The sequence below is a fragment of the Dyadobacter alkalitolerans DSM 23607 genome, from assembly GCF_000428845.1.
In the GTDB taxonomy this organism is placed as follows: domain Bacteria; phylum Bacteroidota; class Bacteroidia; order Cytophagales; family Spirosomataceae; genus Dyadobacter; species Dyadobacter alkalitolerans.
The window spans coordinates 461,370-576,712 of the sequence record NZ_AUAS01000002.1 but is presented as its reverse complement, the minus strand read 5'-3'; the positions used below and the strand labels follow the sequence as shown (position 1 = coordinate 576,712).

97 protein-coding genes and 1 pseudogene (2 of these 98 cut by a window edge) are annotated in these 115,343 nt (G+C 47.0%); 56 read left to right on the top strand and 42 right to left on the bottom strand.

All coding sequences use genetic code 11. The features are described from left to right. The 3 genes from G395_RS30990 to G395_RS0105610 form a co-directional block, all read left to right on the top strand. On the top strand, window positions 1–670 hold the 3' portion of the coding sequence (locus G395_RS30990; RefSeq protein WP_051350016.1) for a FecR family protein. The gene continues 311 nt to the left of window position 1, outside the view; only the last 670 of its 981 coding nucleotides appear in the window; its start codon lies beyond the left edge, outside the window; it ends in the stop codon at window positions 668–670. Window positions 671–763: 93 nt separating this feature from the next. After that, window positions 764–4,177 (top strand): SusC/RagA family TonB-linked outer membrane protein, encoded by a 3,414-nt coding sequence (locus G395_RS0105615; protein ID WP_051350015.1) that lies wholly within the window; start codon window positions 764–766, stop codon window positions 4,175–4,177. 30 nt (window positions 4,178–4,207) lie between these two features. After that, on the top strand, window positions 4,208–5,692 hold the full coding sequence (locus G395_RS0105610; RefSeq protein ID WP_026629163.1) for a RagB/SusD family nutrient uptake outer membrane protein: 1,485 nt from the start codon (window positions 4,208–4,210) through the stop codon (window positions 5,690–5,692). 162 nt (window positions 5,693–5,854) lie between these two features. Here the strand turns inward: G395_RS0105610 and G395_RS31985 are convergent, their stop codons facing one another. Together G395_RS31985 and G395_RS32660 are read right to left on the bottom strand one after the other, a co-directional pair. Next, a complete protein-coding gene (locus G395_RS31985; protein ID WP_157486567.1) occupies window positions 5,855–6,016 on the bottom strand; it encodes a hypothetical protein in 162 nt (53 codons plus the stop codon). 123 nt (window positions 6,017–6,139) lie between these two features. Then, window positions 6,140–6,280, bottom strand: a pseudogene (locus G395_RS32660) (chemotaxis protein CheB); the annotation flags it as partial. Between G395_RS32660 and G395_RS32655 the strand changes: the two are divergent. Continuing rightward, entirely contained in the window at window positions 6,217–6,459 is a 243-nt protein-coding gene (locus G395_RS32655) for a YciE/YciF ferroxidase family protein (protein ID WP_051350014.1), read from the top strand. The pseudogene G395_RS32660 and the gene G395_RS32655 overlap by 64 nt on opposite strands. A 155-nt stretch (window positions 6,460–6,614) precedes the next feature. Here G395_RS32655 and G395_RS0105595 read toward each other — a convergent pair whose 3' ends face one another. From G395_RS0105595 to G395_RS0105570, 5 genes are all read right to left on the bottom strand, one after another. Continuing rightward, window positions 6,615–6,923, bottom strand: coding sequence for a hypothetical protein (locus G395_RS0105595; protein WP_026629161.1), 309 nt, complete (start codon window positions 6,921–6,923; stop codon window positions 6,615–6,617). Window positions 6,924–7,007: 84 nt separating this feature from the next. Continuing rightward, a complete protein-coding gene (locus G395_RS0105590; RefSeq protein WP_026629160.1) occupies window positions 7,008–7,205 on the bottom strand; it encodes a hypothetical protein in 198 nt (65 codons plus the stop codon). Between the two features lie 243 nt (window positions 7,206–7,448). Continuing rightward, a complete protein-coding gene (locus G395_RS0105585) occupies window positions 7,449–7,880 on the bottom strand; it encodes a hypothetical protein (RefSeq protein ID WP_026629159.1) in 432 nt (143 codons plus the stop codon). Between the two features lie 1,109 nt (window positions 7,881–8,989). After that, complete coding sequence (locus G395_RS30985; protein WP_026629157.1) at window positions 8,990–9,583, bottom strand: hypothetical protein; 594 nt, start codon at window positions 9,581–9,583, stop codon at window positions 8,990–8,992. Window positions 9,584–9,794: 211 nt separating this feature from the next. Then, window positions 9,795–11,027 carry a cation:proton antiporter gene (locus G395_RS0105570; RefSeq protein WP_026629156.1) on the bottom strand — a complete coding sequence of 411 codons (1,233 nt, stop codon included), beginning with the start codon at window positions 11,025–11,027 and terminating at the stop codon, window positions 9,795–9,797. A gap of 398 nt (window positions 11,028–11,425) precedes the next feature. Here G395_RS0105570 and G395_RS0105565 point away from each other — a divergent pair, with 398 nt between their 5' ends. The 4 genes from G395_RS0105565 to G395_RS0105550 are packed head-to-tail and all read left to right on the top strand — an operon-like array spanning window position 11,426 to window position 14,653. Further along, window positions 11,426–12,382, top strand: coding sequence for a heme-binding domain-containing protein (locus G395_RS0105565; protein ID WP_157486565.1), 957 nt, complete (start codon window positions 11,426–11,428; stop codon window positions 12,380–12,382). 11 nt (window positions 12,383–12,393) lie between these two features. Further along, window positions 12,394–12,855 carry a hypothetical protein gene (locus G395_RS0105560; protein WP_026629154.1) on the top strand — a complete coding sequence of 154 codons (462 nt, stop codon included), beginning with the start codon at window positions 12,394–12,396 and terminating at the stop codon, window positions 12,853–12,855. A 33-nt stretch (window positions 12,856–12,888) separates the two neighbouring features. Continuing rightward, window positions 12,889–13,911, top strand: coding sequence for a sensor histidine kinase (locus G395_RS0105555; RefSeq protein ID WP_026629153.1), 1,023 nt, complete (start codon window positions 12,889–12,891; stop codon window positions 13,909–13,911). Continuing rightward, entirely contained in the window at window positions 13,892–14,653 is a 762-nt protein-coding gene (locus tag G395_RS0105550; RefSeq protein ID WP_026629152.1) for a LytR/AlgR family response regulator transcription factor, read from the top strand. The genes G395_RS0105555 and G395_RS0105550 overlap by 20 nt, the downstream gene beginning before the upstream one ends. 134 nt (window positions 14,654–14,787) lie before the next feature. Here the strand turns inward: G395_RS0105550 and G395_RS30980 are convergent, their stop codons facing one another. Both G395_RS30980 and G395_RS0105535 read right to left on the bottom strand, forming a co-directional pair. Continuing rightward, window positions 14,788–16,098, bottom strand: coding sequence for a M12 family metallopeptidase (locus G395_RS30980; protein WP_051350013.1), 1,311 nt, complete (start codon window positions 16,096–16,098; stop codon window positions 14,788–14,790). A gap of 214 nt (window positions 16,099–16,312) precedes the next feature. Continuing rightward, window positions 16,313–16,777 (bottom strand): DUF3291 domain-containing protein, encoded by a 465-nt coding sequence (locus G395_RS0105535; RefSeq protein ID WP_026629151.1) that lies wholly within the window; start codon window positions 16,775–16,777, stop codon window positions 16,313–16,315. A 246-nt stretch (window positions 16,778–17,023) separates the two neighbouring features. Between G395_RS0105535 and G395_RS0105530 the strand changes: the two genes are divergently transcribed. Then, window positions 17,024–17,383 (top strand): DUF4406 domain-containing protein, encoded by a 360-nt coding sequence (locus G395_RS0105530; protein ID WP_229203997.1) that lies wholly within the window; start codon window positions 17,024–17,026, stop codon window positions 17,381–17,383. A gap of 51 nt (window positions 17,384–17,434) precedes the next feature. Here the strand turns inward: G395_RS0105530 and G395_RS0105525 are convergent, their stop codons facing one another. The 6 genes from G395_RS0105525 to G395_RS0105500 all read right to left on the bottom strand — a co-directional run bounded on the left by G395_RS0105525 (window position 17,435) and on the right by G395_RS0105500 (window position 23,121). Then, window positions 17,435–18,166, bottom strand: a complete 732-nt coding sequence (locus G395_RS0105525; protein ID WP_026629149.1) for a DUF2490 domain-containing protein — start codon at window positions 18,164–18,166, stop codon at window positions 17,435–17,437. A gap of 19 nt (window positions 18,167–18,185) precedes the next feature. After that, a complete protein-coding gene (locus tag G395_RS0105520; RefSeq protein WP_026629148.1) occupies window positions 18,186–19,373 on the bottom strand; it encodes a chromate transporter in 1,188 nt (395 codons plus the stop codon). 121 nt (window positions 19,374–19,494) lie between these two features. Then, window positions 19,495–20,340, bottom strand: a complete 846-nt coding sequence (locus G395_RS0105515) for a chromate resistance protein ChrB domain-containing protein (RefSeq protein ID WP_026629147.1) — start codon at window positions 20,338–20,340, stop codon at window positions 19,495–19,497. Between the two features lie 140 nt (window positions 20,341–20,480). Continuing rightward, window positions 20,481–21,302, bottom strand: coding sequence for a helix-turn-helix domain-containing protein (locus G395_RS0105510; protein ID WP_051350012.1), 822 nt, complete (start codon window positions 21,300–21,302; stop codon window positions 20,481–20,483). 5 nt (window positions 21,303–21,307) lie between these two features. Continuing rightward, window positions 21,308–22,123 carry an oxidoreductase gene (locus G395_RS0105505; RefSeq protein WP_026629145.1) on the bottom strand — a complete coding sequence of 272 codons (816 nt, stop codon included), beginning with the start codon at window positions 22,121–22,123 and terminating at the stop codon, window positions 21,308–21,310. Between the two features lie 116 nt (window positions 22,124–22,239). Next, window positions 22,240–23,121, bottom strand: coding sequence for an SDR family oxidoreductase (locus tag G395_RS0105500; RefSeq protein ID WP_026629144.1), 882 nt, complete (start codon window positions 23,119–23,121; stop codon window positions 22,240–22,242). A 74-nt stretch (window positions 23,122–23,195) separates the two neighbouring features. Here G395_RS0105500 and G395_RS0105495 point away from each other — a divergent pair, with 74 nt between their 5' ends. Next, a complete protein-coding gene (locus tag G395_RS0105495) occupies window positions 23,196–24,038 on the top strand; it encodes an AraC family transcriptional regulator (protein WP_026629143.1) in 843 nt (280 codons plus the stop codon). A 657-nt stretch (window positions 24,039–24,695) separates the two neighbouring features. Here the strand turns inward: G395_RS0105495 and G395_RS0105485 are convergent. The 3 genes from G395_RS0105485 to G395_RS0105475 are packed head-to-tail and all read right to left on the bottom strand — an operon-like array spanning window position 24,696 to window position 28,522. After that, window positions 24,696–26,144 carry a TolC family protein gene (locus G395_RS0105485; RefSeq protein ID WP_026629141.1) on the bottom strand — a complete coding sequence of 483 codons (1,449 nt, stop codon included), beginning with the start codon at window positions 26,142–26,144 and terminating at the stop codon, window positions 24,696–24,698. A gap of 1 nt (window position 26,145) precedes the next feature. Then, window positions 26,146–27,525, bottom strand: coding sequence for an HlyD family secretion protein (locus tag G395_RS0105480; protein ID WP_026629140.1), 1,380 nt, complete (start codon window positions 27,523–27,525; stop codon window positions 26,146–26,148). Then, complete coding sequence (locus G395_RS0105475; protein WP_026629139.1) at window positions 27,518–28,522, bottom strand: ABC transporter transmembrane domain-containing protein; 1,005 nt, start codon at window positions 28,520–28,522, stop codon at window positions 27,518–27,520. The genes G395_RS0105480 and G395_RS0105475 overlap by 8 nt, the downstream gene beginning before the upstream one ends. A 315-nt stretch (window positions 28,523–28,837) precedes the next feature. Between G395_RS0105475 and G395_RS0105470 the strand changes: the two genes are divergently transcribed. The 5 genes from G395_RS0105470 to G395_RS0105440 all read left to right on the top strand — a co-directional run bounded on the left by G395_RS0105470 (window position 28,838) and on the right by G395_RS0105440 (window position 34,659). Next, complete coding sequence (locus G395_RS0105470; RefSeq protein ID WP_026629138.1) at window positions 28,838–29,515, top strand: tetratricopeptide repeat protein; 678 nt, start codon at window positions 28,838–28,840, stop codon at window positions 29,513–29,515. A gap of 316 nt (window positions 29,516–29,831) precedes the next feature. Further along, window positions 29,832–31,043 carry a serine hydrolase domain-containing protein gene (locus G395_RS0105460; protein WP_026629137.1) on the top strand — a complete coding sequence of 404 codons (1,212 nt, stop codon included), beginning with the start codon at window positions 29,832–29,834 and terminating at the stop codon, window positions 31,041–31,043. Between the two features lie 410 nt (window positions 31,044–31,453). After that, on the top strand, window positions 31,454–33,421 hold the full coding sequence (locus G395_RS0105450; RefSeq protein WP_026629135.1) for a hypothetical protein: 1,968 nt from the start codon (window positions 31,454–31,456) through the stop codon (window positions 33,419–33,421). Beyond that, window positions 33,307–34,326: a T9SS type A sorting domain-containing protein gene (locus tag G395_RS0105445; protein WP_157486564.1), complete on the top strand. Its 1,020-nt coding sequence runs from the start codon at window positions 33,307–33,309 to the stop codon at window positions 34,324–34,326. Before G395_RS0105450 ends, G395_RS0105445 begins: the two co-directional genes overlap by 115 nt. 9 nt (window positions 34,327–34,335) lie before the next feature. Then, a complete protein-coding gene (locus tag G395_RS0105440) occupies window positions 34,336–34,659 on the top strand; it encodes a DUF3253 domain-containing protein (RefSeq protein ID WP_229203995.1) in 324 nt (107 codons plus the stop codon). 105 nt (window positions 34,660–34,764) lie between these two features. Here the strand turns inward: G395_RS0105440 and G395_RS31565 are convergent, their stop codons facing one another. Together G395_RS31565 and G395_RS31980 are read right to left on the bottom strand one after the other, a co-directional pair. Further along, entirely contained in the window at window positions 34,765–35,229 is a 465-nt protein-coding gene (locus G395_RS31565) for an erythromycin esterase family protein (protein ID WP_229204022.1), read from the bottom strand. Continuing rightward, window positions 35,168–35,623, bottom strand: coding sequence for a hypothetical protein (locus G395_RS31980; RefSeq protein ID WP_157486562.1), 456 nt, complete (start codon window positions 35,621–35,623; stop codon window positions 35,168–35,170). Before G395_RS31980 ends, G395_RS31565 begins: the two co-directional genes overlap by 62 nt. Window positions 35,624–35,854: 231 nt before the next feature. On the opposite strand from G395_RS31980, the gene G395_RS28670 reads away from it, so the two are divergent. Next, the gene (locus G395_RS28670; protein WP_157486560.1) at window positions 35,855–37,987 is read left to right on the top strand and encodes a PAS domain-containing sensor histidine kinase; all 2,133 of its coding nucleotides are present in this window, start codon (window positions 35,855–35,857) and stop codon (window positions 37,985–37,987) included. A 15-nt stretch (window positions 37,988–38,002) separates the two neighbouring features. Here G395_RS28670 and G395_RS0105415 read toward each other — a convergent pair whose 3' ends face one another. Continuing rightward, a complete protein-coding gene (locus G395_RS0105415; protein ID WP_026629130.1) occupies window positions 38,003–39,370 on the bottom strand; it encodes an MATE family efflux transporter in 1,368 nt (455 codons plus the stop codon). A 161-nt stretch (window positions 39,371–39,531) separates the two neighbouring features. Here G395_RS0105415 and G395_RS0105410 point away from each other — a divergent pair, with 161 nt between their 5' ends. Beyond that, window positions 39,532–40,089 (top strand): hypothetical protein, encoded by a 558-nt coding sequence (locus G395_RS0105410; protein WP_026629129.1) that lies wholly within the window; start codon window positions 39,532–39,534, stop codon window positions 40,087–40,089. A gap of 1 nt (window position 40,090) precedes the next feature. Then, window positions 40,091–40,402, top strand: a complete 312-nt coding sequence (locus G395_RS32650; RefSeq protein WP_051350010.1) for a helix-turn-helix transcriptional regulator — start codon at window positions 40,091–40,093, stop codon at window positions 40,400–40,402. Window positions 40,403–40,449: 47 nt separating this feature from the next. Here G395_RS32650 and G395_RS0105400 read toward each other — a convergent pair whose 3' ends face one another. Both G395_RS0105400 and G395_RS0105395 read right to left on the bottom strand, forming a co-directional pair. Then, window positions 40,450–40,875, bottom strand: a complete 426-nt coding sequence (locus G395_RS0105400; protein ID WP_026629128.1) for a helix-turn-helix domain-containing protein — start codon at window positions 40,873–40,875, stop codon at window positions 40,450–40,452. Between the two features lie 233 nt (window positions 40,876–41,108). Continuing rightward, window positions 41,109–41,537 (bottom strand): PH domain-containing protein, encoded by a 429-nt coding sequence (locus tag G395_RS0105395; protein WP_169720003.1) that lies wholly within the window; start codon window positions 41,535–41,537, stop codon window positions 41,109–41,111. Window positions 41,538–41,930: 393 nt separating this feature from the next. On the opposite strand from G395_RS0105395, the gene G395_RS0105380 reads away from it, so the two are divergent. Beyond that, entirely contained in the window at window positions 41,931–42,398 is a 468-nt protein-coding gene (locus G395_RS0105380; protein ID WP_026629126.1) for a hypothetical protein, read from the top strand. A gap of 45 nt (window positions 42,399–42,443) precedes the next feature. Then, a complete protein-coding gene (locus tag G395_RS0105375; RefSeq protein ID WP_084439414.1) occupies window positions 42,444–42,797 on the top strand; it encodes an SdpI family protein in 354 nt (117 codons plus the stop codon). Window positions 42,798–42,894: 97 nt separating this feature from the next. Here the strand turns inward: G395_RS0105375 and pdxR are convergent, their stop codons facing one another. Next, a complete protein-coding gene (pdxR, locus tag G395_RS0105370; protein ID WP_026629124.1) occupies window positions 42,895–44,313 on the bottom strand; it encodes a MocR-like pyridoxine biosynthesis transcription factor PdxR in 1,419 nt (472 codons plus the stop codon). A 236-nt stretch (window positions 44,314–44,549) separates the two neighbouring features. Between pdxR and G395_RS31975 the strand changes: the two genes are divergently transcribed. The 3 genes from G395_RS31975 (at window position 44,550) to G395_RS0105355 (ending at window position 46,527) form a co-directional block, all read left to right on the top strand. Further along, window positions 44,550–44,951 carry a hypothetical protein gene (locus G395_RS31975; protein WP_026629123.1) on the top strand — a complete coding sequence of 134 codons (402 nt, stop codon included), beginning with the start codon at window positions 44,550–44,552 and terminating at the stop codon, window positions 44,949–44,951. A 119-nt stretch (window positions 44,952–45,070) separates the two neighbouring features. Next, a complete protein-coding gene (locus G395_RS0105360) occupies window positions 45,071–45,568 on the top strand; it encodes a cupin domain-containing protein (protein ID WP_035360412.1) in 498 nt (165 codons plus the stop codon). Window positions 45,569–45,633: 65 nt separating this feature from the next. Continuing rightward, window positions 45,634–46,527, top strand: coding sequence for a dihydrodipicolinate synthase family protein (locus tag G395_RS0105355; RefSeq protein WP_026629121.1), 894 nt, complete (start codon window positions 45,634–45,636; stop codon window positions 46,525–46,527). An 89-nt stretch (window positions 46,528–46,616) separates the two neighbouring features. Here the strand turns inward: G395_RS0105355 and G395_RS0105350 are convergent, their stop codons facing one another. Together G395_RS0105350 and G395_RS31555 are read right to left on the bottom strand one after the other, a co-directional pair. After that, window positions 46,617–47,603, bottom strand: a complete 987-nt coding sequence (locus G395_RS0105350) for a hypothetical protein (protein ID WP_157486551.1) — start codon at window positions 47,601–47,603, stop codon at window positions 46,617–46,619. Window positions 47,604–47,885: 282 nt separating this feature from the next. After that, a complete protein-coding gene (locus tag G395_RS31555) occupies window positions 47,886–47,996 on the bottom strand; it encodes a winged helix-turn-helix transcriptional regulator (protein WP_084439412.1) in 111 nt (36 codons plus the stop codon). Window positions 47,997–48,049: 53 nt separating this feature from the next. On the opposite strand from G395_RS31555, the gene G395_RS28660 reads away from it, so the two are divergent. After that, entirely contained in the window at window positions 48,050–48,322 is a 273-nt protein-coding gene (locus G395_RS28660) for a DoxX family protein (protein ID WP_051350008.1), read from the top strand. Between the two features lie 22 nt (window positions 48,323–48,344). Here G395_RS28660 and G395_RS0105335 read toward each other — a convergent pair whose 3' ends face one another. Next, the gene (locus G395_RS0105335; RefSeq protein ID WP_026629119.1) at window positions 48,345–50,612 is read right to left on the bottom strand and encodes a penicillin-binding protein 1A; all 2,268 of its coding nucleotides are present in this window, start codon (window positions 50,610–50,612) and stop codon (window positions 48,345–48,347) included. Between the two features lie 204 nt (window positions 50,613–50,816). On the opposite strand from G395_RS0105335, the gene G395_RS0105330 reads away from it, so the two are divergent. The 10 genes from G395_RS0105330 (at window position 50,817) to G395_RS0105285 (ending at window position 64,349) form a co-directional block, all read left to right on the top strand. Continuing rightward, window positions 50,817–51,632, top strand: a complete 816-nt coding sequence (locus tag G395_RS0105330) for a hypothetical protein (RefSeq protein ID WP_026629118.1) — start codon at window positions 50,817–50,819, stop codon at window positions 51,630–51,632. 18 nt (window positions 51,633–51,650) lie between these two features. Next, the gene (locus tag G395_RS0105325) at window positions 51,651–52,151 is read left to right on the top strand and encodes a hypothetical protein (protein WP_026629117.1); all 501 of its coding nucleotides are present in this window, start codon (window positions 51,651–51,653) and stop codon (window positions 52,149–52,151) included. A gap of 78 nt (window positions 52,152–52,229) precedes the next feature. Further along, window positions 52,230–52,658, top strand: a complete 429-nt coding sequence (locus G395_RS0105320; protein ID WP_026629116.1) for a hypothetical protein — start codon at window positions 52,230–52,232, stop codon at window positions 52,656–52,658. A gap of 290 nt (window positions 52,659–52,948) precedes the next feature. Further along, window positions 52,949–53,908, top strand: coding sequence for a phytanoyl-CoA dioxygenase family protein (locus G395_RS28655; protein WP_084439407.1), 960 nt, complete (start codon window positions 52,949–52,951; stop codon window positions 53,906–53,908). Window positions 53,909–54,074: 166 nt separating this feature from the next. Then, complete coding sequence (locus G395_RS28650; RefSeq protein WP_051350006.1) at window positions 54,075–54,584, top strand: DUF4198 domain-containing protein; 510 nt, start codon at window positions 54,075–54,077, stop codon at window positions 54,582–54,584. Between the two features lie 54 nt (window positions 54,585–54,638). Further along, window positions 54,639–55,196, top strand: a complete 558-nt coding sequence (locus G395_RS28645) for an RNA polymerase sigma-70 factor (RefSeq protein WP_169720002.1) — start codon at window positions 54,639–54,641, stop codon at window positions 55,194–55,196. A gap of 109 nt (window positions 55,197–55,305) precedes the next feature. Beyond that, the gene (locus G395_RS0105300; protein ID WP_211237746.1) at window positions 55,306–56,253 is read left to right on the top strand and encodes a FecR family protein; all 948 of its coding nucleotides are present in this window, start codon (window positions 55,306–55,308) and stop codon (window positions 56,251–56,253) included. A gap of 152 nt (window positions 56,254–56,405) precedes the next feature. Beyond that, complete coding sequence (locus G395_RS0105295) at window positions 56,406–59,903, top strand: SusC/RagA family TonB-linked outer membrane protein (RefSeq protein WP_026629114.1); 3,498 nt, start codon at window positions 56,406–56,408, stop codon at window positions 59,901–59,903. 43 nt (window positions 59,904–59,946) lie between these two features. After that, the gene (locus G395_RS0105290) at window positions 59,947–61,548 is read left to right on the top strand and encodes a RagB/SusD family nutrient uptake outer membrane protein (RefSeq protein ID WP_026629113.1); all 1,602 of its coding nucleotides are present in this window, start codon (window positions 59,947–59,949) and stop codon (window positions 61,546–61,548) included. Between the two features lie 104 nt (window positions 61,549–61,652). Then, entirely contained in the window at window positions 61,653–64,349 is a 2,697-nt protein-coding gene (locus tag G395_RS0105285; protein WP_229203993.1) for a PQQ-dependent sugar dehydrogenase, read from the top strand. A 38-nt stretch (window positions 64,350–64,387) separates the two neighbouring features. Here the strand turns inward: G395_RS0105285 and G395_RS0105280 are convergent, their stop codons facing one another. After that, window positions 64,388–64,996, bottom strand: coding sequence for a DedA family protein (locus G395_RS0105280; RefSeq protein ID WP_026629111.1), 609 nt, complete (start codon window positions 64,994–64,996; stop codon window positions 64,388–64,390). Window positions 64,997–65,134: 138 nt separating this feature from the next. Here G395_RS0105280 and G395_RS0105275 point away from each other — a divergent pair, with 138 nt between their 5' ends. The 3 genes from G395_RS0105275 to G395_RS30975 all read left to right on the top strand — a co-directional run bounded on the left by G395_RS0105275 (window position 65,135) and on the right by G395_RS30975 (window position 69,131). Then, the gene (locus tag G395_RS0105275) at window positions 65,135–66,487 is read left to right on the top strand and encodes a hypothetical protein (RefSeq protein WP_026629110.1); all 1,353 of its coding nucleotides are present in this window, start codon (window positions 65,135–65,137) and stop codon (window positions 66,485–66,487) included. Window positions 66,488–66,595: 108 nt separating this feature from the next. Then, window positions 66,596–67,150 carry a dihydrofolate reductase family protein gene (locus G395_RS0105270; RefSeq protein WP_026629109.1) on the top strand — a complete coding sequence of 185 codons (555 nt, stop codon included), beginning with the start codon at window positions 66,596–66,598 and terminating at the stop codon, window positions 67,148–67,150. A gap of 163 nt (window positions 67,151–67,313) precedes the next feature. Continuing rightward, complete coding sequence (locus tag G395_RS30975; RefSeq protein ID WP_051350004.1) at window positions 67,314–69,131, top strand: response regulator; 1,818 nt, start codon at window positions 67,314–67,316, stop codon at window positions 69,129–69,131. Window positions 69,132–69,144: 13 nt separating this feature from the next. On the opposite strand, the gene G395_RS0105255 is transcribed toward G395_RS30975, so the two are convergent. From G395_RS0105255 to G395_RS0105240, 4 genes are all read right to left on the bottom strand, one after another. After that, window positions 69,145–69,516, bottom strand: a complete 372-nt coding sequence (locus tag G395_RS0105255; protein ID WP_026629108.1) for a VOC family protein — start codon at window positions 69,514–69,516, stop codon at window positions 69,145–69,147. A gap of 55 nt (window positions 69,517–69,571) precedes the next feature. Next, window positions 69,572–70,222, bottom strand: a complete 651-nt coding sequence (locus tag G395_RS28635) for an OmpH/Skp family outer membrane protein (RefSeq protein WP_051350003.1) — start codon at window positions 70,220–70,222, stop codon at window positions 69,572–69,574. Between the two features lie 67 nt (window positions 70,223–70,289). After that, complete coding sequence (locus G395_RS0105245; RefSeq protein ID WP_026629107.1) at window positions 70,290–70,976, bottom strand: hypothetical protein; 687 nt, start codon at window positions 70,974–70,976, stop codon at window positions 70,290–70,292. Next, on the bottom strand, window positions 70,951–71,508 hold the full coding sequence (locus tag G395_RS0105240; RefSeq protein WP_051350002.1) for an RNA polymerase sigma factor: 558 nt from the start codon (window positions 71,506–71,508) through the stop codon (window positions 70,951–70,953). Before G395_RS0105240 ends, G395_RS0105245 begins: the two co-directional genes overlap by 26 nt. Window positions 71,509–71,648: 140 nt before the next feature. On the opposite strand from G395_RS0105240, the gene G395_RS0105235 reads away from it, so the two are divergent. The 7 genes from G395_RS0105235 (at window position 71,649) to G395_RS0105205 (ending at window position 81,412) form a co-directional block, all read left to right on the top strand. Then, window positions 71,649–72,581 carry a hypothetical protein gene (locus G395_RS0105235; protein WP_211237745.1) on the top strand — a complete coding sequence of 311 codons (933 nt, stop codon included), beginning with the start codon at window positions 71,649–71,651 and terminating at the stop codon, window positions 72,579–72,581. Between the two features lie 99 nt (window positions 72,582–72,680). Next, the gene (locus G395_RS0105230) at window positions 72,681–74,615 is read left to right on the top strand and encodes a KUP/HAK/KT family potassium transporter (protein ID WP_026629104.1); all 1,935 of its coding nucleotides are present in this window, start codon (window positions 72,681–72,683) and stop codon (window positions 74,613–74,615) included. Window positions 74,616–74,639: 24 nt separating this feature from the next. Continuing rightward, window positions 74,640–75,455, top strand: a complete 816-nt coding sequence (locus G395_RS0105225; RefSeq protein WP_026629103.1) for an AraC family transcriptional regulator — start codon at window positions 74,640–74,642, stop codon at window positions 75,453–75,455. Window positions 75,456–75,550: 95 nt separating this feature from the next. After that, window positions 75,551–78,001 carry a TonB-dependent receptor gene (locus tag G395_RS0105220; protein WP_035360410.1) on the top strand — a complete coding sequence of 817 codons (2,451 nt, stop codon included), beginning with the start codon at window positions 75,551–75,553 and terminating at the stop codon, window positions 77,999–78,001. A gap of 101 nt (window positions 78,002–78,102) precedes the next feature. Next, window positions 78,103–79,275 (top strand): glycosyltransferase family 4 protein, encoded by a 1,173-nt coding sequence (locus G395_RS0105215; RefSeq protein WP_026629101.1) that lies wholly within the window; start codon window positions 78,103–78,105, stop codon window positions 79,273–79,275. Further along, a complete protein-coding gene (locus tag G395_RS0105210) occupies window positions 79,272–80,255 on the top strand; it encodes a lysylphosphatidylglycerol synthase transmembrane domain-containing protein (protein WP_026629100.1) in 984 nt (327 codons plus the stop codon). The genes G395_RS0105215 and G395_RS0105210 overlap by 4 nt, the downstream gene beginning before the upstream one ends. Before the next feature lie 2 nt (window positions 80,256–80,257). Continuing rightward, on the top strand, window positions 80,258–81,412 hold the full coding sequence (locus G395_RS0105205; RefSeq protein ID WP_026629099.1) for a glycosyltransferase family 4 protein: 1,155 nt from the start codon (window positions 80,258–80,260) through the stop codon (window positions 81,410–81,412). Here the strand turns inward: G395_RS0105205 and G395_RS28630 are convergent. Then, window positions 81,391–82,350 (bottom strand): exonuclease/endonuclease/phosphatase family protein, encoded by a 960-nt coding sequence (locus G395_RS28630; protein WP_229204021.1) that lies wholly within the window; start codon window positions 82,348–82,350, stop codon window positions 81,391–81,393. The genes G395_RS0105205 and G395_RS28630 overlap by 22 nt on opposite strands. A gap of 245 nt (window positions 82,351–82,595) precedes the next feature. Between G395_RS28630 and G395_RS28620 the strand changes: the two genes are divergently transcribed. The 4 genes from G395_RS28620 to G395_RS0105180 all read left to right on the top strand — a co-directional run bounded on the left by G395_RS28620 (window position 82,596) and on the right by G395_RS0105180 (window position 89,718). Further along, a complete protein-coding gene (locus G395_RS28620) occupies window positions 82,596–84,239 on the top strand; it encodes a tetratricopeptide repeat protein (protein ID WP_051350000.1) in 1,644 nt (547 codons plus the stop codon). Between the two features lie 258 nt (window positions 84,240–84,497). Beyond that, the gene (locus G395_RS0105190; protein ID WP_035360407.1) at window positions 84,498–87,257 is read left to right on the top strand and encodes a TonB-dependent receptor; all 2,760 of its coding nucleotides are present in this window, start codon (window positions 84,498–84,500) and stop codon (window positions 87,255–87,257) included. 39 nt (window positions 87,258–87,296) lie between these two features. Then, complete coding sequence (locus tag G395_RS0105185; protein WP_026629097.1) at window positions 87,297–88,553, top strand: beta-helix domain-containing protein; 1,257 nt, start codon at window positions 87,297–87,299, stop codon at window positions 88,551–88,553. 70 nt (window positions 88,554–88,623) lie between these two features. Then, on the top strand, window positions 88,624–89,718 hold the full coding sequence (locus G395_RS0105180) for a phytase (protein ID WP_026629096.1): 1,095 nt from the start codon (window positions 88,624–88,626) through the stop codon (window positions 89,716–89,718). A 128-nt stretch (window positions 89,719–89,846) separates the two neighbouring features. Here the strand turns inward: G395_RS0105180 and G395_RS0105175 are convergent, their stop codons facing one another. The 8 genes from G395_RS0105175 to G395_RS0105140 all read right to left on the bottom strand — a co-directional run bounded on the left by G395_RS0105175 (window position 89,847) and on the right by G395_RS0105140 (window position 104,531). After that, window positions 89,847–91,385 (bottom strand): RagB/SusD family nutrient uptake outer membrane protein, encoded by a 1,539-nt coding sequence (locus G395_RS0105175; RefSeq protein WP_051349999.1) that lies wholly within the window; start codon window positions 91,383–91,385, stop codon window positions 89,847–89,849. A 10-nt stretch (window positions 91,386–91,395) separates the two neighbouring features. Next, a complete protein-coding gene (locus tag G395_RS0105170; RefSeq protein ID WP_026629094.1) occupies window positions 91,396–94,755 on the bottom strand; it encodes a SusC/RagA family TonB-linked outer membrane protein in 3,360 nt (1,119 codons plus the stop codon). Between the two features lie 152 nt (window positions 94,756–94,907). Beyond that, window positions 94,908–96,302, bottom strand: coding sequence for an alkaline phosphatase (locus tag G395_RS0105165; protein WP_026629093.1), 1,395 nt, complete (start codon window positions 96,300–96,302; stop codon window positions 94,908–94,910). A 98-nt stretch (window positions 96,303–96,400) separates the two neighbouring features. Then, the gene (locus G395_RS28615) at window positions 96,401–97,957 is read right to left on the bottom strand and encodes an alkaline phosphatase family protein (RefSeq protein WP_051349998.1); all 1,557 of its coding nucleotides are present in this window, start codon (window positions 97,955–97,957) and stop codon (window positions 96,401–96,403) included. A gap of 30 nt (window positions 97,958–97,987) precedes the next feature. Then, window positions 97,988–99,466 (bottom strand): SusD/RagB family nutrient-binding outer membrane lipoprotein, encoded by a 1,479-nt coding sequence (locus tag G395_RS0105155; protein ID WP_035360406.1) that lies wholly within the window; start codon window positions 99,464–99,466, stop codon window positions 97,988–97,990. 12 nt (window positions 99,467–99,478) lie between these two features. Next, complete coding sequence (locus tag G395_RS0105150) at window positions 99,479–102,634, bottom strand: SusC/RagA family TonB-linked outer membrane protein (RefSeq protein ID WP_026629091.1); 3,156 nt, start codon at window positions 102,632–102,634, stop codon at window positions 99,479–99,481. Window positions 102,635–102,822: 188 nt separating this feature from the next. After that, entirely contained in the window at window positions 102,823–103,896 is a 1,074-nt protein-coding gene (locus G395_RS0105145) for a hypothetical protein (protein ID WP_026629090.1), read from the bottom strand. Further along, entirely contained in the window at window positions 103,893–104,531 is a 639-nt protein-coding gene (locus G395_RS0105140; RefSeq protein ID WP_026629089.1) for an ABC transporter ATP-binding protein, read from the bottom strand. Before G395_RS0105140 ends, G395_RS0105145 begins: the two co-directional genes overlap by 4 nt. 138 nt (window positions 104,532–104,669) lie before the next feature. On the opposite strand from G395_RS0105140, the gene G395_RS0105135 reads away from it, so the two are divergent. The 8 genes from G395_RS0105135 (at window position 104,670) to G395_RS0105105 (ending at window position 115,034) form a co-directional block, all read left to right on the top strand. Next, window positions 104,670–106,019 (top strand): sigma-54-dependent transcriptional regulator, encoded by a 1,350-nt coding sequence (locus G395_RS0105135; protein ID WP_026629088.1) that lies wholly within the window; start codon window positions 104,670–104,672, stop codon window positions 106,017–106,019. Window positions 106,020–106,322: 303 nt separating this feature from the next. Next, window positions 106,323–106,400 carry a K(+)-transporting ATPase subunit F gene (gene kdpF / locus G395_RS33045; RefSeq protein ID WP_084439444.1) on the top strand — a complete coding sequence of 26 codons (78 nt, stop codon included), beginning with the start codon at window positions 106,323–106,325 and terminating at the stop codon, window positions 106,398–106,400. A 27-nt stretch (window positions 106,401–106,427) separates the two neighbouring features. Further along, on the top strand, window positions 106,428–108,113 hold the full coding sequence (gene kdpA, locus G395_RS0105130) for a potassium-transporting ATPase subunit KdpA (protein WP_026629087.1): 1,686 nt from the start codon (window positions 106,428–106,430) through the stop codon (window positions 108,111–108,113). 112 nt (window positions 108,114–108,225) lie between these two features. Further along, window positions 108,226–110,265 (top strand): potassium-transporting ATPase subunit KdpB, encoded by a 2,040-nt coding sequence (gene kdpB, locus G395_RS0105125; RefSeq protein ID WP_026629086.1) that lies wholly within the window; start codon window positions 108,226–108,228, stop codon window positions 110,263–110,265. 28 nt (window positions 110,266–110,293) lie between these two features. Further along, complete coding sequence (locus G395_RS0105120) at window positions 110,294–110,851, top strand: K(+)-transporting ATPase subunit C (protein ID WP_026629085.1); 558 nt, start codon at window positions 110,294–110,296, stop codon at window positions 110,849–110,851. Between the two features lie 85 nt (window positions 110,852–110,936). After that, window positions 110,937–112,037, top strand: a complete 1,101-nt coding sequence (locus tag G395_RS0105115; RefSeq protein ID WP_026629084.1) for a porin — start codon at window positions 110,937–110,939, stop codon at window positions 112,035–112,037. 116 nt (window positions 112,038–112,153) lie between these two features. Further along, entirely contained in the window at window positions 112,154–113,278 is a 1,125-nt protein-coding gene (locus G395_RS0105110; protein ID WP_026629083.1) for a universal stress protein, read from the top strand. 22 nt (window positions 113,279–113,300) lie between these two features. After that, window positions 113,301–115,034 (top strand): ATP-binding protein, encoded by a 1,734-nt coding sequence (locus G395_RS0105105; RefSeq protein ID WP_026629082.1) that lies wholly within the window; start codon window positions 113,301–113,303, stop codon window positions 115,032–115,034. Window positions 115,035–115,052: 18 nt separating this feature from the next. Here G395_RS0105105 and G395_RS0105100 read toward each other — a convergent pair whose 3' ends face one another. Then, window positions 115,053–115,343 carry the end of a VTT domain-containing protein gene (locus tag G395_RS0105100; protein ID WP_026629081.1) on the bottom strand. 390 nt of this gene lie beyond the right edge of the window, so the window shows 291 of its 681 coding nt (coding positions 391–681); its start codon lies off the right edge, out of view — the gene reads right to left on this strand; the stop codon is at window positions 115,053–115,055.

The following is a 115,343-nucleotide window of genomic DNA, read 5'->3' as shown; positions in this document are numbered from 1 at the left end:
GGGCTTTTCATGGTATTTTTTTCCTGGTAATCAGCATGTGACGTATAGGACTGACTATGGAGAGCTCAAAGAAATCACCTTACCGGACGGTTCGCAGGTCGTACTCAATGGTCATTCAGTAATCAGCTTTCAGGGCAACTGGCAGGAATCGGTTCGTGAGGTACAGCTTGACGGCGAAGCTTACTTCAAAGTTAGAAAAACACCCGACCGCAAAAAATTTGTTGTTCTGATCCGCAACTCTGGAAGCATTGAAGTGCTCGGTACCGAATTCAATGTAAACCACCGGGCGGGGCGTTCTAATGTAATGCTCAAATCGGGTAAAATCAGGCTTACAGTTGGCGGCAACCAACTGCTGATGGTACCTGGTGAGCTGGCTGCATTTGCCGATGACGGAAGCCAGATTGCAACAAGCAATGTTAATCCTGCCGTTTACAACACCTGGACTGAGCGCAAGATTGTTTTTGAAAATACATCTCTCGCAGATATCGTGACAATGCTTCGGCAAACGTATAATCTCGATGTCCGTGTAAGCGACCGGCGTTTGCTGGCCAAAAAGCTGTCGGGTACTGCGTCTATCCATGATATCGATGTTTTCCTTGAAGCGCTCTCAGGCACTTTTGGACTAACCGTATCCCGCAAGAATAACTATGTATTGATACAGGCACAATAGCGCCAAACTTTACCGGCAATTGCCACTGTAACCACTGAATTCGGCCGAAAGGCCGACTGGAAATCTATTGTCAACTATTATTTTCTGTTACCCATGAAACCAAAATCGCTGCGATGGACGATCTGTATTTTGCTCCTGTTGAGTCTCAAAATCCATCCCGTCATTTACGGAAAGCCACTGGCCGACCATATGCAAATTCGAGCAAAAACATTAAGGGAAGCGCTGTCGGACCTTGAAAATGCGTTCAGAGTGTCTATCATGTTTGACAGTGAGCTGATCGCCAACAAATCGGTAAAAGACAATAACTTCAAACTCCGCACAATCGAAGAATCCCTCCGGGCGCTGCTTAAAGATCATGGCTTGGATTACCGCAGGGCTGACAACAACTTTTACTATATTACCGCCAGCAGAAAACTGGAAAGCATGTCCTTTCCGGCCGAAACCAGCGTGCAAGCCGAGTCAGCCTCCACCGCGCCCGTCAGCCAGAGTGTCGTCGGTTCAGGAAAAGCAGGTCTTGGTAAAATGGTACAAAAAATATCAGGAACCGTCACCGATGCCATTACGCATGAGGCACTTCCTGGTGTGAGCATTCTGATCAAAGGAACCTCGACAGGCACCATAACCGATGAAAAGGGCCGCTTTGATTTCAACTTGGACCAGGATAATGTTACGCTGGTCATATCATACATTGGGTATATGACGCGGGAAATTTTTACGGGAGGTCAAACTGCGCTGGCTATTGCACTTCATCCAAACGTCAAAATGTTGAATGAGGCGGTTGTTGTTGGTTACGGCACCCAGCAGCGAAAGGATGTGACAGGCGCATTATCAGTGATACAGAGCAAGGACATTGAAAAAATGCCTGTTGCGGGACTTGACCAGGCTATACAGGGACAGGCCGCCGGCGTGTTTGTGTCCTCAAACTCGGGAGCACCGGGCTCGGATGTAACTGTCCGCGTGCGGGGTACGGGCACCATCGGAAACAACAACCCGCTGTATGTGATCGACGGCACGCCTACCGGGCCTGAGTCGATCAACCTTTTCAATACCAGAGATATCGAGTCCATCGTTGTCTTGAAAGATGCTGCCGCAGCGACGATCTATGGTTCCAGAGCCGCTAATGGTGTAATCCTGGTGACGACTAAAAAGGGAAAAGCGGGCGAAACGAAGGTTTCCTTCGACAGCTACTTTGGCCTGCAGTCAGCCTGGCGCTTACCCAAGCTGTTGAATGTCAATGAATATGCGACCGTCATCAATGAGGCCTATGTCAATTCCGGTCGACCTGCCGCATTCGGCCAGCCAGATACTTTGGGTGCTAATCATTACTGGCTCCGGGAGCTGTTCAAAACGGCGACAACACAGAACTATAATTTGTCCGTTTCCGGCGGAGGAGAGAAGTCGCAATTTGCATTGTCAGGCTCATATCTGGATCAAAAAGGTATTCTGCCGAACAGCGATTTCAGCCGCATTTCTTTCCGCATTAATACAACCCACCAAATTAAACGCAAGTGGCATACAGGACAAAATCTGACGATCAGTCATTCCAGTGGCAATCAGATACGGACTAATGAGCTGGGTGGCATTCTTTCTAACGCCGTATATAAGCGACCGTTCGAGTCGGTATATGATGATGAAGGCCGGTTCTCCGAAAACGCGGCCAATCCGAATCCTATTGCGCAGGCATACAGGACAGAAAACAGGCGAAAGCGGCTCAGGTTGTTCGGGAATGTTTTCGCAGAATATGAAATCACCGGTGCCCTTAAATTCCGGACGAATCTTGGAATGGATATTAATTACTCCAACAACAAAAATTACATCCCCGCTTTTGGCGCAACCGCAAACTCGCTGATCGAGTATGCCGATCTTTCTTACACACCGCTTTGGCAAAATTCACTTTCGTATAGCAAAAAGTTTGAATCGGGACATGACTTTTCGGCCCTCGTAAGTGTCGATGCCCAGTCGAGCCGGTATGAATTTACCACAGTGAAAGGAGATAACTTCATTACCGATGATGTGAACAATCGCTATCTGGCCGCTGCACAAAGCGTGGACATCGGGCACCTGAACGGCAATGCGTCGGAATGGTCGCTGCTGTCATTGATCACCAGGGTGAACTATGCATTCCGAGACCGTTACCTGTTCAGCGCCAGTTTTCGCCGTGATGGTACGTCGCGTTTTGCGCAGGGGCACCGCTGGGGAAATTTTCCTTCGGTTTCCGCTGCCTGGCGCGTGTCAGACGAACTATTTATGAAGCAACAAACTGTTGTATCGGATCTTAAATTCAGGGCAAGCTGGGGACAGTTGGGAAATCAGGAGGTAGGCGACAACTATGCTACTTACAACACCGTTTCTACCGGTCTGCAATACGCATTCGGTCCAGGTGGCCAAACCTACTATGAAGGGTTAGGCATTCCCACAAACGGCAAAGGCGGTGCCAAGCTCACTTCTAACCATCTTGTATGGGAAACGAGCACGCAAACCGATTTTGGTATGGACCTGGGTTTATTCAAAAATAAGCTGACGCTTACGGCCGATTATTTTTCACGCAAGACGAGCAATATGCTGCTCGATCAGCCGGTTTCGTCGCTTTCGGGCGCTTCCACCATCAGTATCAATGCAGGGTCGATCCGTAACCGCGGACTGGAATTTGGATTGAACTACAACCAAACTGCCGGCGATTTGCAGTACAGCGCCGGATTCAATGTCACGCGGCTTTACAACAAGGTGCTTGAACTGAACCCTGGCATCAACTATATCCTCGGACCGGTCAGCGGAACCCAAGGTTCGCTCCTTACAAGGACTTCAATAGGGGGGGAGGTAGGCAGCTTTTACGGCTATGTTACCGATGGGATTTTCCAGAATAACGAAGCGGTGAAAGCCCATGCCAGACAGGAAGTGGCAACAGCCCCCGGGGATATCCGTTTCCGCGATCTGAATGGCGATGGAATGATCAATGCGAATGACCAGACTAAGATTGGGAGCCCGATACCAAATTGGCTATATGGGATCAATGGGAATGTAAGTTACAAATCCTTTGATCTTTCACTGCTTTTGCAGGGCGTGCAAGGAAATGATGTCTATAACCAGCTCGCCATGCGCGCACAAAGCGGCACCAATCTCTTCAATAAATTCACACCGGTGCTCGACCGCTGGACAGGGGAAGGGACCAGCACCACCGAGCCGAGAGTTCATCTGAACGACCCCAACAACAACGCCAGAGTGTCAGACAGATGGGTGGAAAGTGGTTCTTACCTGCGTCTGAAAAACCTTCAGATCGGATACACGCTTCCGGCGAGTGCACTCGGAAGGCTTGGAGTTTCTCGGTTGCGTCTGTCGCTGACCGGTCAGAATCTGCTAACATTTACCAAATACTCCGGTTTTGATCCGGAAATGGGCCCTTCCACCGACTTTGTGGATGGTCGCGGTGCCGACCTGGAAATCGGTGCAGATAAAGGAAGGTACCCACAAGCGCGCGTTTATACGCTCGGCCTGTCGGTAGGATTTTAAAAACTTACATTTTTTAATTAAAAATATAGCATGAAAAATCTTGTTACCACCTGCATGTTACTCGCCTCGATACTGTTGAGTTTATCATGTGAGGACTATCTCGAGAAAAAGCCTTTAGGTGAAACGCTGCTGGGCAGCATTTCATCGGAGGAAGAAGCAGTGCTCTTCACCAATGCCGCTTACGAACCTTTACTCTGGGGCAGGCCAGATCCGATGCAGGGACATTACTTCAATGATGCCTGGGTGCTAGGCGACCTGGCCTCCGACGATACGGAGTCGCCAGTCGATCCGAACAACAGCACTGAGCGCGCCATTCAGGATTTCAACATTTTCCCAGATAATCCGAATCTGCGTGACTGGTTCGGCAGCGCATACAGCGGGATTGCCCGGTGTAACCTGGTGATCGATGGTGTTTCCAAAATGCCTGCGAGCGCATTCAAAAACGCTGGGGTCAAAGATCGCTGTCTGGGAGAAGCTTATTTCCTGCGGGGACTCTATTACTTCGATCTTGTCAAAGTGTTTGGCGGAGTTCCATTGATTGAGCAGCCGATAACCACGATCGAAGGGACACAGGTCGCCCGCGCGACCGACGCCCAAACGTGGGCTTTTGTTGAAAAAGATCTGACCACGGCAGCGGGCTTGCTACCATCTGTGAAGACCTACCGCAATTCGGCCAATATCGGTCGGGCGACAAAAGGTGCGGCCACTGCGTTGCTGGCCAAAGTGTATTTGTACCAGCAGAAATGGGCCGAGTCGGTCAAGGCTGCCGAAGCGGTGATGAACTCAGGTGATTATGAACTAAATGCGGACTATTTAGCTCAGTTTAATAACCAGAACGATCAGAATACGATCGAGTCGATATTTGAAGTGCAGGCCTACCGGACAGGTGGTTGGGGCGGCGGAACAGAAATCAGCCTTGACTTCGGCCGTTGGGGCTTTAATAACCCGACAAAAGAACTGGTGGCTGCATATGAGCCCGGTGACCCGAGGCTCGGCTATACGATCTTTAAGCCGGGCGATAATCGCTTCGGTCAGGTTTACGACGGTAAGAATGGGCCGAGTACTGTCACCGGGTTTTTGGCCAGGAAATATGTCTTTGACCCGGCTACGGTAGGGGCCGCTCCGAATGGCTGGACTGGAGGAGAAGGGGTCAATTACGTCGTGCTCAGATATGGTGAGTTGCTTCTGATCCACGCCGAAGCGCTGATCGAACAGAACCAGCGCTTGCAGGAGGCGGTGGATGATATCAACAAGGTGCGCGCGCGGCCTGGGGTGAATATGCCGCCTGTCAAACTATCCGGTCAACAGGATCTGAGAGAACGATTACGCCATGAACGCAGGGTCGAACTGGCATTAGAAGGTCACCGGTTCTTTGATATGATCCGCTGGGGCGAAGCTTACGCGGCCCCACTTTTTACAGCGCAAGGCAAGACCAATTTCCAGTTCAAAAAGCATAAAATATTTCCAATCCCCCAAGCGGAAATCGACCTGAATCCATTGTTGACGCAAAACTGAGGCGGAGTACAAGAATTCATTTCAAGGCACTCAATCGAGTTTCATTGCATAAGTTAGTTGCAATGGAACTCGATTTTTTTTAATACGCTGCTCGGCGACAGCCATAGTGAAGCACATCAAAGCAAAATTGCGGTTCAGGTAATGACTGCCTTGGTAAAAGCATCAAATTGAACTTGACAAGAATAGTTGTAATAAAGAAGAAACGCCTGGCTGCTGTCTCCACGACTCTGAACGTGCACCACCATCAATGGCACCAAAGCCGATTTCATCAATGAGTTTAATAATAGTCTGTTTTTGCTGCTGATCATCACCAACAAACGACATGCAATCCGGTTCGCACTTCCGGCATCAATCCTGTTCACATTCACGTCCGGTGAGATCCAAACCCATAGGCAGCTCATCCGGGCCACCGGCGGACGCGCCGATGGCACGATGGTGCGGTTTGCTTCTTTTGGTTGCCCACATACCCAAGGTGCCATCATCAAGCATCCCACTTAGGATAATGCCGATTGAATGTGAGCCGTATGCCACAGCGGCAGACCGATGCAACACATCTACGGAAGGCCGGAAGCGGTTTTCTGCCGGGCCAGAAAGTTGAGCACTATGAGATCGCATCTTATGGAACCTTAAGAAACATTGCCCGCACCTTGGGCTGTCAACAGGCTGCAGACCTCTTACAACAAACACTTGATCAGGAGGGTGAAACAGACCATATTTTGACCGGCCTGGCTGAAACCTATGTGAATGAGCAGGCAAGCGCCGAATAAGAATCCAGCGTTACAGGTGCTGATTCTATAAGGAGTCAGCACTTGTATCGCCTACAATTTAAAACGGCAGGTTGCCGACTACTATCAAGGCAGTTACAGGAATGTATATGGTAGTTGATAGGCGCACAATTTCATGAGAATAGTGTTCACATCAGTTAAGATATAACACTGATTTCAGATGTCCTGATCAGGATCTGCTTCTGGCCGAACTGCTTTTCAAGGCCTGCCTTATAGGGCACCCAAAAGTCCAGATTTAGCTCCGGAGCCATTACTTCATAAATAATGATTTCATCGCGGACAGCTGTGCCGCCTTCTTTCCACAAGCCCGTTGCCGGGGCTCTCTGATAAATGGTAACGCCATCAAAATGCTGGGTTAACTTGTCTTTTACCTGGTTAAACAAGCTATCGTCAAACGGAGTCCCATTCGGACCCGTTAGCGGTACAAAAATTTGTATGAGTTGCATCTTTTTAACAATTTGTGTAAGGTTTCATCAAGGAATGAATCTAGGGCTACGCGCCCCGCTCAAGCTGTTCTGGCATTCCTTTATTTAGAGGCCGACGATATGATGTGCCTTTTGTGCCACACTTTCCTCCTGATTTGATCCTTTTGCTTTCTTTTTATTTGGTTTATCCAAAGGGCGGCTATAACAAGTACCTTCTAATTTCCTAAATCCACCCGATGTAAATAAATCTCCTAAGCCCTTTTTGGTGCCTCGATCAGCAGCAGGTTGGTTTTGTGTTATCATTGTTCATGGTATTGTGGATGTGTATATGAAAAAAGACTTGGCGATAGTAATTTCCATGCCAGGGTTAACTAAGTGGTGGCGGCCCAATGGCGGACACCAATATAAAGTTGATTTTCTAACCGCTTGGAGCCGCCTAAAAATTCGGTGGTTTTTCCGAACTCTCAATGTCATTGATTTTTCTCCGTTTCCCTCCAGAAAACGCCCAATTAATTGTTGCCCAGGGAAGGACTATCAATAGTGGCTCTAAAAGATCCCCGTTGAGGGAACTCGTCCAGGGCGTGGATACGCGGAGATAATTTTATGGATATTTTCCCATTTAGGATTGTTAGGAAGTTTGGAGATAATGTCATCCAATTGTTTGGGCGTTATAACGCCATAAGAACTGTATCCGCTCGCAGGTTCTGACCCATAAACCAAAATGTTCTCTTTAAGGTGGTACCCCACAAACATATAAGGGCCGTCATTTATTGCTGTTACTTGATAATATGGCCGCCTAAATGGTCGTAGTTGAACTAAGTCGCCGAGTGTCTTGAACGCGATAATATGACCTTTATCATGATTATCCGTTGCGATGGTTCTTTCGTGGCAGGTCATCCACCAGAGGATTCCCATAGCCAACACCAGTAGTGCGCAAAGTTTCGCCAAAAGCTTTACAAAAAGTTTTGGAGCTCGCATATCCAAAGTTATGTTTGCAAGGCGATCATGAGCCTCTCTCTGGTTTTCAGTCGGTTGACAGTTGAGTTTCCGGTGTTTCTGATGAGTTCAGATAAAGATACTGATAAAATAGTCTTTAAAATAACTCTATTTCTGAAAGCTTGTTTGCAGTATTAGCTAAGTTTACTTGACGGGTTCGCTGTTTATAAAGCATTCTCATCAGCCATTAGTACGATAAATGACGAATTTTCCTGAAAAAAGTTCTTACTTTTTCACTTGTCATACATGCAGGATTGTTGATCGTCCGATCGGCGTCAATCATAAGACTTAGAAGTATTCACATTGGAGATTTCAAACCTTATTTTGTGCAAGGCTGTCAAGCCAATCACTACTGATTCTGTCAAGTATTATTCCAAGTAACTGTTTGCCTTCGGCTCCTTCAGCCCGTCTTCCAATGCTATAAGCGGAGTCTGACTTCAGGAAGTAATCGTCAGCGTTTGTTGAAGTTGCGGTCTTATATCGTTATTGAGCTAAAGACCGGCAAATTTATACCAGAATACGCAGGTAAACTGGATCGCTCCGGCGACCCGGTTTTATCTCTCAGTAGTCGATGATGTGTTGAAAAGGAGTGATTAATTAGGCAACATCATGTTGCACAATTGATTTATACAGATAGCTCATACCGTTTTAGCAAGTATTCGCAACTCAAAGAGTCGCTAAAATAACATAAAATCGGGTATATGGGTGTGAGCGTATAGCTAGGATATCGAAGTTTATTATTCAAGAATTTTCATATTGTATACATTCATATCTAATTTATGGGTATGAATGAAATCCATGTACTTCCAGTCGAATATCTCGGCGCAACTATTGAACTGCCACTGACAATTATCACACTAGGCTATACTTATCAGCTTCAAATAGAAATTGAGGGCAAAAAGCTAGTTTTTGAGAAGACGATCAAGGTGAATACCGGGTTGTTGACGATGCAAACGGACCAGGACATGTTAACAAAAGTCTTGTTTTAGCTATTCTATCTACACTTAGAGAACTTTAAGCATTGCGCCAGCTGCTGTTGTTGCAATTTGAGCATCGCCGAAGTCAGGGTCTAGCCTAGCCACTCACTGTTGCTATTCTTTTTCCGGGGACGGATCTGGTTCTTCCTTGGGCCGTCTGGGTTCCCTCCATTTCAAACGCGCGTCCTTGCTTAATCTATTTAATGACTTCCGATGGGACGAATCGGGAGTAGCGTCGGAATCTTTCGTGAGAAATTGAAGGAATGTGTTGTGAGAATTACCGATTACATCGTTTTTATTTCCGGACGAGGGAAATATAGTATGAGTTCCATTCGCATTTACAATCACTTTTACATTATTACCCGCCGAATGAAAAGTCGAATGGGTACCATTCGGGTTAACAATTACACCCGCGTCACTACCAATAGAATGAAATGTTGACTGCGTACCGTTTGGATTTGCAATAATGCCCGTACCACTACCTGTGGAATGCACCGCCGAATGCGTACCGTTTGGATTTACGATAATGCTCGTCCCGCTGCCTGTGGAATGTACTGTCGAATGCGTTCCATTTGGATTTACAATAATGCCCGTCCCGCTGCCTGTAGAATGCACTGTCGAATGCGTCCCATCAGCGTTAATGACTATCTGTTGGGCAATTGAAGCATTGGTAATTGTTGCGATCAGAAAAGAAATGAGCAGTTTCATGATAAGTAAGAATTATGGCGCCGTTTGTGAATATACTAAATATTCTTCTTGTTAAACAATCTTCCCAGGTCGTATTTCAGGTGGAACCCGCTAGTACCGGAAACTCCATCAGTCGGAACCGACTTCTGCCATTATTCACGCCCAGACTTCTCAATCCTTGCTGATCCGAGTTGGAAAGTTATATGACTCTCGCTCATGTTACCCGCGCTGTTTAGTTATTAAAGTACTTTTCCAGGTGGGCCATTACCTTGGTAGCAGTTAGTCCGTGTACCAATACAGACAACAGCGCTATGAATGCGGTAATTGACCACAATTCTTTTGCATGCGGAAAGTGCGCCTCTTGCAAAGCAAAGGAGAGATAGTAAAAGGAGCCTATTCCACGGATGCCGTAAAAGCTGATGCCTAGCTTTTCTTTAAAATGCAGCGCAGTCCCGCTCAACGCAAGCATCCCAGAGACCGGCCTGATTAAAAAAAGGAAACCAATTGCCAGTAATGCCATGGGCCAGCTCAATGCCTGCAAGATACCATCCACTAAGCTCCCGCCAAATACCAGCAACACGACAGCCACCAGAATTCTTTCTGTCTGCTCAGAAAACTGATGCATGTCTTTATGGAAGTTGTGGCCCATTTCATAATTTCGGAATGTGACTGCTGCCACAAACACTGCAATAAAACCGTAGCCATGTAACAGTTCTACGCAACCGAATATGAACAGTGCAGCAGCTATGGCTATGAAGCCGTCATTTAAGTTGATTATCCGGCTCTTCTCCGCGACTCTCAGCACCAGGAAAGCCAGGAGCCGACCCATGGCAAACCCTAAAATAATACCACTGACGATTTTATAAATCAAGTCCACGAGAGCCCATGTGACCAGCTCACTTACGATGGTTGCTGGCAAAGCAGTTGCCAGCGCGATAGCCAACCAGGTAAAAGGGAACGCCATCCCATCATTCATGCCAGCTTCGGCTGTAAGTGCAAAGCGCACGTCGTCGGCCGCTCCTTCCATTGGAGGGCCCACCTGCACATCTGCTGCAAGGACAGGGTCTGTCGGCGACAATACAGCGCCTAACAGAAGCGCTGAGGGCAGGCTAAAATCTAAAAATGCCCAGGCCAGGAATGTCACAGCCGCTATACACAAAAGCATTGTGACGCTAAGCAAGCGAAAAGGGACGCTCCACTTTTTGAGTGAAAACGGCTTGTCTATTTTAAGCCCTGTTCCCATCAATGATATCACCACGACGAGCTCTGTAAGGTGGATTGAGTAATCCTGGTAGAGAATTGGGTCCGCTTGTGGAAGCGCGTCCAGTATGCTGAAAACAATTACGCCCAGCAGCACATACACTACCGAATCAGAAACGCCTGTTTTGGCTGTAAAAGATGGCATCCATGCCATACCCAGAACGGCAGCACCAATAATTGCAAGAATTAAAACGTAAGTGTCCATAAAGATGCTGTAATGTAGCGGTAGGTATAGTAAAAACTGTTCCACTAACACTTTCCTGGCAACGACGCTTTTTTGAACGAACTGGTCAGGTTCAAATTTTCTTTCCCCATTATGGTTCTCAATGCTCTTTTGAGAACTAAAAAGTGGTCCTTCGGTCTGCAAGGATTTGGGCGTAGAATTTCAGTCCTTTAACAAGGTTTTGATAGCGCCGCAAATTGTGTCTCGAATTTCTTGTAATGCTTTTCTTGTAACCGGCGGCCGGGGCGCGCGCATGACGGTCAGACTTGGCGCCGTCTACTGTCCGGTTCACCTTCGTCGATGTCTGGTTTACGGTTAAGTTCGCCTGGTACAGGGGCCTGTTGCTCGGAAACAGGGATGAACAGCCCTACATTTGAGCTATGAGAATCAGATATTATATCAGAATGAAAAAACCAGGGATAACATTTTACAAAAGTGCGGCGATCGCGCTCATCATCATTTTTGTGGCATTGCAAATCGGCTCGCCTGCCATTGAAAATCCGCCGGTGACCAGCGAAATTGTGGTTCCAAAGGAGGTGAAGCAGATCTTGGAGCGGGCTTGTTATGATTGTCATTCCAATGAAGCCAAAGTAGAATGGTTTGATAAGATCGCCCCGGCATCCTTCCTGGTGGCGCATGATGTGAATCAGGCGCGGTCGCGGTTTAATTTTTCGGAATGGGACAGAAACCCACCTGCTGTGCAGGAGTTGTTGCTTTGGGAAATGGTGAATGCAATCGATCAGCAGAAAATGCCTTTACAACGTTATCAGCTGGCACATCCGGGCGGCAAAGTGTCTGCATCCGAACTGGCAGTGTTGAAACAATATGTCAATACACTTTCTGGAAGGCATAAAGTGGATACAGCCAGGATCGTTGCCCAATCTTTAACAAATGATAAAACTTTGACCCAAAAAACGCCGGTCGCCTTGAATGGCATTCCCTATTCTGCGGATTACAAAAACTGGAAGATCATCAGCGTGACCGATAAGTTCGACGGGGGCAGCATGCGGATCGTTTACGGAAATAATATTTTGGTGAAGGCTCTTAAAAACCATCAACTTCCTTTCCCTGACGGATCCAGGGTGGTAAAGGTCGTTTGGGGTAAACAGGCGGAGGATAAGGACGGCAATGTGCTGCCAGGCAATTTTCAAAACGCACAGTTTATGATCAAAGACAGCAAAAAATACAGCTCCACCGAAGGCTGGGGATTCGCCAAATTTGACGGGCTCGATCTGAAACCAGCAGGCAAAACGGTCCTTTTTGAACAGACCTGCGCGAACTGCCACCGGCTGCTTGCACCTGAAAACGACTTTGTATTCAACATCCCGACCAAATAAATAGCACCAAAATGAAATCCACTATTTCACTATATATCGCTGCGCTGGCGCTTTTTTTAATGTCCTGCAACGATCGCAACACGGCCAATCTTGCACCTGAATACCTGTACGATGCGGGAAATCAAAAGGTGATCAAATCCATCATTAACAACAAGAAAGGCACGATTGCAATGCTTTTCGGCAATGATCTTGCACTGCAAACGGCTCAGGATTCTTTGACCAAACTAAGCCCAGGCGCACATTATACCCTGGTAACCTGGAAACAAAAACCAATGCCGCAATGGTATGGGACCAATATAAATGCCGAGATTTATTCCGTAGAGCACGTAAATGTTGCTCATAGAAATGCAGCAGCATTGGCTTTTGACTATGATTTCAAAGCCGGGGAAGGCTTCAAGCCTGGTGACGCCAGGCCCGAGAAGGATCAGCAGATCGCATTTATAACTTCCCAGCGAGCTGCCGTTTTCCCCTGATAAAACGCGGAATCGCACCCGGACCGAACGAATATGGTAACAAAAGCGCCTTTTAAAGTTTCTAATACGATCATCTGGACGAGTTCTGTGGTGCTCGGTTTGCTTTCCTCGGTGCCGCAGTTGGCTTCGAACAAGTTTGTGCCTTTGGAAGCTGCGGTGAATGCGATCATTACGGCTGCCTTTGCGGTGATTATGTGGTATTTCAATATTTACATGCTTTCGCAAAAAGGCAACAGGTCGCAGGGCCAGCAGATATCGTATGCCAAATTAATCAACTCGTTGGCGTTTGGTCTGGTTGTTATGCTGGGACTGGCTTACATTCAGCAGCTTATCCTTTCTCACATTGATTTCGGTCCGGCCATGCTGATGGTGGAAGTGCGTGGGATTTTGATCAATCTGGTGTTTTATATGTTCCTGAATATGCTGCAACAGAATTATGAAAACCAGCATGTGAGCATGGAACTGGAACGGTTCCGGAATGATAATTTGAGTGCGCAATACGACCTTTTGAAACAGCAGGTCAACCCGCATTTTCTATTCAATAGTCTGAACACGCTTAAAGCAATGGTCGAAACCAATGATCAGCAGTCGGTGGATTTCATCTTAAAACTCGCCAATTTTTACCGCTATACACTCGAAAGCCGCAAGCTGGATCTGATCCATTTGAAGGAAGAAATAGAGATTTTGAATGCGTATCTTTTTTTACAGAAAGCGCGGTTCGAGGATGGGTTTATTTTTCTAAACAAGCTTGATGAAACTGTGTTAGATACATTAATCCCTCCATTTACATTGCAATTATTAGTTGAAAACTGTCTCAAACACAACATTGTGTCTTTAAGCCGGCCGCTGCAAATCCGGATTTTTAGTGAGGGTGAAAGCATTGTGGTTGAAAACCAGATCCAGCTCAGAAAGAGCCAGGAAGATTCCCTGGGTGTGGGTTTGAAAAACATTGAATTGAAATACAGCCATTTATTAAATAAAAAGGTTGAGGTGATCAACGGCCAGGACCTATTTCAGGTTAGACTTCCAATTATTCATGAACATCGTAATCGTTGAGGACGAGCTGAAAACAGCCCGCTCCCTTGAAAATATTCTCCGGCAACTGCGCCCGGTAGCCACAATCACCGGACCATATCAGAGTGTCGAAGAATCTGTTGAGGCACTTTCGGCGGGACCGCAGCCAGACCTGATCTTAATGGACATTCAGTTGGCTGATGGTTTGAGTTTTGAAATTTTCAAATCTGTGGAAATCGTTTGCCCAGTGATATTCTGTACGGCTTTTGATGCCTATTCACTGGAAGCCTTCAAACGAAATGGCGTGGATTACGTGCTGAAACCCTTCTCTAGGGAAGACATTGCAGGGGCGCTCGCCAAAGTCGACGATCTGAAAAATTTCTTCCAGCAAAAAGCGATTCCTGATTTAAGCGAGCTGCTGAATAAAATAGTGCCGCCGGCAGAGAAAACCAGTTTTCTGGTATTTAAACATCAAAAATACACCACCGTCCAAACTGCGCAGATCGCGTTTTTTTATATTAAAAATGAAACATCCATGATCATGTGTTTCGATGGGCAGGAATTTTCACTGAGCCAATCTCTCGATCAGATCGCGGCGTCCGTGAGCCAAAAGCAATTTTTCCGGGTTAACCGGCAATATCTGGTCAACTTTTCAGCCATTAAGGAAATCGAACATTATTTTCTTAGGAAATTGTATGTGAAGCTGACCATTGAAACGCCTGATCAACTATTGATCAACAAAGAAAAAACGCCGGCATTTCTGGCGTGGATGGAGAATCGTTAACAATGTTTTCTCACGCAAAAAATCCGTCAGGGAATATCCCGCTGTCAAAAATGATTTTGCCGGTTTGGCTTTTTAACAAAACTCTCTGCACACTGTCTATTGTGCAGAGCGTTTTGTCATTTGCTAAATAGACATTAAGGTTGATCTTCTGAATTGACGGCTGAAATATCGGTTGCATTGCTCCAGCCGCCTGAAATTGGTTTTGTAATCCCTGCTTCATCTACGCTGTATAATGTACCCTGGCTAACAACCAGCAGATTTTTCCTGTGCTGTCTAACACAATTTGTAGCTTCGATTTTCCATACGCTCCCGTCTTGCAATGTGAAGATATTTCCTTTGTAGTAAGTCATGCCATTTACGGGTCCTGTGCCTGATGTTACATTATAAGCCCAGCCAGATTTCGATCTGATCTGCGTCACCTTGTTGCCTTGTGATAGAAAGAATTGATCTTTCAACGCATAAATCTCACCTGCTCCGGTGTCAAGAGTTGCCAATGGTGCATTTTTGCCCGTTGCCGCATCTCCTGCCAGAATGCCGGTAGGTGTAACGGCAAACACATTGGAATACATAGCAGTAATGCACTGGGCATCGCCTACCGACAGGTGACTTCGCTGCACGGTAAATGCCTTGTTATCCAGCGTGGTCATGACAGGATGGCCGTTTTGTGAGTATGCGTATGAGTCGAGCATCATGATAGAGCCGAAATCAAAGGAGCCGTATTTCCTGTTGTCGTATCCCTCATTATCCAGGATTGTAAAGTTCGGTTTTGCGGCTTCGGCAACATTGTTGAGATTAACCTTAACATTAGCGTTCCGGTCGTAGCGTGTATGCTCGTGCAGCAGGCCCGCTGTGTGTCCGATCTCATGCAAAATACCACCTTTGGTCGGGAAAAACGGAATCCCTATAAACTGCTGGCCGCCTATGCGGCCAATAGAAGATGAGTAGCCCCGGCTGCGTGTAAATGTCACATAACTTGTCTGTGCAAATTGATAACCTGGAATGTCAGCAAGAGAACGACGACGTATAAAACGCAATGGCGTAGCAGCTTCCACATCAGCAATTGCTGCGAGAATGGCGCTGTCATCCGAAATGCTAGGGTCCACGATATACTGGATGAAATTATTGGGCCAAAGGGAATGTATCTTGGTAAAAGCCTGGGTCCTTGCACCGGTGTTTTGGCCCAGTTGTTCCGGTGTCAGGATGATATCGCCTTCAAAAACCGCCTTTCCATCGATTTCTGAATAGGTTATTTCTTTGCCAAAAAGCATTCCTTGTTTTGTAATGCCGCCTTCTCCGGGATAAGCCGCTTCCGGCGCTACGACATTCACTTTCGCTTCTGCCGATGCGCCTACCGCTTTTTCAGGCTCCATTTCCAGGCATGAAGTAAGATAAAGTGTCGCACACAATGCAATTGTTGTTTTGGCTAATAAATGTTTTGTTTTCATGATTGCCCGATTTTTAAAATGATTTGGTTTAAGTGAATGTTACCCACATTCGAATGATCAAAACTAAATCGGGCTCGGGCATCAAGCCTGAGATAATCGGTGAACCGAGGGTCAAAATCGCTAAACGTAAGGCATCACTTTTCCTGGCAAAACCGGACATATGTAGGGGGAATGTCGGTCAGCATTGAGGGGGATAACTACTATTCATTACTATCTATTCAGCGCCGTATAATGGTGCTGAAAAAGGATGTTTAAAGCTAAAAGCATAACAAGAAGGGCCATTTGTCGTCAGATAATCAAGCCGCTCAATGGCTTGTTCCATCGTAGGTAATGTTCCCGCGGGAATCCACCACATTGCCATGGATACTTTTCCGTAGTTCAAAAACCACTCGCGCCGTCTTTTTAAAAATTCAGCATGAAAAGAGCGGTAGGTAAATGCTTGTAAAGTCGGTATATCCCGCCAAACAGAAACATTGGTTATGACGGTCAGGTCTTGAAAGGGATCAAGCCCGGTTGCGTTGTTATTCTCTTCTTTCAAACGCCACACAAAACCTTCACTTACTTCTGCAAGTGCATTAACTGCATCGAGATTGTCTACAAACTCTCTCATCACAGGGTCATTGATATCAATTCCCTTCATCTTGGCCACATTAATTTGAGCCAGTTGGTATTGCTGCATTACTATGGATTTATTGGTTTTATTTCAAAGCACTTATAGATATTGATCAAAAATGATCTAACTTGCGCAAAAGTAATCAGAATTAGGCGGCGAGCTTTCGGATAGGGGAAAAGATCACTAGGGAAGTTCGTGAACGGCTATTGAATCTCGTTGTCCGGGCCTGCTCAGCGGCGGAGCGGGCGTTTTCTGCTCACATTTTCATTAGAAACACTTATTAATTTACATAATAACAGAGGTATGAGTCAAATGATGATCTTAGTAGCCGGTCCTTATCGTTCGGGAACCGGTGATGATCCGGAGCTGATTGAGGCAAATGTAGAGGCCATGACAAAGGCGGCTTTGGAGGTTTATAATAAAGGCCACCTACCGGTAATGGGGGAATGGTTTGCATTACCATTGATCGAAGCGGCAGGTTCGCAAGCCATTGGGGACGAAATATTTAATAGGATATTTCATCCTGTGGCTGTTGATTTAATTGCTAAATGTGATGCAGTTCTCAGAATTGGAGGCCCTTCTGCCGGGGCGGATGAAATGGTGTCGACGGGAGCAAATCACGGGAAAACCATTTTTAGGGATATCAATGAAATCCCTGAATTTGGTAAATAATAAAGCCTTCGGCAATGTAGCCGACCGCCAGGCATAGCAAAGGGAAGATTGCTACTTTTTGGCCCGGATATCCAGGTTATGAAACACAAAAACCCTTAGCACATTGTTGCTGTTAAAATGGTTGCCCGAAGGAAGCTGCTGGAACTGGTTCATATAACCGACTTGTAAGTTGAGCCCTTTGGTAAACTGGTAACCCAGGCCCAGGAAAAGGCGGTTCTGGTCAAAAAGGTTGTAAGTTATCTGCTTGCCGGCATTGATATGAATTTCATCATTGAATGCAAAGAACACTGTACCCGGCTCGATGAAATCGCTGTTTAGGGGAACCATCAGATTGAGCAAATACCTGAACCGGAAGTTAAAATTGTGACCTTCTTGCAAAGCGTCATTGGCAATCTTGCGATTAAATCGCTCTTCTACCCGGATCCACTGCTGGGTTTGCAGCCGCTTCTGACGGCTTGTCCAAAGCACCTGCTGCCAAAGCATGTTCTCTGGCCGAACAGTGTGCAGGCCAGCCGCAGGATAGCTGCGCGCATAGGCATAACCGGCCGTGAATCTGAGGTGGTCGTTGGCATAATAGGTAATCCCTGGCCGAATGATTTGTGTGGACCAGCGGTCTAAAAAATCAGTTCTTCTTGCATGCAAATCCAGCCAGATACCCCATTTGTCTGTAATCCTGGTCTGGTTAAAATAACCTAACCACACGCCATTTGGCTTATTGACTTGTTTTTGAGCCAGGGACGGGACTGAAAAAAGGATAAGCAGTAGTAAAATTGATCTTTTCATAGAAGCAATTAATCAGAATTTATAGGTACGTTTTCAGGCAAAAACCAATGAGCGCCGCAGCCAGGATGATGTAAGGTTCTTGCAGTTTTTTAATATAAATGAGTGCAAGTATGGTCAGGACTGCGAGGGTAGCCGATGCCATATCAACGATTGACCGGGTCGCAATCACAATAACCGATCCGACCAGCGCGCCGACCACAGCTGCTGTAATCCCATCGACAAATGCTTTGATACTGGCATTCTTGGAGATTTTTTTGAAGTAAGGTGCGGGCAAAACTGTGAAAACAAAGCAAGGAAGAAAGACGCCCAATGCAGCGACAGCCGCCCCGGCAAACCCGGAAACCAGAAATCCTATAAAGCCAACGGTGATCACAACCGGTCCGGGCGTGATCATGGCAACCGCAACAGAATCCAGGAACTGCTGCTCATTGAGCCATCCCATTTCGCCGACGACACCTGCCTGCAAAAATGGAATAATTGCCAGGCCGCTCCCAAATACAAATGCGCCTGCCTGAGTGAAAAATAATCCAAGTTTGACAAGCTCGCCAGTCTCATATTGCCAGAAGCCCGTGCCGACCAGGAGGATGACAGATAAAGATGTATCCCTTCGTTGCAGCCATTCGGGCGGCGCTTTCACAACCATATAAATGAAGCCCAGAAGAATGAAAAGCCACACTTCTTCCCGCTGGGTGATCGCAGTAACGATGGACATTGTCAAAAAGAAAAGCCAGAGGATCCATCTGCTTTTGATCGCTTGTGTTTCTATTTTACTGATTGATTTGATAGTGAGTTTGTAACAACTTAGCGTAATGATACCGATCACCGCTGCGCCAACGCCATAAAACACAGATTGCATCCAGGGAAGCCCGCCGTAAAGTTTATATGCCATCCCCAACAAAACTACCGTGACAAACGATGGTAGCACAAAGGCAAGTCCGGTAAGGGTAGCGCCCCAAACCCCGTGATGCACATAGCCCAGGTAAATGCCGAGCTGGGCAGCAAGCGGGCCAGGGGCCAGCTGGGCAAGGGCCAGGCCCTCGCGGTATTCATCTTCACTAATCCACCTTTTGTCTTCCACCAAATCGCGGTGCATGTAGCCGATCAGGGCAACAGGACCGCCAAAGCCCAGCGTACCGAGTTTTAGAAAATAGCTGGTCAGCTCTGCAAGGCTATATTTAATTGTTTGTGTCTGCGTTAGGGTTTCCATACATGTTTGTTCTTCGAAGACATGAATGTCTCTAAGTTCACACTGGTATTTGCTTTACACTGCAATACTAGGTCAGCCTGCAACCAAATGATAGAATGAAAATGACGGATTTGTACAGAGATTACTTTTTAGACAAATTTTTCCGAAAATCCGACGGGTTTTGTCCCGTTTGGGCTTTGAAGATCCTGTTGAAATGGCTTTGATCTGAGAACCCGGTCAGATAAGCAATCTCGGATAAGGTATGGTCGGGGTTTGCAAGCAAGTCTACGGCTTTTTCTATGCGCAGCTTTCGAATGTATTCACCAAAGGACAGGTTGCTGAAATACTTCGAAAACTCGCGGGACACGTAGGACGGATGTATTTGTAAACCCTCGGAAATTTCTTTCAGGCTTAGACTTAGGTTGGTGTCGATCTGGTCCTGAATGATTTCTTTGAGTTCTTTGGCCCATTTAGGGGTCTTAAGGTGCTCAGATTTCTGTTTATCCAGGTAAGTATTAAAAACAGCAAGCAGCAGCTTCTCGGTTGGTTTTTGGGTGTGCTTTTGTTTCTGAAGGTGCGTTGCCCAGCTATAAAGCGCATCATAAATCAGCATTCCTTTTTCAAGCAGTTCCTGATCGTCAGTGACATTATAAGCAAGGCCAGCCGATATCGCCCAGAGCCCGGATGACTGGGGAGCAAGGGAATGGTCGTCAGTGTCAGCCCCACGGATGATGACAGCCATATCCTTTAATGCAGGATCTTCGATCTCATACCTTTCGAGAAAAAAGTCGAAAGTGCAGCGGTCTTCATAATGAGTAAATTCGGTGTCCGGAATATCGAAGGGCGTAGCGCCCAGTTCCGCTGCTTTTGCTTTGACCTGATCAAATGGGAAAAAAAAGATCTGTGCATCCGGATCAATGAACCGTTTGATCAGCCAGGGACAGGCGATGCGATCAATTTTTGGGCGTTCGCGGGTGATCCATTTCATTGGGACTATACAAAGATGTTTTGTCCGTCAAAGGTAACGATTGACACTTGACAAAACTTCGGAAGGTAACTAAATCTAGAAGACCCGAAAGTATTTCAGATTTTAGAAAAAACGCCACCCGGGTGAAAATCCTCCCTGTCTTAAACATTTACTTCAGTTGGCGTCGTGCCGAACGTTTTTTTGAATGCGAATGAAAAATGCGAGAAGTTTTCAAACCCTACTTCGAGATAAACCTCCGAAGGCCGCATCTTTCTCTTTGAAATAAGATAGTACGCTTGCTCCAAACGCTTTTGCTGTAACCATTTCTCCGGGGTTGTTTCAAATATCTTTGTGAAATCCCGTTTAAATGCAGACAGGCTGCGTCCGGTAAGTTTAGCAAACGATGACAGGGGAATGTTATACTTGAAGTTGTGGTTCATGTATGTTTCCAAATCCATCTTATGCGGCTGCTGGAAATCAAATAAAAGTCTTCGGTAAATATCACCGCTTTGAAGTAACAGCTCAATGGCTTCACGGGTTTTGAGCTCCGCTATCTTTGCTGTCAATTTGCTCGGATGGTCGATGTAAGGCAGTAATGAATCAAAAAATCCTTTCAAAAACGCATTACCTGTCAGGTCAATCATAGCGACCCCTCTATACCCGCTTTGTTTTGGGATATCGTTTATTGCTGCATACTGGTGTAAAGTTTGTTGATCCAGGAATATGCTGATCAATGCCGGTGGTTCGCCGTCCGGACCGGCTTTTTTGAGCTTTTTGAATAATTCATTCCTCCGCATTAAACAGATTGTGCCTTCTTTCATCACAAATGTTCCCTCATTCGAAAAATATTGTGATTCGCCTGACAGCATAATTCTTAAGGCATGGTCGGGAAAATAATGTTCACTGCTTTGTGTTTTTTGATGCCCTTTCGCATAAAGAAAATTATGCTGAATAACGAGTTTTTCCATTGGTGAGGATTCCATTGCGGTTATTTTATTTGGCTCATGATCAATCTGTCCATCTGCTTGTCGGATAAAATCTTTCTCAAAAATAGCAAAAGCGAGGAGGCCATTTGGGAAGTCGTATACCGGGTTTTTGGATTTTTTGCTTCTATTCCACTCCTTACAAGCTTGGCGATGACTTCCGGTTCGGCTATATCCTTATTTAACCGGGTAAATACATTATGTGTTTTTGTTGCCAGGTCTTTGTAAGCCGTCTTACCTGATACTTTCATGAGAATATCAGTTGCAACATTGCCCCATTCAGATCGGGTGGCGCCTGGCTCCACAACGATCACGTCGATGCCAAATTCTTTAACCTCACTGCGCATACTATCGCTTAATGCTTCCAGTGCAAATTTGCTCGCATGGTACCAACCACCCATTGGAAAGGCGATCTTACCGCCAACGGACGAAATGTTCACAATCTTGCCATACCTGTTTTCGCGCATCCTGGGTAAAACGAGTTGTGCCAAGCGCATAGCGCCAAATACATTGACCTCTAATTGATAGCGAGCATCTTCCATGGGTATATCTTCGATTGCACCCTCCAACCCAAAGCCTGCATTATTTACCAAAATATCAATGCCTCCTTCTTCCTGGAAAATTTGATCCACGCACGCTCTCAAGCTTTCATCTTTTGTAACATCGAGAGCAATCGGCTTAATGCCATAAGGTTTCAAGTCTTGCATTTTGTCGGTCCTGCGTGCAGCACCATACACATTATAACCATTTTGGGCGAGATAAATGGCAGTCGCTTTGCCAATTCCAGCCGAAGCCCCTGTTATCAATACTGTCTTTTTCATTTGCCTAAGTTTTCTTTTGATAAAAATTATATGGCAAAGGTAACTTAGGCTCGCAGGTGCGGATGTGTTGAAAAGTCCAAGTTTGTGTGCTGAGAAGTTCGACATTCACACAACCGCTACGGCCGGAACAGCGCCGCGTGGTCTTTTGCAAAATCGCTAAATGTGCGCGGTGCTGTTCCGGTTGCATCCATAATGCCCGGAGCCACTTCCGAAGCTTCGCCTTTCTTATAATGCGCATAGTCTTCCACAAGCCCCTCAGCCTGCCAGGTTGAGAAGCCGACCTTCAAGAGCATTTCTTCAAGCATTTCAGAAGTAAGATCTATAAATGTAACGGAGTGGCCGACGGCAGCAGAAAGCGTTTCCGCCAATTCGTGGTGCGACAATGCTTCCGGACCGGTTAATGCATAAACCTGATTTTCATGTCGTGGATCGGTGAGCGCTGCGGCGGCGGCGGCCGCTATGTCACGTACGTCCACAATGCTGATTTTAGCATCGCCAATGGCACCGTAAAACTGTCCCTGAAAACGAATTGAATCCCGGAAACCGAGCAATCCTTGCATGAAAAGGTTGGGTCTTAGGAAGGTATATAGCATTCCCGACTTGCGGATATGTGCTTCAACCGCAGCATGGTAACGCAAAAAGCGCACCGGTGACTCAGCGTCTGCGGCCCATTGAGACAGCTTAACAATGTGCTTAACACCAGCTTCTTGCGCTATGTCGACAAATCTAATCTGCTGCCGTTCTGCCTGCTCCGATGAGTTCGTCAGCAAAAATGCCCGTTCGACTCCGGTTAATGCTGACTTTAATGATTCGGAGTCATTGAAATCGCCGGTTACAAGTTCGGCTCCGGCCAGATCGTCCATGTTCTGCGCAAGAGCGACCGAACGAACCATGGCTTTGAAGGGCACGCCTTTGGCTGACAGTATTTTGCATAATTCTTTTCCAATCGTTCCCGTTGCACCGGTTACCAATAACTTTGTTGATTCTGATGTTGCCATTTTGGATAAAGTTTTTGTTTTATTTTAGGTCAAAATTAAGCGAGCTATGGTCGGTAAAATTGTAAGAAAACGAAATGACTAAGCTATCCATTGGTACGCACTTTGACGCTCCGGCTGCATTGGCCGACGTGATCAAGCACTTTTACTGTATTCAAACAGACCTCGATTTTGAACGGACGCCTCAGTTCTTGTCGCCAAGTTTAGAAATCATGCTGATATTTAATTTTGGCGTTCCTTTGCCATTGTCGTTTGGTAATGGCGCGTTTCAGGAGCATGAAACGAGAAAGGTTGTAGTGCTGGGACCGTTGCGGAAAATGCTGCATTATGAGGTGTGGCCGGAAACGGACATCATTGTAGTCACATTCAACCACAATGGCTTTTACAGGCTTTTCAACATTCCGGCGGAACAAATGGAAGCCGAAAAAATCTATGATCCCGACCAGTTGCTGGGTATTGCCGGATTCGACGCGTTATGGAATGCACTTGCAGGAATGCCCACAACCGAAGACCGCATTAGGTTGCTGATCGCACACGGTCATGCATTTATCAAAGCACCTGAAAAAGAAAGCATTCCCTTACTGGCAGGTTTTGGAGATAGCAACATTGATTTTGGAATACCTTCAAAAGCAATTGCTGCTGACGCCAATTTATCCGAGCGGATGGTGCAAATGCGTTTCAAAAAATACATGGGATTTTCTACCAAAGAACTTACCCGCTTGCTTCGTTTCAAACAGGTTATCGAATTTATTCAAAAACAAGAAGACGAAGTTGACTGGCTGGCCCTCGTTGCCCAGTTCGGCTATCACGACCAGAGTCACCTCATTAAGGACTTCAAGTATTACCTCGCTACTACACCCAGAAAATTTGTTCAGGAGTTTTTGGGAAAAACTTTTTGCGTAAGCCGTGCGCCGGCATAAGCGACAACCTATTTGGCCGCCGGGCATTTTGGCAAGACTATCCTCCGACACCGGCTAACTTCCTCATGTCCTCAGTAAAAATTCGAGTTTCGGTAATTCAAAAAAGTCCAAAAATTTTAATTGGTAGTGTAAAACATTTCAATTTTATCACGAACCGATGTTTTATATTGCCTGGGAAAATATAGCTCCACATGATCTCAAATAAGCAAACATTTCTTTGGACCGCGCCCTATGTCCTATGCTGGTTGAGCGTACCTATTATTATATTGCTAGGTTTGTTATTCAGAAAGGATACAATAGATTTTCAGCTTTATGATACCTATTATGTAATTACCGTAGCCCAATACGCTACCGCATTAGCCATACTTTTATGGTTTTTTGGAATGGTATACTGGCTACTTGATAAGGCAGGCAAAAAGCCTAATTACCTATTCTTCCTTCTACATCTTGTAACAACAGTATTGATTCTCACTATCGTCGCAACGCCGTCATTGTCGATTGTAAATCCCTTCATACTCCTTGTTGTATTCGCAGTAGCTCAACTTGCTTTTATAGCCAACGTTTCCTTCTCACTTTTAAGGAGGCAATAGGCATTCGAACAATAGCAGGTATGCCACGACGCCGGTTCAACACACCACGCTGCTAACTCTAGCCCAATCAATCCTGGTTTACCCCGGCTTCGTAGTAGAGGTCCGCTAGGGCTTGCTGGTATTTGGTTACGAGTTCTGCTTGTTTTATCATCATGTCGATGAGCTTGGATTCGCGGCTGTTGATTAGAAATAATGTGCTTTCACCGAGATCAAATTTTTGAAGTTCACCGCGAACCAGAAATTTTTGATTAACAATGCTTTGCGTCTGGATACTGAGTTGCGTCTGGTATGCTTTCAGGTTGTTGAACGAGCTGCGGATGTTGGTTTGAATGGTTCGTGCTTCGTTTTGAACATCGAGGTTCAGGTCCATTTGCTTCACTCTGATCTCATTCAGTTTACCTCTTGCCGAGCGCAGGAACAGCGGGAACGAGAAATCAAAACCTACTTTATAATTGTTCCAGCCAACGTCGTAATAATCAGGCACGTAAGAATTGAAATCCCTGCGTGTGGTCAGCAGCGAGCCGCTGACATTGAGTTTTGGTTTCAGCATTTCACGCAGATAATTGCGTTCAATAGCGAGCTGGACCCCCTTATTGCGAAGCATTTGAAGCTTGGGGTGGTTGTCTTCGGCACGGTTCAGCAAATCATCGAGGTGGGAGGCCGATACAATAGCTACAGCAGAGTCGGCGTTGACGGGAACGGCGTCTTCCGGCAATTCGAGCGGATTTCCTTTTTCGTCCCAGATGTGATTGGAAAGAACCAATCTGGAATTCTGGATCTCGATTTCAATTTTAGCCAGTTGGATCGATCTTTCCTGCACCGTAATAAATGCTTCTACGGAGTCAATAGCAGGCTTTTCGCCCAGTAATGCCTGATTACGCGTGGCAGTGTAGCGCGTGGTTGCCAGCTCAACGCCACGACGGATGAGCTGGTATTGCTGATGCGCATAAAACCAGTTCCAGTAATCTTTCACGGCCTGAAACCAAACTTTGTTGATCTCATTGACCCTTTCTGCTTCGGCATATTCCACCATGACGCGCGATTGACGCAGGGTATTTCGCCGAGCATCAATCAGCAGCCCCTGGCCGATCGGCACACTAATGCCCACGCCACCCAGACCTGTCAGCGGCGTGGTAGTTTCCGGATTTGTGTAACTGCCCACATTTCTGTCGAACCCGATCTTTAAATCAGCTCCTGCAAGCCACAGAGGCACTTTTAATTCACTTGTCCAATGGTTATAGTAATTTTTTCCACCAAATTGCTTCTGGTCGAATGACGCTTTAAGGTTTGGGTCAAAACTGCCAAGCGCCTGGATTACCCTCGCCCGTGCGGCAGCGCTCAGTAACCCGGCTTGTTTAACGACCGGATTGTTCTGCATCACTAGCTCACGCAGGTCTGCTATCGAAAAACTTTTTGTAGAGTCGGGGACAGATGCTACGCTTGCAAACACACTCTGGACAAACAGCAAGAGGCATAGCCAGAGGGCAAGGATGCCCCGTCTTATTGTCATGTTCATTTTAGTTCGCTTTATCCTTTTTTCCACCACCATCTGCTTTATCGGGCTCATTTTCCAGACTTGGCGGGAAGCCATTCAGTAATCGCCATATTTCGTACCATATAGGCACTGAACGCAAGATCACCCTCCCGTACACGCCAGAACCCTGTCGCAGCTGTTTCGGCCATGGCTCGTCGTTGTAAGGTGCCGGATTTGAAGGGGTTACCAGAATGCGATATTTACCATTATTGCTACTTACCAGGTCTATAACCGTCACTTTGCCGGCAAATGTGCCCACCGCCACCGATGGCCAGCCTGCAAATTGCACGGAAGGCCACCCTTCGAATTGAAGGCGAACCTCGCTACTGTCCAGGATTAGCGGCACGTCCATGGCATCCACATATATTTCCACTGCTACGCTCGGTTTCGAGGGTTGCAGCGTGGCGATGGATTCGCCTTCCTTGATGTTCTCACCAATTCCGGCTTTCAGTGTTTTTACAACAAAACCACTCTGCGGGGCACGCACTACATATAGCCCACGCCGAATGTTAATGTTTGAAATCTCATTCTGCAGCTTTGCTATTTCTCCCTGCGCACTCACCCGGCTAGACAATGCAGAACTTAAATCGGAACGTGCTTTGGCAACGGATTCCATGTATTTGGCGCGAATGTTATCCAGTTCAATGCGCGCATTCAGGAGCGACTGCTGCGAGTTATTCAGCTTGTTGACCTGGCTTACCACTTTGGCATTATCCTCCTGTAACTTTAAACGGCGGCTTTCTATGTCGGTCAGTGAAAAAAGGCCGTTCCGATAACCCGCTTCGTAACGTTCGAGCCGGGATTTACTGATTTCATAAAATTTCTGGATTGCCACGAGGTCGGCGCTGTCTGCCTGCACGTAATTGACAGCCTGGTCTACTTTATTTTCTGCCGCCGTTAGCTGAAATTTCAGGCCATTTGTCATGGCATCGATTTGATCGTTGGTAGCATCCATTTTTTGGGCTGCAGCAATTTCGGATCCTTCTTTTGCTCTCAGTTGTTCCTGCAAACGCTGAGGCAAATTCGGATCAAAGTAAGATTGACTTGTTTCTGAAAGCACCAGTATCGTATCTCCTTTCTGGACCTGCTGCCCCTCGCGAACGGCCCAACGCTCAATGCGGCCACCGATTTGGTTCTGAACTGTTTGCGGCCGGTCTTCCGGGGTCAATGCGGTCACGGTGCCACGCCCCGGGATCGTCTGCCGCCAGGGCAGAAAGAGCACAATGAGGAATAGAAACAGGAGTATCAGCATAACGCGGCCGAGCAATCTTGGCCCGCGCGTTTTCAAAATCTGCTTGTCGGAGAGCACGCCGAGTTCCTCCCAATCAACCCGGCTGGTGACGTCAATACCATATCTAGCCATGGTGCACCTCACTTTCTACCAATTCCAGATCAGTCACCGCGGCAATTTTCTCGCTTCCGGTCACCATATCAAAAATGGTATCCAAACTGGTCATAAATTTCTCAATGGCGTAGCTGATCTGTACAATGATTACTTCCGCGGCAACAAACTGCCCGAGTGTCATTTGTCTTTGCACAACATAATAAGATCCTAAAAAAAGCAAACCGCCCATCAGCAAGGTTCTCAGGATGACCGAGCTGGCAAAAAATTTGCGAAGCACCCAAAAGTGATCGTTTCTTGCCTGTAAATAATCCGCTGTAATGCGGTCGGTATTCACAATCACCTGTCTCATCTTGTCGGGTTGTCCGCGGTAAAGGTCGAGGTCACCCGCCACAGATTCCAGGTAAGCCACCACCTCGTACTTGTAATGCGACTCCTCAATGCTGGTTTGGACGCCTCTTTTGTAATACAGGAAAAGTACCAGAATGGTAGCCATCACTGTCAACAGTCCGAAAGTCATAAATATGGGGTGATAGAATGAAAGCAAAATCGCAGACAGCGCGATCTGAACACCCGCTGCTACAATATCAACAAGAAGTTTTGTCAGTCCCTTTTGAATGGTAATTACATCAAAAAATCGATTTACCAGTTCCGGCGGACTTTCACCCTCCAATTCCGATTTTTTGATCCGCGGAAATCTGTAAGCAAATTCGAGCGTGGCTTTCGTAAATATTTTTTGCTCGATGAGTTCCACCAACGTCAGCTGCCCGATGAGCAAAATCCCGCCGACTATGATTCCGATCAGGACAACGCCGATCAGCACGTATGTCGAACTGTATAATGCACCATTGGAAAGCAGGTTGAAAACTGCCGTTGTCCCGAGTGGAAGTGTTAGTCCGATCAAGCCGATCAGGATGGCGTAAATAAATATGTAATTGATTGTCGAACGTTCGACATAAAGCATTCCCATGAGCCTTTGCCAGGGGGTTGGCACTTCGACCTTAAATTTTTTACCCATTAATATGCAAATGTAATAGAGACGGCTGTTTACGGTTTCTGTAAAGGACAGTACATCACTGAGCCGGATTAATAACGAAAACACGCAAGGGCCAATTCTCTAAAATCGTTCCAAAACCATCACTTTCTTTATGTTGTACATCACATTTACGATATAATACCAAAAATTTAGGCACTGGAAACGAGTCACCGATAGTCACCAAACGTTGGTCTAATTTCGTTCTAATGAAATTCCAATTCCATTTTAATAAGTGGGTATTTTGGTCTTCGCCGGGTATCTTAAACTCTTTTTGGCATTAAGTAAAATGAGCGGGCCATGTGTATTTCAAACTATGAAGGTCGCTTTTTTTACCAGGGGATTGTTGTCCCTGCCAAGATGGAGCTCTGTTTTGGCTATTACAAAAAAGCTGCTGACCGCCTGCAACTGATCAACGACAAAGACAGCATCTTTACCACAAAGGCCATTGCATATAAGGACGGCCTGTATCTTTTTGCAATGGGAATGGACGCCGTAAAAAGAGGCAAAGCCGAAGAAGCCAAAAAATATTCCGACGCTCTCGACGCGCATTTGTACCGCAACGGCAACCAATCTCCGGCCAACGACGCGATAGCATCGCGAAGGCTGGGCGACCTGAATGTGGCATCACTGGAATTGCAGGGTTTGATCCAAAGCCTTGAAAATAATAATGGGGAAGCGATTCGTCTGCTTAAAATCGCAGAAAAAAAGGAACATGACCTCGGTTACAGCGAACCGCCCTCATACGCCAGGCCCGTGCTGATCAGCCTGGGGGAGGTTTATTTGAAGGCCGGGAAATACGATCTGGCGATCCAGGCATATGAAGACCTGGCCAAAAAACGTCCCAACAGCGCAAATGCTCTTTGGGGACTTTACAAAGTATATCAGAAAAAAGGGGATCTCGGCAAAGCAAAAGAACTTGCAGCACAACTGAGCGAAGTGATCAAACAAGGAGAAAAGTCTTTGTACCCGCTGTAATTTGCAGCGGAATTACCATGCTATTGAAGTTGAAAAGCTTGCTGAGCCTGGCGGTGGTCTTAATGCTTTTTGCCGACTCGCCTCAATCAGCCACAATCAAACTCCCCGCTGAACCAAACACTGTCCGGATTGCATTGTTCGTCTCTAAGTGAGTTTTCCAAGGAATAAGAATAGATTGTTGTGATTTCAGATTTTATACTTTTTTATACTTATTAACATAAGTTAAAAGCTTGGCTCTTTACGTCTCCCGACCTTTGTTGCGATCAAAGTGTAAGAGCACCGCGATGAAAAAATCATTTATACAAATCTTTAAAAAATGAAAACACAACTTTTGAAATCAGTATCTAGCTACCTTATTTTTAGCTCAGTTTTGTTTGTAAGTGCTTGCAATGAAGAGCAGATCTTACAGGAGAGCGCAGTGGAAAAGCAGGAGCTGAGCGATGATGCGAATGCGAAGCTTATTATTGGCCAGCCAACGCAGTTCAATGCGTTTACCTTCGCCGAAGAAATTGAAAGATACATGGAAGACCAGAATGTTGGTTTCGGCTATTCAATTATGTCCAATGGAGAAGAATTTTTTGTAGGAAATGGTGGTGAGGGGTTTGCCCGCAAAGCCTTTGAAGCAGGTGGCGAGAAGCAGCATGGCGCCTTGGTGCAGCAGGAATCACTTCAGGCAACACAATATGTTACAGCGCTTGCGGTTCTTAAAATCCTTAAACGATATAATCTTTCGTTACAAACAAAAGTGTGGCCTTACTTACCAAAGGGGTGGGAGCCAAGCCCAGGATTCAAATCATTAAACTTTGAGCATTTACTGTCTCACCAAACAGGTTTGGTTAATGGCGGAACGGAACAATCAATTATGGCTTCTGTTAAAGGTGAGGTCAATACCAGTTTGCGCAAAGTTAACGATATCAATTATATACTATTAGGGATTATCACTCCTTATGTTGACGCTGTTGAAAAGAGTAAGAAGGGTAATTCAACGCTGTTGAAAGTACTTAATCAGGCTCCGTTAAACTTTAACATTTATGCAGCGGAATTTCGGAAAATTGTTTATGAAAATGTATTTCTTCCGGCCGGAATTAAACAAGCAAGTTTAATCGACTGGCAAGCGTGGGGTGACGGAGGTTATATGCAGCCGCACCTATCGACACAAGGATATTTAGAAATAAAAGGAACCGCCGCAGGAATAGATAAAGCTGTTGTCTCTGCCAATGCTGGTGCAACGGGATTGTACATGAGCGCATCTCAGTTTGCTCACCTTCAGTCTGCGGTCTCTCAGTTAAAAGTAGTAAGCGCTGCCGATCTTCACCTAATGAAAAACAAGCTTTTTGGCTTTGACGGTGCACTTAATGGTACAATTGGGAAGTACTATTATAAAACCGGCTTAGGATATAGATGCAATACAATAATTATGGATTTTGGCAAAGCTCAGGTAGCCCTATTTGCAAATTCTCCAATATCTGTAACAGTTAATCATCCGGTAGAAATCGCAAAAAGGTTTGAAAAATCATTGGAAAAATAGAATGTATTTTTCCAGGATTTAAGTTTGAGTAGATGATGTGCAAAAATCCCGGCATTTGCCGGGATTTTTGCGTTGACATCCTTCCTTCTGAAAAGAATTTTCATTTTGACGTAGAAGTGCGCATATATCCTAAAAATCCGTTGTCTGCCAAACCTGCATATCTATTCAGTCAGTCTTGGCCGGAGCCATATATTCGCCTTGAAAACGAAGAATGGGCAGGCGGTCCGGTTTAAATTATGATCCATCATTACGAATGGATTTTTTGCGGCAAGGCACCTCGCGCCAGACACTATGCCTATCCACGGCTCAAATCGACCTTTTAATAAGTATGTTTAATTCTAAACTTAAAATTGTTAAATAAAATCTGAAAAAAGTATAATTTGTTCTCATTGTATCAAAAACTTTAAGACATGTATACACAGCTACAAGCGAATTATAAGCCTCAAATGGGCATATGGATAATTCAGGTCCTTTTCCTGCTATTTATCAATATCAGCGTATCGACGGCTCAGAGAACACAAGTTGCCGGTCCTCCCGGCAGCGGAAGTTTTGGTTCCAAAATCACGGTATTAACCAATGGAAATTATGTCGTAACAGATCCGGACTGGAGCAACGGAGCAATTCCTCAGGTTGCTGCGGTGTATCTTTATAACGGTGCAACCCATAAACTGATCAGCATCCTGACAGGCAGTAAGGCGAATGACCATGTGGGAATTCTTGGAGTGACGGCATTAACTAATGGAAATTTCGTCATAAACAGTCCGTTTTGGAGTAATGGTTCTGCGAGCAATGCAGGAGCGGTAACTTTGGCCAGTGGCACAACAGGATTAACCGGTGCGGTAACTGTGTCCAATTCTCTTGTGGGTTCAAGTGCTAATGACCAAGTGGGCATTCAAGTCCTTGCCCTTGCTAACGGAAATTACGTGGTCAGAAGTGAAACCTGGGACAATGGTCCTTTGGGCGATGCAGGAGCAATAACTTGGGGAAACGGTGTTACCGGAGTAACGGGAGAAGTGAATATTGCTAATTCACTGGTAGGAACGGAAGCATATCGTTACCTAGGTGGAATAACCGCACTTACCAATGGAAACTACGTGGTTGCTAGTGCATATTGGGATAATGGGCCCGTAAGAGATGTTGGTGCCGTAGTATGGGTAGACGCTACCAAGGGACTGACAGGCATTATCTCGGCTTCCAACTCGCTGGTGGGTTCGACAACGGGTGACCTTATAGGCAATGTTGTCGCTTTAAGTAATGGTAACTACGTTGTTGGAAGTGCTGCCTGGCAGATTGCACCAGAAGTAAGAGTGGGGGCCGCGACGTGGGTGAATGGTGCTACGGGTCTGACAGGGACTGTGAACACGTCAAATTCGCTGGTGGGCGCCACACATGGTGATGCCGTGGGGACCTTTATAACTGCTTTGACCAACGGTAATTATGTTGTCTCGAGTTTTGGCTGGAGCAATGGCGAAGTCAATGCTGCGGGAGCTGCCACATTGGCCAACGGAACTACTGGAATGACCGGTGTTGTGAGTGCTTCCAATTCACTGGTAGGATCATCGCAGGACGATGGGGTAGGCTATGTAATTCCACTTGCCAACGGGAACTATGTGGTTACAAGCTCTAACTGGGATAATGGTCCAGTAAAGGATGCAGGTGCTGTGACCTGGTGCAGTGGGACTAACGCGCTCACGGGTGAGGTAAGCGCTTCCAATTCACTGGTAGGATTAACGGAAGACGATAAGGTTGGATTCGATACCCGGCAACTAGGCAACGGGAATTATGTGGTATCAAGCATGTATTGGAAAAGCGTTGCCGATAATTATATTGGCGCAGTGACCTGGGGCGATGGAAATACGGGAATAACTGGCCCCGTGAGCGTTTCCAACTCGGTGGTCGGGTCCCCGGCGTATAATTTTAGTACTGTGATCATAGGTTGGGGTAGTAAGCATTATTTTGTAAGTGCATTTCAATGGAATAATGGAGACAATTACAATGCAGGGGCATTTACTCCTTTTACCGGGCAGGCAGCCTCGTCAGGAGTTGCGAAATTATGTAACAGCATCCTGGGCACAGCCACTAATGGGGGGTGGACATTTCTTGTTACTGAAAATAATGTATATGATTATTCGCTGGTAGGATATAGTGCAGGTAACTTTTATGTGATTGTGAACAGCGGTTCACTGGCTGATGATCACTTGGCGGACGATCACTCGGAAGTGACGGAAACAATTGCCGGAGCTCCGGTCACATTTGCAAACGATTGTGGCGAAATCGGCATAATAGCGCCATCGTCAGCAGGCACGGCCGTGAGTGGTGCTGTCAGCGCAAAGTATATGTTGCACAATCGGCCCCTTCTGCCGGTCAGCCTTATGTAAGGCGCTATTATGATATTACTCCCGCTGCCAATGCCAACACAGCAACCGGGCGCGTTACATTGTTCTATGCACAATCCGATTTTGACGATTTTAATAACAACAGAGAAAGCGCACCGGCTTTGCCAACCGGTCCAGCGGATAGCGATGGCATTCACAACATTCGTGTCACGCAAAATCACGGAACAAGCGAATATGGCTTTCCCGACACTTATACCGGCTGGACAGGCAACGGGCCTGCCGTGCTGCTAATCAATCCTGAGAATGAAGACATTGTTTGGAATGATATGGCAAAGCGCTGGGAAGTGAGCTTTCATGTGACGGGCTTTTCGGGATTCTTCGTGCATAGTAATGTGAATGAAACGGCTTTGCCTGTGCATCTGGTCAGCTTTACAGCTGAGAAGGCGGAACGAAGCGCCTTATTAAAATGGAGAACAACCGATGAAGTAAATTCTTCGCATTTTGATATTGAAAGAAGCGTTGACGGTAAAAGTTACAATGCGGTTGGAACGGTTCGAGCAGCCGGAAATGGAATAGAAGCGCATAGGTATTCGTTCACAGATACAACATTTGCCGCCCTGGCATCGGTTGTCTATTATCGGCTTCGTGCTGTGGATGTTGACGGGAGCCACGCATTCAGCCGCGTGGTAAGTTTGCAGGCTGATGAAAAAGATTTGCAAAAATACGTATATCCTAACCCGGTCAGCGCAGGCACAACGGTTACAGTCCAGTCAGGCAGCAAGGTTAGTAACATTCAGGTCCTGGATTTGAAAGGCAGGAATATCGGCATAAAGGTTATCGGGCGCACAGACACCGGATTTGTCCTAAGCCCAATGCCAGCAGGGATGTATTTGCTGAAATTTGAAACCGACAATGGTTCTGAAACCCGGAAGATGATGGTTGAATGAGGCGACAATATGATATTGAAATGTCCACAGCTGGTCCGGATCTTTATGTTGTTTCTGCAAACCTATTTAAGTAGCATACGTATGCAGTATTACGAGAAAATAGCCACAACCATCCTGTCTACCGCCATTGATCGTGGTGTTGAGAAAAGTACGTGTCCCTCAGAAATCGCGCGCAAGCTATTTCCTGACGACTGGCGCACACATATGAAAGATGTACTCGGGGTAGCCATTGATCTACACAAAAAAGGCAGCGTAATGATAACGCAAAAGGGAGTGCCGGTTGATGTCCATGATATCAAGGGGCCGGTCCGCATTAAAATTGGCTCAGAATAGAGTTTATAGAATGATGGTATTCCCTTTTGCCAGACGATCCAGATGCGCGTTGCTTTCTTCATTATTTGGAATACCCACTTTCTCAGGCATTTTAATCTCCTGCCCTTATTTTAGGTAAAAACTTTGGTTTCCAAAAGTCTTTTCAATGTGAAGTACGTAGTTGAAGTCGTCCAGCAGATTTCCGCTTACAAATGGCTGGTCTGTCACGCCAAATGGGAGCAGTTTGTATTGATCTGGCAAAGTCCCACTGCCACGCTGCTTTCTGACCATTGATGTATTAAAGAAAAACATTGGTTTTCGTATTTTAGAAAGCTCGTGTTCGAAAGTGCCGACCTTCGCATTAGGGATCGGATTTTTGTCTGTAACCTTTCCGGCTGCGGGCGTGAACGCGGTATAATATCCGGTGGACGTTGTAATTGCCATACATTGGTATTGAGTGCCCAGTTTCTGAGATAAAAAGTATCCCATACTTTTGGAATAGGTATTTGGCGTCCTTTGTACGTGACCATTATGCGCCAGAACTATCATCTTTTGGCCGGGTTTTAATGCATTGAGAACATTTTCTGCCATCAGCGAATCCCGCAATGTCGACTGCGCCTGGAAGTTGTTTTCTGGATTGTTGAGCATTAGGAACTGCTTTCAAATTTTCCACTTCCGCGAATGGGGCTTCCAGTCCTATTTTGGTCACACCACTCGATTTGGCCAGGAATTTAATCAAAGAAATTCTCGCCTTGAAAAACTCAGAAGTGCCGTGCGACTGTTCGCCGATCCCCATTACTTTAAAATCCGGATTAATCCCAAATCCCAGATCGAAGGGCGCATAACTTGATAAAGTCGATGAGTCAAGAACAATGGCAACACGCTTGATGCGCTCTGACAGGCTATTATCCTGGCCGTGGACTTCCTGGGTAGCAAAAAGCACTAATAGCAATAGAAAGGTTACAGAAGATCGGATAGCTATCATAATATGACTGTTTGTATAAGTAAACTATATATTAAAGAAAGATTGTGGATTTTATACTTATGGTAGAATTGCCGTAAGTTGACTTCCAGTTACTATTGGTATAAATCAAATATATCCGGAAAAATAAAGCCACGGATCGTCCCGGAAGCATAGGTTACACCCACTTTCCCGGTTTTAATTATAAACAGAGATTGTTTAACTTTCCGAAACGATAAATACGATTGTCTAGGGTTGAATAATAATTACGATTTCCGGTTTTTAGACGGTGGGGGACAGATGGGCGAATTTGCCCGAAAATTTGATTGGTCTGCTTCGCCAATCGGAACACCAAATCATTGGCCAAAGAGCCTTTGTACACTTGTCCAGATGATGCTGAGCGCCCGGATTCCAATGCTCATATGCTGGGGGCCGGAACTCGTTACTCTGTATAATGATGCATTTCAGGAATATCTTGGCAGCGGTGAGGAGAAATCCTGGTTTGGCAGATCTTTGGATAAAAATACTGCATTCTGGACATCCCTTGGTTCAGTAGTATCGTCAGTTATGGCTGGCGCGGATGCCATTAACCTGCAAGATCAAGACCTCCATCTGCCTGCAGGCTCAGATGCTGAACGAACGCGTTTTAAGTGCAGCGTCAGCCCTCTCAAAGATGATAATTATTCTTTAAATGGTGTTTTAATAACCTGCGTACCAGACGGTTCTGCGGTCGGTACCCGCCAGTTGCAGCTTTCAGGCCTGGAAAAAAGTGCGGCCCGCTTGCGGAATTTGGTAGAAAGTGCACCATTCCCGATTGGCGTGTACGTGGGCCGGGAGATGCGGATTGAACTGGTGAATCAGGCTATTATTGATGTTTGGGGTAAAGGCAATGATATCGTCGGTAAATGTTATGCTGAAATCCTGCCAGAACTGGCCGGGACGGGGATTTATGAGCAGCTCGACTCCGTTTACTTTACGGGGAAAGCATATGAAGCCAAAAACCAGCGGGTTGATCTCATGATTGACGGGCATTTAAAACTCTTTTATTTCAACTATACATTCACTCCGCTTCGTGATTCGGACGGCCGGATTTACGGCGTAATGAACACCGCCGCCGACGTGACCGACCTGGTAGTGATCCAGCAAGACCTCCGGCATGCCGAAGCCAGCCTCCGCGGTGCCGTCGAGTTGGCCGAACTTGGATCCTGGGAACTGGATATTCCTACCGGTAAAGTGACCTACTCACGAAATATTCAAAACTGGTTTGGCTTTGGCGATCAGCAAATGCCACTGGATCAGGTATACCAACCCATTCACCCGCAGGACCGTGGCCGGGTAAATTCCGCCATTGCACAGGCCCTTCTGCCTGGATCCGATGGGGTTTACGACGCTGAATACCGGTTGATCGCCTATAAGTCCGATGTGCAGCGGATCGTGCATGCAAGAGGTAAAGTCATTTACGATAACCAGGGAGTCGCCTACAAGTTGGTGGGGTCGGCGCAGGATGTTACGGTAGAAAGGCAGCACCAGCACCAGCTTGAAAGCCTTGTGGAATTACGGACAAAGGAGCTGGCCGCAGCTAATGAAGAACTGGCAGCCCAGAACGAGGAGTATATTGCTATCAATGAGGAGCTTGAAAAAGCCAACCAATTGTTTATCCGCTCGAACGAAAATTTGCAGCAGTTTGCCTATGTAGCCAGTCACGACTTACAGGAGCCCCTTCGTAAGATCCAACAATTCGGTGACCTCCTTCAAAGACAATATGGGACCCAAATTGGCAATGGTTTAAACTATCTGGAGCGGATGCGGGCAGCAGCAAGCCGGATGTCTACGCTCATCGATGACCTTTTGAGTTTTTCAAGCCTTACAAGCCAGGGCAGCGACAATCATGAGATATCGCTGCGAGCCATTATTAAAGGCATTTTGCCAGACTTTGAACTGACTATTCTTGAAACCGGTGCCATCGTTCAAATAGATGAGCTGCCAATTGTATACGGAAATCGTTTACAATTAGGCCAACTATTTCAAAACTTACTGAGCAACGCCCTCAAATTCCGGCATGCTAATGTGGCTCCTCTGGTCCAGATTAAGTCTGCTAAACTTTCCTCGACCGATTTACCGCCATCTGTCAAGCCTGCCCGCCGGACGGATTTTTATTACCAGATTGAAGTTACCGATAATGGTATTGGTTTCGACGAACAATACCAGGAACGCATATTCCAGGTTTTCCAACGGTTGCATGGTAAAAACGAATTTGCCGGAACGGGTATAGGTTTAGCTATTTGTGCAAAAGTAATGGAGAATCATGGCGGGGCGATCATGGCAACAAGCAGCCGGGGACTCGGCGCGTCGTTCAAACTATACTTTCCTGTTATCGGCCATGCATAAAGCTAAGCATACCGATTAAGTATTCGGCACAATTGCATTGACGGCAAAATACCGATCCTTATAATACAATGTGTACGCTGCGACGATGATTAAAGTCAGTATTTCGGCCAAAGATCTGGATAGCCAAATGCCCGGTAGGCCCAGATATTCAGGAAGGATCATAAGCGCTGGTGTAATTAGTAAAAATCCTTTTAACAAATTGATAACCAAGGATATAATTGTTTTCCCTGTACTTTGAAAAAAGGCTGCAAGCAGGTAATTCGGCCCTGCCGCTAAAAAAAGCAAAAAATATAATCCCATCGCCTGGCTTGCAATTTTCCTGTAAGCAATGTTCTCGTCTCCCGAAAATACCATTATCAACTGATCCGATACAAATAAGCCAATTGCAGTCACCACAATCCCCAGCAACACTGTAAAACCCAGTGCGAAATGCAAAGTCTGTAACACACGCTGCGGTTGTTTTGCACCTATATTGAATGACATAATGGGAAGTGCGGCGATCATTGCCGCGGTAAACGGTCGGATGAGCAGGAAACTGAGATAGTTCACCAAACCAAATGCAGCCACTGCTGTGGCTCCGAAACCGATCAGCGACTGGTTAATCAACAGCAAGCCCGACGAAAATGCGATTTCGGACGCAAATGAAGGAAGTCCTATTTTAAAATAGTCTTTCCACTGCGGAAGTTTCAAGGTAAACCGAAATGTTGAAAAACTAAGGTGCGTATTCCCTTTTAAAATGTATACAAAAAGGTAGGTTGCGCCAGTGGCCAATGCCACTGCTGTGGCAATGGATGCGCCTTTAACCCCCATTCCGCAAGCCACAATGAGTATCAGATCCAGAACGACATTGACGCCGGCAGCCACAATGGAAGCATTTCGTGAGACCTTCGGCACATTGTTCGCACGCACAAAGTTTCCCCAGATCATTCCCAGAAAGAAAAACGGCAGCCCCACCAACTGCCAGAAAGCATAGTCCGCCGTGTTTTCCGCCAAAGTAACATTAGCCGCCCCAGCCAGGAACCGGGCAAGAGGAACTGCTGTAAACGGTGCAGTGATGGATACAAAAGTGCCAAGTAAAATAACAATTGTTGTAGCAAATTGAAAGACCTGTTGAGCCTGCTTAAAGTCTCCCGCTCCGATACTCTTACCGATCAGCACGCCGCCACCAATCATAATAGGTAAGCTCAGTGCTACCAGAACGATCACAACAGGGCCGTACAACCCAACAGCCGCCAGGCCATCCTTTCCCACTTGTTGTCCGAGGATAATCCCATTAATGACCTGGTGAATGATAGAAGACAGCAGACTGATGATCGCAGGGCCATAATTTTGAAAAAACAGCGTCCTGATAGGCGCTTCTCCTAATTGATTCGTCGCGATCATGGCGGAAGGTTTTCTGAAATGCGGGGCGCAAAGGTAATGTAATCCTGGATTTTTAAAAATCAGGTTATAATCTGATTTTTCGAAACTTTTATTAGCTTTGGAGAATTACCCTATGTCAGTTTTTACACACATTATCAATTCGCACACTTGCGGTTATAATCATGAAGATTGTTGAGCTTATACGCATTGTTCCTGAGACACTTTGGGCAGCACGGTTTGAAGAAAATGAGGAAAATGAATATGACCTTGCATTTAAATGCTGGAATGACCCAGAGCATTTAGAAACATTTTTTACTAAGCATGAAGAAGACCTTATTACGGATTTTTATGGCCATTGCTCAGTAAGTCAAGCTGTTTCAATAACATTGTCCGAAGCTGATGAGTTTGAAAGGCAACTTTTGAAAGTAGCGCGAGGGCAGGACTTTCGGCAAAAGCTGGGAGATATTTTTAAACCGCTGGATCGGGTCGCTCGAATCAAAGTGGTTAATGAAAAGAGCAAAGCCTACGGAACTGGTGCGAAATCATGGCTTAGGATGTATGCTGTAAGACTTAATTATGACTTTTTTGTAATCTCTGGAAGTGCCATTAAATTAACCAAAGCGATGAATGAGCGTGAACATTTGAAAAGAGAACTCGAAAAATTAAATGTGGTCGTAAGATTTTTGAAAGAACTAAATATAGAAACGGTAGAAGATTGGGGATATATTGATTTTGAATGATATGCAAGCGAGAGAAGAAATATTACAGAAATTAGAATCGGTCACCGCCGCGGAATCCAGCAAATGGAAAGAGCGTGCAGCGCGAAAAGCTGAAAATCCCAAAGCCCTTGAAAAGTCCAGGGCCATTGCCATAAATATTCTTTCCCACTTGCGAACACTCGGAATGAGCCAAAAAGATCTGGCAGAAAAATTGGAAGTGACGCCTCAAACGGTAAATTCCTGGGTGAAAGGGAACAGCAATTTTACCATTGATACGATTGTTAGAATCGAGGAAGTTTTGGGAGTTGAGCTGATTGGAGTTAAGGTGGGGTGAGTTAGTAAGTTAGGTTCTTGGCATTTCGATAGCTCGCCAATTTCTTATTAACTGTTCCCAATCAACCGCTCCAGCCGCCCAATCATTTCATCCTTTTCCTTTAACATCCGTTCATAAAGCTCCATTTTCTCGACATGAAGCTTTCTGATTTCTTCAATTGGATTGATATTGAATGTTGGCGTATTTCCGACATTAACAAATGAGCTATCTTGAAATGTATTTGAAATAATATTCACAGCCTGCTGTTCATCAAAATTGCGGATTGCTTCCCCTGGAATCTTCAAAATTGCTGCGACCTGTTCCAAAATATCTGAATCGATCTGTTCCTTCTGTTCAAGTAGGGAAACTTTCTGCTGGTTCCAGTCCTCGCCAAGCTCGATGGCCAACGCCTCTTGTTTTACGGCAAGCATTTCCCTGAAACGCTTTAAGTTACGACCTTCGTGAATCTTTGGATTGGCGGTAGTATGTGTCATGTGGAAAGATTGTTTTGTTAAAAAAAGCAATTTATATAAATCTCCCGGGAAGTGCCCGGATATCTTCAGGCATTGCAATGTATGTTACGCGACGGATTTGTGGCGTACTGCATCCAAGCACATCTAATGCGAAAAAAGAAATGGTTCAGGCCAGGATACTACCGACGCGCTTATTTCTTTTCGATCAGGCAACGGCAACACATTGCAGGTTATTGAGCTTCGGTCATTAAAGTTCAGTGCTTCAAAATGTAAGAAGATGGGACATCAATGTTTTCTGAGATTTCCAAAAGGTCAGCAATGAAGTGAGTCCTGTCTTTGGGAGAAACCATTATACTGTCATAGCGATTAAACTTCAACTCTAATCTGTTCAATGACAGTGCGGGAGAACTTAACGGGTTGCGAGTTTCGACGATTTTTGTGATCGATCTAATGGGTATCCTCCTGTCCATCAAAAACCCGGATTTAATCCTGAGCTGATCGCCGAGAATTTGGTAAAATGTAGTCGAAAACAAATGCAAAAGGAACACTGCTATCACTGCAGCAATTGCCAAACCGGCCCAGCCTCCTTTTGTAGTAAGCAAGATGCTGACAATCATGAGCACGCCTGAAATTGAAATGGATAGCTCAGGGCCTATTTCAGATTTGTAAGTTTTTTTATTCACGTTCAACATCGTAACGGTTCATTAATGACTCAATATACGAATATGCGAATCAAAATCCTTCAAGTTCCTGGCACGAAGAAAGCAACCCACTATTTTGGCATTTACTCATTTTTTTACTATTTTCAGGAATAACAGAGAGTTTAAACAGCAATAATCATGAACAAGCTTCCATGGGCAAAATACTTATTTAGCATCTGGATAGTTGCTATATCAGCCAGCATTATGGTTAAATTCGTCAGCAGCAACATATTTATTCTGGTGCCATTCTGCATAGTGCTGTATTGGCTTTCGGTTAGGGGTTTAGCGCAAATTAAGGGTTATGAATGACACAATCATATGCCGACGCCAGCTAAAAGTCAATGAGCTGTGTCTACGTTGAAAATTACTCACAAAATGAAGGCACTTTGCATATTGTTATCTCTTTTAGCCCTTAGCATTGCTTTTCTTGCCTGTGATAATTGCTCAGATACTGGCGATGCCGCGATAACACCGCCAATCAGGTTTTCGATCGTGAACCGGGAAGGAAAAAATCTCGTGGACACTACGCAATCCTACTACTCAGCTGACTCTATCAGGCTTTTTGATTTTGAAGAAAAAGAGTGGATCGTTTTAAATAAGGAGTTCGTACCAACTGTGGGAGGGTTTGTTTTTGCGGCAGATTTCCAAAAAAATATTAGCGGTAAATGCTCGATGATACTTCATTTGAATAGTGAAGATTCTGACACATTGAACGTCTCGTTTAGGCAAACCGACAACAAATGCTTTGCTGTATATGAATACACGCGATTTCAGTACAACGGCCAAGATTTACAGAAATCGCCTCGAAATCCGGCGCTGTTACTTATTATCAAAGGAAATTAACTTATAGAATAGCTGGTGTATCTTCACTTGTCATCTAATATAACTATGAACATAATACTATTAGGCCATATCGGATTTATGATATGCAGTATGGTTGTGCTGATGTTGGTGCTGTTTGTTAAACCGGGCGGCATTAATCCCTTCGTTGGATACCGCACGCCCTTATCCATGAAAAATGAAGAGACATGGCGGGAAGCGAATCGCTACAGTGCGAGGATTCAAATTCGGGTATCAATCATTTTTTGTATGCTCACTGTTAGCTCTTATTTGTTTGTTGGCGGCATGACTTCATTTTATCTGTGCAGTTCCTTGCTTGCCGTTTTGTCGATTTTAGTTATCCCAATTACCGAGTATAATCTTCGAAAAAAATTTGACGCTGATGGCAACTATTTAAGTTGACATTTAGCTTTATACTAATCATTATATAGACAATACGAACTGGTTCCTTGTCTTAATCGGCATACTGATTATTGGATTTAGGAAACACAGCCCCCCACTAAAAATAAACCGACAAAAGCGCGATCCCTTCTTTCAAATCTTTCTCTGACAACGAACCATATCCCAGCCTGATCCCATTGATCGACGGATCACTTCCAAAATGATCCGGTGCCAGGATTTTGATGCCGCTGTGGGCCATTTTTTGGCTGATTTCCGGCCAGTTAAGCATTCGCTTGGGCTGGATCCAGAATGCCAGGCCGCCTTCGGGGACGATGTAATCTGCCTTTTCTTTCATATAAGTGTTTAGCAGCGAGAGGGTGTAGTCCCTTTTGGAGCGATAATGGCCTGTGGCTTTTTTGATGTGCCTTTTAATAGTCCCGTCCTGGATGAGTTGCAGCACAGCCTGCTCCATGATGCCGTCGCCTTGTACGTCGATGATTTTTCGCAGCGTACCGATTTTCTCCATCAATGCGGGATCGCTGGCGGCGAGGTAACCAATGCGCAGCGCAGGGGCAACCACCTTGCTCATTGTTCCGATGTAAACGTAATTTTGGAGTTCGGCAAAGCTGCAAACGGGCAGGACGGGCCGGTAGCCGAAGTGGAATTCGTTGTCATAATCATCTTCAATGATGGTGAAACCGTGTTCGTTGGAAAGGCGGATCAGTTCGAGCCGGCGTTGCAGGCTCAGCGTTACGGTAGTCGGATATTGATGGTGCGGCGTAATGTAAATTGCTTTCACGCGCCGGTGCGCTTTCAGATGCGCGATCACGTCCGTGATTATCAGCCCTTCCTGGTCAACGCTTACAGGCAACAGTTCGGCACCCGCATTTTCAAACGCTCTCCACGCAGGCTGATAGCCGGGACTCTCTACCATTACGAGATCACCTTTTTTACATAAACATTGCGCAGCCAGATACATGGCCATCTGGCTGCCGCGGGTAACGCACAGCGCATGCTTGCCGACTTTCATACCACGCTGGTGGTTAAGCATTTGCACAATGGCTTCAATGAAGTCGTGGTTGCCAAATTCATTTCCGTATCCCATCATCTGCCACCGCGCATTCCGGTTGAAGATCTGGCGATAGGCTCGCGCCAGTTCATTTACGGGCGCAATTTTGCTATCTGGATAGCCGTCATCGAAAATGATCCGGAAGTGTTTCTTGCAAGCATTGTCATTGGTTGTGGTGATTTCCACTTTTCGTTGTTTTGCAAAAACAGGGAGCGTTTCGGCTACAAATGTGCCTTTCCGCTCTTTTGAAACGATCCACTCCTCATTGAGCAGCACGTTGAGCGCCTCCACGATCGTGTTGCGGTTCACCCCCAGCATTTCAGCCAGAATCCTGCTTCCCGGCAGTGCTTCGCCAATTTTCAATCTGCCGCGCTGAATGTCCATAATGATCGCATCGGCGATTTGCAGGTAAATCGCTTTTGGAGCATCAGGATCGATGCGGATTTCCAGCTTCCAGGGTCGCAGCATTGGACTAGTTGTTTTTGTGACAATGATATAAGTTCGGCAGGCCAGGAATATAATAGATTCGTTGCGATAAAAGCAAGTGACGATTGCTATCACAGCCTGGACTGCAAATGTCAGCAGCTCGTGCGCAGCGCGGGTAGTCCAGTATATTTAAATGGAAATGGTCCAGCCAGCATCGTTCACACTCCTTACTAAGTTTGGATCGGCAATGATGCCAGAGCAATTAATATCACAACAAAATGACTAAGTCAATCATTTTCACCCTCGCGGCCTTATTTACATTCACGGCTGCATCCGCTTGCGAGCATTGTAAGAAATTTGAAGAGTCGAAAGATTTCAAAATCAAATCAGCGCAGGTTATCCATAACAAAAAATACGGCTCGCTGGAATTCGAAATTATTGTAGAGGGAAAAGCCGGAAAGACAGTTCCCACAGCCGTAGGAAAGCTGGATATGGCGCCGGTTTTGGGCTACGTATTTCCAACCACATTAAAGGCCGAGGATATCGGTTTCAGTCCCACCGAAGGCATTGTGGCGCTGGCGCTCACGTCGCACCCAGATTTTGACGATAGCCCGCTTTGGGATGAAAATGCAGACGGAAGTGCTATATGCAAGTGTCGGCCCCGGAAGGCGGCATGTTGATGGACAAACCGATGCTGGGTGTTTACAACGTATATAGTGTACTGTCAGGCAAGCTTACCCTGCCTTACAAAGTGAAATAGGGACTGAATTATAAGTAATTAACTATAAAGCTTTCAATCATGACTACACCAGAAATAGAACCCGCAGTTGCGGCACAAGTGGAGCAGCAAACCCCATTTAGCTCCAAAGATTTCCACCAGACTTTTGCCCGTCCGCATTACCGGAAACCTGCTTATCTGATCCACAAAAACGTAGAGCATGCAGGCGAGCATAACCAGTTCTCGGCCGAGCGTAAGCACCCTGTTTTCTTTGTCGATCTGCCGAGCAAGAACGTCAGCATGACCATTGGCGGGCTATTGCCGGGACAGCTTACCAACAGGCACCGGCATACATACGAGACGGTTTTATATGTACTGGAAGGAAAGGGTTTTACCGAAATAGAGGGTGAAAAAGTGGAATGGGAGAAGGGCGATGCCGTCTACATTCCTTCCTGGGCCTGGCACCGGCACCAAAACATGAGTGATGCTGAGCCCGCCAAATACATTGCCTGCGAAAACGCACCCCAACTGCAAAACCTGGGCGTGGCCCTGCGCGAAGAAGAAGGCAGAGACCTCTAACATTTTCACGAAGCCCTTCCGGGTCTTTCATCCGGAAGGCTTCTCACTTTTAACTTCCAAATTCAATGAAGAATGTTCCATTTAATGGTATTATTGCGTATCCTATCACGCCTTTCGACGAGAATGAGCGCGTGGATCTTAGTCTGTTCAAAAAGCTGGTGGAGCGACTGGTTACCAGCGGTTCACACGGGATCGCGCCGCTGGGCAGCACCGGTGTGCTGCCGTATCTGACAGACCAGGAAAAAGAATCCATTACGGAAGCCACAATCCGGCAGGTCGCAGGACGCGTGCCTACGCTGGTAGGTGTGTCGAACCTGACGACCGAACGCACCGTTTACCATGCAAAATTCGCCGAAAAAGCGGGTGCAACGGCTGTAATGATCATCCCGATGAGTTACTGGAAGCTGACCGATGACGAGATTGTAAAACACTACGACAAAGTCGCATCCAGCATTTCGATCCCCATTATGGCTTATAATAACCCCGCTACCGGCGGGATCGACATGTCGCCTGCTTTGTTGAAAAGGCTTTTAGAAATAGACAATGTGACTATGATCAAAGAAAGCACCGGCGATGTGCAGCGGATGCATTTGCTGAAAAGGGAACTGGGGGATGAGGTCGCGTTTTACAATGGATCAAACCCATTGGCATTGGCAGCATTTGCAGCCGGGGCCGAAGGCTGGTGTACCGCAGCCCCGAATCTGATCCCGGAGTTGAATTTAAGTTTGTATGAGGCAATCCTGGCCAATGATCTGGCTTCTGCCCGGCATTTGTTTTTACAGCAGCTGGATCTGTTGCGCTTCATCGTGGCCAAAGGCCTGCCGCGCGCCATTCAGGCTGGGTTGACGCTCACGGGCGAGGACGGTGGCCAGCTGCGCGCGCCGCTTCAACCGCTTACTGTCCCGGAAACCGCTGAACTGGGTGAAATCCTCGATCAAACCAAAATTTTATTCGATTGAAATCAATTCATCCGTTACTATTCATGTTGGATAGCAATGCAGCGTGCCTTACCAGGATAATGTATTCATTTATTAAACTGAATCAATTGTTATAATGTGCTTTTCAGGATTGTAAACAATTCATGACAGGAAAAAACGGTCATGGGGATTTGTCTAGGGAAAAAAATTAAAAATTGGGTTGGTGTAAACAGGCATAATGCGCTCGCAATCGTTAAACTATTTATGTTTTCACCAAAATTGTATTTAGTAAATATTGCGAAGCATACAATTACTAATGGAAATGAATACGTTAGGCTTCTTGTAATATCGAACACGCTATAAGCAACGATTATTTGTGATAATAGTAAAAAGATAATGACGAAAGCAATGGTGTTTTTTGCTTTAATTAAGAAATAAATTGCAAAGCAAACCATTATCCAAAGTCCTTCAAATGTCAGGAAGACTCCGATTAATCTGTGCGCCAATTGATAGGGTATCATAACCAGACTAACGCCGGCTTCCTGTCCATATGGAGTGCTCAGACTCAAATAGCCTGAAACGAAAAGGCGTATTACAACATAGACGATTCCGGCAGCTAATGTGGCAATAGGCCTGAGGCTGCGCATATGCTTGAAAAGGTCACCCAGTTTTTTCGGTATTTCAAATCTGGCTTCTTGCAGCAGGTGAAACAGGAGTATGCCAGGCAATGCTATTACCGCCCGCTCATCTGTCCAACAAGCCAGATTTAACATCACAAAAACCAAATACGGATTGCGGCAATAAAGGCCCGCCAGCATGAAAAAATAGGCATAGCCATCAAACCAAAAATCATAATCCCAGAAAAAGGCTTTGCAGAGGTAAGTAAATGAGCATGCAATAACGAAGATCCATCCCTGCAATTCATCGGTAAACCGGAATACAAGCTCGGCTAACATAATTAGAAACGGATAAAGCAGCAGGGATTGAAAAATATAAAGCCAGACTATGTCCTTGCCAGGTCCATTCGCGGCAATGCCAAAACCTTTCGCCAGGAGCGGTACCGTGAGCCTGAACGCTAATTTTGAAGCATGATCCTTCTCATTTACCGATTTTATCACAGAGAAAGGATGCTTTATCTTCTCAAAATAATAGGCATAAGTAGTTGAAGGAGCAGGATCTGTGAGGATTTCCAGGTATTTGGGGAAAGTGGTCGCAATGATCAATAACCATAGGACACAAACAATTTTATAAGTATTCCATGGATTGGACCGTCGGCCTGAAACCATAGAAATAGCAGGAGTAGTAAGGTGCATCAAGCATGTTGTTTTGCTTTGTATCCCTTAGACCCCTAATGAGAATTAAAACGTTGCTTGTGTACAATAACTTTGTATGGCGGTAGCTTATTGTTCTATCACCATAGCGCGGTGCTTTAAGCCCCAGTAATGCAAACCTTCCAATACATTTTCAAGCGATCTGCCGTGATCGGTGATGGTATATTCAACAGTGGGCATTCTTATGGGCCGGGTATGTCAAACTTTTTACACCCGCTGAGCAACTCTCCAGAATGTGGCCCTGGACAGCAGACAACCCTATGCTTGTAATAATTGCAGGAATCGCGGACACCCTGGCAGGAATCGGCATCATCTTTCCACGGTTACTACGCATATGGCCAGCCCTGACCATTTACACCTGCTACGGCATTATCCTGTTAATGATCAGCGCAATTATTTTTCATGTTTCAAGAGGAGAAACTTCACAACTTGGGATCAATTTCGTGGTAATGTTGGTAGCTGCGGGGGTGATACTTCTTTGGAAATACGTGATGAAACGGGCATAGGGTTGAGTTTTTATTGACCTATTTAAAACAAAGCACCTTCGTCTTCGGAAATAGAGGGTGGGGTGTAGGTTTCAGTGGAATCTTTTTGAATTTCATCACAAGTAACGGTGAAATTATCGGGTTTGGTAAATGCCGCTTTCCTGTAGTGCCCCAGCGTTCCGTCGTTGTAAACGTTTTTCATGTAAAGCCCCCAGGCCGGTAATGCTGCGCGACCTCCCTGGCCAAGATCCATGGTTCTAAAATGAATCTGCATATTCTCGCCACCTACCCAAATACCGGAGACCAGATTTTGTGTCATACCCATAAACCATGCGTCCGAATGATTCTGTGTTGTACCGGTTTTGGCTGCAATTTCATTTCCTTCCGTGATACCATAAGAACGAAGGCGGCCAGCGGTTCCGCCCGGATCTTCGACAGCGCCGCGCATCAGATAAAGCATATTATAGGCCATTACATCGCTTAGCTCCTGGTTTTGCTTCGGATGGAAGTCTTGCAAAACATTTCCGTGCCTGTCTTCAATGCGTAAAATGGCGAGCGGCTCGGTGCGGTAGCCGCCATTGGCAAACGAGCAGTACGCATTGACCATTTCATACACGGAAACAGAACTGATACCCAGGCAAAGTGAAGGCACTTCATCGAGCTGGCTGGTAATGCCCAGTTTGTGCGCATAATCGGCAACGACATTCGGTTTGACCATCTGGATAATGTTGGCACTAATCGAATTCACGGATTGTCCGAGGGCCTGGCGAAGTGTAAGTGGCTGATAGGTATATTGGCTGGACGGCGGGTTCCAGTTTCCTTCAACAGGCTGGTCCGTGATACGATCGCAAGGAGTTAGATAGTTTTTTTGTAGTGCTGAAACATACACAAAGGGCTTAAAAGTTGAGCCGGGCTGCCTGCGGCCCTGCTTAACGTGGTCATATTTGAAGTATTTGAAATTAATTCCGCCAACCCATGCCTTAATGTGCCCGTTCCGGGGATCCATTGACATCATTCCTGCGTGCAGAAAACGCTTGTAATATCGGATCGAATCGATCGGACTCATATACATTTCCTTTTCTCCCTCGTATGAAAACACCTGCATTTTATATGGCTTGCGCATTGCCTCCCAGGCTTTTGCTTCCCCTAATTCGCGTTTCAAGGCGATGAATTGAGGCAGTGATTCGACGGTCTTTTCTATAAATCCGGGTATTTCGCGGCCATTAGGATAAGCCCATGGATTGCGACCTTTCCAATGTGCATCGAACAATCTCTGCTGCTCACGCATGTGATCGGTCACTGCTACTTCCATATGCTTTTGCAAACGGGAATCAATAGACGTATAAATGCGTAGACCACTGGTTTTTAAATCCAGATCCGTATCGTGTTCCTCATTGTATAGTGTCAGCCAGGATTGCAGATAACCACGCATGGATTCCTGAAAATATGGAGCGGAACCTGCATTGGGGCCATCCAGTTTGAATTTGAGACTTAGCGGCGTTGCTTGAAACGCAATGTAATCTTCGGGAGCCAGGTAGTTATATTTTACCATTTGAGACATAACCACATTCCTGCGTCTGGCCGTACTTTCGGGTCGCCTTAGGGGGTTGTGTAAAGACGGGTTTTGGAGCATTCCCACCAGAAGGGCCGCCTCGGGCACCGTTAGATCAATCGGCTCTTTACCAAAGTAACTTTTTGATGCAACTTTAATCCCATATGTGTTATTTCCGAATGACACCGTGTTGAGATACATCATCATAATTTCATTCTTGGTATACTTACGCTCCAAAATCACTGCCAACAGCCATTCTTTGGTCTTCATAATCCCCGTGCTGACCAATGGCACGCCACCAAGAACACCCCGATATTTCTTCGACCGTGTTTCAAAGAGATTTTTTGCAACCTGCTGGGTAATTGTACTCCCACCGCCAGAACTGGCATTTCCTGTTACGATTCCCTTGGCCACACGCAGCATACTACGCCCGTCTATGCCGGAGTGATCGGTGAACCGAGCGTCTTCTGTGGCTATCAGCGCATGGATTAAATTCGGCGAAAGCTCATCAAATTCAATGTGGACCCGGTTCTCGGAAAAATACTTTCCCAGTAACTTACCGTCTTCCGAGATTAATTCCGACGCGAGTTCGCTCTGCGGATTTTCGAGCATGCTCAAATCCGGCATGCCGCCAAAAAGCCACAAAAAATTAACTCTAACTGCAAGGATCAAAAAAACGACCAAGCCAGTGGATATGCCGGTAATTTTCCAGATCCTAACGATCGTGCGTCTGTACTTGCCTGGTTGAAATTCAATCATGTCGAAGTTTTGTAGAATGGGTAATTTGAAGTCAGACACGCAATTTGATATAAAAACGGTAAATCGGCGTTTATCTTTTGCCGCTTGCGTGATTTGCTGTGAGTCGGCCTTTAATATAAAAAGTCTGTAAATCTATTGCGGTCTGATATTAGATTAAAAAATCCTATATATTTATTCTTTCTTAAATATATAAATAAACGCTATATGAAATCTACTGTATACATCATCTGTCTATGTCTGGCGAATTTCTCTTTTATATTAAGTAATAAGCCTAACATTGAGAAAGCGCCAGTTAACTTCCAATCAACATTAGATTCAAGTCAGGTCCCTAAGGCTTACGAGCTATTCAATTTTGCCGATTCTGTGATTGGCGTGCATGGTTATAAACAGGCGGTGGATATGCTTCTTCGATATGAAAGTTCATACAGAGATTCGATGGAGAAAAGTATGTTTAATCAGGTGATGATGACTTATTTATCTTATGCTGGTGATATAAAGGGAGCACTGAAATATGAGGCGCAACTGAGTTCGAAGAAACAGCCGGAAAGTTATTTATTCCCTGAGAACTTTGTGATTGAACCTGCCAATGCGGTCATTAAAAAAAGGTGCGCCGACAGGCAGGTCGTTATGTTTAATGAAGCGCACCATCGCCCGCAGCACCGCGCTTTTATCCGCACTTTACTGAAAGATTTTTATGACCTTGGATTTCGGACTTTGTTTGTAGAAGCATATTTCGAGAATCAGGACACGCAGCTGAATGAGCGGGGATATCCGATCCAGAATACCGGCACCTATACCAGGGAGCCGGCCTTTGGAGCAATGCTGAGAGAGGCCAAAAAGCTTGGTTTTACAATTGCCGCTTATGACAATGACACCGCCACCTGCGAATCGACCGAGCCATTTGTTTGCGCAAATCAGCGAGAAAAGGTCTCGGCTGACAACCTTTTTAAGTTTATGCAAAACAATCCCAAAGCGAAGATCCTGGTTGCAGCAGGATATGCGCATATTGTAAAAAAGTAGGATGATAAATGGATTAAAATGGCAGAACAATTCAAAAACGTTTCCGGCATTGATCCGCTATCGATTGACCTGGTCGGCATGGGCGAACGGTTTACCGGGGATCAGGAGAACAAGTTTTACAGCGCCGCACACAAACAATTTAAGATCACTACGCCATCGATAATCCTGGATAAGAATACGCAAGGTGCATTTCTTTCCAATTACCGGCAAGAACAGATCGATCTGCAGGTTGTTTTTCCCAGAACAAAATATACGAACGGGTATGCCGACTGGTTGGCGACCGGATATCAAAAGGAAATCACGGTAGACCTTTCCAAAACAAATTACAAAGCCGGCGACCTATTTCAGGTTTACATTAAAAGTGAGTTGGATGCGGAGCAAAAACAAGCCGTCCCGATCCTCCAATTCCCATTGTCCGGCCAGAAACAGCAAACGGTAATGCTTCCGGATCATTACACTTATCAGGTTGTAATTGATCACGGCACCTCGAAAACCAATGTACAAGTTGGTGTGAAATAACGAACTAACCTGCTCAACCACCTCATAGGTGTTCCAACCAAAAAGGCTCAACCAGCATCCTTAAAGAAAAGCCCATACATGATGAAAAAGCTATTCTTTGCCCTGATGATCTCCCTTACTTTGGTTGCGTGTAAAAAGGATGATCCCGAACCGGAACCGGAAATTGCGGCCATTGCGGATACCTGGAAACAGACCGCTTACGAGAAAACGGTCGATGGGAAAAAAGTTTGGATCCCTGTCGATGGCGAACCGACTTATATCAGTTTTAGGTTCGATGGAGTGGTACTCGATGGAAAAGGTTTGCCTTTATGCTGCGCACCGGATGCATACTATGTGAACGGCGTGCTGTTTGAAGTAAAACCGAAGGCAGAAATACCGGTCAATAATGTTTGTATGACTGTTGATTGTATTGGCTGCGCCACATGGAATATTGAACAAACAGGAGATGAAATGATCCTGACCTATTGTGAGCCCGTAAATATGAAGCTTAAATTTATTCGGCAGTAAAACCGCCTTAATTATTTCGTGCTTAGCACCCCATATTTTAGTTAAAAACCAAACATTGCGTTTAATAAATTAAAATAAATTTACTTAACGGTAAATTTGAATCATTTATAAATATTTTCTGGTAACCATAAGATACAATAAATATATTTGATAATACATTTGATCAGATCTGAGAGATTGCAAAACGATTTATAGTAGAATAGTTCCGGAGTTTTTGCCGGAAAGAAGTTTAGATTCATTAACGGTAACTAAATAGTCGGAACTAAGAAACACTTTTTCTACATAATCATATGTCCTCTTTACAAATGCAAATTCCCTGGGTGGAATCCCCCTTTTTTGAGGCAGAGCTCGATAGGTCAGATTTTGATAAAGAAACGAAGGAAATGATCCGTTTCTACTCCGAATATGGTTATGTAATTATCGACCCGCAGATCGACGAAGCTTTGATAGATCGGGCCATTGATCAGGTAAAACCCGACTTTGCAACACATAATACAAACCGCCTCCAGGATTCCTGGAAAGATCATGACGCAGTCAAAAAAATTGCAACGGCTCCCCGGGTTTTAGAAATATTACAGATACTGTACGGAAGAAGACCTATTCCATTTCAAACACTCAACTTTTCAACGGGAAGTCAGCAGCGGACGCATAGTGATTCAATTCACTTCAATTCTGTTCCGGAGCGTTACTTAGCCGGTGTGTGGGTAGCTTTGGAAGATGTTCATGATGGAAACGGGCCGCTTCACTATTATCCCGCAAGCCATCGGTTGCCTTTTTATGACCTCTCCATTTTAGGGATTAAAGGTTCAACCAGCGAATCCATTGAGGATATGCTAGCCAATTATTATGCACGTTATGAAGACTTCATTGAGCAGCTGGTGGTGCAGAAACATTTAGAAAAGAAAGTGCTGAATTTAAAAAAAGGCCAGGCATTAATCTGGTCGGCAAACCTGCTGCATGGAGGAGAAAAAATTACGGTGCCGGGCTCAACAAGATATACGCAGGTAAATCACTTTTATTTTGAAAATTGCGCCTATTACAGGCCGATGAAAACAGACATGGCTTTGGAAAGGATTTCAATACAAAAGGTCATGGATATATCAACCGGGAAAGAGGTTCAGAGCAATTATTTAGGAACCCCGATTAAATACGTTGGCTACTCCTACAAACTGTATTTGCCGGAAGGAATTATGCGAAAGCTGATCCCCGCCAACTTCCGGCAGTGGGCCAGGAAAATGATCAATAGATGAAATCTATAACTGGATATGGTTACCTGCCAAAGCTATAAGGTTATGGTGGACAAGCTACCAAAACGGCTGGAAGCCTACTGTTTAGCTTATTTAAACAAAAATGCCCGGAGGGATAATAGATTCCTTCGGGCTTTTTGTTGTTATTTTATGGTTGATACAAACTTATATGAAAATCAAAAAACTCCTTCCCCTAAGCAGCCTACTGCTTTTTTGCTCGCTTGCATTTGCACATGAATTCTGGCTGGAGCCTGTGAAATTCTGGCTCGAAAAAAATGAAAAAGTCCGCATTGACCTGATGGTGGGTGAAGATTACACGGGGGAACATTCGAACGGGCATAAATATAAGATTGTTAAGCTGGACCATTTCGCTCAGGGTAAGAAGGAGGATGTCAGTAGCCAGGTATATGGGGATAGTCTGAGTAGTCTCGATTTAAGCTTTTCTACGGAAGGCAGTCACCTGATCGCATTCAATAACACCAGCAAATTCATCGAGCTCGAAGCTTTGCAATTCAATGACTATCTCCGTACCGAAGGTCTGGATCATGTAGCGAAGCTTCGGCAGCAACGAAAGGATACTTTGGAAGCGGGAAGGGAAATGTATCAGCGATGCGTGAAGACGTTGATACAGGTAGGAAAAAGCTACTGGGGAAGCTATACATTTGGCTTTCAGGAATAACGAGACATCACCGACATCATCGATCCAGACAACCCTCACCGGCAAGAAGAAGATTTGCTTTACCGTTTGCGGCAAGGCGACAGGAATGCTTTTGCCGAGCTCTATAAAAAGTATTGGCGACGATTGTTCGATTCGGCTTACAAACGCTTGCTGTTGAGAGAGGAATGTGAAGAAATTATTCAGGAGATTTTTATCGACATCTGGGAGAAACGGGAAACGCTTATCATTACGTTGTCAATGGAAGCGTATCTCTTCGGTGCACTTCGTTACCGTGTATACAACCTCATCCGTTCGAGAAAAATCCGGAATGCGTATCTAGACCATCTCACTAACACGCAGGAGATTGAAAAAAATTACATTGAAGACAGCCTGTACTACGAAGAGCTTGCCGGCGCATTGGCCAGAAGCATCGAAAACCTGCCCGAAAAAATCAAAAAAGTATATCAGCTCAGCCGTCGTGAAAACCTGAGCTATAAAGAGATTTCATTGCGATTAAATATCCCCGTCGATACCGTGGAAAAGCAGATGGGCAAGGCGATCAAGATCATCCGGGCCAATTTGAAGGATTTTATATTGATCCTCATCTTGCTGGCAGAGAGCGGGTTTGAGTAGGTTATGCTAAAAAAAGCAGGGATTGAATGACGGAAGTCAGGCTTGAATGTTACTAACAACTATTAAAGAAGTTTGATCATCAATGAATAGGGAGCGGTTACAATATTTATTGGAAAGACAGGGAGTAGGGATAGCTTCCGACGAAGAACAGGCGGAGCTGGAAGCATGGTATATGACTTACGAAAGCCAGCCCGATTTCACGGAACGCCTATCGGAAAGGGCATTGCCTGCCCTGGAAGCGAAAATGTTTGAAAAAATCCAAACTGCATTAGAACAGGAAAATCTGCACCCGATCCAATGGCCCAGACGTACATTATTTACAAGAATGCTGCGGGTTGCAGCTTCTATTCTGCTTGTTGTTATGGCGGGTGCAGGTTTATACTATTATTTCAGCCAGACTGGAATGATCCGCGAGCAAGCGGGTTACGGCGAGGTGCGCACCGTAATGCTGCCCGATGGTTCGGAAGTGACGCTGAATGGGAACTCGGAAATTACCTATCGCTCAAACTGGGGGAACGAACAGCTTCGCGAAATTAACCTGAAAGGCGAAGCCTATTTCAAAGTAATCCATACCAAAGACAACCGGAAATTCCGGGTCCGTACCGGGGAAGATTTCAGCCTGGATGTCCTCGGGACACAGTTTACCGTGGCTAACCGAAAAAGCGGAACGCGCATTGTCCTCGACCAGGGTAAGGTGCAATGCAATTTGAATGATGATGAAAATGAGACGCTGATTATGAAGCCCGGAGAAATGGTGAAATTCGCCGGTAATCCTTCCGATTATGTCCGTGAAAGAGTGGAGACGTCCGTATATTCAGCCTGGAAGGAGCATAAGCTGATTTTTAATAATACTACCCTGCAAGAAGTGTCGCTCATCCTGGAAGACACTTACGACTTTAAAATCCAAGCAGAAACACCCGAACTGCTTACCCGCAAAATCACCGGCTCGGTGCCGACAGACAACATTGAAATCCTGATCCAGGGCATCGCCGAAGCGTCGGGCGTTATCATAGCCCAGAACGGAAAAGAATTGACAATTACAGATCGGAAAAGATAAGCAGGACCGTTACCGCACTTATTTTTTAAAAATTTCACGCTGAAATGGCGGTAGGTTGGAGGAAATGTTACTATACATTCACAACGCAGAATTATATGCTTGTGATTGAACAAATTCCTTACTTAAAACAAACCCTTTTGCAGCCTTTGCCTATGAAACGATTAATTATTACACTCAAACTTTTTGCGCTTTGCAGTTGCTTCCTGGCGCAGGCAACCGCGCAGTCCGTTGCGCTCTCGCGGGTGGACAATGTCAATGCTCCAAAAAGCAACCCTGAGCAAGCCGTCACGCTGGAAAGTAAACTGAGGGACCTCGAAAAGCAATTCAATGTATCTTTTCTGTACAATTCCGGGTACGTAGCCGGTATTACAATTAAGGACTCGGGAAAAGCTTCGTCCCTCGAATCTTACCTGAAAAGGATTCTGGAACCGAACAAGCTGGCCTTCCGGAAATTGAGAGACAACTTCTATGTAATTTACACCAAGGAAGAAATCGAAGACAGGGAAGGGCAGCAATCGGAAAAGGATCAGAAGACTTCGCGCATTCAGCATTCCCAATCCAATGCACTGGCTTCCGCACGCGGCACCAGAGCCAATCCGGTAGCATTGACAGTGTCAGGTGTTGTTGCTGATGCAGTCACGGGCGAGCCATTGCCGGGAGCGAGCATCATTGTCAAGAATACAAGCAACGGAACAACGACCGATAACACAGGTCATTACACGCTGTCCAATGTTCCTGAGGACGGAACGCTTGTGTTTTCTTTCATCGGCTACCTTTCCTCGGAACTTCCTGTGGATGGCAGATCGGTCATGGATATGAAGCTGTCTGCGGATTCGAAAGCACTGTCGGAAGTGGTCGTGGTAGGTTATGGTTCTGTTTCCAAAAAAGATATCACTGGCGCGGTGTCGTCGGTGGGCGGAAGCGAAATTCAGAATATGCCCCTTCGCACCGCGTCCGATGCATTGCAGGGAAAGGCTGCCGGGGTAATGGTGACGCAAAGCAGCGGCAGTCCGGGATCTGCCGGTGTGGTGAGGATCCGAGGAATCGGTTCGATCAATAATTCAAATGAGCCCTTGTACATTGTCGACGGCCTTCCGCAAAGCGGGATCGGCTGGTTGAACCCCAATGACATCGAGACGATGGACATTCACAAGGATGCTTCTGCTGCTGCTATTTACGGATCGCGTGCATCCAATGGCCTGGTGATTATCACGACCAAAAGAGGAAGCAAATCTGAATCCGTTAATGTTTCTTTTGATAGCTATTATGGGCTGCAATCGCCCTGGAAACGTCCGCAGATGCTTAATGCAGAGGAATTTATCACCTATAAAAACCGTGCTGCCGAGGCGGTGGGCGTGAATCTCCCGATTTCCCCTGCGATGAAGGAAGAGGCTTTGGCATTTGTTCGCGCCAACACGGGCCCGGAGGGCACCGACTGGTGGAAATATATCACGCAGAAAAATGCGCCCGTGCAGAGTTATAACATCACTGTCTCGGGTGGAAGCAGGAAAGTGGATTTTGCCTCATCGGTAGGTTACATGGATCAGAAAGGCATCGTGCGCGGCTCGGACTATCGCCGTATTTCGTGGCGAAACAATGTGAATGCTGATATCAATGAGCGCGTGCGGCTGGGAAGCAACATTGCTGTCGTGTACGAAAGCCGCCGGAACATTGATGAGAACAATCCTTTTTCAGGGACCATTTTCAGCGCCATGACCGCCGATCCGATCACGCCTGTTTACAGGGATAACCTTACCAATGTCCCTTCTTTTTACCAGACGATCATGCAGAATTATGATGCCAGCAATCCTTTTTCAAAATATGCAGGTGTACTTTACTCAAACAAGCCCAACCCGGTTGGTCAGATTGAAAGAATGCGCCAGAGTATCTGGGAAGGGATCAGTCTGAAAGGCGGCGCCAACCTGGAAGTAAAAATCATTGAGCCGCTTAAATTCAGGAGTAATTTTGGTCTGGACATCAACCGTGCGTTGTCGAACGGATTTACGCCGCAGTATTATCTCAACGGATATGATTACAGCACATACAATACGGTGAGCAACTATTCGTATTGGTCCAATTACTTTGTCTGGGAAAATACGCTGGCTTTTGATCAGATATGGGGACAGCACCGGGTTAATGCGCTGGTGGGGACATCCGCAGAGCAGACAAAAGGACTCGAATACGGCGCTTCCAAGCAAGGCGTGGTTAACAACGACCCTGATATGCGGATCATCAACTCCGCCACGATCAATCCGGCTGCCTCAGGTTACACTTATTCCAATGCGCTGAATTCATTCTTCGGAAGGGTTAGCTATTCATATGGAGGTCGTTATGTTGTGACCGCCAATGTACGCCGTGACGGAACTTCACGCTTTGCGAAAGATTACCGCTGGGGGACTTTCCCTTCCGTTTCCGCCGCATGGAATTTCACGCAGGAAACCTTTATCAAAGACGCCGCTCCGAAATGGCTGACGAGCGGAAAGCTGCGGGCGAGCTATGGTATGATAGGAAATCAGAATGTTTCTAACGGCGCCTATCTTTCGACATATGGAAACAACGGCCGCTATCTCTTTGGTAATAATACGACCGCTTACCTGGGTGCAGGCCGGAGCAGCATCGGGAATGCTATGCTGCAGTGGGAAACCTCTACGCAAACTGATCTGGGTCTTGATCTTGCATTTCTTGATGGTAAGATCAATTTCACTGCTGATTATTTCAATAAGGCAATCGATAACATGCTTCTTATCGTCCCATTGCCGACCACGCTGGGATATCCCAACTCGCCCTGGTCAAATGCAGGTAAAATGGTGAATAAAGGCTGGGAATTTGCAGTTGGATATGACAATGCAGTCGGTGATTTCCAGTATGGCATTAAGGCCACTTTCTCGACTTTTACCAACAAAGTAACGACACTGGGCGGCGGAGAGCCGATCTATTCAACAGCCCACCTTGGCGAAACGATCAGCAAAACAGAAGAGGGCATGCCAGTGGGTTATTACCTGGGCTGGCTGACAGACGGGATTTTCCAAACACAGGACGAGGTGAATGCAAGTCCGCAAAAAGGGCTTTCTTCCCCGGGCGACATCCGTTTCCGCAACATAAATGGTGACAATATCCTGAATGCAGACGACCGCACCAAAATCGGGAACCCATGGCCGGATTTCATCTATGGATTTACGCTGAATGCAGCTTACAAAGGATTTGACCTGAGTGCATTCATCCAGGGTTCTCAGGGAAATGACGTCATGAACATTCTGCGTTACGACACCGAGGCTGGAACAGGCTGGTACAATGCACCGAAAGGCTTTCTTGAAAAAGCGTGGAATGGCCTGGGTAGCACAAACGAATACTATAAGATTTCGCAAAATGCGGGTCTTAATACAAATGTGTCCTCTTATTTTGTGGAAGACGGATCTTACATGCGGATGAAAAACTTACAGCTGGGTTACAGCCTTCCGGCAGGGCTTTTACAAAAGGTTAGGACCAAGCAGATGAGGTTGTATGTAGGCGCTCAAAACCTTTTTACCATTACCAAATACAGCGGACTTGATCCTGAAATGGGATCGACAGACCCTAAGTTGATGGGTATCGACCAGGGATATTTCCCACAAGCGCGCACCTGGATGTTTGGTATCAATGCGAAATTTTAAATAGATCCACTCTCGAATATATTCTTAAACAGGAATAGAAAATATGAAAAAATTATCATTCGTTATGCTTGTTTGGTGCCTGGTTATGACCGGCACATCCTGCTCCGATGAGTTCTTAGACCGCACCCCGCCGGGTAACCTGACTGACGAAACATTTTACAAATCACCAGATGCAGGTTTCAAATCACTGATCACCTGTTACCGCGGATTTTACGATTTCTGGGGTTACGAAGCTGCGCGCGCAGAATTGGGCAATATGACCACCGACGACAGCGACAAAGGCGGCTCGGATGCAGGTGACCGTCCGTTCGTGACCGACCTGGGTTTCGGCCGCGCGATCGCATCCAATGAAACGCTTATGGGTTACTGGACAGCACGTTACAATGCCATCGGTAATTGCAATGTAGCATTGGAAAAATTGCCCGAAGCAGATCTGATCGATGCGAGCGGAGCGCCGCTGGATGAGACCTTGAAGAACCGCTATCTGGACGAAATCCGGTTTTTGAGAGCGATGTTTTACTTTGAGCTTGCCGAAGTTTTCGGGGGCGTGCCGTTGGTGACAAAAACGCTGACAGTGGATGACCGTACAAAGCTGAACCGCGCTTCGAGCAAAGAGATATTTGCATTTATCGAGTCGGAACTGCTGGCAGTTAGCAGTGACCCTGCCATGCTTTCGGCCACGAGCATTCAGCCCGGCGAGATCGGAAGAGCGACGAGGGAAGCTGCGCTGGCATTGTTGGCGCGCAGTTATTTGTTTTTCGCGAAAGACGACCCTGCATTATATGCAAAAGCCCGCGACGCAGCCAAGAAAGTGATCGACTCCAAAGCATTTGCATTGCACCCACAATTCCAGGAAATTTTTCTGGAACATGGCTACAAGACTAAGGAAGCCGTGTTTTCCATTATTATGGGAGATGATCCTGCTATACCCATCAACGGAAGCACGACACCCGTATATTGTTCGCCTCGCGGAGCAACCGGCGGCTGGGGCTTTGATATGCCTACGCAGGACCTGGTAAAAGAATTTGAACCAGGTGATCCGCGTTTACTCTTTACCGTAATCCAGCCTGGTGATGTATTTCCAAAAGTAAACGGAACGAAAGAAGTCCTGGATTTTTCAACCTATCCTAACACGGGTTACCACAACAGGAAAGTGTATCTTCCGGAGATCCGGCGTGGCCAGGGTTGGGGAAATGATGCATGGACTTATCACCCGATCCGCTATGCCGATGTGCTCCTCATGTACGCAGAAGCATTGATTGAAAGCGGAGGCAGCAAAGCCGAAGCCGCAGACTATATCAACCAGGTTCGCAAGCGTGCTTCGGGCAGCATGAGAAAAGACGTGGAAGCCGTGTCAAGGGTTACCAGCATTGCCGCAAAGGCTTTGCCGGATGTGAAAGCAACCGACGATCTGCGCAAGGCAGTCCGCCACGAACGCCGCGTGGAGCTCGCTATGGAATATCATCGCCTGTTTGATCTTATCCGCTGGAATACGCTGGTCCCAACCATGAAATCCTATGCGCTGAAACCTGGGTCTAATGGCAAAGGCGGAAATTTCACAGCAGGCAAAAACGAGATTTTTCCTGTTCCGCAAATCGAGATAGACAGGTCAGGCGGTTCTATCACGCAAAATCCAAATTATTAGAAGTTACAGACTTGCCATGCTAAAAATGTGGCAAGTCTGTATGCCTGAATTCGTACATTAGTCCAGCGTATCGGACTCATCAGTAACATACTAATATGTTTCAAGTGAAAAAAATCTTGTATTTGAGCGGGCTGCTGTCGATCGGCCTGTTAAGCATTGCCTCTGTTTCCAAGAAAGAAAAACCGTTGTTCGGGGTTGTTGATGCCCGACCATCCGTTCCGGTCAATGGACCGGATTCGAGCCGGTTTACCTATACGACGGTTGTTTCGGGCTTAGACGAGCCGATGGAAATGGCCATTTTACCTAATTATGACATTGTAGTTGCGGAAAGAAAAGGTGCTGTCCGTTATTTTGATAACAAGACCAGAGAACTCTCGACGATCTCCCAGTTCAATGTTTTCAGCGGCATTGAGGATGGTTTGCTAGGTGTAGCGGCGGACCCTGATTTCAAGAATAACAACTGGATATATTTCTACTACGGCGTAGGCGGCGATAGGCACGTCAGTCAGTTAACGCGTTTTGAACTGAAAGACCGTAAGTTGATACAGGAATCTAAAAAGGTGCTGCTGGAAGTGCCGACCCAGCGACAGTATTGCTGTCATTCAGCCGGTTATCTCACATTCGACGCTGCCGGGCTTTTGTATTTGTCAATAGGGGATAATACCAATGCAGAAGAAATAGAAGGGCATAACCCGATCGATGAAAGGCCGGGAAGAGAACTGGCGGACGATCAGGCATCGACGGCTAACAGCAATGATTTTCGTGGAAAAATATTGCGCATCAAGCCGGAAGCAGATGGAACTTACAGTATTCCTGACGGCAATTTGTTTCCGAAAGACGGTTCACTCGGCAAGCCCGAAATTTTTGCAATGGGGGTAAGAAATCCATTCAGAATGTCGGTGGACCCTAAAACCAAGTATGTATATTGGGGAGATGTGGGCCCGGACACCGAAGTGCCGGCCAGTGAAGGGAAGCTGAGCTACGACGAGATCAATCAGGCACGCAAGCCGGGCTTTTTCGGATATCCCTATTTCCTGGGTGATAACGAGGTTTTCCCGGACTATGATTTTGAAACAAAAAAAGAAGGCCCCGGAAAAGATCCGAAACGCCCGGTCAATGATTCGCCGAATAATACGGGAGTAAAAGAGCTGCCAGCCGCCCAGCCTGCATTCATCTGGTATGGTAAAGGTCCCTCCAAAAAGTGGCCGTTGGTGGAAAAAGGAGGAGCAAGCGCCATGGCCGGGCCGGTGTATTACAGTGATCTTTACCCCAATGCTCCCTATAAATTGCCCGATTATTACAGCGGGAAGCTATTTATCTACGATTGGATCAGGAAATGGATAATGGCTGTGACAATGGATCAGGAGGGCAATTATGTAAGTATGGAGCCTTTGCTGCCGCAGCTGAAAGTGGTAGCGCCCATGGACATGCAGATCGCTCCGGACGGCGCCGTTTACCTGCTGGCATATGGAACGAACTGGTTTGCAAGAAACACGGATTCAGGTATCATCCGGGTTGAATATTCGGAAGGTAACCGCAATCCGGTCGCTTCGTTAAAGATCGACAAGACAATAGGAGCGGCCCCGCTTACTGTTGCGTTGTCGGCCAATGATTCGAAAGATTTTGACGCCGGCGACAAGCTTTCCTATGCCTGGAAAATCGGCAGCAAAACCGTTGCCGGAAAAGAACTGAGACATACATTCAGTAAGCCCGGAACTTACAATGTGGTATTAACCGTATCCGACCAGAATGGCGGCAAAGGAACAGCCACCACTCAGGTCAAAGTAGGCAATACGCCGCCTGACGTGACGATAGCGACAAAAGCAAACCGCAGCTTTTATTGGGATCATTCGGCATTTGACTACCAGGTAAAAGTGAGCGATAAGGAAGACGGGAATGTTGATCAGCAGCGTGTAAAAGTAAGCTTTAATTACCTGCCCTACGGAAAAGATCTCGCCGGTGCCATGACATCCGATGGAGAAACCGATCTCCGTTATGCCAGCACCGCTAAGTTGTACGCTTCGCTAGACTGTAAGGCCTGTCACACGCCGGAAACCAAATCAATCGGGCCAGCATTAAAGGAAATCGCAAAAAGATATACTGGTAAGGAAGGTGCCGATGCGCTTCTCGCACGCAAGATCATCACCGGCGGAAGTGGTAACTGGGGATCATACCCGATGCCGCCGCATGCGGATCTATCCGAAACGAATGCGAAGGAAATTGCGGCTTATATTTTATCAATAGGGCAGGAATCCCAAAAAACGCCCCTTTCGAATAACATGAAGCTTACAGAGCATATCGGAAAAGGAAATGAAGGCGCTTACGTTTTACAGGCCTCATATGCAGACAAAGGCGCCAACGGGATCGAATCGCTGAAAACGGCCAGCCACATTGTGCTCAAAAACCCGCTGATTCAGCTGGAAGATTACCATGAAGGCAATGTGAATGTGGTGATTGCCACCAAGAACACAGGATACATTTCTTACATCTCGCACATTACGCACGGTAAGTACACCCGTTTCAATGCCATTGACCTCAACCACATTAAAAAAATCCGGTTCCGCATTCAGGAACAAGGCATTGGCGGCACAATTGAAATGCGGCAAGGCTCGAAAGACGGCTTGCTGCTGGGCAGCTTAACAGTGCCGGAAGGAAAAGTCGCTGATCCGAAAACGGATTGGAAAGAGTTAATGATGCCCGTTACAGCGTCTAGTGGCATTCACGATCTGTTTTTTGTTTTTAAAAATGAAAATAAAAAAGGCCCGCTGTTTCATATAGACTGGATGTATTTCGAAAATTGAACATTTAATGGCAATCCTACCCGGAAAACGGCATAGGTTCACTTGTGCCTCTTCTGAACCCAGCTCCTGATAACTTTTATGACATAAAACAGCAGCAGCCCGGCAAAGATGATATTGAAACCTTTCCCAACCGTATCGAAAGCGCTTTGGTATTTGTTGCCAAAATAATAGGCTATGAAAAAGACGAGCGACGACCAGGTGAGCGTGCCGATGAATGTGTAAATCAGGAACTTTGTGAGTTTCATTTTGACAAGCCCTGCCGGAATGGAAATGAAGGTTCGGAAAGTTGGCACCATTCTTCCCCAGAAAACAGCCGCGGTAGAGTGTCTGTCGAAGAACCGGAGCGCTTTTTGATACGATTCGTCCGAAAGACCGATCCACATCCCGTTTCGGCTAACCCACTTTTCCAAACGATCATGGCCGACTTTGTTCCCAACCCAATACCAGAAACCAGCTCCCGCCAGGGAGCCTGATGTAGCGGAAAGAACGGCAAAGAACGGATTTATTTCACCCTGAGCTGCTGTTATACCGCTGATAGACAAGACAATTTCCGACGGCAAAGGCGGGAAAACATTTTCCAGGAGCATGAGAAGAAAAATGGCAATGTAACTGGCTTGACTAATAAATTTCTCAATCAGGGAAGTCATAAAGGAAGCGTGCAATGTTAATTGGAAGTCGGACGCTTTAATTTATCCATTTTAAATACGAAACCCGTAATTAATTGTATTTAAAGTATAAAATAAGTTACTTAGGATTACTTTGTTACTATCAGCGATCCATTCCGAATGAAGCAAACATTTTACCTTCTTCTTGTATTAATCACCTTTCTGTCAGGCTGTAAAAGGGGCAGCGACCTTGTGGAGAATCCGCCGGCGCCCGAACCCGAGCCAACCGGAGCATTGACCGCAGCCGAATTCCTGAAAGACTTCGATGTTGTGGGAGCCAAGACTATAAGTTTTGATACGGCCACTAACAGTTATCTGGTAGACATGCCAGATGGGTATGATAATAAGAAAGCCGAGGTTCGTTTGGAGCTGAAATCGAGCATTGCTTTGGAGGACAGTTTGGGTAAGTTAAGTTCGGAAAATGTGATCCTTTCTGCCTATCAGGGGACAGGACCTCTGGTATTTCATCTTCGGCGCAAAACAGGCAATAGAAGATTATCCTTTCAAGTCTATTTCAGGTTTTCAGGAGCGCCGCAAATAGAGCTGATGGATAAGGAGGTCCAGGTTTATCCGTCCTACATAAAGTTCAACTTACGCTATCTTAAAAACGTGGGCAGCATCCCTTCGGCTCCGGGCAAACCGGGTGCTTTGGTTAAAGTATTTAATACAAAAACAAGACAGACCATAACAACGAGCTTCAATGATCATGGTGGAATGTTGTACGATAATTTGAGCAAGGATTTGATAACAGGGGATTTGATGAATGTTGAAATCACGCTGCAAGGGCAAAAACCTGTGGTCTTCGAGGGCGTGAAGTTTATCAAGGGAAAAGCTGTGGTTTACCCAAGCACGAGTTACAAATACCAAGTTCTTTATAAGGATACGATCAGAGTTTACGGTGACAACTTTGTGCCCGGACAGCAATATTCTGTGCGTTTTTCCAATGATTTCCTGGATAAGCCGCTAACGGCGGCGGCGCGGATCGTGGATGGTAATTTTTTATCTGTTGATAAAATCCCTTTCAGTCTGCCCGAAGGATCATATTTGCTGTCATTTTATGAAGGAGAAAGGTTCATCGGAAATGCCAGCTATCATGTGTCTTTCCATGAAACCAACGCTATCGAATCCATTTGGAAAGGCAATATTTATCTTGCTACCATGCGCAGTGTGAACCCTGTATCTGTGGGTAGGGGCGAGTCTTTCTTCGTCAAAGCTTCGCCTGTCGCATATGGCTATTTTGACTCTCAGATCACTGTCGATATGCTCCCTCGTTTACGTCTCAGATCAGGTGAAAAAATCGTGGAGCTTGATCCTGAACTCATCATTTTTACCTGGGCGATAGCAGGGTTGAAAATTGGTGTCGGCAAATACACAATTCCTGCAAATCTCCCCGCCGGCAGCTATGATGCACATGGCCTGTTTGTAAATAATAGCGAATCAAAGCCCTACTGGTCAAAAATACAGGTGAAGTAAACTTGTCTCAAATACCCCCTCAATATGTTTGAAATGACCACAGTTACAGGATCCTCGGTTTGGTAATTTTGCTGCTGTTCAATCTTTACTAACCAAATCTGCTTACGTATGAGAAAGATAATCGCCGCTATTAATATGACGCTGGATGGTTTTTGCGACCATACAGCAGTTTCTCCGGATGAAGCAGTGCACGATCATTATGGAGAGCTTCTGAAAAGTGCCGGTGTTGCATTGTACGGCCGGAAAACTTATCAGCTGATGGAATTCTGGAAGGACCTGGCAGAACATCCGAGCGGGGAAAAATCAATGGATGACTTTGCATTGCAAATGGATGCGATCCCCAAAGTTGTATTTTCCAAAACATTGCAGCATGTGGATTGGAAAAGCGCAAAAGTCGCTGCCCGGAATCTGGAAATGGAAGCGCTGGCGCTCCGGGAGGAAGACGGCCGCGATATTCTGGTTGGCAGCCGCAGCCTGATCATCGGCTTGCTGAACCTAGGCCTCGTAGACGAATTCCAGCTGATGGTCCACCCGGTTGTAGCACGAAAAGGGCTGCCTCTTTTTGAAGAACTGGCCGATGGGGTTATTTTAAAATTGACAAAAACCCAAACATTTGCCAGCGGTGCGATATTGCTTTACTACGCTCCATCGAAGGAATCATAGCTTAATATGATTCCTTAAAAAGGCCGCCAGCAGCGGTGCCTCACGAATGTAAAGCGTAAGGTCAAGACGCGGGCAATATTTATTTGCGGTTCCGGTGCTTACAAAGCGGAATATGAATTGCAAATAACTACTTTGCATTGTTTTAGATCTAGTTTTACAAACAGTGGCTGCAACTATCTTTCAGGATGCAATAAAAGGCGATCCGCAGGGTTTAACGAACCTCTGGAACGAGGAATTCGAGGCCAGGGCATTGTGGGGTAACAGGATATTTTGTTTGACGTTTTTGGTTTGCTATCCATCCACGTCCATCCTTTACTACCTGAATGGCAATCCCAATTACCGGTCTATATTTCTGATACAACTGGCCTGCAGCGGCCTGGTAGCAGTGATCATTTTCCTGCATTTCAGAGGGAAAATAAATAGTCAGCATGCTTCCTTTTACAGCCGGATCCTGCTGATTATCTTTCATTCGTTTATCCTGGCCCGTTTTCAGACTCTATATTATTATGACCTGAGTATCAACCTGACATTGCAGCTGATATTCTCGATTTGGGTTTTGCACTGGAAGTTCAGCTATGCCCTCATCAGCTCGGTTGCCACCATTCTTTTTTTCTCATCAGCGCTCTATATCAAAGGAGCGGATGTGCTGGTTCATTTTCTGAAAGAGGGCGGCTTTTTCTATTTTCTGGGACAAAGTGTGTTTCCATTGGTATTACAAATGCGCTATAACAAGCAGTATAGGGAGTTTATTTATTTCAACAGCTTACAAAGACAAAATAAGGAGCTGGAAAAGCAAAACCAGCTCGCCAGGGAGGCAATGCAGGCCAAATCCGATTTCTTGTCTACTATGAGCCATGAGATCAGGACCCCGTTGAATGGGATTGTAGGCGTTATCCACTTGATGTTGCAGGAAGATTTGCGAACGGATTTTCAGAGAGAATTGGTCGGGACTTTGAAGTTTTCGTCCGACCACTTGATGGCCGTCGTCAATGATGTTCTTGATTTCAATAAAATAAATTCTAATCACGTCAAGCTTGCCAGGGAGCCATTTGACCTGTATGTTTTGCTTAAAAATCTTGAAAAAACATTCATTCCGCGAGCCCGGGAAAAGGGGCTGAACCTGATATTTGACATTGATCCTGCATTGCCTGCGCACCTGACCGGCGACCAAGTCCGTCTTAACCAGGTTGTTACCAACCTGATTCATAATGCGGTCAAATTTACGGAGAAAGGATTTGTAAAACTGGCGGTGAAGGAAACAGAAAGGGATGAAACCCGGATATCCTTACACTTCGAAATCAGCGATTCGGGAGTCGGCATTCCGTCGGAAGATCAGTCTTCCATTTTTGAGATATTCGTCCAAAGTAGCAGTGAAGCAAAGCGTGGTAACCGCGGAACGGGGATCGGGCTGGCGATAACGAAAGAGCTTTTACGGCTTTTCGGCAGTGAAATAAAATTAGAAAGTGAGGAGGGGCTAGGGTCGTGTTTTTCTTTCGAAATTGAATTCGATTATTCCAACCAGCAACTGGTGGTGGAGAAGCCGGCGGGCGTAATGGTCGCTATTCCCGATGCCCGGATCTTGGTCGTGGATGACAATGCAGTTAATTTACTGTTTGCCACAAATCTGCTCAAAAAGATCGGCCTGCAATACGATAAGGCCCAAAATGGTTGTGAAGCGGTTGAGCGGTTCAACAACCAACATTATGATTTGGTATTAATGGATCTTAAAATGCCGGTAATGAATGGTTTTGAAGCTACCCAGCTCATCCGTGCACAAGGCGCCACTACACCCATAATCGCCCTGACAGCCTCTGCGTTTACAGATGAGCGTGACAAAGCATTGTCCAACGGATTTTCCGGATATCTCGCGAAGCCTTATGTTCCGGGTGACCTCTACGATATCCTGTTTACATTTCTCAAAACAGAGGATGACAGCAGTTTGCCCAAACCGCAAGCACAAGTCCTGGCTCAGGATCATTAATGCGCATTCACAGCTATTTTTTATCAAAAAACTCCCCGAAGTGCCATAATACCCCGGACGGATCGTGGACAAAACACTCGCGGCCCCAATGCTCGACACGAATGGGTGTGAGCCGAACGCCGCTATATTTTGCCGGAAGATCAAGTGCGACAAGCTCGTCCCACGTGCTTTGCACATTTTGTACTTCCAGGAACATCATTGTGTTGTCGATCCAATCCTGGACAAACGCGTCTTGCAGGTAAAAGCCAACATTGTCTGTTTTGAAAAGAGACATATCCGGTGAGATCACAACTTCTTCGAAGCCCAGATCGCGATAGAAATTTCGGGATATTTCAAAATCCCTACTTCCTATAAACGGCCTTATGGATAATAACGATTGTTTCATATTGTATTCCATATTAAAATTTTGAAGACATTGCGGTACTTCGCCGTCTTAACTCTCACTGCTTCCCATTTTTAGCGGCCGGCACCCGCTTGGCTGGATTCGCCGGGGTAGGCGCGGGACTTGACTTCTCGGGTTTGGCAGAGGTTTCTGATTTGTTGGGATCGACACCGAGTTTTTCCAAAATCAGATTTGTGACATTGTTTTCTTCTGCCGAGGCGAATAATATGAATGGTACGGTGCCCACTCCGCCGTCCATGTTAAAGATATAAACAAATGCATGCTCTTTACCTACCTGTTGGATGGCACTGTCCACTTTTGCCAGGATCGGGCCCATGAGTTGTTGCTGTTTATCTTGTAATGTTTGCTGGGCTTTGCTGCGCATGTCTTGGATGCGTGCTTGCAGATTTTCAAGTTCCTTTTCCTTGTCGGCCCGGATGATTTCGGTCATCTGACCCGCCGTCTTCTGATAATTATCAGCCTTTTGCTGAAACTCTTTAAGCGATGCATCTATTGCTTTTTCCAGTTGGGTGCGGGTCGTTTCCAGCTGATTCTGCATCGCCTTGGTTTCCGGCAGCTGGCTCATTACTATATCAACATTGGTATAACCGATCTTCGGAGATGTGCCTGTTGCTGTTCCCTGGCTAAGGGACTGGAAATGGATAAATAGCAGCCCTGCAAAAAGGCTTAGTCTAATGAAGCTTTTCATATATTGAAATTGTATATAAAATTAGAAGTTAATGTTGTTCATTGGGTCACCAACCAATGGATTCAGCTTAGTATCGCTCGTAATGCAGCTGATCGCTGTTGAGTTTATTGGCCAATAATTGCTGATTTACGGTGAGCCAGAAGCTGTTGTAGTTTTCCCTGTCTTCCAGTTGAACGCTTAATGTGCGCAGCTCGCGTTCCTTGCGCGCCTGCTCAAACATCCTTAAAAGCGAAGGCATGTCGTCATTTTCCTGCGAAAAAATAGCAGCACTCTGTTCCATATACGGGTCATCAGGGTAGGGTTCGTCAACTGGCGGACTGGCCTTTTTGAAATAAACCCCCGTTTGTGCTGCCGACCGTTTCGAAGGTTTCATCTTAGCATATGCAGGATAAGGTGCCCTTTTCGTGCTGGCTGTAAGACGACCATTATGTCTCGTATTCGCTTCCGAATTTTCGTGCAATGACAATTCCCTTTCACTTTTAAGCAAAGGATGCGTCAAATTGCCCTGCACTTTGCTGACTTTCTTGGAATTTGTCCCGTTATAACGAATAAGTCCATCACCCGAAAACACAATAGACACTGCTACAAGAACGACTGCTGCCGCCATGGAATATGAAAACGTAACCCATCTCTGCCGCCTTCTTTTCCGCGCCTCGAAAAGGTTCCAGAACTTGTCGGGATCCCATTCCGGGTCACTTTCATCAGACCTGTCGAGCAGCTCTCTGATTTTATAAGACAAGTCTTCGTTTTTCATAACTCGGATCTAAGTCGATGATTCTTTTCTGCAACATTACTTTCGCCTTGCTCAGCTGTGATTTGGACGTTCCCGTGCTGATTCCCAACATTTCTGAGATTTCCAAATGCGTGTAACCTTCCACTTCGTATAAGTTAAAAACCGTTCGATAGCCAATCGGCAGCCCTGCGATAACTTCCAGAATCCTGTCTGCAGTCAGGTTTTCAATGATAATTTCGTCGGTCTGATAAGTCTCTGCTTCCAGCTCATCCAGCATTTTAAAGGGCTTGGCCTTCTTAATTACAGCAAGGCACTCATTGATAACAATCCTTTTGATCCAGCTTTCAAAAGCCCCGACTGCCTCAAACTTGCAGCGGCCCATTTTTTCAAGCATTATAAAAATAGCATTCGATACGGCATCCTCCACTTTCCCCTTATCCGAAATGTATCGTCTTGCGGTGCGGTGCAACACTTTCCCATAGGCATCAAAAAGCTTTCGCTGCGAACAGACGTCTTTTAGCTGAGCTTGATGAATGATTGAGAGTGTAATCAATGTCCCTTGCGAATGTTCTCTTGGTAAGAAGAATCCCGAAGCACAAATGGTTGCCTGGTGAAAACGATTTTACTAAAAAAAATTCCATTGCTGAAACAGAATTATTTTTAAATAGCAGTGTGGAGTTCGAAATGCGAGTCATGCCATCCATTAAACCCAGTGCTTTGAACAAAAATTACATACTGAAACTGAAATCGGTTTTGCCGCTATTCTCCATTGTGGTTTGGAGTTCAGTGTTTTTTCTTGGGGTGGTGCGGTGGTGGTTATTTACAGGGAAATTTCCGATTCTTGAAGTGAGGGAAGAAATGTGGGAACTATATATTCCTGCATTTGTAGCGTTTGCGCCGATTCTCTTCTGGATGAAATTCGAGCGGCTGACTTTCGTGAAAAGCCCGCGGAGACGCGTAGAGCAGTTGCAGATTATCGGATACTTTACCCTTTTCGGAATGCTCGCCATTTCACAAGCATATCTTTCCACATTGCAAAGTAAAATGGTTTTGGTGAAGGATGTGACGCAAATTGAATCAATGAAAGAAGCCAGGTATTTCAGAATTGATATTTTTGCGGTTCATAGGATGATCGGGGGCGCATACTACACTTCCAGAGTGGATGGAAAGTTTCAGAGCAACCTTAACTTTGATATTTTCTTTGTAAATCCAATCCTGACGCACAAGCGGCAGATCATTGCGCGGACACCCCGCTTCTGGTTCGGGACGAAATTCACGAAGAGGGTCAGTAACTATCTGGGAAATCAGGAAAAGCAAAGACGCTTTCAAGCTTTTTACCAGGAATGTGTGAATAAAATGGTAAAATACGATTTTCAAAAAGTAGACCATTTTGAATTAAAACCTGTATCATACGACCTGGATGGTTACCGCATTGCAGTCAAAAACGCTATGCAAAGACCAATCAATAATGACTTTATGATCCTTGAAGGAAATAACAAAGCCTTTGAAAATAAAGACAGCCAGAAAATAGCCTGGACAGTGCTGACCTATCTGATCGGCTGTGGCATTTATATGCTGGCGCTGATCAAACCAGGTTATTTAAAAGAATTTTCAGAAGAATCGTAATCCTGAAAAGCATGATGAATGTTAAATATCCTAATATTGTCAAATTTATATGCCGTGATAAAGGCGGGGTCTGTGTGATTGCAGTAATTAACAACAAGAATGAGTTTAAAACATAGTGACAAGGCATCAGCGGCAGGTCTGTTAGTCGCCTTAGGGATTATTTTTGGAGATATTGGAACGTCCCCATTGTATGCAATGCAGGCCATCATCGGAGGTGAGGCCATCGCATTGGATGTCGTTTACGGCTCAGTGTCCTGCATTTTCTGGACATTGACATTACAAACTACTGTCAAGTATGTGATTCTGATCCTGCGGGCCGATAACAATGGCGAAGGCGGGATATTAGCCCTTTACGCACTGGTACGGAAAAATGCAAAATGGCTCACTATTCCAGCCATAATCGGGGCCAGTACATTGCTGGCTGATGGGATAATCACGCCGCCCATTTCGGTTTCGTCGGCCGTAGAGGGTCTTCGTATTCTCTATCCGCATATTCAGACCATTCCGATCGTCATCGGGATTCTCACCCTATTGTTCATCATCCAGGTTTTTGGGACTACAATTGTAGGCCGGGCGTTTGGGCCGGTGATGCTTGTCTGGTTTTTAATGCTGCTCGTCCTCGGGCTTTCGCAGGTGCTTTACCACCCTGAAATCTTCAAAGCATTCAACCCTTATTATGCTTATCAGCTTTTAACGAACCATCCGGGAGGTTTCTGGCTGTTGGGTTCTGTTTTCCTTTGTACGACCGGGGCCGAAGCACTATATTCTGATCTTGGGCATTGTGGCCGGGGCAACATCCGTATCAGTTGGATTTATGTTAAAACTTGTCTTGTTATCAACTATTTCGGGCAAGGTGCGTGGCTGGCGATGCACGTAGGAGAGACATTGAATGGAAGAAAGCCATTTTATGAAATCATGCCCGACTGGTGGTTATTGCCAGGAATTTGCGTCGCTACGATGGCCACCATTATAGCCAGCCAGGCGCTCATCAGCGGCTCGTTCACCTTGGTTTCGGAAGCCATCCGGCTAAATCTATGGCCCAAAGTCCGCCTGATTTATCCAAGTGATCAAAAAGGACAGCTTTATGTGCCAAGTGTAAACTGGCTTTTGTGGGCGGGATGCATTGGTATCGTGTTGTATTTCAAAGAATCGTCGCATATGGAAGCGGCGTATGGGCTTGCCATCACGCTTACCATGATCATGACTACTTTGCTGTTTTCGTATTATCTTTTTGTACACAAAATAGCAAAGCTCTGGGTAGGCGCATTCATGGTTGTTTACCTGGCCATAGAAGGCTCGTTCCTTGCTGCCAACCTTTTGAAATTTCCGCATGGCGGCTGGGTTTCGCTGGTATTGGCAATCGTCATCGCGGACCTGATGGCCATGTGGCTGCGGGCGAATGTGATCAAACTCAGACTGACCGAATTTGTGGACCTGGACAAATATATCCCCGCGCTCAAAGAGCTTAGCAATGATATCAGTGTGCCCAAGTATGCCACGCATTTGGTGTTTATGTCCAATGCGGCCGCGGACGACCAGATCGAAAACAAAATCATTTATTCTATATTTCAAAAACGGCCTAAACGGGCGGATATCTATTGGTTTGTGCACGTGGAGACGACCGACGAACCGTACACGATGGATTACCACGTTAATGTGAGGGCCGAGGATGATGTGATCAAAATCAATTTCATTCTGGGTTTCCGGGTCGAGCAGCGCATTAATATGTTCTTGCGCAATGTGGTGGAGGATATGGTCCGTAATAACGAGGTTGATATCACGAGCCGGTATGAGTCACTCAACCGCCAGAATGTTACGGGCGACTTCCGTTTTGTGGTTCTTGAACGCTATTTGTCTGTTGAAAATGACCTTCCCTGGCATGAGGAGTTTGTTATGAAATTTTATTTCGCCATCAAGAGCATTACTAATTCAGAAGCCCAGTGGTTTGGCCTCGACAACAGTTCGGTGAAGGTGGAAAAGGTGCCGCTTGTCATCAGCTCGCCGAGCCAGATAAGGATGAGAAGGGTATATTAAACTTGCGTAAAGATTGCTTCAATCATGGAAGTGCCGATTAAAAACAAGCTGAACGGGAGTGAGCTTTTCAGGATCAAGAGAATGAAGGAGGTGATTAAAACCACGAATCCGCATGGACATAAAGATTATCTTGAAATAATTTACCTGGAACAAGGCGCGGGTTCTCACCAGATCGACCATAACCGTTTTGCGGTGAAACCCAACAGCTTGTATCTCGTTATGCCAGGCCAGATCCATAGCTGGGAGCTGACAGAAATTCCAAAAGGCTATGTGGCGATGCTTCAAAAGGATTTTTTGCTGGACCATCCGCTTTATGATGTCCTTTTCCAGACATTCCCGCTGCCTTTTCCCAGCAGTTTTGATCTGGAAGAAGTAAATGAAACATTTAAGGGCATTTTCAGGAGCATTGAACTGGAATATACCCGGGGCGAAACGAACTTTGAAGCAGTTATCCAAACCTATCTCGACCTGATTTTTAATTTGCTCAAAAGGGAAATGAAATCAAATGCGGCACTGCCGTTTCCGCCATTGCTCAAAAACTTCTTTGCCCTGCTCGACACGGAATTCAAAACCAACCACGAAACGCAGTTTTATGCCGATGCTTTAAATACCACCTCAAAAACACTCAACGCGGCCTGCAAGAAATTTCTTGGCTCCACGGCCAGTGCCGTGATTAATGAAAAACTGACAGCGGAATCTAAAAAGCTGCTTTTGTATTCATATCAAAACCTGACGGAACTGGCATTTGAACTGGGTTTTAGCGACGCCTCCCATTTCAATAAGTTTTTCAAACGCCAGACAGGCGTGCTTCCCGGGATATATCGAAAGGGTATTTCTTGAATATACCAGAAATTGGCGTGAATGTACAAAGTCTACTGCCGGTGTAGAGTTAAATTTGCCCGTCCGCAAAACCACGGACGTGCCTTTAACTCAACATGAAAGTTTTTGCTTTTCCCTTACTGATTTTACTCACTTCGATTGCCTGTGCACAAGCGCAAACCATCTCCGGCAGCGTAGCAGACCGGCAGACCAGTCAACCATTGGCATACTGTTCAGTGGCACTTTTCAAAAGTTCGGACTCGACATTGGTAACCGGATTACTAACCTCTGAAAATGGCGCTTTTAAGTTCGAAAATGTTACATCGGGCCCGTACTATATCCAGACGCAATATATTGGTTACAGCAAGGCTACGTTTCCCGTGCCCGCTTTGGGCGCTCAAAAGATCATTGAACTCGGCCAGATTCTCATGGACGCAGATCCCCGGACATTACAGGAATTGAATGTCACGGCCGACCGCCAGTTGCTCGAAAATAAAGTGGACCGGCAGGTGTACCGGGCCGATAAATTCCTGAATAGCCAGGGCGGAACGGCCATTGATGTGTTAAAAAATACGCCTTCCGTTACAGTCAACAGCGAAGGGGACATTACGTTGCGGGGTTCGTCCGGATTTTTGGTTTTGATTAATGGCAAACCCGTGCAAACGGACGCAGCAACGATCCTGAACCAGATTCCGGCGAACACCATTGAAAATGTTGAAGTGATCACATCCCCCTCGGCACGTTTTGATCCGGACGGCAAATCGGGGATAATCAATATCACGACAAAAGCGGCACTGGCGGGAAGCAGATCGTTTTCGGCCAATGTGCAGGCAGGCTTTCCGGCCATTTACCGCTATGATAACCTGCACAATCCGCTCCGTTTTGGCGGCGATGTCACATTCAATGCGCGTTCCGAAAAATGGGACGTCAGTTTGAGCGGGAATTACCTGCGGAACGATATCGCAGGGCAGCGAACCGGCGATGTCAATACGACAATCGGTCAGGTATTCACCTCGTTCCCATCGGATGGGGAGCGGAGTTTTATCCGCTACAATTACACTGCGAGGGGCTCCGTATCATTTACGCCGCGTTCGAGCGATGCACTTTCGGTAGGTTTTTATACAGGGTTTCGTTCGCAGTCGCGCCGTGCCGATATCGTTTACAATAACACGAAAACGGACCTGCAAACGGGTGATGTGATCGGCCGGATTACGTATTTTAATTCAAATGTGGCAAGAAAGTCGGGCAGGATTACCTTAGGAAACCTGGACTATGTACACACTTTTGGAAACAAATCTGCGCTGGGTATTTCCGGCCTGGTGGAAAATGCTGGGATGGAGGGACTTACTACCAACATGAACATGAGCGAGCCGTCCCGAAATGTGATCCTCCAAAGCAGCCGCAACCCAAGTGAAAACCCGCTCACTGCCTATCGGCTAAAAACGGATTACAGTGTAAACCTGGGCCCCGGAAAGCTGGAAACGGGCTATCAATACCGATATCAGGTCCAGAAAGGGAATTTTCAATATCTGGACCTTGACCTGGAAACCGGGCAGTTCGGTATTGTACCGGAATTCAGCAGTAGTACGCGGGTGACCAACGAAATACATTCGATATACGGGCAGTATTCAGCCAAGCAGGCCAAATTCGAGTATGTGGGCGGTTTGCGTTACGAATATGCATCGCGTGCCTTCAAGGCCGGGAGCCAGGATATGCGAAATCTTTATTTATCCAACCTTTTTCCATCCCTTAATCTGCAATACCATGTTACCAAATCCCTGCGCGCACGGGCGGGATACAGCAAACGCGTGCAGCGTGCCACCAATAGCGAGCTTAACCCGTTCCCTGAACGGGAACATTCAGAAACGCTTGAATCGGGAGATCCGGACATTCTGCCCGAGTTTATAGATCTTTCCGAGTTGGGGGTTGTCAAGGATTTCAAGCAAGGCAGCGTCTTTGCAACCGTTTATAATCAGCGTATTAAGAATGTGGTTAACCGGGTCAACAGTGTCTATAATGATACGATCCTCAATCGCATTTACACCAATGCAGGGCTGGCAACGTCCTGGGGACTAGAAGCAGGCAGCACATTGAACATTGCAAAATGGTGGCAGATCTACGCCGGGGGCAATTTGTATTATTATAAAATCAAAGGTTCGCTGTTTAACAACGATGTGCGTGTGAGTACAGACAGCTGGATCTACGCAATCAATGCCAATACAACTTTCAAATTTTCTCCCACTTTTCAATTGCAGGGATCGCTGAATTTTCTCTCAAAGCGGATCACAGCCCAGGGAGAGGATTCCCGTTTTATCACGCCCAACTTATCCGCAAGAAAAACCTTCCTGAAAGGCAAGCTGGCCGCAACATTACAATGGCAGAACGTCGATCTTGGCCTCCTGGGCTCAAACCGGCAACGGATCACCACATTTGGGAAAGACTTTTTTACAACAACCAATTACATTCAGGAGACAGATATCTTTCTTTTAAACCTGAGCTATAACCTCAACCAAACTTCGAAAAAAGGCAAGCTGCCGGCCAGCGAATTTGGAGAAAAGGAGTTTTGACCAGGCACTTCAATGCACTGGCTTTTGCACAATTTGATATTTAACATTAGGGTCATATTCGGGCGCTGCGGATGGGTTATTTTCGTTGCTTTGAAGCGCCCATGAAAAAAATCAAAGTTGTATTTTTTGCAGAAATCCTGATTCCCGACTTCGATGGTGCGTCGCGGACCATGTTCCAGCTGCTGGACAGGATTGACGCCAGTCGCTTCGATTTTTTGTTCGTATGCGGGAATGGGCCGGACCGGATCAACCAGTTCGAGTGCATTAAAACGCGCTCATTCAGCATCCCGCTGAACCCCAAATACAAGCTGGCCATCCCGTCCTTAACGGCCGACGAAATCAAAATACAGCTGGAACACTTCAGCCCGGACGTGGTACACATTGCCACGCCGTCGATCCTGGGACATTTTGCACTGGCATACGCCAAAGAGCGGCAACTGCCTGTCATCAGCATTTATCACACGCACTTCCCGAGCTACATGGCTTACTATTTCAGTTATGTTCCATTTTTGGTCAAACCCGTGGCAGATCGGCTTACCAAAGTCCAGAACAGGTTTTACGATGCCTGCGACCGGGTGTATGTCCCGTCTGTAAGCCTGGCCGATGAGCTGGTGTCCACCGGAATGTCTGCCATGAATCTCAGGATCTGGCAGCGTGGCATTGATACAACGCTATTTTCACCGCACAAAAAAGATACGCAGTATTTAGAACGGCTGACCAACAATTCGCTTCCTACGATCCTGTTTGCGAGCCGGCTGGTTTGGGAAAAAAATCTGGAAACATTGATTGCTGTCTATGCTGTTCTGAAAGCCGACGGCTTTGCCTGCAATTGGATAATTGCAGGAGATGGAACGGCGGCAAAAGATTGCATGCGAAAAATGCCGGACGCGATTTTCGTCGGAAAACAGGACCATGACGCATTAGCGGTGCTTTACGCATCGGCCTCTGTTTTTATCTTTCCGTCCATATCCGAAACATTTGGTAATGTCGTGCTCGAAGCGATGGCGTCGGGTTTGGTGCCCGTTATCGCAGACGGCGGTGGCAGTAAAGATATAGTCGAAGATGGCGTAAACGGTTTCAAATGCGACCCGGATGATGCCCACGCATATGCAGAAAAAATCCGTCTGGTCATTCAAAACCCAACATTGCAGCAGCGTATGTCTGCTAATGCGGTAGATCATAGCAAAGCGTTTAATTGGACAACACTGGCTAAGACCTATTTTGATGACCTGCATGAGCTGGCAACCTCATTTACAAAAAACCTGAAAGTTTGAAATTACATCCGCTTTTTATAAAAATCCTTAAAGCGTTGCTTCTGGTGAGTATGCTGGTGTTGCTCTGGCAGTATCTGAAAGTCATCGACCCGCGTCAGGTGCAGGCAGCTCTGGCGAAAGTGGGAGCGGGTTTTGGCTGGGTCTTACTCAGCACCTCAGTGGCTTATGCGCTGGGAACATTAGGCTGGTGGTATTGCCTCGGCAACGCGAAGGGAGCCATCCCGAAAACCGATCTTTTCATGATCCGGCATGTTTGTGAAACCGTCGGCCTGTTCAATCCGGCAAGCTTCGCGGGAGGCGATATGCTCAAAATTGTGCTGCTAAGGCCTTACGCGGTGGATGAAACCACAGTTTTGACATCCGTAGTCATTTCCAGGTTGTTGATGATTGCGAGCCAGGTATGCCTTTTGATTTTAGCATTAGTATGGTTCTCGCTTCAAAACCCATTACCGATAGCAGTGTGGCTACCATATAAATCTGTCTTACTGGTGCTTATCATCTGCCTGCTGCTGGTTCTTATTTTGTATAAAGTTTATGGTATTCATTCAAATGCTGACAAAAGTCCAAAGTTGGCACGCATGAGATCCCGGCTCGCCAACATACGCGCAGAGCTGGCTGATTTTTATCATTCATATCCCAGGCAACTCGCATTTGCATTTGCTCTGTTCACCCTGCATTGGGTAGTCGGTTCGCTGGAATTTTATATTGTGTTAAAGCTCTTCGGCTACAATGTCACGATCGCCGACGGCCTTTTGCTGGATATGGGGGTTATTATGGTCAAAGCAGCCGGTGCTTTTGTGCCTGGGCAGGTGGGGGTGGAAGAATTTGGTAATAAGATCATGTTGTCACTGTTGGGAATCAGCAGCATTCCGCTGTGGCTGTCCGTTTCTGCTTTGCGCAGGGCTCGTCAGCTGTTCTGGATCCTGGTAGGAGCCATTTTTTATTCGTTTTTTATATACAAAAAGCGCCTCTACTCCTGACTATGGAAATCCTGTTTGTCAGCCATAAATTCCCCCCGGCGGTCGGCGGAATGGAAAAGCAAAGCTTCGAGCTGGTCACCGGGATGGAGCGTTATTGCCGCGTCCACCGCCTTGTATATGAAGGAAAAGGAAGCCGGTTCATGTTCTTCCTAACGCTGCGGCGCAATATCCTGCGAATCTGCAAAGCGCACCCCGGGATCACCGTTATTCACTTCAATGATGCCCTTATGGCAACATGCTGCCTGCATCACAAAGGTTACAAGCATCTCAAACGCGCAGTTACATTGCATGGGCTCGACGTCGTATTTCCAAGTGAAATATACAGAAAGCGCGTCCTCCCGAAATTCAACCGGTTCGACCTTTTCATCGCAGTAAGCCGGGCCACCGCCGATCAGGCGATTGCATTGGGAATTGATCCTAGTAAGACCATCGTTATCAATAATGGTGTGGATGAAGAGCAGGGAGATGCAATTCAGCATTCAAGAACCATTCAACAAGTGCTGGAACGATACGCCATTCCCGCAGATCGGCATTTGCTGATTGCGGTGGGCAGGGCGGTAAAGCGCAAGGGTTTCTCCTGGTTTATCAGGGAAGTCGTTCCCAGGCTGGATCCCCGCTTTTTTGTGTTACTCATCGGTCCTTTTGATAACCGTCCAGGCTTTTTCGAACGCATATTATCGCTCGTTCCCGGCAAGCTGCGGGAACGGATTATGCTTTTCCTGGGCTTCGGGTCCGATGCGGCAATGATCAGATCTTTATTGAACAATCCTGATTTTACGACATCCGTAAAACATCTGGGCCGCCTGCCTTCCGGGGATAAAAAAGTGATATTACAAGCGTCGGAAGCATTTATTATGCCGAATATCCATATAGATGGTGATATGGAAGGTTTCGGGTTGGTGTGCATTGAAGCAGCCCTGGCGGGAGCACTGGTCCTGGCAGCGGACATGGATGGCATTCCCGATGCCATCCAGCACGGTAAAAATGGCTTTTTGCTTCCAAGTCAAGACGCAAATGCCTGGGCAACGAAGCTCAATGAAATCCTCGCCAATAGGGGAAAGTTCGAGGGGAACAGGCAAGCTTTCCGACAGTATACAGCCGCAAATTACAGTTGGGATAAAATGGTTAGAGCGTATTATAGCGCTTTTGCCAAATGATTGGAACCATATTTTATACCGGTTTTGACTTGCCAGGAGAATCGTGCGCTTACGGGATGGTGGTCGGATAGGGGCAGGCCTTCTTCATTATTGAAGTGATTGTTCAAAAAAGAATAGCTCGTCGCCTGGAGTTCTAACGTTTCGCTGCTGCGGAAGAATATTTTGTCAATCGTTTCGCTGCTGTCGCTCAGATTCAGGATGTTGGCTAAGGGGATCACTTTGGATGCATCCGGCATTTTCCCCCTGTTCTTATGGGTGATCCAAGCATCTTGCAGGCCGTTTTCCTTTGTCAGGATCTGAATATTGTCATAGAAAAAACCATAACGTCCGTTTAAGTCACCCATCAGAACAACCGCATTACCAGCCGAATGTTCGCGGATAAATTTTGAAAGCTGTTTGATATTTTCACGACGTGCCGCAGCGGCAGGCTGCGTATTGTAAGCATTGGAATGAACATTATAAAAATCAATGAAAACATTCAGCGCTACTTGTATCCTGGTGTAGGAAAATCCCTTGGGAGTCAGGCAATCGGCCCCGGTGCAATCATCCCAGTTGACGCGGACAACATTGCTCAAAGGGAATTTCGACAACGTGTTCAGGCCATCGCCAAACGGGACAGCCCCTTTGGTTTCGGTACGGTAGTTGTGGACATCATCGCCATCATACAATTGGGTATGGTAATTAAAATCTTCCTGAACATGCACAATGTCAAAAGCTCGTAATTTCTTGCCAATGGCTTCAATGCTGGCAGCCCTGGGCGTTTTTGCGCTGGAAATGATCGCTGGCAGACCTGCAATGTTGTAGCTGATGACTGAGAACTGTCCGCTGGTTTCATTTTTCATGAAATTGTTCTTTCCCATCTGCAAGTCAATCACGGTCGACCCGTTGGTGCGTTCGGTGCTGTTGCATGTCAACACAAGCACGAAAAGTCCCCACACGCTCAAAAATCTTTTGTTTATGCAATTAGCTGGCATCGTCATTGAATTATTTGATGCCAAATTACACTTGCAGTATGACCTCAATGAAGAGCAGGTGTTATTGAATCGTTAAATCTGTGACAAGCAGGAAAACAAATTGTATTTTTGAAAAAATGTTGATGGCGATCTGTCACAACTGTATGAAGGTCAAGCAAAAATTTAAAGCCGGACTAAGGCATGGATAAGCCCGAAATAGAATCTCTCAAATGAAGGTCTGGTTAGGTTGGGCGTGTTGCCTTTGTTTTATTTTTATATCCGCGTATGTTCACGCGCAATCCCGCAGTCCTTTTGCAGATGCGGAAAGCAGCCGTGAGAGGATCATCAGCGAATACAGCAGGCCCGACTCACTGCTTGTTGCCACAAAAGAGAAGTATAACCAGGCAATTTCTGGGAATAATGATCTCACAGCAGCGGGTTACCTGCAGCAGATCGGCCGCATTCTTTTTCTCTCCGGTCACTATCCGCAATCGCTGGAATATCTGCTCAAAGCAGATAAAATTTACCGGGCCAAAGGCGAGAAAAAACTGCTCGCAGAAAACCTCGCTATGCTCGGCGAGCTTTACTACCGGAACAGGCAATCACCTATTGCCCGAAAGCAATACGACGAAGCGCTTGGCCATTATGAGGAATTGAAAAGCGGGGCGGGCAAGGCAGACATTTTTGGCCGGATAGGGCATTTATATGAAAAGAAGCAGGATTATGACAGTGCTTTTTACTTTCAAAACAAAGCCCTGGAAGCATATCAGCAGGAAAATTTGCGGGAAGGAGTTGCCAAGATCTATGAAAACCTGGGAAGCATTTATGAAGATCTGGAACGCTATGATTCGGCTTATGCCAATTTTGACCGGGCTTACAAGATCAACCGGCAGCAGGGGCATGAGCAGGCGCAGATTGAAGTGCTGAATAATCTGGGTGATGTTTTGCGTAAAACGGGCCAGTATCGGAAAGGGCTTCATTTCAGCTTTCAGGCCATGGAGCTGGCGCGCAGGAAGGATGATTTTTACCAGCTTTCGGGCGCATACAATGATATCGCAAAGGGATACAACTTCCTGAACAAGAATGACAGCGCCTTTTATTACCTGGCATTAAGCCGTGAGTATTTAACCAAAATCTATTCGCAAGAAAGCAACAAGCAGCTCGCACTACTGCAAACGCTCTACGACATTGAGCAAAAAGACAATGAGATTGAACAATTAACACAGGCCAGAAAAGCCGATCTGATGGTCTCAGTCGCTATCGGTGTGGTGGTGGTGCTGGTTATCCTCATTGCAGGGCTGGTCATCAGCAGGCAGCGGCTCAAATTCAGGAACGAGCAAAAGCTGCATGCACAGCACAAACAGTTTCTTGAAGCCAGAAACCAGCTGATGGAAGTGGATTTGCAAAACAAAAAGTTACAGGAAGAAAACCTGACGCAGCAATTGGAGATCAGGACAAAGGAACTCAGCAGCTATACACTGCACGTTATCCGCAAAAACCAGCTGCTTGAAGATCTGCAAACAAAACTCGACGAGCTGGGCAAAGAAGACAAGCGCGACCAGAAAAAGCAGATCCGGCAACTCGCCGAACAGATCCGCCTTGGCCTGAGCGACGACCAGCATTGGGAAGAATTCAGGACGATATTCGAGCAGGTGCACCAGTCCTTTTTCGACCGCTTGCAACAGCAATCAGACTCGCTCACCTCCAACGACCTGCGCGTACTCGCGCTGATGAAGATGAACCATACCTCCGCCGACATTGCAACACTCCTCGGCATTTCTCAGGACAGTCTCCGCGTCATGCGGCACCGCCTTCGCAAAAAGTTAAACATCCAGCAGGGTGATAACATTTCAACCTTCATTCAGTCAATTTAGGACTTCACATTAAGATAACATTGCGGTAACAGAATGTTAATGGTGGAAAATTCATTTTTATTTTTCTGAAAATCAGTGTGTTGTGTACTGGAAATGCACTGTGTTTCCTTTTTGTAACGCCCGTCAGGGCAGCGTTGCTTTTTTGTAACGCCATGCGTTTGGCCAGCTCTTCATTCTTTTATCACCTTCGCATTGTCATCGCCGGACATTTCATTGGCCGCGCCGACAGGATTTAAAATGTCGAATGCGAATTGATATATGCTGATAAAGATTTACACATCCCTGTTGCTTGCAATGCTCTCCTCGTCACTTTTGCAGGCAGGAACTGTTAAAGGAAAATTATTGGAAGCCGCAACCGGCGAACCTGCATTGGGCGTGGTTGTGATGATTGAAGGAACAGACTTTCATGATGTATCCGGACTGGACGGATCTTTTATAATTCCAAACCTGCAAAGCGGTTCCTACCGGCTCATTGTCCGGCATATTTCCTATGCCTTAACCCAGAAGGATTTTACAATTGATGCCAATGAAGTCGTGCACCTGGACCTGTTGCTGCAAACGGCAAGCGATCATGAGCTGCATGAAATTGAGGTTTATGGAAAGAAAGACGGGACAAGCGATCAGTCGGCCAGGTCGCTGGAACGCAATGCAGGGCAAGTAATGAACATTGTCTCCGGCAAGACGATCGAGATTTCGCCAGATCTGACCGTGGCCAATGTGATCCAGCGGATTTCGGGAGTTACTATTGAGCGCAACAGCAATGGTGACGGCCAGCATGCGATCCTGAGAGGCATGGACAAACGTTACAATTATACACTGGTAAACGGAGTGAAAATCCCGAGCCCGGATAATAAATACCGTTATGTGCCGCTGGACATTTTCCCGTCGGATCTGCTGGACAGACTGGAAGTTTACAAAGCATTGACGCCATCGATGGAAGGTGATGCCGTAGGCGGAGCCATTAATATGGTCATGAAAGACGCGCCCGACCATTTCACTGTTTCCGGGACCATTTCGACGGGTTACAATGAGCTTTTTCTGAGACGCGATTTTAAGGGTTACGATTTCAAAAACATTCAATCCAAATCGCCTTATGAGCGGAACGGAAACCAGTATAACGCCACGCCGCAGGATTTTACGAAAGCTCCGGTTGATTATTCGTCTAAATCCCCACTTCCTAATCTGCTCGGCAGCCTGGCCATCGGAAACCGTTTTCTGAACAATAGGCTGGGGGTTTTACTGGCGGGCAGCTATCAGAATACATTCCGCGGAAGCAATAGCCTTTTCTTTAATTCCGAAAGTGTGGATACGCTTCGGGGCGAAACGCTTACAAATATGAGCGAGCGTCAATATTCGGAGCAGCAAACGCGCTATGGGCTTCATTCCAAGATGGATTACCGGATCAATGACAAACACAAAATCCAGTTTTACAATGCATGGATGAGCCTTACCAATGTGCAGGTCAGGGATGTGAAATCGACGCAGCTGACCATTGGCGGTTATGATCCTGTGCTGGGCAATGCAACACTCGGTTATACCACGAGATCGAGGCTGACCAGGCAGCGGATTTTGAACAGCACATTGCAAGGCAAGCATCAGCTTACAGGCCGTTTTGCCGTGCAATGGTCGGCAGTTTATTCCAAGGCAACCAATGAAGTGCCCGATAATGCCAATGTGCCTTTGCTGGGAATCCGTGAGAATTTTATTGAAAAACGGACAACAGTAGGAGACGCTATGAGGCGGTGGGAACACAACACGGATCGCGACTGGTCGGGCTATTTGAATCTCACTTACGCATGGCCGATAGGCAATGTCCGGACCGAATGGTCGGCGGGCGGACTATATCGGGACAAAGCCAGAAGCAATTTTTATAACAATTACCAACTGCGTCCGTCACGCCCATTTGACCAGTTCGGAACCGATTTTACGGATTACACCCAGATCCGGTGGGTTGTACAAAACCCCAGAGGGTCCGTTGCGTCCGCACTGAACTATGATGCAAGCGAGCAGATCAGGGCGGGTTATCTTCAATTTAAAGCGGGCACGGAGACACTGGAAGTGCTGGGTGGCGTCAGGGTAGAGGCAACGGACCAGGGTTACAAGATGCTTTTCCCGATCGGGGAGGAGCGCCCGGAAGGCAAGCAGGTTTACACCGACGTGTTGCCGAGCATTCATTTTAAATACAAAACCAGGGAAAATGTAAACCTCAGGGCATCCTATTTCAGGTCGCTTAACCGCCCCGGGTTTTTCGAGATCGTTCCTTACCGCATTGTACAGGAAGAATATCAGGAACGCGGAAATGCAGATCTGAAAAGGGCGATCGCCGACAACATTGACCTGCGGTACGAGCTTTTCCCAAAGCCTGCGGAGCAACTGATGGTCGGTTTGTTTTACAAACACATCAAAGACCCGATTGAGTACACCCTGCAACGCGATGCAAACCGGGGCCAGGACATTTACTACGCGCCCGGAAACTTTGGAAATGCAACCAATTACGGTCTGGAAGTGGATTATATCAAATATTTCAGGCTCATAGGGATCAAGGCCAACTACACTTATACGCATTCACAGATCACTACCCCGAAATCGAAACGCATCAGGGATGTCAAAGGTGATCTGGCAACGATCAGCGTAGACCAGACCCGCCCGCTCTATGGCCAGTCGGCGCATGTAGGAAATTTGTCGGTGCTGTTAAAGGATGCCGACCGTGGCATTGATGCGCAACTCGCAGGATCGTATACGGGTGACCGTATCAATACAGTAGCGCAGTTTCTGGACAATGATCTTTGGCAAAAAGGCTTCGTACAATTGGATGCTTCTCTGGAAAAAACCTTCAAAAACGGTTTAGGAATATTTATCAAAGCCAATAATCTGCTCAACACACCTATGGAAGTATACATGAAAACGCGGAGTCCGAAGAATGAGGGTGCGCCGGGCCAGGACCTGGGCGAGGGAACATTAATCAGAAGGGATTTTTACCAAAGATCCTATTTGCTAGGAGCGAGAATCAAATTTTAAACAATTCATACAAAACAAAAAAACATGTACACGTTGAAAATGAAACACACAATTCTGGCGGCGGGTTTAGCGATTTTCGCACTAGCCAGCTGCAGTGATGACGATACGGAGCTGACGCCCCTGGTTCCGGTTGTTGAAGAATCAGTTTCGGGAGAAGTTTCCGGTGTCTGGACCAAAGGTGGCACATATAAAATAACCGGCCACATTCAGGTCCCCGCGGGTAAGTCGCTGACCATTGAGGAAGGCGTGACGGTGTTGTTCAGCGATTCGGTTGTGAAACCGGAAGTGGTTGTGCTGGGTAATCTGTATAGCCTGGGTACGGCGGCGGCGCCCGTCATATTTACGGTTCCCGATGCCTGGAAAACGCCGGGTAATCAATTCGGAAATCTTTGGGGCGGACTGGTTGCCGGACCCAACACGACCGAGCTGGTCCTGAGTAACACAATCCTCGAATACGGCGGTGCGGTAACGACAGAAGAGTCTCCATCCGTAAAAGCGGGACTTTACAAAGCCGAGGCGGGCGAGCACGTTCCGGTGGCTTATTTTATGAATATCAATGGTAAATTCATTGTTGTTAACAGCACGATCCGCAATTTCAACGAAGACGGATTCTACATTGAAGGCGGAAAAGTAATCATTGCCAATAACATGTTCTATACCACAGGCGTATCGGGCGGGGATGCGATCAATATCAAGTCCGGGGTGCAGGCAGACGTTGCGTTCAATGTCGTGTATAGTCCCAATACCAATGCATTGAAACTTTCAAACTCTGGTGAGCGCACGCCGCAGGCTTATGTTGTGGGCTATAACAATACGATTGTGAATGCAGGCTGGAGAAGGCCTACGACCAAAGGCGGGTCGATCTGGGTGGAATCGGGTGTTCGGGCGGATTTGTACAATAACCTGCTTGCCAACGACCGCTACGGCATCAAACGCGACGCGGGCGATCCGGAAGATGCGCGCTCGGTAATTGCCAATACATTCTACTACGGTGCAGACCAGACTACAACGAATCAGTTTCAGCCATCGGCCGAGATCGTGAAGGGAGCGAATGACCTTATCTCCGCAAAAGCCGGTGAGAATGATCCTAAGTTTGTGAACTATCCACTGACCACAGCCATGAACAATGCGACGTTCAACACGCAGTGGGACTTTCATTTGCAGGCAGGTTCACCTGCATTGGGCAAAGGAAAAACAGATTTTACACGCTTGTACGCCGAGGGGCTGCTTGTGAACGGTGTTACTTACAAATCTCCCGCGCCAGCAAGCTACGCAGGGGCATTTGGAACAAAATAATCTCAAACCCTCCCGGTGTGCACATTGCAGCATTGGGAGGGCTTCTTTTGCTTTTTTAACTGGAATTTTTGTGAAAGGATTTATCATTTTACTTTTTGGCTGCGGCTCCGTATTAACTTCCTGCGGTGAAAAAAAACAGCTTCATGCCGATCAAGCAGCAGCTGCGGAGGACACGCTTGCCGTCATCAAGCCGCGCTATATAACAGACACCGTTGCCCACGATACCGACGATCCGGCTGTATGGATCAACCCGGCAGATCCCGCGGCGAGCCTCATCATTGGAACAGATAAAGACCAGAATGGCGGCTTGTACGTGTTTGACCTGAAAGGGAAAATGCTGAAAGACAAGACTGTACACGGCTTACAGCGCCCCGATAATGTAGACATCGAGTATGGATTGATGCTCAATGGCAAGAAAACCGACATCGCTGTCACCACCGAACGTTTCACCCACAAGCTCCGGATTTATGCTTTACCGGACATGAAACCCTTGGATGGAGGCGGCATAGCAGTCTTTGAGGGACAGCAGGGTGAAAACCAGCGCGACCTGATGGGGATTGCGCTGTACAAGAATGTTTCAGGAAAAATTTATGCAATTGTCGGCCGGAAATCCGGCCCTACGGACGGCACTTATTTGTGGCAATATTTGCTGGAAGACAATGGTAGGGATAACGTAAAGGCAACATTGGTCCGGAAATTCGGTGCTTATAGCGGGCTGAAAGAAATCGAGGCCATAGCGGTAGATGACAAATTGGGCTATGTGTATTATTCCGATGAAGGCAAAGGTGTGCGGAAATATTACGCCGATCCCGAAAAGGGCAATGCAGAGCTGGCGTTGTTTGCAACAACCGGTTTTACCGAAGACCATGAAGGCATATCCATTTATGAGCTTACAGACAGCACCGGCTACATTCTCGTTTCGGACCAGGGAGCCAACAGTTTCCAGATCTTCCCGCGTGAAGGAGATGCCGTCGATGCCAACAAGCACACCCTTTTGAAAAAAATCACTGTTCTGGCAAACAAAAGCGATGGTTCTGAAACAGTGTCTGTTCCATTGAATGCCGATTTCCCAAAAGGACTTTTTGTCGCTATGAGCGATGATAAGACCTTCCACTTGTACCGCTGGGAGGACATCGCGGGCAGCACGCTTCTGAAAATAAAGTGACTTTCTTCATAACAGAAGTGGCATAGCATATCCGGAATATAATTGTTTCATGTTGGTCAAATAAAAATAGCCGGACAGCAATGTCCGGCTATTTTCGTGTGTCTCAAATTGAGACTTTGTTTATTAGATCAATATCCCGGGTTCTGGTACATTTTGGTTGGGTCCAGTTTGTATTCATCAAATGGGATCGGGTAATAGCGGTCTTTGGGGCCGAAGTTCGATAGTTTGGCAAGACCAAAATTATCCTGGCTTTTGGCCTTGAAATACGCAACGAGTTCATCGGTTGAGAAGAAACGCAGCAGATCAAACCAGCGGTGGTTTTCAAATGCCAGCTCCGCACGGCGCTCGTGAAGGATTGCCAGTTTCAATGTCGGGTATTTGGCGCGGTAAGCGGTGTTACGGATCGATGCTGCGTACAATGGCAACCCGGCGCGTTCCCTTACCTGATCCAGAAAACCGATGGCGGCCGGTTCATTGCCCAGATGCATATTGACTTCCGCCAGCATTAAAATCACATCAGCATAACGAATCAAGATCCAGTCATTTCCTCCAAAACCCTGGTTGGTTGCAGCCGGACTGGCATCCCGGAATTTGGTAATGAAATAATCGCGTACGATCGGGTCGTTGGCAAATTTGATGTTGAAATCCTTTCTTACATCCGCATCCTCATAATCCAACACAAGGTCAGGCGTCACATTGCCACCAGCGCCCGTTGAATTGATCAATGAGTTGATCGTTTCACCTTTTGCCTGATTATTCCGCGCAATGGCAGAAGAAAAATTAATGTCGCCCTGCTTGTTAACCACCTGGAAGATGATTTCAGGCACCGTGGATTTTTTGGCTACATCGAAAACATCCGCATAAGGGATATCTTTTAATGTCGCGAAAGTGCGCAGCTCATAGCAGGCGGTCAGATGGTTTTTTGCTTTGTTCAGGTTCTCCGTCCGCTTTGCCGGGTCCAGTGTGGTCGCCATGGTTAGATACACTTGTCCGAGCAAAGCATTCGCCGCAGCTTTGGTCACTTTCCCTTTGGTAGCAGTTGTCTGGACATTGGGTAATGTGCTGTTGACGGCGTCGGTTAAGTCAGTGACAATCTGCTGGTACACTATATCCTGCTTCTCCCGGAACGTGCTTGCCTGCACTTCGGCAAATGTCAATGGCCGGGTGATCAAGGGCACGTCGCCCCATCTCCGCACCAGGTGGAAGTAGATGAGCGCACGCATGAATTTCGCTTCTGCCTTGTATTTTTCTTTCAGGTCATTGTCCGTGAAATTCACCTTTTCAATCCCCTCCAAAACCTGGTTCGAGCGCGTAATGGTCTGGTATAATGCCAGCCAGTGGCTTTTAAGGTAAGTGTTGCTGGGCAAAAGTGAAAAATCATTGAACTGGAACGGCTCACCCGCGTTCGACTGGTTGTCATTCCGGCCTGTATTGTCCGAACGCTCTTCGCTGTAAAGCGCGCTCGTTTCGCCGATTCCGTTCCCATTGCGCAAAGATTGATAAATGCCATTTACGGCCGCTTCCACTTCGCCGGGCGACTGGTAGAATGATGCATTGGAAACCGCATTGGGGTTTTCAAGGTCAATAAAATCAGTGGAGCAGGAGGTTAGCACGCAAAGTGCGAGCGCAGTAAGGATATGGGAAAATTTATATTTTGTGTCAAACATAGCTGCTGAATTAAAATGTGATACGGGCACCAATGTTGTAGGCGCGGGCAAGTGGATATTTGCCATAATCAACACCCGGCGTCAGGTTGGAACCGTTGTTGTAATCAACTTCCGGGTTATAGCCGAGATATTTGGTCAGGGTAAATGCATTGTCTACTCCCACGTAAATCCGCAGGTTACTGATCGCATTTTTGCTGATCTGGGCAATCTGAGGGAAATTGTAGGCTAATGTCAGGTTTGTACATCTCAGGAAAGAACCGTCCTGCAGGTAGAATGTCGATAACCGCGTGCTGTTGCTTTGCGTGCCTCCGCGTGCAGCGCGATATATTTTTCCATCTCCCGGCTCAGCTTCCGAACGGTAACGGTTCAGCACTTTGGAATACTGGTTACCCGAACCTTCCATATTGAAAATGTAATAATCCTGTCCGTCCAGCACCTGGTTGCCGTAGATCCCGTTGAACGACGAGCTGAAATCGAAATTTTTGTAGCTGGCCGAAATAGCAAATCCGTAAGTGAATTTCGGATGCGGTGTGCCGATCACCTGCTTATCCGCATCATTCACAACCCCGTCACCATTGATATCTTCAAAATAAAGATCACCCGGACGCAGCGGGTTTGTAGAAGCCGTTGAACGCGCAGGGCCTTTCAACACATAACCGGCTGGGAATTTTTGGGTGGATGCATTGTAAGCCGCATTATCCGCTTCCAGGTTCTCCATATCCGCTTCGCGAACCATGCCTTTTACTTTAAACCCATAAAACATACCGATGGGTTGTCCCTGCTGTGTAATGTGCGTTATATAGGAACGCTCAGCGCCTGTCGAAAGGATCGTGTTGGCACCTCCCATATCAAGGACCTTATTGCGGTTTATCGAAAAATTACCGGTGATGTTGAGGTTGAAATCACGTTTCGAGATCACGCGTGCATCGGCCTGGATATCAAACCCGGTGTTCTGCACTTTGGAGTTTTTCAGGTTTGTTAAAATAGTCGACGAGCCGGAAATCGCTGAAAGCGGCTGGTTGAAAAGCAGGTTGTAAGAGCGGCTCAGATAATAGTTGGCAATGATGGAAAGTCTGTCATCAAACAATCCCAGGTCCAGGCCCACATTGTATTGCGAAGTAGATTCCCAGCCCAGATCCTGATCTTTGATCCCCTCGGCCCACAATGCAGTATTCACCGATCCGTTCCCGAAAACCACGCCGCCCGGCGCAGCCATTGTTTGCAGGAAGTTATAGTTACCAATGTTGTTATTCCCGCTCAGTCCCCAGCTTGCACGCAATTTCATTGTGGAAGCTTTGCCCAGTAGGTCATTGTAAAACGGCTCATTCGAAATGTTCCAGCCGGCCGAAACAGATGGGAAGCTTCCCCAACGGTTATTAGGACCGAAACGCGACGATCCGTCGGTGCGGAAAGATGCCGTCAGGTAATATTTGTTATCAAAGTTGTAAACGGCACGGGCCAGATAGGAGAGCAGCGTCCAGTCAGTTTTACCGGTGCCATCTCCTTCGGGGTTACCCGTGTTAAGGCCAAAGTAAATGGCATCTGCGCCTTTCCCGGTAATCTCCTCGATCCGGTCATTCTGGAATCCGCGTGCTGTAACCGAAATCACATCACGGTTATTTTGCTGCGCGGTATAACCTACCAGCCCGTCGAAGCTGTGCTTGCCCCATGCTTTTTTGTAATTAAGGGTAAATTCGGCAAGCTTATCCATGAAGTTTACCGTGCGCGCCACAGCATTTGCGGCCGCAATGGCCTGTGGCGATCCCGGCGGGTTGGCACCCTCGCTCAGGCTGGTTGGACGGTAGAATTCGTATTTTTCGCTGTAAGTCTGTAGGCCCAGGTTAACCTTGAAATTCAGGTCCTTGACGATCTCAAACGTTGCAAAACCGTTGTATGTCCCACGCTGACCGGTTCGGTTAATGTGCGTTTCTGTGGCCAGTGCTACCGGGTTTTCAATGGATTGCAAACCAAACCCCGAGCTCAGCGCCGCCGCCTCATTTTTAGCCAGCGAGCCGTCTTCATTATAGGCTTTGAAAATCGGCATATAAACCAGCGCTCCCAGGATCGGCCCCTGGTTAAAGCGCCCTTCCTGCACTTCACGGTTGGTATTATAGGTAAATGCCAGGTTAGCGCCCACTTTCACTTTCTTGTTCACATCCGCGTCAATGTTCGCCCGGAAATTGGTACGTTCCTGCTTGGTGCTCAGGATAATGCCTTGCTGGGTAAGATGCCCGCCGCTCAGCGCATACCGAAGTCCTTTTTGCCCACCGCTGAAACTGATGTTATGACGGCTTACCGGCGCATTGCGGTAAAGTTCATCCTGCCAGTCTGTGTTATATTTAGGTGTGATCACCCGCTGGTTTGCAAAATCATAAATGTCATTTGGGATACTTACCGACCCTGCACTGCCACCCAGGTTCTTGATCCGGGTCGCATTGTCGTCCGAAAACATCGCATCGTTCCATTGCTTGCCTCCGCTCACCATCAGGTCGCGGTAAGTATTATTACGTCCGTCGATCAGCAATTGGGCGAAATCAGACGAATTGAGCATATCCACTTTCTTGGCCAGCTGATGCACCCCGAACTGGTAGTCATATTCCAGCTTCCCTTTGCCTTCTTTCCCGCGCTTCGTTGTAATCAGGACAACGCCGCCTGCTGCACGCGAGCCGTAAATGGCTGCGGACGCAGCATCTTTCAGAATATCAATCGATTCAATGTCATTGGGATTGATAAACACATCATTACCAGCAGGATAGCCATCAACAACATAAAGCGGATCTGAACTCGCATTGATAGAGCCAACGCCCCGTACACGGATTTTGGTGCCGACATAGGGCGCACCGCTCACTTGCGAAATCTGCACACCAGCCACTTTCCCGACCAGGGCCTGCCCCACGGTCGGCGTAGTCAGGTTCAACTCTTTTGCCTTTACACTCGAAACTGCACCTGTCAGATCGCTTTTTCTGAGCGTCTGGTAACCCACCGCCACAACCTCGTCGAGCATCATTGCATCCTGCTTCAATTGTATATTCAGCGGTTTTTCGTCCGAAATCACCACTTCATGCGCAAGGAACCCGACGAATGAAAACACCAGGGTAGAACCCACAGCGGCCTCGATTACAAATTCTCCGTTCACATCCGTAACCGCACCGCGGCTGCTGTTTCCCTTTTCAATCACCGTCACACCCAGCAAAGGATCTCCGTTGTCGTCAAGCACACGGCCAGTCACCCGGATTTTCGGGGCCTGGGTCCCGGCTTCCAAGTTGGAGTCATGGCGCTTTGCTCCGGCCGCCCCTGCGGGGCTGAATGCACTGAAAACCAGAGAACCAGCAATTACCACATGGACAATGGGTAAAAGTAGTTTTTTCATAAAATGATTATAATTTAATTTTAACAAGAAGACACTTTTGGTTTTTTGCTGTTTGAAACAAAAAAAGCGCCCCATAAGGGCGCAAAAGTAACTTTCCCGTGTTAAGCCACGAGGAGATAAATGTTAAGGTAATGTGAATTTTACAAGGCAGACTAAGCCCTGGCGACCCCGGTCATATCAAGCATAAAATGGTGCAGCTCGGTGTTTTTGACAAAAGGTTTAAGGGTTTCGCTTCCCGGTCCGAACATCGCCAGTTCCACGTAATCCGCAGAATGATCCATTCCGGCCCAGCCTATTCCGGTATAATGTGTCTGGATTCCAGCCAACTCCCGGAAGAGCGGTTTGTTGGCAATGTATAGGCCCGACTCATTCTTGTTTCCGAACCGCGCCAGGATTTTTTCGGCTTCGGATTGCTTGATGGCATAACCCTGTGCAAATTCGATTCGCTCGATGAGCTGCGCCGCTGTGGGCACTTTATCGAGCTCACCCAGTATCCAGTTGTTGGTATGTTTAAACTTTTGCAGCAGATCAAACTGCTTGTCGCTGCCGAAAAGACCCGGGTTTGCATTGCCATGATCTGTGGTAATGATCACGAGCGTTTCTTTGTCTTTTGCAGCAAAATCCAATGCTACCTGCACCGCCTGGTCAAACGCGACCTGGTCATACAGCAAACCGCCCGCATCATTGGAATGTGCCGCCCAGTCCACTTTTCCTCCTTCGATCTGAACCGCAAATCCCTTTGGGTTTTTTGATAAAAGATCAAGCGTTTTTTGCGTCATTTCGGCCAATGTCGGAACAGCTTTTTGCAGCCGTTCGTCCTGGAATGTATCCAGCGAATAGGGAAGCGCGCCCTCGCAGTACACACCCATGACCGGTTTTCGTACATTGTTGAGGCCAAGCATTGCATCGCGGCTGCGCGCTACCGTATAACCGGCTTTCTCGTAGGCCGCAAAAAGGTCCGTTTTGTCCTTCCGTTTTTCAGCAGAAAAAAACTCGGCGCCACCACCCATCATCACGTCGAATTTCAGGTCCAGATATTGATCTGCAATTTCCGACTCATCACCGCGAGACTTATTATTGATGCAAAATCCGGCAGGGGTGGCATGCGTGATCGTCACCGATGTTACGCAGCCAACCGATTTTCCCGCCTCTTTAAATTTTTGTAAAATTGGTTTGTTAAAAGTCCCGTCTGCATTCACGTTCAGGTTTCCATTCGGGACTTTTTTCCCGCCGCCCCACGCCGAGCTTCCGGCCGCAGAATCGGTGACGAGTGCATTGGAAGAAGAGGTTTCCATGAACCCCCGGCGACCGGTTTGTTCGGCATACAGCTTCATCCAGCTGCTCATGCGCCCTTCTTTCCGGTTGAGTAACAGGTCCGCCATGTTCAGCGTCCCCGTGCTCATGCCGTCACTGACCATGAAAATGATATTCTTTGCACCCTGTTTTCCTTTGGAAAATGTTTTGGCGTCGCTTCGTTCTCCAAAAAGCGTCATGTGCCCGGCAAGGAGCCCGGCAGAACCGTTTGTAAAAAAGTCCCTTCTGTTCATTTGAGGCTCGGTATATTCAGTTTTAGCTTACCGCAAAACTAGTCGAGCGCGTATTATCGTCAGGTTAAGTTGTGGGCCGGGATATGAAGAAAGTGTTATCAGTTAGACTTGTTTCTTTCTGTTTTGGTAAAATCAAAATACTTGTAGTTGCCTAATACGGACATTTCAAGCTGTAACTTGTAAGTGCCCCAATCATACTTCGCCTCGGCTGTTATTACTTGCTTTTTGGCATTGTTGCTAGCTGCTTTCTGGTTTTGCAAAAACTCCGATAATGCGCGGCCGTCCATTTGTGACGGGGCTTTGAGGCCATAAAGGGCGAGCACCGTTGGCGCTATGTCAATGTTTGAAGTCGGGAGCTCGCTGGTAAATGCATTTTTAAAGTCGGGGCCATCAGCAAAAAAAGCAATGTTGATCTCATAGGGGCTCGATCCGCCGTGCCCGGCAACACCTCCTGAAAAGTCGGTTCCGGCAAAGCCTTTATCATTTTTATCGTCGTTCCAGTTTGGTGCCACGAGGATGTCGCCGGAACGCGTCGGGTGATTGTAGTGAATGGCGTCAAAGGACAACGTTCCCTTTACCGAGCCGGTCATATCCCCTTTCTTTTTAGGTTTGGTAAAAACCGCGCCGATCCAGTCCGTTTTGTGCATTAAGGCTACGATTTTTTCGATCTGGTTTTTATCGTGGTTTTTTACGTAAATAGCTCCCTCTGCAATCACCACGTCATCAGATTCTTTGTCCTTTTTCAAACCCTCCGCAATGAGCAGGTCCGTTATGTCCTGCTTGCCCGTGTGGGTCACAAAACCATGATCGGTTGAGATCAGCAGATTGTATTTTTCCCTTAATCCCCTGCTTGAAAGCGAATCCAGGATGCGGCCAAACTGCGCGTCGACATACTTGATCGCCGCCACCGCCTGTTCTGAGCCTATCCCGTAACGGTGCGCAGCGCCATCGGGATCTGAGAACCAGATTGCACTTACGAGCGGGCCGTCATTTTTCAAGCCATAGTGCAGCAATGCGTCCGCGATCCATTTGTGTTTGATAAAAACATCGCCCGTTCCTTTGGGCATAGGCCCAATGTCGGCCATCACCTGCGCCTTAAACGATTCCGGCAGGATCAATTCCTGATTGATAATCGCGCCCTTACCGACTTTATGGTTCTGCAAAAAAGCCTGTCCCGTGGTTCCTGAGCTGAAAACCATCATTTTGCCACCGGCTGCTTCCAGCACTTCACCCAGTGAAACTGCCGTCAGCAGACGACCATTCTCTGAATCCTGCGCTCTCATAAGATCCGGGTAAGTTGTGCCGATCGCCTTATTAGGACTCACTTTCGGAAAGTAAACGGCGTTGCCGAGAAGTCCGTGCGTGCCAGGATAGGACCCTGTCGCATAGGACGATGAATTTACGCGCGTTACCGTCGGAAATACGCTGTGATGGTTTTTTCCGTACGAAGCTTTTTGTTTAAATGCATATAAATTAGGCATTTGCTCCTCCGTAATGTAGTCCGGACGAAGGCCATCGAAGAACACGATGAGCGTTTTGTTCTTGCCGTCCAAAGACTTTTCCGCAGCGGGATTTTGCGCTTGTGCGATAGGGGCAGCGAAGGCAGTCCAAACTATCAGGACTGCCCGGGCGGTGGTTATATTTCTGAAAATCATATAGTAATGAAAATAAACGGATTTGAAAAACTACTTATCCCACCACACTTTAATGTCGCTGTCGTCACCGCCCATGGAAGCCACGGCTCCGGCCAGGGCCTCGGGGTTAAGCGATTGCAGATAAGTAGGATAGGGGACGCGGGAAGGGAATGTGTTTTCCGCCGGGATGCCCGCGCCACGTGGCAGCACGGGATAGCCGGTCCTTCGTTTTTCAAACCATGATTGATAATCCACAAAAAAGAACGCATAATACTTTTGCAGCATGATTTGCTCCAATTGTTTTTCCGGGGAGGCCGTGCCGTTGAAGGCAATGCCCGGCTGGGCAGCAAAACCTGCCGGAACGGTCACACCCCATTGCGCCATAGAGGCGGCAATGCCCGATTCATAATGCTGTCCGGCAGTGGAGCCGGTTTTGAAACCTTTCAATGCGAGCTCCGCCTTGATGAATTCGACTTCGGCCCAGGTCATCATCACGCCAAGTTGCGGCAATGTCTTCAATGCATCCGAATAACTGGAATTGCTTCCCACGGCATATTCCAACGTGGTAGGATAGCCACTTTCAATGCCACGGAACACATTCTCACTCCCCGATTTAACCTGGGTTGCCCATGCTGCACGACGCGGATCGCCGAGGTCGTTCATGCGGTCCATGAAAAATTTGGTATAATACACGCCGTCACGCCAGTCCACCTGGCGCGCGTTGTAAAACGGGTTGAAAAACGGAAATGTGCCTGGATAACGGAAGATGGCTTCGTCCGAACTGGCCGTAAATACAGGGTTTGCAGCCGGATCTGCCAGAATAGCGGTAAGCTGTTCCTTCACATTCACTTCGCCTTCACGCTTCGAAATGCGGAGCAGTAACCGTAATCTGAGCGAGTTGCAGAACTTCTTCCATTTAAGAATCCCTGGATTTTTTCCGCCCGACAATGCATTGGCATTATAAAGCATATCACCACCGTAAGTAAGCGCTTTCGTGTCGTCCAACAGTGTGTTGGCCGTTTCCAGGTTCTTCAATAACTGAATGTAAATGTCCTTTTGTTTGTCAAAGGTCGGCTTAAAATTGCCTTCGATGGCTTTGGTGGCCTGCGAATATGGCACGTCGCCGTAAAGATCGGTCAGGATGGAATAGGCCCAGCTTTTGTAAATCAGCGAAATGGCCTTGTAATTATTTTCATTCAAACGATCCGCGATCAGGTAAATGTCCTCAATATCATTCAGATACGTGTAAAAGTTGTTCCAAACGCCGCTTCCGGGATTTACAATGTAGCGGTGCAAACCCCCTCCGCCGGCACTGGCCCGCGGCGCGTCCACCTGCATGAGCTCATGCGTAAAATTCCGGCTGGCATTCACCGTGCTGTTCACGATCTGGTATTGCAATTGCCCCAGCATCACACCCGGCGTTATCTCTTTCGGGCGATTCGGGTCCGTATTGAGCTCTTCGAAATTGTTGGTGCAGGATCCAAATAGCGTTAGGATTAGCAAAAAGGGAATATATGCTTTTTTAAACATGGTTTCTTTGGATTAGAATTTCAGGGTAAGGTTCATTCCCATAGTCCTGGTGGAAGGGAATTGGGCCAGTTCTACGCCGGGCGTCAGGGTGCCATTGTTCAGGTTTCCGCCCTCAGGATCGAAGCCGGGAAATTTGGTAAAATTGAAAAGGTCCCTGCCGAAAACAGCCAGACTGGTCTGGCGTACGCCGATTTTAGAAAGAAGTGCCTGCGGCAGATTAAACTCAACCCTTAGCTCACGGATTTTCAGGAAAGAAGCGTCGAAAATGTTGGTTTCGGCATTTGCGATCTGGTAATAGTTGTCGTAATAGGAGCTGGCGGGCACTTTTACGGTGTTAGGCGTAAAACTTCCGTCCGGCTGTTTCACCACTCCCTGGCCAATGATCCCATCTTCGCGGCCCGGTAATGTGACCTTTGTTTTGCCGAGTGTATTGTTTTTGTGGGAGGTTTGCGAGAACATATCTCCGCCCATTTGACCGTCGAGCAGCAGGCTTACACGCACATTGCGGATCGTAAATTCATTGGAAAAACTCGCTTTCCAGTCTGCAAATGCATTCCCCCATTTTTTGGCCGTTGGGTCCAGGGCGGCAGGCAGCCCCACCGAAGAATAAATGATCTGGCCATCCGGTGCGCGCTGGAAGCCGCGCCCGTACATATCGCCCATCAGACCGCCCACGCGCGCCTCTATGCTCACATTGGTGTTATGCGCATAAATGACCTGGTTGGTAATGCCCGAAGCAAGCTCTTTTACATAACTTCTGTTTCTTGACCAGAGTAATGTTGTGTTCCAGCTGAAATTCCTGGATGTAACGGGCTTACCCGTCAGCTTGATCTCCACGCCGCGGCTGTTGATAAGCCCTGCATTGATCAACGCATTGTTATATCCTGAAACCGGGTCCAAAGGAATGGCCAGGATCTGGTTGCGGCTGTTGTTGTTATAGTAAGCCACATCCAGACCCACCAGGTTTTTAAGCAGGCGGATATCCAGGCCAAACTCATAGCTGGCCGTGATCTCAGGTTTCAGGTCAGCATTGAAAAGGGTGTTGGAATTGGTAAAGCTGTTTCCGTAGATCCGGTCGTAATAGCGGGCCGTCTGATACGGACGCGTATCGTTTCCGACCTGTGCCCATGAAGCCCGGAATTTGGCAAACGAGATCGCACGCGGCAAGGCAAAAAGCTCATTCAGCAAAAAGCTGGAACTCACGGAAGGATAAAAGAAGGAGTTGTTGCCATAAGGCAATGTGCTCGACCAGTCATTGCGGCCCGTTACGTCCAAGAATATTTTTTCGTCCCACGAAAACTGTGTCGCGGCGTAAATGCTGTTGATGGCCTTTTTGGTTTTCAAAGGATCAGCCACAGCCTGGTCCAGGCTGTTGGAAATCTGGTAAATGCCGGGCTGTGCAAGCTGGTCGGCATACATTCCGGCAAAGTCGTACGACTGCCGCATGGCGTTACCTCCCGCCGAAGCCGTAACGTCGATGAGGTTGGCGATTTTGTCTTTATAATTTAATAAAAAGTCTGTGTTGGACTCGTAGGTGAATACATTCTGCTCGCGATACATGCCACGCGGGTAGCGCGTCATGCTGAACGGGCGCTGCTGCGAACGGAACTCAAAAGCCATATCCAAGCCCGTGCGCACCATAAGATCGAGTTTCGGAGAGATCTCATAGTTGGCCGACACATTGCCAATGAACCCGTGCTTGTTCATCTTATTCAGCATTTCATACATGCCCAGGTAAGGGTTATCGGGCGTAGGGTTGAACGGGCTTCTTTGTTTCACATTTTCCAAACCTGGCTCCCAGTAAGGCTTAAACCATTCGGGCTTAATGTTCGGCGTCGTTCCCAGGATCAGGAAATACATGAGCGACTGGTTGTTATAGCCGGCCATAGGCAGATTGCCGCTTTTCTTGTTGGTATAGTTTGCCTTCCCGTTGATTTTCAGTCTATTCGAAACTTTTTGGTTGACAGAAAGTGCCGCATTAATCCTTTCAAAGCCTGTGTTAGGGATAATCCATTTATTTTTCAAATGCGTCAGAGACAAGCGCGCAGAACCGTTTTCTCCACCGCCTTCAACAGAAATACTATTTGAAAACGTAGTCCCTGTCTGGAAAAATCCTGAGATGTAGTCTTTGTTGGCAACCCAAGGCGTGCGGACCGTCGGGCGACCGTCCGGTGCATCGGGGTTATACTGGTAATACATCTGGCCGTTGAACTTGGGGCCCCAGGCACGCCCGGCTGCCACTGTGGTTGCGGTGTTGGGGCCGTCTTCGCTGTCGAGATATGAAAAATAAGCGCCGCTTCTTCCTTCTCCATATTCAAACTGGTAGTCGGGATAGCGATTGATCTGTTCAAAACTGAAATTGGAATTCACCGTTACCCCAATGCCCCTGTCCTGACGAACGCCGGACTTGGTGGTAATAATAATGGCCCCGCCTGCGGCACGGCTTCCGTACAATGCCGTAGCGCCCGGGCCTTTCAGCACGGTTACTTTTTCGATATCATCGGGATTAATGTCCGACAAGCTCGACCCGTAATCCACCGGACTGTCGGCAGAAAGGTGCGAATTAAAGCCTGTTCCTGTAATGCGGCTGCTGACAGGCACACCATCCACCACGATCAAAGCCTGGTTGTTATCCAGGTTCAGCGACGACTCTCCCCGCAATGTTATGCGTGCAGAGCCCATAGGTCCCGCGCCTGCACCCTGAATGTTCAGCCCGGCCACTTTCCCGGACAATGTATTGACCCAGTTGTTGGATTTGGCATCCTTTACTGCATTTTCATTAATAGTCTGCGCGGCAAAACCCAGTGATTTTTCTTCACGTTTGATGCCCAAAGCCGTAACAACCACCTCATTAAGCAGCTTGTTGTCCTCTTTTAATGTAATGTTCAGCACGCTCCGGTTGCCGATTGTATGTTCCTCCGAAAGAAAACCAATGGCAGAAAAAATAAAAGTGGCGCTGGTCGACGGCGCTGAGAGCGTATAGGCACCATTGCCATCCGTTGTCGTTCCCGAATTACTGCCTTTGATAAGGATGCTTACACCCGGAAGTGCTTCACCCGTAGCGGCGGTTACCTTACCGGTGACGGTGACAGCTTGTGCGGATGTTTGCAGCGACATGCCGCATCCGACGAGCAATGCAACGATTGCTTGTAGTAAATGTTGTTTCATTAGTAATAGGGGTTAAGTGAGCGCCGGATGCGGGGTTTGCGCCGGTCGTTTTTTAAAACCCCAAAGGTATCTCTCTCAGGTGCAGCAGATTGTTAAGCGCAGGTTATGGATTTGTTATGAAAAAGTTGACTGGTGATCTCGTTTCCAAACTTTTACATCATGTCTGCAAAACCAGGCAGAGCAGAACGTCATATTTTACACCACTTGCGGAAGGCCAGGAGCGAGAACAGCAAACCGCAGGCGGAGATCAGTAGGAGGGGTATTTTGTATAAAATCAATAAGGTAATCGCTATAAATCCAAAGAGAAACACCTGGAATGCATTTTCAGCCAATCCTGATCTTTTGTAAATATATAAATGCGAAACGATGACGATAGCTGCGCCCAGCATGTACAGCTGCAACACCGCTGAAAAGCCAAGGCCTCCATGGCGGAGCATCACGAGCGTTTCCGGCACGATAAGCACCAAATGCGGAATGACTATACTGACCCAGCGTTTTGGGGGCGAAGCGGGCAACGACCTTCCCCAAAGCCAGATCCCACTTTCCCATTTATACAATTCCAATGAAATGCCCAGATTGAGCAGATAGGCAAGCGACATGCCCACAGCCGGCATTCTAATGTCGTATTCGCCCGAGCTGTAATAAAGCATCGTTCCCGCTGCTACCAGCATTGCTCCCGTTTTTCCCACCAGGAGGGTGATGCCACGCTCCCGCAAAAGCCACTCCATCGACCAATATAGCGGTGATGCAGCCCTCGGGAAAGGCCATTGTATGATTTGTTTTTGTTTGACCGGCACATACAAAACCGGCTTCCTGATGCGCCACTCCGCTGCGATAACCAGCATGACTATCAAAACGATGTAAAACGGAATCACCGGCCACAGGCGGGTTGTCAGCTCGTCCTGAATGGCAATGACGAGCAGGTAAATGCCATAATAGAGAATAGGTTGTAGCAAGCTCAAAGCCTGTATCGTGAACCTCCGCGTGCGAACGAAGGCAGGCCACGTGCGGACGTGATAAATGAACTTGTATTCCGGCAATTTCCAGGTGCTGATCAAAAATTGAGCGCATACTAGGCTGTAAATCAGCCAGATCGAAAAAAGTGCAAGCATTCCGTATGTGCCGCCGGTCAGGAAGAAAACGGCGAAAGCGTGGTGTTCATTGGCACTCAGAAAGCCGAATAGCACGCCTAACAGTACCAGGAACGTTCCGGCGCGCTGCCTGAAAAATACTGAGACCGTGGAGACCAGCAGCATTTTCATAGTGCAGTGGTCGCGATGAGCGTTTTGTCCTTTAACCGGAAACTTTGGGAAACATGCAACCCTTCCTGCTCGAACAGCTGATGCGATGACAGCAGGAAAGTGACGCCGTTGCGGTCATATTCCTTAATCAGTTCGAAAAGCACTTCCCGCGCTTCCCGGTCGATGGTGATCAGCGGCTCGTCGAGAATAATAACGGCAGGGTTTCCCAGAAATGCGAGCAGTAGGGATACCTTTTTCACCATCCCGCTGGAACAGCTGCCGAATGGATTTTGTAAATAGTTAATCCCAAATGCTTCAATGAGCTTTTCACTTTGCTCCCGCGGGGCGCGCTGCGCTTCGGCGACGAAAGCGATCAGGTCTGCGGGTGTAAGAAAAGAAGGATAAAGCGGCTCTGCTTCGCCGAGGTTCAGACGGAGGCGGTATTCAACGGGATCTTTTTTCTGGTCGTACTTGCCGTCCAGTGTAATGCTTCCGTCAAACGGCAACATGCCGGCCAGCGTCCTGAAAAGCGTTGACTTTCCTGCGCCGTTCTCACCTTGTATCCAATAAATTCCCTTTTCAATTGAAAATGACGGGATCGAAAGAATTTCGCGCTCGCCATAACGCTGTCTGAGCTGCCTGATTTCTAAAACCATTGTAAAACAAATTTAAGGAATTCTAACTTTGCATCGCTCAAAGGGTTGTTTTGGGCAGGCAAAATACGAAAGGATCTTTTTGTAGTCCATCATCAGCGGAGCAACCGGCTGGAAATTAAGAACATTAAATTGATAAATGTGAAGACGGTACTGATTATTGATGATGAAGAAAAGCTCCGTTCACTGCTGGCCAGGATCATCCGGGCGGAAGGCTTTGAAGTGCTGGAAGCAGGCGATTGTAAATCAGGGCTGGCGAAGATCGATAACCCTTTGATTGATGCCGTGCTCTGCGACGTAAGGTTGCCGGATGGCAATGGCGTTGAACTCGTTCCCATTTTAAAAAGCCGCAACCCGCAGGCAGAGATCATTTTGCTAACCGCCAACGGCAACATTGCGGATGGAGTGCAGGCCATGAAAAACGGGGCGATGGATTACATTGTGAAAGGCGATGATAATGATAAGATCCTGCCGCTGCTGGACAAAGCAATCGAAAAGGCGCAGCTTAAAAAGAAAGTGAAAACGCTGGAAGCGATTGTTTCCAATAAATTTTCCTTTGAAAAAGTCATAGGAACGTCGCAGCCTATAAATGACGCGATCAGCCTGGCTAAAAAAGTGGCTGCGACAGACACGGCAGTGCTGCTAACCGGCGAGACGGGAACGGGAAAGGAAGTTTTTGCGCAAGCCATCCATTACAACAGCCTGCGTGCAGATAAAAACTTTGTTGCTCTCAATTGCAGCGCTTTTGGGAGGGACATGATCGAAAGCGAGCTTTTCGGTTACAAGCAAGGCGCATTTACCGGCGCACAAAAAGACAAACGCGGACTTTTGGAAGAAGCGCATAACGGGACCTTGTTTTTGGATGAGATCGGGGAGCTGCCGCTTGAATTGCAGGCCAAGCTGTTGCGCGTGCTGGAAACGCACGAGTTCATTAAATTGGGTGATACCAAAACAATTAAATCAAATTTTAGATTGATCGCCGCCACCAACCGTGATTTGAAGACCGAGTCGGAGCAGCACAGGTTCAGGGCAGACCTTTATTTCAGATTAAATGTATTTCAGATCCAGCTGCCGCCACTCAGGGACCGGGTTAAGGATATCCCTTTGTTGCTGGATTTTTTCCTTGATTATTTCTGCAAACAATCCAACAAGCCGAACCTGGGCTATTCGAAAGATTTCCTCAAACACCTGGAAAGCTACGAATGGAATGGCAATATCCGGGAGCTTAAAAATGTGGTTGAAAGGGCTGTGATCATCAGCGACGGTGAACTGGAAATTGCCAGCCTGCCATCCAATGTCCAGGAGTCGGTGCCATTGAAAAGTCAGCAGCTCTCCGCTTTTTCGATGGCAAGCATAGAAAAATTACACATTCAGAAAGTACTCAATTATTGCAAAGGCAACAAGGCGGAGACTGCCCGATTGCTCGAAATAGGAATAGCCACGCTATACCGCAAAATCGAAGAGTACGGCCTTCAAAGTTCCGGTCAATAGCCGCCCAATTGCCAGGACACCCTATATTTTTGATAGGGTGTCTTATCAAAATGATAAGGTCCAAGAACATCGGAAATTCCTTCAAAAAGCACTAACTGACTGATATATAGCTGTTTAAATACATATTGAAAAGTTTGGTATGCCTTTGGAATGTTTGGTATCAATGATCGCTCTGTCGAGCATCAGCGAACAAGCATTCACTTAAACATTGCATATCATGCTTACAATACTCTTAGTTGCCGCAGGCTGTTTCTGCTTCGCGCTTTTTTACCAATCCGTCCACTTTTTTGAAAAGATCTGATCATGGCAGCATTACTTGTTGTATCCATCGGTGTGTTTGTCTACATGTGCTATGTGCTCATCAAACCAGAGAAATTTTAACGGGCCCGCTATCAATTTTTAAATAAAATGAACTCAGAAATTTTAGGCGTCATTGCCATGTATGCAATAACCATCCTGATGGCCATCCCATTCGGAAAGTACATTGCCAAAGTCTACGCAGGAGAAAAGACGCTGCTCGATCCCGTATTCAATCCCCTGGAAAATATTTTCTTTCGCATCAGCGGCATCGACCGCAAAGCAGAAATGAACTGGAAACAACACCTGGTGGCCATGCTGACCATCAATTTTGTATGGTTCCTGCTCGGCATGTTTGTGTTAATGAACCAGGGCTGGCTGCCGCTGAACCCGGACGGAAATCCCGGACAAACGGCGGATCTGGCGTTCAACACCAGCATATCCTTTGTGGTCAACTGCAACCTGCAGCATTACTCGGGCGAAAGCGGGGTAAGTTATCTTTCGCAGCTCTTTTTAATGTTTTTACAATTTGTAAGTGCAGCCACGGGGATGGCCGCGGCGGTTGTTCTATTTATTGCATTAAAACAAAAAGCCGCCGACAAGCTGGGTAACTTTTACAATCTAATGCTGATCTCCTGCACGAGAATTTTGCTTCCGGCCTCCATTGTCGTTGCCAGCATCCTCGCATTCAACGGCACGCCGATGACCTTTGAAGGAAAAGACAGCATGATCGGCATGCAGGGCGACACGGTGGCGGTGTCCACAGGTCCGGTGGCAGCTTTTGTGGCGATCAAACATTTGGGAACAAACGGCGGCGGGTTTTACGGGACGAACTCGGCGCATCCGCTCGAAAACCCGAATTACCTCACCAACATGGTTGAAATGTTCTCGCAAATGATTATTCCGCTGGCCATGATTTTCGCGCTGGGCTTCTTTTTGAAAAGAAAGAAAATGGCCTGGATGATCTTCGGCGTCATGACCATTGGATTCTTGCTGCTTTGCTTGCCAACGATCATGTGGGAAACAAAAGGTAACCCGGCCATTGCGCAAATGGGCATAGACATGAGCTCCGGCGCGATGGAAGGTAAGGAATCCAGGATCGGCAGTGCGGCTTCGGGATTTTGGAGTATAGCCACCACCGTTATATCCACAGGTTCGGTGAACTCCATGCACGACAGTGCCATGCCGCTGTCCGGAATGATGCAGCTGCTGGCGATGATGACCAATGCATTTTACGGCGGCTGCGGGGTCGGGATCCTGAATTTCTTCATCTTCATCATTCTGGCTGTATTTATCAGCGGACTTATGGTAGGGCGTACGCCTGAGTTTTTAGGTAAAAAAATTGAAGGACGTGAGATGAAGATCGCCATGATCGTAGCCCTTCTGCACCCATTATTGATATTGGCCGGGACGGCGCTGGCAGCAGCATTCCCCGCAATCACCTCCGCCAATCTGAACAATCCCGGTTTTCACGGATTCAGCGAAATGCTGTATGAATACACCTCTTCGGCAGCCAATAATGGCAGCGGGTTTGAAGGTTTGGGCGATAATAATCCCTGGTGGAACATTACAACAGGCTTTATACTGATCCTTTCGCGCTTCATTCCCATCATTGGGCCGGTTGCGATTGCAGGACTTTTAGCCAATAAAAAATATATCCCCGAAAGTGCAGGCACGCTGCGGACAGATTCAGCCACATTCGGCATGATGGTCATGGCCGTCATCGCAATCATCACCGCCTTATCATTCTTCCCAGCATTAACCCTAGGCCCAATCGCAGAATATTTCAGTCTGTAATCAACGAAAAATTCACTCATCGCCCGGCGACCCGGTCATTCAATCATTCAGTCATTCATTCACTCATTAATTACCGGTCATCGGGATCAAACCCCGACGCCCGACTACTCCGATGAAAAATCAAAATGCATCCTTGTTCCAAAAGGATCTGGTGAATCAGGCTTTAAAACAGTCTTTTACCAAACTGAACCCCAAAATCATGTTTCGTAATCCGGTCATGTTTACCGTTGAAATAGGCACATTCGTCATGTTTGTGGTTTGTTTGTGGATCTTGTCAGGAAACACTTCCCAGGGCAGTTTTGGCTATAATTTTGTGATCTTCCTGATCCTGCTGCTCACATTATTGTTTGCCAATTTCGCCGAAGCCATCGCCGAAGCACGGGGAAAAGCACAAGCCGACAGCTTACGTAAGACACGCGAAGAAACACCCGCCAAACTGGTCGTCGACAACAAACCCGGCTTCTCTGTATCGACCCAAAGTGTTATGTCGGCCCGGATGAAAAAAGGGGATATTTTTATCTGTGAAGCCGGTGACAACATTGCCACCGACGGCGAGATCATCGAAGGGCTCGCAACCATCGACGAGAGCGCCATCACAGGTGAATCTGCGCCAGTGATCCGCGAAGCAGGCGGCGACAAAAGCAGTGTCACAGGAGGCACGAAAGTGCTTTCCGACAAAATAAAAGTCATGGTAACGACTGCGCCGGGCGAGAGTTTTCTGGATAAAATGATTGCATTGGTAGAAGGTGCCAGCCGCCAGAAAACGCCCAACGAAATCGCATTGACCATCCTGCTGGCCGGGTTTACAATGGTGTTTGTGATCGTGTGTGTGACGCTGAAACCCTTCGCCGATTATTCCAATACGCCCATTACTATTGCGGCATTCATTTCCCTGTTCGTATGCCTGATCCCGACTACGATCGGCGGCTTGCTTTCTGCAATAGGCATTGCAGGCATGGACCGTGCGTTGCGTGCCAATGTGATCACCAAATCGGGTAAGGCCGTGGAAACAGCCGGTGACATAGATGTGCTTTTGCTGGACAAAACAGGCACGATCACCATTGGAAACAGAAAGGCGACGCAGTTTCACGCTGCAAAGGGCATCACCGACAATCACTTTATCAAAGCCGCCGTACTCAGCTCAATCGCCGATGAAACGCCGGAAGGAAAATCCATCCTGGAACTGGCCAATGCCACGCCGACAACCCACCAGATCTCCAATCCGACATTCATCAAGTTTACGGCAGAAACACGCAGCTCCGGCGTTGACTTCGAGGGCACGCGAATCCGCAAAGGCGCATTTGACTCGATCCGCAACCTGGTTACCAGCGCTGGGAATGCATTTCCGGCTGAGATTGAAGAAAGTGTAAAAGCGATTTCCAACAATGGCGGCACACCGCTGGTGGTTTCAGAAAATGAGCGTGTGCTAGGGGTGGTTGAGTTGCAGGACATCATCAAGCCCGGCATCAGCGAGCGCTTTGAAAGACTTCGTAAAATGGGTGTCAAAACGGTGATGGTAACCGGCGATAACCCGCTTACGGCCAAATTTATCGCTGAAAAAGCAGGTGTGGACGACTTCATCGCCGAAGCTAAGCCCGAGGATAAGATGAATTACATTAAAAAAGAGCAGGAAGGCGGTAAGCTCGTGGCCATGATGGGAGACGGAACCAACGACGCACCCGCCCTCGCACAAGCTGATGTGGGCGTGGCCATGAACAGCGGCACGCAGGCGGCCAAGGAGGCCGGTAACATGGTGGATCTGGACAATGATCCGACAAAACTGATCGAGATCGTGGAAATCGGAAAGCAGCTGTTAATGACGCGCGGAACGCTGACCACATTCTCCATTGCAAATGACGTCGCCAAATATTTCGCCATCATTCCCGCCCTTTTCATCACCAGCATCCCAGCCTTGCAAGGCCTGAACATCATGCGCCTCAACAGTCCCGAAAGTGCGATCCTGTCCGCAGTAATTTTCAACGCCATCATCATCCCGTTCCTGATCCCGCTGGCACTAAAAGGCGTGGCCTACAAACCCATAGGCGCCAGCGCCCTGCTAAGACGAAACCTCTTCATCTACGGCCTGGGAGGCATATTGGTGCCATTTGCAGGGATAAAGCTCATTGACTTGGTGGTAAGTATCTGGATTTAGAATTTAACAAAGCTGAAAAGCTAAAAACATGAAAACGAACATATTTCCCGCAATCAAATTAACCATTGTAACGCTGCTGTTTTTCTGTGTGGTTTACCCGGCTGTGGTTTGGGTAATTGCGCAGATGACGCCTGACGGTGGTCGGGGTGAGACGGTTACTGCTGATGGTAAACGTTACTATGCCAACATTGGTCAGAAATTTACAGCAGACCGGTTTTTCAACAGTCGCCCTTCTGCTGTGGAGTATAATGCGGCTGGAAGCGGCGGGAGCAATAAAGGCCCTTCCAATCCCGAGTATCTGGCTGTGGTGCATGCCAGGATCGATACATTTTTGGTGCATAACCCCGGTGTTGATAAGAAGGATATTCCCGTCGAGCTGGTGACTGCGAGCGGCTCTGGTCTTGATCCGGATATTTCGCCCAAGGCTGCATTGATCCAGGTAAAAAGGGTGGCTGCTGCGCGCAAAGTTTCCGAAGAAAGAGTTGCGCAGCTTGTCAGCGAGCATACGGAAAAACCATTATTAGGCATGTTTGGACCGCAAAAGGTCAATGTGCTGAGCCTGAATATAGCTTTGGAAAAACTATAAAAAATGCCCCGGTCCCTACCGGCAGCGACGCGGGGACCGGGGCGTTTTCAACAGCGCCGCTACATTCATTTACAGTACATTTTCAATGAAAAGGTTATTATTAGCTGCATTCGGTTTAGTGATTTTCAAACCGGCGATGGCGCAGGATTCCACGGAAACAACGAACCCTTTGACAATCAGCGGATATGCAGAGGCTTATTACAATTACGATTTCAACAGGCCGCTTAACAACACGGCACCGGGTTTTCTTTACAATTTTAACCGCATTGGCGAACTGAATCTGAACCTCGGCTTTATCAAAGCAAACTACACGACCGACCGCGTGAGAGGTAACCTGGCCCTGGCAGCTGGAACCTACGTAAATGCGAACTATGCGGCCGAGCCGGGCGTGCTCAAAAATGTCTTTGAAGCCAACATTGGTGTCAAAATTTCAAAAAATGCGAACCTATGGCTGGATGCCGGGATCATGCCTTCGCACATTGGTTTTGAGAGTGCTGTCGGTAAGGATAACTGGGCGATGACCAGGAGTCTGGTGGCTGAAAATACGCCTTACTTTGAGTCGGGCTTGAAGCTGGGTTTTACAACAAAAGATGAAAAGCTCTATTTGTCTGCCATGTATCTCAATGGCTGGCAACGGATCCAGCGCGTGGATGGAAACACTACGCCCGCCTTCGGGACGCAGGTTACTTACAAACCGGCCGCTAATGTCACATTGAATTATAGCACATTCATAGGATCTGACAAGCCGGATAGTGCCAGGCTTATGCGTTATTATCACAACTTTTATGGTGTTTTTCAGCTTGCTGAAAAGTTCGGGATTACGGCCGGTTTCGACTACGGAACGGAGCAGAAAGCAAAGGGCAGCAGCGAATTTAACAAGTGGTTTGTACCCACATTAATCGCGCGCTATTCACCATCTTCAAAGCTTAACATTGCGGCGAGAGGTGAATATTTTCAAGATCAAAACGGTGTGATCATCGCGACGGGCACGGAGAATGGTTTCAAAACTTTCGGCATGTCCGCCAACATTGACTATGCCATTTTCCCGGGCCTGCTCTGGCGCGTGGAAGCCAGAAACCTCAGCAGCAAAGACCGGATATTCCTCGAAAGAAATCAGGCAGGCGCGGAAGCAATGTCCAGGAAAGATAACTTTTTTCTGACCACCTCGATTTCAATTGCGTTTTGACTTCTTGCCGCTCACGGGACATTCCTGGAAAGCGGCATTTTAAATAATTTAATGTAAATATTATTTTATAATGCAGTTTGTAAGGGCTGCAACGCGATTCAATCCTAACCAAGCCAATGTCCGAAACCAACCCCAGCGCGCAGCATTTTCTGGATCTGATCAAAAAATCGAGGCGTGGAAAATTCAAGATTTACATTGGCATGAGCGCTGGTGTTGGCAAGACATTCAGGATGTTGCAGGAAGCGCACGTCCTGCTGCGCAATGGCATCGACGTCAAGATCGGCTACATTGAAACGCATAACCGGAAAGAAACGCACGATCTGCTCGACGGACTGCCGGTGATCCCGCGCCGCAAACTTTTTTACAAAGGAAAAGAACTCGACGAGCTCGACGTGCAGGCCGTGATCAGCCTCAGGCCGGAGGTTGTGGTGGTGGACGAGCTGGCGCATACCAACATTGAGGGCAGCAAAAATGACAAGCGCTGGCAGGACGTGCTCGAAATCCTGGAAGCGGGCATCAATGTTATTAGCGCGGTGAACATTCAGCACATTGAATCGTTGAATGAAGAAGTAAAAGGCATTACGGGCGTGGAAGTGAAAGAGCGGATTCCGGACAGCGTGCTGGGCGCAGCGGACGAGGTTGTAAACATTGATTTAACCGCCGACGAGCTCATTACACGACTGAAAGAGGGTAAAATTTACAAGCCTGAAAAAATCCAGACGGCACTTAATAATTTTTTCAAACCCGACCATATCCTGCAACTCCGCGAGCTTGCATTGAAAGAAGTGGCGAGCCAGGTGGAGCGGAAGGTGGAAACGGAAATTCCCAAGTTGGTTGCGTCGAAAAGGGAGAAATTTCTGGCCTGTATCAGCAGCAACGAAAGCACGGCCCGGCATGTGATCCGGAAAACGGCACGGCTGGCCAGTTACTACAACAGCAAATGGTTTGTCCTTTACGTGCAGACCCCGAACGAAAGCCAGGACAAGATTGCATTGGACAAGCAGCGGCATTTGATCAATAATTTCAAACTGGCCACGGAAATGGGCGCGGAGATCATCCGGGTGCAGGATACCAATGTGTCTGAGGCGATTATACAAGTGGCCGAGCAGCGTGAGATTACCACGATTTGTCTGGGTAAGCCGCATATAAACCTGCTGCGGGTGATTCTGGCAACCAACCTTTTTAATAATCTTTTGAAAAAACTTTCATCTTCTGATATCGACCTGGTTATCTTGTCTTAGCGTAACCACTTCGCCTTTTTCTATGAAAATAAAAACCAAACTGCGACTCGGACTGGGCGTGCTGTTTCTGATGATCCTGGCATTGTCCGTGATTGCCGCGGGCTACATATATACGCTCAAAGAGGACACTGAAAACATCTTGCAGGACAACTATAAGACGCTGGATTACAGTCGCAGCATGTTCCTGGCCCTCGATCAGATCCACCAGGGCCCCGAAGCAGGAGCCAGATTTGAGCAAAACCTGAAAGAACAGCGGTCGAATGTAACCGAGCCGGGAGAAGGGGAGGTGACCAATAAAATTGCGGGTCATTATGATTCTCTGAAAAAAGATTTGAATAACCCACAAATGCCGGTCCTGATCAGAAATGATCTGGCTGAGTTGACGCGGGTTAACATGGAAGCGATCCGGGCGAAGAGTGACAAGGCGCTGGATACGGTGCATTCGGCGTTTATCTGGATCGCGCTGACGGGAACCGTTTGCTTTCTGATCGCTTTGACGCTGCTGGTCAATTTGCCGGGTAATGTTGGCAACCCGATCCGCGAGCTGACGGAAAGTATCCGCGCCATTGCAGCGAAGAATTATGCCGAGCGGCTGCATTTTTCAGGTAAGGATGAGTTTGGAGAGCTGGCGAGTTCATTTAATACGATGGCCGAGAAACTCGAAGAATATGACAACAGCAATCTTTCACAGATCCTGGTGGAAAAGAAGCGCATTGAAGCCCTGATCAACAACATGCACGAGCCGGTTATCGGTCTGGATGAAAACAAAAAAGTGCTGTTTGCCAATGAAGAAGCCGTCAAGATTACCGGCATTGCGGTGAGTGATTTATTGGGAAAATCGGCCATCGAGCTGGCAGAGCAGAATGATCTGATCCGTGCGTTGATCCAGGAAAATGACGGGCTGCAACCCAATAACGCGAATGCCGCAATGCCGTCGCTGAAAATTTATGCAGACAATAAAGAAAGCTATTTTGAGAAGGAAATCGTTGATATCACCATCGTTCCGACGGGTGAGCGACTGAAAAAATTCATCGGTCAGGTGATCCTTTTGAAGAACATTACGCCTTTCAAAGAGCTTGATTTTGCCAAAACCAATTTCATCGCCACCGTTTCCCACGAACTGAAAACACCCATCGCTTCCATCAAAATGAGCCTGCAACTGCTGGAAAGCCAGCATACCGGAGATCTGAACGAGGAGCAAAAACAATTAATGTCAAGCATTAAAGAAGACAGCGACCGGCTGCTAAAAATCACCGGCGAGCTGCTGAATATGTCGCAGGTTGAAACGGGGAATATTCAGTTGAACATCCAGTCGAGCAGCCCGTATGCAATCCTGAAATATGCCGTGGATGCTGTCAAAACACCGATTGAGCAAAAGCGCATCGACCTCGTGGTGCAGGCCGCAGATCAGCTCGCCGACGTAAAGGCGGATATGGAAAAAACGGCCTGGGTACTGATCAATTTCTTGACGAATGCAGTCCGTTATTCACAGGAAGACAGCAAAATTCACATTCAACTCACACCCACCCAGCAAGGCGTCAAATTCCTGGTTCGGGATGAAGGTAAAGGCATCGACAGCCGTTACCGGACCAAAATTTTCGACCGCTATTTTCAGGTTCCCGGCAGCTCAAAAACCGGCACCGGCCTCGGGCTGGCGATCAGTAAAGAGTTTATCGAGGCGCAGGGCGGCAGTATTGGGGTAACGAGCGAAATCGGGATGGGCAGCAGTTTTTACTTTGAGCTTGCCAGCGCCTGATTGCATGGACGCGAGCTGTTAAATAGACTCAGACGCTTCTGGCACCCCGGAGGAAATGAATTTTGCCTTAACAAACTGCCATACGATCGGCAACACCGATAATGCAATGATCGCTAAAACCACTTTTTCAAAATTGTCTCTCACCATCGGGATGTTTCCAAGAAAGTAGCCGCCGATCGTCAGACTTACTACCCATAGGATGGCTCCGATAATGTTGAATTTGAAAAACACACTATAATTCATTGTGGCAATACCCGCTACAAACGGAGCCAGCGTCCTGACTATCGGCACAAACCGGGCAATGATGAT

Excerpts from the sequence above, each read along its gene's own strand:
- G395_RS0105500 (WP_026629144.1), bottom strand. The coding sequence starts at position 23,121 with ATGGCAACATCAGAATCAACAAAGTTATTGGTAACCGGTGCAACGGGA.
- G395_RS31980 (WP_157486562.1), bottom strand. The coding sequence starts at position 35,623 with ATGATAGCTATCCGATCTTCTGTAACCTTTCTATTGCTATTAGTGCTT.
- G395_RS28615 (WP_051349998.1), bottom strand. The coding sequence starts at position 97,957 with ATGATTTTCAGAAATATAACCACCGCCCGGGCAGTCCTGATAGTTTGG.
- G395_RS0105565 (WP_157486565.1), top strand. The coding sequence starts at position 11,426 with ATGAGAATCAGATATTATATCAGAATGAAAAAACCAGGGATAACATTT.
- G395_RS0105205 (WP_026629099.1), top strand. The coding sequence starts at position 80,258 with ATGGAAATCCTGTTTGTCAGCCATAAATTCCCCCCGGCGGTCGGCGGA.
- kdpB (WP_026629086.1), top strand. The coding sequence starts at position 108,226 with ATGAAAAATCAAAATGCATCCTTGTTCCAAAAGGATCTGGTGAATCAG.
- G395_RS0105515 (WP_026629147.1), bottom strand. The coding sequence starts at position 20,340 with ATGAAATGGATCACCCGCGAACGCCCAAAAATTGATCGCATCGCCTGT.
- G395_RS0105245 (WP_026629107.1), bottom strand. The coding sequence starts at position 70,976 with ATGAAAAACGAAGACTTGTCTTATAAAATCAGAGAGCTGCTCGACAGG.
- G395_RS0105595 (WP_026629161.1), bottom strand. The coding sequence starts at position 6,923 with ATGCAACTCATACAAATTTTTGTACCGCTAACGGGTCCGAATGGGACT.
- G395_RS0105355 (WP_026629121.1), top strand. The coding sequence starts at position 45,634 with ATGAAGAATGTTCCATTTAATGGTATTATTGCGTATCCTATCACGCCT.
- G395_RS31555 (WP_084439412.1), bottom strand. The coding sequence starts at position 47,996 with ATGCCCACTGTTGAATATACCATCACCGATCACGGCAGATCGCTTGAA.
- G395_RS0105585 (WP_026629159.1), bottom strand. The coding sequence starts at position 7,880 with ATGCGAGCTCCAAAACTTTTTGTAAAGCTTTTGGCGAAACTTTGCGCA.
- G395_RS0105375 (WP_084439414.1), top strand. The coding sequence starts at position 42,444 with ATGAACATAATACTATTAGGCCATATCGGATTTATGATATGCAGTATG.
- G395_RS0105520 (WP_026629148.1), bottom strand. The coding sequence starts at position 19,373 with ATGGAAACCCTAACGCAGACACAAACAATTAAATATAGCCTTGCAGAG.
- G395_RS0105560 (WP_026629154.1), top strand. The coding sequence starts at position 12,394 with ATGAAATCCACTATTTCACTATATATCGCTGCGCTGGCGCTTTTTTTA.
- G395_RS0105290 (WP_026629113.1), top strand. The coding sequence starts at position 59,947 with ATGAAAAAATTATCATTCGTTATGCTTGTTTGGTGCCTGGTTATGACC.
- G395_RS0105550 (WP_026629152.1), top strand. The coding sequence starts at position 13,892 with ATGAACATCGTAATCGTTGAGGACGAGCTGAAAACAGCCCGCTCCCTT.
- G395_RS31565 (WP_229204022.1), bottom strand. The coding sequence starts at position 35,229 with ATGGCAGAAAATGTTCTCAATGCATTAAAACCCGGCCAAAAGATGATA.
- G395_RS0105480 (WP_026629140.1), bottom strand. The coding sequence starts at position 27,525 with ATGGCTAGATATGGTATTGACGTCACCAGCCGGGTTGATTGGGAGGAA.
- G395_RS0105220 (WP_035360410.1), top strand. The coding sequence starts at position 75,551 with ATGAAAGTTTTTGCTTTTCCCTTACTGATTTTACTCACTTCGATTGCC.
- G395_RS0105535 (WP_026629151.1), bottom strand. The coding sequence starts at position 16,777 with ATGCAGCAATACCAACTGGCTCAAATTAATGTGGCCAAGATGAAGGGA.
- G395_RS0105615 (WP_051350015.1), top strand. The coding sequence starts at position 764 with ATGAAACCAAAATCGCTGCGATGGACGATCTGTATTTTGCTCCTGTTG.
- G395_RS0105170 (WP_026629094.1), bottom strand. The coding sequence starts at position 94,755 with ATGAAAAAACTACTTTTACCCATTGTCCATGTGGTAATTGCTGGTTCT.
- G395_RS0105275 (WP_026629110.1), top strand. The coding sequence starts at position 65,135 with ATGAAGCAAACATTTTACCTTCTTCTTGTATTAATCACCTTTCTGTCA.
- G395_RS0105590 (WP_026629160.1), bottom strand. The coding sequence starts at position 7,205 with ATGATAACACAAAACCAACCTGCTGCTGATCGAGGCACCAAAAAGGGC.
- G395_RS0105530 (WP_229203997.1), top strand. The coding sequence starts at position 17,024 with ATGATGATCTTAGTAGCCGGTCCTTATCGTTCGGGAACCGGTGATGAT.
- G395_RS0105295 (WP_026629114.1), top strand. The coding sequence starts at position 56,406 with ATGAAACGATTAATTATTACACTCAAACTTTTTGCGCTTTGCAGTTGC.
- G395_RS30985 (WP_026629157.1), bottom strand. The coding sequence starts at position 9,583 with ATGAAACTGCTCATTTCTTTTCTGATCGCAACAATTACCAATGCTTCA.
- G395_RS31975 (WP_026629123.1), top strand. The coding sequence starts at position 44,550 with ATGACTAAGTCAATCATTTTCACCCTCGCGGCCTTATTTACATTCACG.
- G395_RS0105555 (WP_026629153.1), top strand. The coding sequence starts at position 12,889 with ATGGTAACAAAAGCGCCTTTTAAAGTTTCTAATACGATCATCTGGACG.
- G395_RS0105155 (WP_035360406.1), bottom strand. The coding sequence starts at position 99,466 with ATGTTTAAAAAAGCATATATTCCCTTTTTGCTAATCCTAACGCTATTT.
- G395_RS28620 (WP_051350000.1), top strand. The coding sequence starts at position 82,596 with ATGAAGGTCTGGTTAGGTTGGGCGTGTTGCCTTTGTTTTATTTTTATA.
- G395_RS0105610 (WP_026629163.1), top strand. The coding sequence starts at position 4,208 with ATGAAAAATCTTGTTACCACCTGCATGTTACTCGCCTCGATACTGTTG.
- G395_RS0105440 (WP_229203995.1), top strand. The coding sequence starts at position 34,336 with ATGATATTGAAATGTCCACAGCTGGTCCGGATCTTTATGTTGTTTCTG.
- G395_RS0105525 (WP_026629149.1), bottom strand. The coding sequence starts at position 18,166 with ATGAAAAGATCAATTTTACTACTGCTTATCCTTTTTTCAGTCCCGTCC.
- G395_RS0105110 (WP_026629083.1), top strand. The coding sequence starts at position 112,154 with ATGTCCGAAACCAACCCCAGCGCGCAGCATTTTCTGGATCTGATCAAA.
- pdxR (WP_026629124.1), bottom strand. The coding sequence starts at position 44,313 with ATGCTGCGACCCTGGAAGCTGGAAATCCGCATCGATCCTGATGCTCCA.
- G395_RS0105475 (WP_026629139.1), bottom strand. The coding sequence starts at position 28,522 with ATGGGTAAAAAATTTAAGGTCGAAGTGCCAACCCCCTGGCAAAGGCTC.
- G395_RS32650 (WP_051350010.1), top strand. The coding sequence starts at position 40,091 with ATGCAAGCGAGAGAAGAAATATTACAGAAATTAGAATCGGTCACCGCC.
- G395_RS28650 (WP_051350006.1), top strand. The coding sequence starts at position 54,075 with ATGAAAATCAAAAAACTCCTTCCCCTAAGCAGCCTACTGCTTTTTTGC.
- G395_RS0105410 (WP_026629129.1), top strand. The coding sequence starts at position 39,532 with ATGAAGATTGTTGAGCTTATACGCATTGTTCCTGAGACACTTTGGGCA.
- G395_RS0105120 (WP_026629085.1), top strand. The coding sequence starts at position 110,294 with ATGAAAACGAACATATTTCCCGCAATCAAATTAACCATTGTAACGCTG.
- G395_RS0105280 (WP_026629111.1), bottom strand. The coding sequence starts at position 64,996 with ATGACTTCCCTGATTGAGAAATTTATTAGTCAAGCCAGTTACATTGCC.
- kdpF (WP_084439444.1), top strand. The coding sequence starts at position 106,323 with ATGGCAGCATTACTTGTTGTATCCATCGGTGTGTTTGTCTACATGTGC.
- G395_RS0105330 (WP_026629118.1), top strand. The coding sequence starts at position 50,817 with ATGAAATCTACTGTATACATCATCTGTCTATGTCTGGCGAATTTCTCT.
- G395_RS0105235 (WP_211237745.1), top strand. The coding sequence starts at position 71,649 with ATGCCATCCATTAAACCCAGTGCTTTGAACAAAAATTACATACTGAAA.
- G395_RS0105570 (WP_026629156.1), bottom strand. The coding sequence starts at position 11,027 with ATGGACACTTACGTTTTAATTCTTGCAATTATTGGTGCTGCCGTTCTG.
- G395_RS0105270 (WP_026629109.1), top strand. The coding sequence starts at position 66,596 with ATGAGAAAGATAATCGCCGCTATTAATATGACGCTGGATGGTTTTTGC.
- G395_RS0105400 (WP_026629128.1), bottom strand. The coding sequence starts at position 40,875 with ATGACACATACTACCGCCAATCCAAAGATTCACGAAGGTCGTAACTTA.
- G395_RS0105380 (WP_026629126.1), top strand. The coding sequence starts at position 41,931 with ATGAAGGCACTTTGCATATTGTTATCTCTTTTAGCCCTTAGCATTGCT.
- G395_RS30980 (WP_051350013.1), bottom strand. The coding sequence starts at position 16,098 with ATGAAAACAAAACATTTATTAGCCAAAACAACAATTGCATTGTGTGCG.
- G395_RS0105460 (WP_026629137.1), top strand. The coding sequence starts at position 29,832 with ATGAAAACACAACTTTTGAAATCAGTATCTAGCTACCTTATTTTTAGC.
- G395_RS0105165 (WP_026629093.1), bottom strand. The coding sequence starts at position 96,302 with ATGAACAGAAGGGACTTTTTTACAAACGGTTCTGCCGGGCTCCTTGCC.
- G395_RS0105230 (WP_026629104.1), top strand. The coding sequence starts at position 72,681 with ATGAGTTTAAAACATAGTGACAAGGCATCAGCGGCAGGTCTGTTAGTC.
- G395_RS0105255 (WP_026629108.1), bottom strand. The coding sequence starts at position 69,516 with ATGAAACAATCGTTATTATCCATAAGGCCGTTTATAGGAAGTAGGGAT.
- G395_RS0105360 (WP_035360412.1), top strand. The coding sequence starts at position 45,071 with ATGACTACACCAGAAATAGAACCCGCAGTTGCGGCACAAGTGGAGCAG.
- G395_RS0105495 (WP_026629143.1), top strand. The coding sequence starts at position 23,196 with ATGACTAAGCTATCCATTGGTACGCACTTTGACGCTCCGGCTGCATTG.
- G395_RS0105190 (WP_035360407.1), top strand. The coding sequence starts at position 84,498 with ATGCTGATAAAGATTTACACATCCCTGTTGCTTGCAATGCTCTCCTCG.
- G395_RS0105450 (WP_026629135.1), top strand. The coding sequence starts at position 31,454 with ATGTATACACAGCTACAAGCGAATTATAAGCCTCAAATGGGCATATGG.
- G395_RS0105415 (WP_026629130.1), bottom strand. The coding sequence starts at position 39,370 with ATGATCGCGACGAATCAATTAGGAGAAGCGCCTATCAGGACGCTGTTT.
- G395_RS0105505 (WP_026629145.1), bottom strand. The coding sequence starts at position 22,123 with ATGAAAAAGACAGTATTGATAACAGGGGCTTCGGCTGGAATTGGCAAA.
- G395_RS32655 (WP_051350014.1), top strand. The coding sequence starts at position 6,217 with ATGCCACAGCGGCAGACCGATGCAACACATCTACGGAAGGCCGGAAGC.
- G395_RS31985 (WP_157486567.1), bottom strand. The coding sequence starts at position 6,016 with ATGTCGTTTGTTGGTGATGATCAGCAGCAAAAACAGACTATTATTAAA.
- G395_RS0105140 (WP_026629089.1), bottom strand. The coding sequence starts at position 104,531 with ATGGTTTTAGAAATCAGGCAGCTCAGACAGCGTTATGGCGAGCGCGAA.
- G395_RS0105485 (WP_026629141.1), bottom strand. The coding sequence starts at position 26,144 with ATGAACATGACAATAAGACGGGGCATCCTTGCCCTCTGGCTATGCCTC.
- G395_RS0105175 (WP_051349999.1), bottom strand. The coding sequence starts at position 91,385 with ATGTTTGACACAAAATATAAATTTTCCCATATCCTTACTGCGCTCGCA.
- G395_RS0105335 (WP_026629119.1), bottom strand. The coding sequence starts at position 50,612 with ATGATTGAATTTCAACCAGGCAAGTACAGACGCACGATCGTTAGGATC.
- G395_RS0105215 (WP_026629101.1), top strand. The coding sequence starts at position 78,103 with ATGAAAAAAATCAAAGTTGTATTTTTTGCAGAAATCCTGATTCCCGAC.
- G395_RS28635 (WP_051350003.1), bottom strand. The coding sequence starts at position 70,222 with ATGAAAAGCTTCATTAGACTAAGCCTTTTTGCAGGGCTGCTATTTATC.
- kdpA (WP_026629087.1), top strand. The coding sequence starts at position 106,428 with ATGAACTCAGAAATTTTAGGCGTCATTGCCATGTATGCAATAACCATC.
- G395_RS0105115 (WP_026629084.1), top strand. The coding sequence starts at position 110,937 with ATGAAAAGGTTATTATTAGCTGCATTCGGTTTAGTGATTTTCAAACCG.
- G395_RS0105325 (WP_026629117.1), top strand. The coding sequence starts at position 51,651 with ATGGCAGAACAATTCAAAAACGTTTCCGGCATTGATCCGCTATCGATT.
- G395_RS0105510 (WP_051350012.1), bottom strand. The coding sequence starts at position 21,302 with ATGGAATCCTCACCAATGGAAAAACTCGTTATTCAGCATAATTTTCTT.
- G395_RS28660 (WP_051350008.1), top strand. The coding sequence starts at position 48,050 with ATGTGGCCCTGGACAGCAGACAACCCTATGCTTGTAATAATTGCAGGA.
- G395_RS0105145 (WP_026629090.1), bottom strand. The coding sequence starts at position 103,896 with ATGAAAATGCTGCTGGTCTCCACGGTCTCAGTATTTTTCAGGCAGCGC.
- G395_RS0105320 (WP_026629116.1), top strand. The coding sequence starts at position 52,230 with ATGATGAAAAAGCTATTCTTTGCCCTGATGATCTCCCTTACTTTGGTT.
- G395_RS0105105 (WP_026629082.1), top strand. The coding sequence starts at position 113,301 with ATGAAAATAAAAACCAAACTGCGACTCGGACTGGGCGTGCTGTTTCTG.
- G395_RS0105470 (WP_026629138.1), top strand. The coding sequence starts at position 28,838 with ATGTGTATTTCAAACTATGAAGGTCGCTTTTTTTACCAGGGGATTGTT.
- G395_RS28655 (WP_084439407.1), top strand. The coding sequence starts at position 52,949 with ATGTCCTCTTTACAAATGCAAATTCCCTGGGTGGAATCCCCCTTTTTT.
- G395_RS0105185 (WP_026629097.1), top strand. The coding sequence starts at position 87,297 with ATGAAACACACAATTCTGGCGGCGGGTTTAGCGATTTTCGCACTAGCC.
- G395_RS0105150 (WP_026629091.1), bottom strand. The coding sequence starts at position 102,634 with ATGAAACAACATTTACTACAAGCAATCGTTGCATTGCTCGTCGGATGC.
- G395_RS0105225 (WP_026629103.1), top strand. The coding sequence starts at position 74,640 with ATGGAAGTGCCGATTAAAAACAAGCTGAACGGGAGTGAGCTTTTCAGG.